The 114,939-nt window shown below is 66.2% G+C and carries 99 protein-coding genes and 4 pseudogenes (2 of these 103 running past the window's edge); 45 read left to right on the plus strand and 58 right to left on the minus strand.

What is annotated here, in order from left to right; genetic code table 11:
* The 3 genes in view from FOZ70_RS27600 to FOZ70_RS27610 are tightly spaced (each overlapping or abutting the next) and all read right to left on the minus strand, a layout consistent with a single transcriptional unit that may run on beyond the window.
* Window positions 1-877, minus strand: partial view of an alpha/beta fold hydrolase gene (locus FOZ70_RS27600; protein ID WP_219707254.1) — the start only. It extends 944 nt beyond the left edge of the window; 877 of the gene's 1,821 nt are visible here — the first part of the coding sequence; it begins with the start codon at window positions 875-877; its stop codon lies off the left edge, out of view.
* Window positions 874-1,620, minus strand: coding sequence for a beta-ketoacyl-ACP reductase (locus FOZ70_RS27605; protein WP_042974958.1), 747 nt, complete (start codon window positions 1,618-1,620; stop codon window positions 874-876). Before FOZ70_RS27605 ends, FOZ70_RS27600 begins: the two co-directional genes overlap by 4 nt.
* On the minus strand, window positions 1,610-2,149 hold the full coding sequence (locus tag FOZ70_RS27610; protein WP_059554949.1) for a hypothetical protein: 540 nt from the start codon (window positions 2,147-2,149) through the stop codon (window positions 1,610-1,612). Before FOZ70_RS27610 ends, FOZ70_RS27605 begins: the two co-directional genes overlap by 11 nt.
* 189 nt (window positions 2,150-2,338) lie before the next feature.
* Here FOZ70_RS27610 and FOZ70_RS27615 point away from each other — a divergent pair, with 189 nt between their 5' ends.
* From FOZ70_RS27615 to FOZ70_RS27630, 4 genes are all read left to right on the plus strand, one after another.
* A complete protein-coding gene (locus tag FOZ70_RS27615) occupies window positions 2,339-3,178 on the plus strand; it encodes a universal stress protein (RefSeq protein WP_048028627.1) in 840 nt (279 codons plus the stop codon).
* 8 nt (window positions 3,179-3,186) lie between these two features.
* Window positions 3,187-4,386 carry an acetate/propionate family kinase gene (locus FOZ70_RS27620; RefSeq protein ID WP_219707255.1) on the plus strand — a complete coding sequence of 400 codons (1,200 nt, stop codon included), beginning with the start codon at window positions 3,187-3,189 and terminating at the stop codon, window positions 4,384-4,386.
* Between the two features lie 69 nt (window positions 4,387-4,455).
* A complete protein-coding gene (locus FOZ70_RS27625; RefSeq protein WP_021159380.1) occupies window positions 4,456-4,959 on the plus strand; it encodes a universal stress protein in 504 nt (167 codons plus the stop codon).
* Window positions 4,956-5,789: a universal stress protein gene (locus FOZ70_RS27630; RefSeq protein WP_059484433.1), complete on the plus strand. Its 834-nt coding sequence runs from the start codon at window positions 4,956-4,958 to the stop codon at window positions 5,787-5,789. Before FOZ70_RS27625 ends, FOZ70_RS27630 begins: the two co-directional genes overlap by 4 nt.
* A gap of 43 nt (window positions 5,790-5,832) precedes the next feature.
* Here the strand turns inward: FOZ70_RS27630 and FOZ70_RS27635 are convergent, their stop codons facing one another.
* Entirely contained in the window at window positions 5,833-6,303 is a 471-nt protein-coding gene (locus tag FOZ70_RS27635; protein WP_059621604.1) for a universal stress protein, read from the minus strand.
* Between the two features lie 248 nt (window positions 6,304-6,551).
* Here FOZ70_RS27635 and FOZ70_RS27640 point away from each other — a divergent pair, with 248 nt between their 5' ends.
* The 3 genes from FOZ70_RS27640 to fnr all read left to right on the plus strand — a co-directional run bounded on the left by FOZ70_RS27640 (window position 6,552) and on the right by fnr (window position 10,363).
* Complete coding sequence (locus tag FOZ70_RS27640; protein WP_219707256.1) at window positions 6,552-8,546, plus strand: PAS domain S-box protein; 1,995 nt, start codon at window positions 6,552-6,554, stop codon at window positions 8,544-8,546.
* Complete coding sequence (locus FOZ70_RS27645; protein WP_021159376.1) at window positions 8,543-9,190, plus strand: response regulator transcription factor; 648 nt, start codon at window positions 8,543-8,545, stop codon at window positions 9,188-9,190. The genes FOZ70_RS27640 and FOZ70_RS27645 overlap by 4 nt, the downstream gene beginning before the upstream one ends.
* 372 nt (window positions 9,191-9,562) lie before the next feature.
* The gene (gene fnr, locus FOZ70_RS27650; RefSeq protein ID WP_059555020.1) at window positions 9,563-10,363 is read left to right on the plus strand and encodes a fumarate/nitrate reduction transcriptional regulator Fnr; all 801 of its coding nucleotides are present in this window, start codon (window positions 9,563-9,565) and stop codon (window positions 10,361-10,363) included.
* A gap of 31 nt (window positions 10,364-10,394) precedes the next feature.
* On the opposite strand, the gene FOZ70_RS27655 is transcribed toward fnr, so the two are convergent.
* Window positions 10,395-11,384, minus strand: a complete 990-nt coding sequence (locus FOZ70_RS27655; RefSeq protein WP_124475296.1) for a zinc-dependent alcohol dehydrogenase family protein — start codon at window positions 11,382-11,384, stop codon at window positions 10,395-10,397.
* Window positions 11,385-11,558: 174 nt separating this feature from the next.
* Between FOZ70_RS27655 and FOZ70_RS27660 the strand changes: the two genes are divergently transcribed.
* The 5 genes from FOZ70_RS27660 (at window position 11,559) to FOZ70_RS27680 (ending at window position 16,313) form a co-directional block, all read left to right on the plus strand.
* Window positions 11,559-12,560 carry a nitroreductase family protein gene (locus FOZ70_RS27660; RefSeq protein WP_059554941.1) on the plus strand — a complete coding sequence of 334 codons (1,002 nt, stop codon included), beginning with the start codon at window positions 11,559-11,561 and terminating at the stop codon, window positions 12,558-12,560.
* Window positions 12,561-12,610: 50 nt separating this feature from the next.
* Window positions 12,611-12,946 carry a c-type cytochrome gene (locus FOZ70_RS27665; RefSeq protein WP_059709084.1) on the plus strand — a complete coding sequence of 112 codons (336 nt, stop codon included), beginning with the start codon at window positions 12,611-12,613 and terminating at the stop codon, window positions 12,944-12,946.
* 22 nt (window positions 12,947-12,968) lie between these two features.
* A complete protein-coding gene (locus tag FOZ70_RS27670) occupies window positions 12,969-14,000 on the plus strand; it encodes a TIGR00730 family Rossman fold protein (protein WP_219707257.1) in 1,032 nt (343 codons plus the stop codon).
* Between the two features lie 139 nt (window positions 14,001-14,139).
* Window positions 14,140-14,364 (plus strand): hypothetical protein, encoded by a 225-nt coding sequence (locus tag FOZ70_RS27675; protein WP_021159371.1) that lies wholly within the window; start codon window positions 14,140-14,142, stop codon window positions 14,362-14,364.
* A gap of 182 nt (window positions 14,365-14,546) precedes the next feature.
* Window positions 14,547-16,313: a SulP family inorganic anion transporter gene (locus FOZ70_RS27680; protein ID WP_219707258.1), complete on the plus strand. Its 1,767-nt coding sequence runs from the start codon at window positions 14,547-14,549 to the stop codon at window positions 16,311-16,313.
* A gap of 92 nt (window positions 16,314-16,405) precedes the next feature.
* Here the strand turns inward: FOZ70_RS27680 and FOZ70_RS27685 are convergent, their stop codons facing one another.
* Entirely contained in the window at window positions 16,406-16,645 is a 240-nt protein-coding gene (locus FOZ70_RS27685; RefSeq protein WP_021159369.1) for a hypothetical protein, read from the minus strand.
* 55 nt (window positions 16,646-16,700) lie between these two features.
* Window positions 16,701-17,351, minus strand: coding sequence for a BON domain-containing protein (locus FOZ70_RS27690; RefSeq protein ID WP_042974973.1), 651 nt, complete (start codon window positions 17,349-17,351; stop codon window positions 16,701-16,703).
* Between the two features lie 230 nt (window positions 17,352-17,581).
* Between FOZ70_RS27690 and FOZ70_RS27695 the strand changes: the two genes are divergently transcribed.
* Complete coding sequence (locus FOZ70_RS27695; RefSeq protein WP_219707259.1) at window positions 17,582-18,247, plus strand: nitroreductase family protein; 666 nt, start codon at window positions 17,582-17,584, stop codon at window positions 18,245-18,247.
* A 104-nt stretch (window positions 18,248-18,351) separates the two neighbouring features.
* Here the strand turns inward: FOZ70_RS27695 and FOZ70_RS27700 are convergent, their stop codons facing one another.
* From FOZ70_RS27700 to FOZ70_RS38240, 4 genes are all read right to left on the minus strand, one after another.
* Window positions 18,352-18,786 carry an Hsp20/alpha crystallin family protein gene (locus tag FOZ70_RS27700; RefSeq protein WP_042974953.1) on the minus strand — a complete coding sequence of 145 codons (435 nt, stop codon included), beginning with the start codon at window positions 18,784-18,786 and terminating at the stop codon, window positions 18,352-18,354.
* Window positions 18,787-18,966: 180 nt separating this feature from the next.
* The gene (locus tag FOZ70_RS27705; protein WP_042974952.1) at window positions 18,967-19,242 is read right to left on the minus strand and encodes a DUF1488 domain-containing protein; all 276 of its coding nucleotides are present in this window, start codon (window positions 19,240-19,242) and stop codon (window positions 18,967-18,969) included.
* Between the two features lie 97 nt (window positions 19,243-19,339).
* The gene (locus FOZ70_RS27710; protein ID WP_027792288.1) at window positions 19,340-19,813 is read right to left on the minus strand and encodes a universal stress protein; all 474 of its coding nucleotides are present in this window, start codon (window positions 19,811-19,813) and stop codon (window positions 19,340-19,342) included.
* Between the two features lie 134 nt (window positions 19,814-19,947).
* Window positions 19,948-20,883, minus strand: a complete 936-nt coding sequence (locus tag FOZ70_RS38240; protein ID WP_258025743.1) for a hypothetical protein — start codon at window positions 20,881-20,883, stop codon at window positions 19,948-19,950.
* Between the two features lie 26 nt (window positions 20,884-20,909).
* Between FOZ70_RS38240 and FOZ70_RS27720 the strand changes: the two genes are divergently transcribed.
* A complete protein-coding gene (locus FOZ70_RS27720; protein WP_219707260.1) occupies window positions 20,910-22,514 on the plus strand; it encodes a bifunctional aminoglycoside phosphotransferase/ATP-binding protein in 1,605 nt (534 codons plus the stop codon).
* A 76-nt stretch (window positions 22,515-22,590) separates the two neighbouring features.
* On the opposite strand, the gene FOZ70_RS27725 is transcribed toward FOZ70_RS27720, so the two are convergent.
* From FOZ70_RS27725 to FOZ70_RS27740, 4 genes are all read right to left on the minus strand, one after another.
* Window positions 22,591-23,850 carry a nitrate/sulfonate/bicarbonate ABC transporter ATP-binding protein gene (locus FOZ70_RS27725; RefSeq protein ID WP_219707311.1) on the minus strand — a complete coding sequence of 420 codons (1,260 nt, stop codon included), beginning with the start codon at window positions 23,848-23,850 and terminating at the stop codon, window positions 22,591-22,593.
* Window positions 23,851-23,969: 119 nt separating this feature from the next.
* Window positions 23,970-25,703: an ABC transporter permease subunit gene (locus FOZ70_RS27730; RefSeq protein WP_219707261.1), complete on the minus strand. Its 1,734-nt coding sequence runs from the start codon at window positions 25,701-25,703 to the stop codon at window positions 23,970-23,972.
* 295 nt (window positions 25,704-25,998) lie between these two features.
* Complete coding sequence (locus tag FOZ70_RS27735; RefSeq protein ID WP_111997667.1) at window positions 25,999-26,448, minus strand: CBS domain-containing protein; 450 nt, start codon at window positions 26,446-26,448, stop codon at window positions 25,999-26,001.
* Between the two features lie 131 nt (window positions 26,449-26,579).
* Window positions 26,580-27,020, minus strand: coding sequence for a hypothetical protein (locus tag FOZ70_RS27740; RefSeq protein ID WP_051392270.1), 441 nt, complete (start codon window positions 27,018-27,020; stop codon window positions 26,580-26,582).
* A 417-nt stretch (window positions 27,021-27,437) separates the two neighbouring features.
* Here FOZ70_RS27740 and FOZ70_RS27745 point away from each other — a divergent pair, with 417 nt between their 5' ends.
* Window positions 27,438-27,653: a hypothetical protein gene (locus FOZ70_RS27745; RefSeq protein ID WP_175890464.1), complete on the plus strand. Its 216-nt coding sequence runs from the start codon at window positions 27,438-27,440 to the stop codon at window positions 27,651-27,653.
* 326 nt (window positions 27,654-27,979) lie between these two features.
* Here FOZ70_RS27745 and FOZ70_RS27750 read toward each other — a convergent pair whose 3' ends face one another.
* Window positions 27,980-28,861 carry an endo alpha-1,4 polygalactosaminidase gene (locus FOZ70_RS27750; RefSeq protein WP_219707262.1) on the minus strand — a complete coding sequence of 294 codons (882 nt, stop codon included), beginning with the start codon at window positions 28,859-28,861 and terminating at the stop codon, window positions 27,980-27,982.
* A 255-nt stretch (window positions 28,862-29,116) separates the two neighbouring features.
* On the opposite strand from FOZ70_RS27750, the gene FOZ70_RS27755 reads away from it, so the two are divergent.
* The 5 genes and pseudogenes from FOZ70_RS27755 to FOZ70_RS27775 all read left to right on the plus strand — a co-directional run.
* Window positions 29,117-29,608, plus strand: a complete 492-nt coding sequence (locus FOZ70_RS27755) for a shikimate kinase (RefSeq protein ID WP_219707263.1) — start codon at window positions 29,117-29,119, stop codon at window positions 29,606-29,608.
* A gap of 162 nt (window positions 29,609-29,770) precedes the next feature.
* Window positions 29,771-31,219, plus strand: a complete 1,449-nt coding sequence (locus FOZ70_RS27760) for an efflux transporter outer membrane subunit (protein ID WP_258025744.1) — start codon at window positions 29,771-29,773, stop codon at window positions 31,217-31,219.
* Window positions 31,216-32,424, plus strand: coding sequence for an HlyD family efflux transporter periplasmic adaptor subunit (locus FOZ70_RS27765; protein WP_219707265.1), 1,209 nt, complete (start codon window positions 31,216-31,218; stop codon window positions 32,422-32,424). The genes FOZ70_RS27760 and FOZ70_RS27765 overlap by 4 nt, the downstream gene beginning before the upstream one ends.
* Window positions 32,425-32,426: 2 nt before the next feature.
* Window positions 32,427-33,965: a DHA2 family efflux MFS transporter permease subunit gene (locus FOZ70_RS27770; RefSeq protein WP_219707266.1), complete on the plus strand. Its 1,539-nt coding sequence runs from the start codon at window positions 32,427-32,429 to the stop codon at window positions 33,963-33,965.
* Between the two features lie 48 nt (window positions 33,966-34,013).
* Window positions 34,014-34,606, plus strand: a pseudogene (locus FOZ70_RS27775) (aldo/keto reductase); the annotation flags it as partial.
* Between the two features lie 65 nt (window positions 34,607-34,671).
* Here FOZ70_RS27775 and FOZ70_RS27780 read toward each other — a convergent pair.
* Window positions 34,672-37,149 carry an AsmA family protein gene (locus tag FOZ70_RS27780; RefSeq protein ID WP_219707267.1) on the minus strand — a complete coding sequence of 826 codons (2,478 nt, stop codon included), beginning with the start codon at window positions 37,147-37,149 and terminating at the stop codon, window positions 34,672-34,674.
* 252 nt (window positions 37,150-37,401) lie between these two features.
* Between FOZ70_RS27780 and FOZ70_RS27785 the strand changes: the two genes are divergently transcribed.
* Window positions 37,402-39,210 carry an alkaline phosphatase D family protein gene (locus FOZ70_RS27785; protein ID WP_219707268.1) on the plus strand — a complete coding sequence of 603 codons (1,809 nt, stop codon included), beginning with the start codon at window positions 37,402-37,404 and terminating at the stop codon, window positions 39,208-39,210.
* Window positions 39,211-39,309: 99 nt separating this feature from the next.
* Here the strand turns inward: FOZ70_RS27785 and FOZ70_RS27790 are convergent, their stop codons facing one another.
* The gene (locus FOZ70_RS27790) at window positions 39,310-39,456 is read right to left on the minus strand and encodes a DUF3096 domain-containing protein (RefSeq protein WP_021157720.1); all 147 of its coding nucleotides are present in this window, start codon (window positions 39,454-39,456) and stop codon (window positions 39,310-39,312) included.
* Window positions 39,457-39,607: 151 nt separating this feature from the next.
* Window positions 39,608-40,573 carry an enoyl-CoA hydratase/isomerase family protein gene (locus FOZ70_RS27795; protein ID WP_059621686.1) on the minus strand — a complete coding sequence of 322 codons (966 nt, stop codon included), beginning with the start codon at window positions 40,571-40,573 and terminating at the stop codon, window positions 39,608-39,610.
* Between the two features lie 508 nt (window positions 40,574-41,081).
* Between FOZ70_RS27795 and FOZ70_RS27800 the strand changes: the two genes are divergently transcribed.
* The 4 genes from FOZ70_RS27800 to FOZ70_RS27815 all read left to right on the plus strand — a co-directional run bounded on the left by FOZ70_RS27800 (window position 41,082) and on the right by FOZ70_RS27815 (window position 45,972).
* Window positions 41,082-41,834 carry a gluconate 2-dehydrogenase subunit 3 family protein gene (locus tag FOZ70_RS27800; protein ID WP_059484416.1) on the plus strand — a complete coding sequence of 251 codons (753 nt, stop codon included), beginning with the start codon at window positions 41,082-41,084 and terminating at the stop codon, window positions 41,832-41,834.
* Between the two features lie 7 nt (window positions 41,835-41,841).
* Complete coding sequence (locus FOZ70_RS27805) at window positions 41,842-43,620, plus strand: GMC family oxidoreductase (protein WP_219707269.1); 1,779 nt, start codon at window positions 41,842-41,844, stop codon at window positions 43,618-43,620.
* A gap of 8 nt (window positions 43,621-43,628) precedes the next feature.
* The gene (locus tag FOZ70_RS27810) at window positions 43,629-45,005 is read left to right on the plus strand and encodes a cytochrome c (RefSeq protein WP_219707270.1); all 1,377 of its coding nucleotides are present in this window, start codon (window positions 43,629-43,631) and stop codon (window positions 45,003-45,005) included.
* A gap of 106 nt (window positions 45,006-45,111) precedes the next feature.
* A complete protein-coding gene (locus tag FOZ70_RS27815; RefSeq protein ID WP_219707271.1) occupies window positions 45,112-45,972 on the plus strand; it encodes a fumarylacetoacetate hydrolase family protein in 861 nt (286 codons plus the stop codon).
* Window positions 45,973-46,008: 36 nt separating this feature from the next.
* On the opposite strand, the gene FOZ70_RS27820 is transcribed toward FOZ70_RS27815, so the two are convergent.
* The 4 genes from FOZ70_RS27820 to FOZ70_RS27835 all read right to left on the minus strand — a co-directional run bounded on the left by FOZ70_RS27820 (window position 46,009) and on the right by FOZ70_RS27835 (window position 49,066).
* Window positions 46,009-46,320 carry a DUF3331 domain-containing protein gene (locus FOZ70_RS27820; protein ID WP_081052606.1) on the minus strand — a complete coding sequence of 104 codons (312 nt, stop codon included), beginning with the start codon at window positions 46,318-46,320 and terminating at the stop codon, window positions 46,009-46,011.
* Between the two features lie 62 nt (window positions 46,321-46,382).
* A complete protein-coding gene (locus FOZ70_RS27825) occupies window positions 46,383-47,399 on the minus strand; it encodes an NADP-dependent oxidoreductase (protein ID WP_219707312.1) in 1,017 nt (338 codons plus the stop codon).
* An 81-nt stretch (window positions 47,400-47,480) separates the two neighbouring features.
* Window positions 47,481-47,879, minus strand: coding sequence for an antibiotic biosynthesis monooxygenase family protein (locus FOZ70_RS27830; RefSeq protein WP_346656417.1), 399 nt, complete (start codon window positions 47,877-47,879; stop codon window positions 47,481-47,483).
* A gap of 401 nt (window positions 47,880-48,280) precedes the next feature.
* Window positions 48,281-49,066 carry an SDR family oxidoreductase gene (locus FOZ70_RS27835; protein ID WP_059495650.1) on the minus strand — a complete coding sequence of 262 codons (786 nt, stop codon included), beginning with the start codon at window positions 49,064-49,066 and terminating at the stop codon, window positions 48,281-48,283.
* A 581-nt stretch (window positions 49,067-49,647) separates the two neighbouring features.
* On the opposite strand from FOZ70_RS27835, the gene FOZ70_RS27840 reads away from it, so the two are divergent.
* The 3 genes from FOZ70_RS27840 (at window position 49,648) to FOZ70_RS27850 (ending at window position 53,806) form a co-directional block, all read left to right on the plus strand.
* The gene (locus tag FOZ70_RS27840) at window positions 49,648-50,688 is read left to right on the plus strand and encodes an NADP-dependent oxidoreductase (RefSeq protein ID WP_048027834.1); all 1,041 of its coding nucleotides are present in this window, start codon (window positions 49,648-49,650) and stop codon (window positions 50,686-50,688) included.
* 43 nt (window positions 50,689-50,731) lie between these two features.
* A complete protein-coding gene (locus FOZ70_RS27845; RefSeq protein ID WP_048027836.1) occupies window positions 50,732-51,415 on the plus strand; it encodes a type 1 glutamine amidotransferase domain-containing protein in 684 nt (227 codons plus the stop codon).
* A 213-nt stretch (window positions 51,416-51,628) separates the two neighbouring features.
* A complete protein-coding gene (locus tag FOZ70_RS27850) occupies window positions 51,629-53,806 on the plus strand; it encodes an FUSC family protein (protein WP_219707272.1) in 2,178 nt (725 codons plus the stop codon).
* A gap of 72 nt (window positions 53,807-53,878) precedes the next feature.
* On the opposite strand, the gene actP is transcribed toward FOZ70_RS27850, so the two are convergent.
* Window positions 53,879-55,555 (minus strand): cation/acetate symporter ActP, encoded by a 1,677-nt coding sequence (gene actP, locus FOZ70_RS27855; RefSeq protein WP_219707273.1) that lies wholly within the window; start codon window positions 55,553-55,555, stop codon window positions 53,879-53,881.
* Entirely contained in the window at window positions 55,552-55,947 is a 396-nt protein-coding gene (locus FOZ70_RS27860) for a DUF485 domain-containing protein (RefSeq protein WP_219707274.1), read from the minus strand. The genes actP and FOZ70_RS27860 overlap by 4 nt, the downstream gene beginning before the upstream one ends.
* A 309-nt stretch (window positions 55,948-56,256) precedes the next feature.
* On the opposite strand from FOZ70_RS27860, the gene FOZ70_RS27865 reads away from it, so the two are divergent.
* Entirely contained in the window at window positions 56,257-57,183 is a 927-nt protein-coding gene (locus FOZ70_RS27865) for a LysR family transcriptional regulator (RefSeq protein WP_059676184.1), read from the plus strand.
* Window positions 57,184-57,207: 24 nt separating this feature from the next.
* Here FOZ70_RS27865 and FOZ70_RS27870 read toward each other — a convergent pair whose 3' ends face one another.
* Together FOZ70_RS27870 and FOZ70_RS27875 are read right to left on the minus strand one after the other, a co-directional pair.
* Window positions 57,208-58,887 carry an AMP-binding protein gene (locus FOZ70_RS27870; RefSeq protein ID WP_219707275.1) on the minus strand — a complete coding sequence of 560 codons (1,680 nt, stop codon included), beginning with the start codon at window positions 58,885-58,887 and terminating at the stop codon, window positions 57,208-57,210.
* Between the two features lie 110 nt (window positions 58,888-58,997).
* A complete protein-coding gene (locus tag FOZ70_RS27875) occupies window positions 58,998-59,960 on the minus strand; it encodes a cyclase family protein (RefSeq protein WP_048027845.1) in 963 nt (320 codons plus the stop codon).
* 381 nt (window positions 59,961-60,341) lie between these two features.
* Between FOZ70_RS27875 and FOZ70_RS27880 the strand changes: the two genes are divergently transcribed.
* Window positions 60,342-61,376 carry a porin gene (locus FOZ70_RS27880; RefSeq protein ID WP_059676186.1) on the plus strand — a complete coding sequence of 345 codons (1,035 nt, stop codon included), beginning with the start codon at window positions 60,342-60,344 and terminating at the stop codon, window positions 61,374-61,376.
* A gap of 239 nt (window positions 61,377-61,615) precedes the next feature.
* Here the strand turns inward: FOZ70_RS27880 and FOZ70_RS27885 are convergent, their stop codons facing one another.
* From FOZ70_RS27885 to FOZ70_RS27895, 3 genes are all read right to left on the minus strand, one after another.
* Window positions 61,616-62,116, minus strand: coding sequence for a BON domain-containing protein (locus FOZ70_RS27885; protein ID WP_226217996.1), 501 nt, complete (start codon window positions 62,114-62,116; stop codon window positions 61,616-61,618).
* Window positions 62,100-63,038 (minus strand): LysR family transcriptional regulator, encoded by a 939-nt coding sequence (locus tag FOZ70_RS27890; protein WP_048027848.1) that lies wholly within the window; start codon window positions 63,036-63,038, stop codon window positions 62,100-62,102. Before FOZ70_RS27890 ends, FOZ70_RS27885 begins: the two co-directional genes overlap by 17 nt.
* A 341-nt stretch (window positions 63,039-63,379) precedes the next feature.
* Window positions 63,380-66,145: a LuxR C-terminal-related transcriptional regulator gene (locus FOZ70_RS27895; RefSeq protein WP_219707276.1), complete on the minus strand. Its 2,766-nt coding sequence runs from the start codon at window positions 66,143-66,145 to the stop codon at window positions 63,380-63,382.
* 275 nt (window positions 66,146-66,420) lie between these two features.
* Here FOZ70_RS27895 and FOZ70_RS27900 point away from each other — a divergent pair, with 275 nt between their 5' ends.
* Entirely contained in the window at window positions 66,421-66,885 is a 465-nt protein-coding gene (locus FOZ70_RS27900; RefSeq protein ID WP_230944191.1) for a nuclear transport factor 2 family protein, read from the plus strand.
* A 77-nt stretch (window positions 66,886-66,962) separates the two neighbouring features.
* On the opposite strand, the gene FOZ70_RS27905 is transcribed toward FOZ70_RS27900, so the two are convergent.
* Complete coding sequence (locus FOZ70_RS27905; protein WP_219707277.1) at window positions 66,963-68,630, minus strand: fatty acid--CoA ligase; 1,668 nt, start codon at window positions 68,628-68,630, stop codon at window positions 66,963-66,965.
* A 416-nt stretch (window positions 68,631-69,046) separates the two neighbouring features.
* On the opposite strand from FOZ70_RS27905, the gene hchA reads away from it, so the two are divergent.
* Window positions 69,047-69,928, plus strand: a complete 882-nt coding sequence (gene hchA / locus FOZ70_RS27910; RefSeq protein ID WP_059484402.1) for a glyoxalase III HchA — start codon at window positions 69,047-69,049, stop codon at window positions 69,926-69,928.
* Window positions 69,929-70,112: 184 nt separating this feature from the next.
* On the opposite strand, the pseudogene FOZ70_RS27915 reads toward hchA, so the two are convergent.
* Both FOZ70_RS27915 and FOZ70_RS27920 read right to left on the minus strand, forming a co-directional pair.
* Window positions 70,113-70,208 (minus strand): annotated as a pseudogene (locus tag FOZ70_RS27915) (TetR family transcriptional regulator); the annotation flags it as partial.
* Between the two features lie 203 nt (window positions 70,209-70,411).
* The gene (locus FOZ70_RS27920; RefSeq protein WP_219707278.1) at window positions 70,412-71,530 is read right to left on the minus strand and encodes a helix-turn-helix transcriptional regulator; all 1,119 of its coding nucleotides are present in this window, start codon (window positions 71,528-71,530) and stop codon (window positions 70,412-70,414) included.
* Between the two features lie 236 nt (window positions 71,531-71,766).
* Here FOZ70_RS27920 and FOZ70_RS27925 point away from each other — a divergent pair, with 236 nt between their 5' ends.
* Window positions 71,767-73,848, plus strand: a complete 2,082-nt coding sequence (locus tag FOZ70_RS27925) for a hypothetical protein (RefSeq protein WP_219707279.1) — start codon at window positions 71,767-71,769, stop codon at window positions 73,846-73,848.
* A gap of 365 nt (window positions 73,849-74,213) precedes the next feature.
* Here the strand turns inward: FOZ70_RS27925 and FOZ70_RS27930 are convergent, their stop codons facing one another.
* The 5 genes from FOZ70_RS27930 to FOZ70_RS27950 all read right to left on the minus strand — a co-directional run bounded on the left by FOZ70_RS27930 (window position 74,214) and on the right by FOZ70_RS27950 (window position 78,977).
* Window positions 74,214-75,137 carry a LysR family transcriptional regulator gene (locus tag FOZ70_RS27930; protein ID WP_219707280.1) on the minus strand — a complete coding sequence of 308 codons (924 nt, stop codon included), beginning with the start codon at window positions 75,135-75,137 and terminating at the stop codon, window positions 74,214-74,216.
* 123 nt (window positions 75,138-75,260) lie between these two features.
* Window positions 75,261-75,818: an ester cyclase gene (locus FOZ70_RS27935; protein WP_060147537.1), complete on the minus strand. Its 558-nt coding sequence runs from the start codon at window positions 75,816-75,818 to the stop codon at window positions 75,261-75,263.
* Between the two features lie 125 nt (window positions 75,819-75,943).
* Entirely contained in the window at window positions 75,944-76,990 is a 1,047-nt protein-coding gene (locus FOZ70_RS27940; RefSeq protein ID WP_219707281.1) for a polysaccharide deacetylase family protein, read from the minus strand.
* Window positions 76,991-77,213: 223 nt separating this feature from the next.
* Complete coding sequence (locus FOZ70_RS27945) at window positions 77,214-78,548, minus strand: MFS transporter (RefSeq protein WP_258025745.1); 1,335 nt, start codon at window positions 78,546-78,548, stop codon at window positions 77,214-77,216.
* A 36-nt stretch (window positions 78,549-78,584) separates the two neighbouring features.
* Complete coding sequence (locus FOZ70_RS27950) at window positions 78,585-78,977, minus strand: hypothetical protein (RefSeq protein WP_219707282.1); 393 nt, start codon at window positions 78,975-78,977, stop codon at window positions 78,585-78,587.
* Between the two features lie 98 nt (window positions 78,978-79,075).
* On the opposite strand from FOZ70_RS27950, the gene FOZ70_RS27955 reads away from it, so the two are divergent.
* Window positions 79,076-80,038, plus strand: a complete 963-nt coding sequence (locus tag FOZ70_RS27955; RefSeq protein ID WP_219707283.1) for a LysR substrate-binding domain-containing protein — start codon at window positions 79,076-79,078, stop codon at window positions 80,036-80,038.
* 202 nt (window positions 80,039-80,240) lie between these two features.
* Here FOZ70_RS27955 and FOZ70_RS27960 read toward each other — a convergent pair whose 3' ends face one another.
* From FOZ70_RS27960 to FOZ70_RS27970, 3 genes and pseudogenes are all read right to left on the minus strand, one after another.
* Window positions 80,241-80,951 (minus strand): SDR family oxidoreductase, encoded by a 711-nt coding sequence (locus FOZ70_RS27960; protein WP_219707284.1) that lies wholly within the window; start codon window positions 80,949-80,951, stop codon window positions 80,241-80,243.
* 20 nt (window positions 80,952-80,971) lie between these two features.
* Window positions 80,972-81,133 (minus strand): annotated as a pseudogene (locus FOZ70_RS27965) (alkene reductase); the annotation flags it as partial.
* Window positions 81,134-81,151: 18 nt separating this feature from the next.
* On the minus strand, window positions 81,152-81,556 hold the full coding sequence (locus FOZ70_RS27970; RefSeq protein ID WP_021157732.1) for a hypothetical protein: 405 nt from the start codon (window positions 81,554-81,556) through the stop codon (window positions 81,152-81,154).
* A 344-nt stretch (window positions 81,557-81,900) separates the two neighbouring features.
* Here FOZ70_RS27970 and FOZ70_RS27975 point away from each other — a divergent pair.
* A pseudogene (locus FOZ70_RS27975) lies at window positions 81,901-82,140 on the plus strand (IS5/IS1182 family transposase); the annotation flags it as partial.
* A gap of 157 nt (window positions 82,141-82,297) precedes the next feature.
* Here the strand turns inward: FOZ70_RS27975 and FOZ70_RS27980 are convergent.
* A complete protein-coding gene (locus FOZ70_RS27980) occupies window positions 82,298-83,707 on the minus strand; it encodes an alpha/beta hydrolase domain-containing protein (protein ID WP_244113384.1) in 1,410 nt (469 codons plus the stop codon).
* Window positions 83,708-84,398: 691 nt separating this feature from the next.
* Here FOZ70_RS27980 and FOZ70_RS27985 point away from each other — a divergent pair.
* Both FOZ70_RS27985 and FOZ70_RS27990 read left to right on the plus strand, forming a co-directional pair.
* A complete protein-coding gene (locus tag FOZ70_RS27985; protein ID WP_258025746.1) occupies window positions 84,399-85,568 on the plus strand; it encodes an alginate export family protein in 1,170 nt (389 codons plus the stop codon).
* Window positions 85,569-85,962: 394 nt separating this feature from the next.
* Window positions 85,963-86,916: a helix-turn-helix domain-containing protein gene (locus tag FOZ70_RS27990; RefSeq protein WP_059585695.1), complete on the plus strand. Its 954-nt coding sequence runs from the start codon at window positions 85,963-85,965 to the stop codon at window positions 86,914-86,916.
* A 207-nt stretch (window positions 86,917-87,123) separates the two neighbouring features.
* On the opposite strand, the gene FOZ70_RS27995 is transcribed toward FOZ70_RS27990, so the two are convergent.
* The 5 genes from FOZ70_RS27995 to FOZ70_RS28015 form a co-directional block, all read right to left on the minus strand.
* Complete coding sequence (locus FOZ70_RS27995) at window positions 87,124-88,380, minus strand: FAD-dependent oxidoreductase (RefSeq protein WP_219707287.1); 1,257 nt, start codon at window positions 88,378-88,380, stop codon at window positions 87,124-87,126.
* Window positions 88,381-88,780: 400 nt separating this feature from the next.
* On the minus strand, window positions 88,781-89,134 hold the full coding sequence (locus tag FOZ70_RS28000) for a 2Fe-2S iron-sulfur cluster-binding protein (protein WP_225723207.1): 354 nt from the start codon (window positions 89,132-89,134) through the stop codon (window positions 88,781-88,783).
* A gap of 62 nt (window positions 89,135-89,196) precedes the next feature.
* Window positions 89,197-90,198, minus strand: a complete 1,002-nt coding sequence (locus FOZ70_RS28005; RefSeq protein ID WP_051392171.1) for a sterol desaturase family protein — start codon at window positions 90,196-90,198, stop codon at window positions 89,197-89,199.
* A gap of 546 nt (window positions 90,199-90,744) precedes the next feature.
* A complete protein-coding gene (locus FOZ70_RS28010; RefSeq protein ID WP_219707288.1) occupies window positions 90,745-92,043 on the minus strand; it encodes a hypothetical protein in 1,299 nt (432 codons plus the stop codon).
* The gene (locus FOZ70_RS28015; protein ID WP_219707289.1) at window positions 92,037-93,380 is read right to left on the minus strand and encodes an MFS transporter; all 1,344 of its coding nucleotides are present in this window, start codon (window positions 93,378-93,380) and stop codon (window positions 92,037-92,039) included. The genes FOZ70_RS28010 and FOZ70_RS28015 overlap by 7 nt, the downstream gene beginning before the upstream one ends.
* 554 nt (window positions 93,381-93,934) lie before the next feature.
* On the opposite strand from FOZ70_RS28015, the gene FOZ70_RS28020 reads away from it, so the two are divergent.
* The 6 genes from FOZ70_RS28020 to FOZ70_RS28045 all read left to right on the plus strand — a co-directional run bounded on the left by FOZ70_RS28020 (window position 93,935) and on the right by FOZ70_RS28045 (window position 101,801).
* Complete coding sequence (locus FOZ70_RS28020) at window positions 93,935-94,879, plus strand: helix-turn-helix domain-containing protein (protein ID WP_048027883.1); 945 nt, start codon at window positions 93,935-93,937, stop codon at window positions 94,877-94,879.
* Between the two features lie 296 nt (window positions 94,880-95,175).
* Entirely contained in the window at window positions 95,176-96,615 is a 1,440-nt protein-coding gene (locus FOZ70_RS28025) for an APC family permease (RefSeq protein ID WP_048027885.1), read from the plus strand.
* Between the two features lie 261 nt (window positions 96,616-96,876).
* Window positions 96,877-98,322 (plus strand): aldehyde dehydrogenase family protein, encoded by a 1,446-nt coding sequence (locus tag FOZ70_RS28030; protein WP_219707290.1) that lies wholly within the window; start codon window positions 96,877-96,879, stop codon window positions 98,320-98,322.
* A 64-nt stretch (window positions 98,323-98,386) separates the two neighbouring features.
* Complete coding sequence (locus FOZ70_RS28035; RefSeq protein ID WP_059495601.1) at window positions 98,387-99,751, plus strand: aspartate aminotransferase family protein; 1,365 nt, start codon at window positions 98,387-98,389, stop codon at window positions 99,749-99,751.
* A gap of 145 nt (window positions 99,752-99,896) precedes the next feature.
* Window positions 99,897-100,460 carry a cytochrome b gene (locus FOZ70_RS28040; protein WP_048027888.1) on the plus strand — a complete coding sequence of 188 codons (564 nt, stop codon included), beginning with the start codon at window positions 99,897-99,899 and terminating at the stop codon, window positions 100,458-100,460.
* Window positions 100,461-100,652: 192 nt separating this feature from the next.
* Window positions 100,653-101,801, plus strand: a complete 1,149-nt coding sequence (locus tag FOZ70_RS28045) for a porin (protein WP_048027890.1) — start codon at window positions 100,653-100,655, stop codon at window positions 101,799-101,801.
* 57 nt (window positions 101,802-101,858) lie between these two features.
* Here FOZ70_RS28045 and FOZ70_RS28050 read toward each other — a convergent pair whose 3' ends face one another.
* Entirely contained in the window at window positions 101,859-102,914 is a 1,056-nt protein-coding gene (locus FOZ70_RS28050) for a porin (RefSeq protein WP_059854675.1), read from the minus strand.
* 307 nt (window positions 102,915-103,221) lie between these two features.
* Here FOZ70_RS28050 and FOZ70_RS28055 point away from each other — a divergent pair, with 307 nt between their 5' ends.
* Complete coding sequence (locus FOZ70_RS28055; RefSeq protein ID WP_048027892.1) at window positions 103,222-103,950, plus strand: IclR family transcriptional regulator; 729 nt, start codon at window positions 103,222-103,224, stop codon at window positions 103,948-103,950.
* Between the two features lie 42 nt (window positions 103,951-103,992).
* Here the strand turns inward: FOZ70_RS28055 and FOZ70_RS28060 are convergent, their stop codons facing one another.
* The 10 genes from FOZ70_RS28060 to FOZ70_RS38245 all read right to left on the minus strand — a co-directional run bounded on the left by FOZ70_RS28060 (window position 103,993) and on the right by FOZ70_RS38245 (window position 113,802).
* Entirely contained in the window at window positions 103,993-105,444 is a 1,452-nt protein-coding gene (locus FOZ70_RS28060; RefSeq protein WP_176131199.1) for an NAD-dependent succinate-semialdehyde dehydrogenase, read from the minus strand.
* Between the two features lie 84 nt (window positions 105,445-105,528).
* Window positions 105,529-105,861 (minus strand): NIPSNAP family protein, encoded by a 333-nt coding sequence (locus FOZ70_RS28065; protein ID WP_021157754.1) that lies wholly within the window; start codon window positions 105,859-105,861, stop codon window positions 105,529-105,531.
* A complete protein-coding gene (locus tag FOZ70_RS28070; RefSeq protein ID WP_219707291.1) occupies window positions 105,851-107,479 on the minus strand; it encodes a bifunctional 3-(3-hydroxy-phenyl)propionate/3-hydroxycinnamic acid hydroxylase in 1,629 nt (542 codons plus the stop codon). The genes FOZ70_RS28065 and FOZ70_RS28070 overlap by 11 nt, the downstream gene beginning before the upstream one ends.
* Window positions 107,476-108,357 carry an alpha/beta hydrolase gene (locus FOZ70_RS28075; protein ID WP_059651311.1) on the minus strand — a complete coding sequence of 294 codons (882 nt, stop codon included), beginning with the start codon at window positions 108,355-108,357 and terminating at the stop codon, window positions 107,476-107,478. Before FOZ70_RS28075 ends, FOZ70_RS28070 begins: the two co-directional genes overlap by 4 nt.
* 26 nt (window positions 108,358-108,383) lie before the next feature.
* Window positions 108,384-108,989 (minus strand): amino acid synthesis family protein, encoded by a 606-nt coding sequence (locus tag FOZ70_RS28080; RefSeq protein ID WP_048027896.1) that lies wholly within the window; start codon window positions 108,987-108,989, stop codon window positions 108,384-108,386.
* 50 nt (window positions 108,990-109,039) lie between these two features.
* A complete protein-coding gene (locus FOZ70_RS28085; RefSeq protein WP_059495588.1) occupies window positions 109,040-109,555 on the minus strand; it encodes a VOC family protein in 516 nt (171 codons plus the stop codon).
* 12 nt (window positions 109,556-109,567) lie between these two features.
* Complete coding sequence (locus FOZ70_RS28090; RefSeq protein WP_048027898.1) at window positions 109,568-110,605, minus strand: sialidase family protein; 1,038 nt, start codon at window positions 110,603-110,605, stop codon at window positions 109,568-109,570.
* Window positions 110,606-110,620: 15 nt separating this feature from the next.
* Entirely contained in the window at window positions 110,621-111,433 is an 813-nt protein-coding gene (locus FOZ70_RS28095; RefSeq protein ID WP_021157760.1) for an SDR family oxidoreductase, read from the minus strand.
* Window positions 111,434-111,482: 49 nt separating this feature from the next.
* Window positions 111,483-113,063 (minus strand): acetolactate synthase large subunit, encoded by a 1,581-nt coding sequence (locus tag FOZ70_RS28100; protein ID WP_219707292.1) that lies wholly within the window; start codon window positions 113,061-113,063, stop codon window positions 111,483-111,485.
* Between the two features lie 463 nt (window positions 113,064-113,526).
* Window positions 113,527-113,802 (minus strand): DUF1016 N-terminal domain-containing protein, encoded by a 276-nt coding sequence (locus tag FOZ70_RS38245; RefSeq protein WP_346656418.1) that lies wholly within the window; start codon window positions 113,800-113,802, stop codon window positions 113,527-113,529.
* 850 nt (window positions 113,803-114,652) lie between these two features.
* Here FOZ70_RS38245 and msrB point away from each other — a divergent pair.
* On the plus strand, window positions 114,653-114,939 hold the 5' portion of the coding sequence (msrB, locus tag FOZ70_RS28110) for a peptide-methionine (R)-S-oxide reductase MsrB (RefSeq protein WP_219707293.1). The gene runs 244 nt beyond the window's last position; 287 of the gene's 531 nt are visible here — the first part of the coding sequence; its start codon is at window positions 114,653-114,655; its stop codon lies beyond the right edge, outside the window.

The raw sequence follows: 114,939 nt of genomic DNA on the forward strand, positions 1-114,939 counted from the left end.
CCGCATCGACCAGGAAGCGGATCAGCGAGTTGTGCGGCTGCAGATCGAGGATGTAGTACTTCATGATCCACGACGGCACGATCAGGATCGGTTCGCGCGCGACGCGGGGCGTCGCCGGGTCGTACTGCAGCAGCTCGCACAGCGCGTTGCGCCAGACGACGCGCCCCGGCGTGACCGCCACGTCGCGTCCCGGCAGATACGTGCGCGTGTCGCGGGCCCGCTTGACGCTCGTGCGATCGAGCAACGCGCTCGTGTCTTCCAGCCAGTTCCGGAAGCCCGCCGCGAGATTCGCGCCGCCGCTGCGCATCGTCGCGTCGAGCGCGACCGGGTTGGTCGCCAGGAAGTTGCCGGGCGAGCACGCGTCGAGCCACTGTCGCGCGACGAACCCGACCAGTTCCTCGTGGTGCCGTTCGACGCCCGGCACGCCGCGCGTTGCGTCGCGCCACCAGCGCTGGATCGACAGGAAACTGTCGCGATACACGCTGAACGGCCAGCCGGCCCACGCCGGCGCGGCGAAACGCGGATCGGCCTCGCCGGCATGCACGGCAAGGCCGCTCATGTCCGCATCGTCGGCGCCGCCCTCACGCCGGTTTGCCGCCGGTGCAACGGCGGCCGTGCACGCCTGCGTCGCGAGCTCGAAGCACTTTCCCGGCGACACCGCCAGATGCGCGCCCCAATCGAGCACGGCCAGCGCCAGCGACACGGGCGACAGCCCGAAGGTCATCGCGGCGACGGTCGCATGCGCTGCGCGGTTCCACTGGTCGGCCGGCGAAGTCGTTCCCGCCGGGCATTCGGCGGAACGCGACACCGGGCCGCCCCGATCCGGCGGCGGCATCGATTCGCGCGTGAACGGTGCATGGACGACGGAGGCTGTCATCGCATGTGCATGCCGCCGTTGACATCGAATTCGGCACCCGTCGCAAATGCGCCCGCATCGGAACACAGGAAGCCGACGAGCGCGGCGATCTCGTCGGGGCGGCCGAGACGCCCCACCGGGATCTGCGGCAGGATCTTCGTGTCGAGCACTTCCTTCGGCACCGATTCGAGCATCGCCGTATCCAGGTAGCCTGGCGCGACCGTGTTGACCGTCACGCCGTGACGCGCGAGCTCGAGCGCGAGCGCCTTCGTGAAGCCGTGGATGCCCGCCTTCGCGGCCGCGTAGTTCGTTTGCCCGTACGCACCTCTCGCCCCGTTGACGGACCCGATGTTCACGATCCGCCCGAAGCCCGCGTCGATCATGCCGGGCACGAACGGCTTCGTCATGTTGAACATGCTGTCGAGGTTGGTGCGCAGCACCGCATCCCACATGCCCTTGGTCATCTTCACGAAGGTGGCGTCGTGCGTGATGCCGGCGTTGTTGACGAGCACGTCGACACGCCCGAATTCGGCCAGCACGCGTGCCGCGCAGTGCTGGCACGCATCGTAATCGGCAACGTCGACCTCGTACGCATGAAACGCGCGGCCGGCGTCGCGTTCCTGCGTGAGCCACGTCGCGACGTGGTCGTTGTGTTCGGTGTGCGACACCGCCACCGTCATGCCCGCGTCGTGCAGGCAACGGCTGATCGCGGCGCCAAGGCCGCCCATTCCACCCGTGACGAACGCGACGCGCCTAGCGGACATGATCGTGCTCCCGCGCGGCAACGCGATCGTCCGGCAGTCGCGCAGCCGTCGTTTCCCCGTCGCTCGCGCCGACGGCCTCCGTGATGCCGAGCTCGAACGCCGCCATCCAGTCGCGCCACGGCATGCTGGCCTCGTTGATCACGGCCAGCCGCCCGAGGTCGGGCAACCAGTCGGTCTGGTAGCGCGCCAGCCCGCCGGTGCCGTATTCGCGCAGCCACGTGCGCCACGCGCCGGCACTCTCGAACTGCCCGCGCATGCAGAGCTCGGTGGCGTCCTGCCAGATCGCGACGGTGGCGATCGTGTAGTCGCGCATCGCCAGCCGGGCCGCTTCACCGAAGGCCGTCCACTCGTTCGTAGCCGTGAGCGCCTGCTGCAGGCCGCGCACGGCGTCGTGGTCCCGCTGGATGCAGCGCCCTGCGAGCGCATGCCATTCCTGCTGCCAGCCTCGGTTCAGCGCGGCCATGCGCAATGCAAGATCGCATCCCGCGCGGCAGGCGTCGTTCGGTGTCGTCAAAGCGTGGGCGCTCATCGTGTTCCCTCCATCGATCCGGTCAACGGATTGGCATCCGCCTCGTGCCGCCCGCCGGGCATCGGCAGGGCGACCGCCTCACTGTGCGGCCGCGGCGCTCGGCTGCCGTTGATCTGAGTCAAGCGCGCGGAAACCCTGCTTCGTAGACTGGATTGCACTGGCGGATCACCCGTCGATGGAGCGATTCCGATGAGCTACAAAAGCATGGTCGTGCACCTCGATACGAGCGCCCGCGCGCATTCGCGCCTCGAGTTCGCGTTGCGCCTCGCCCGGCGCTTCGGTGCGCATCTCACCGGGCTGTTCGCGGTCTACACGCCCGAGCCGCATTCGTTCTACGTGATGGCCGGTTCCGCCGACTATTTCCGCGAGCACCGCGAGCGGCGCGACGAACGGCTCGCCGCGCTGGAGCGCCTGTTCCATGCGGAGACCGCCCGCGCCAAGGTGCCGGCGACCTGGGTTCACGCGGACGAACGCGCGAACCTGGCGGTGCCGCGCGCCGCGCGTCTCGCCGATCTCGTGATTGCGGGCCAGAGCGACCCGAACGATCCCGAGACCTTTGTCGACGACCAGTTTCCGGAGAACCTGGTGCTGTCCGCCGGCCGCCCGGTGCTGTTCGTGCCGTACACCGGAGAATTTCCGTCGATCGGCGAACGGGTATTCGTCGCGTGGGACGGCAGCCGCGAAGCGGCCCGCGCCGCGCACGACGCGCTCCCGTTTCTCGAGCATGCGAAGCGCACGACGGTCGTCGCCGTGGTCGACCCCGATTCGGAGGCGGCGACCACGCGCATTCCGGCCGCCGATGCCGCGCTGATGCTGGCACGCCACGCGCACGACGTGAACGTGCTCGACATCGGTACCGGCGCCGGCGCGTCGATCGGCGACACGCTGCTGTCACGCGCCTACGAAACGGGTTCCGACCTGCTCGTGATGGGGGCCTACGGCCATCCGCGCTGGCGCGAGCTGGTGATGGGCGGCGCCACGCGCACGGTGCTGGGGTCGATGACGCTGCCGGTGCTGATGTCGCACTGAGCCGGCCGATGCGCACGCTCGCGCTCCTCGTCGTCAATGCCGGTTCGTCGAGCGTGAAGTTCGCGCTCTTTGCGTATCCGCCGCACGACGATCCCGCGCGGCGGCCGCTGCACGAGGGCGAAGCGGTCGAGACCGGCAACGGCATGTCGATCCGCTTCGACGCCGAACCGGCCGTTGCATGGCCGCTCGGTGCGAGCGACCCCAGCCGCGACGTGCTCGCGCGGATCGCGACGTGGATCCGTGGACAGTTGCCGCACATCACGGTGGGCGCCATCGCCCATCGCGTCGTGCACGGCGGCGCACGCTTCATGGAGCCGGTGGTCGTCGACGACGCGGTGCTCGGCGCGCTACGCACGCTGACGCCGCTCGCCCCGTTGCATCAGCCGCACGGCCTCGATGCGATCGACGTGCTGCGCGGCGCGTTTCCGGGCGTCCCGCATGTCGCCGTGTTCGACACGGCATTTCATCGCACGCTGCCGCGCACCGAGCAGTTGCTTCCGCTGCCGCACGCGTGGTTCGACGAGGGTGTACGGCGCTACGGGTTCCACGGCCTGTCGTACGAATACCTGGCCGTCGCGCTCGACGAGCGGTTCGGCGCACGTGCGCACGACCGCGTGATCGCCGCCCATCTCGGCAGCGGTGCCAGCCTGTGCGCGATGCGCGACTGCCGCAGTGTCGCGACGACGATGGGCTTCTCGGCACTCGACGGGCTGATGATGAGCACGCGCTGCGGGGCGCTCGATCCCGGTGTCGTCCTGCACCTGCTCGAAGTCGGCAAGCTGTCGGGCGACGCGCTGGGCCACCTGCTGTATCACGAGTCGGGGCTCAAGGGCGTCTCGGGCGCGTCGGGCGACCCGCGCGTGCTGCTGGCACGCGAAGCCGCCGGCGATGCACCGGCCGCCGATGCGCTGGCGCTGTACGTCCATCGCATCGTGCGCGAGGCCGGTGCGCTGACCGCGCTGCTCGGCGGCCTCGACATGCTGGTCTTCACGGCCGGCATCGGCGAGCACTCGGCCGTGTTGCGCGAGCGGATCTGCGCAGCGCTCGGCTGGCTCGGCATCGACCTCGACGTGTGCGCGAATGCCGGCCATGCGCAGGTCGTGTCGTCCGCGTCGAGCGCGGTCACGGTGGTCGTCGAGCCGACCAACGAAGCGTGGATCGCGGCACGCGCCGCGGTGCGCGTGCTGCGCGGCAACCGCGCCGCTTGATCCAGATCAGCGCCGTCGGCGCGCACGCGCCGATGATGACCTCATCCACATCCGTTCAAGGGAAATGCCATGTACTCGAACATTCTGGTTGCGCTCGACGGCAGCGACACGTCGTCCCGCGCACTCGACGCCGCGCTGACGCTCGCGGCGGAAACGGGTGCGCGGCTGACCCCCGTCTACGTCGTCGATTTCCTGGTGCCGGCCTACGACATGTACGGATACGATCCGTCGATCCTCGTCGACGCCTTCCGTGAAGAAGGGCTGCGCGTCACCGAGGACGCGGCGCGACGCCTGAAAGCGCGCGACGTGGCCGGCACGCCGCAGATCTCCAACGTCGAGCCCGCGGGCGAGGACATTCCGCGCCGGATCGTCCGTCTTGCCGACGAAACCGGGGCCGACCTGATCGTGATGGGCACGCACGGCCGGCGCGGCTTTCAGCGCCTCTTCCTCGGCAGCGTGGCCGAGCGCGTGCTGCGCCTGGCCACCTGCCCCGTCCTGATGATTCCGGCGAACTGCCCGCCGGAGAAACCCGCCGAAACTGCCGCGGCATCAACCGAAAAGGAGCCGTCATGAGCTACAAGACCCTGCTCGTCCACCTCGACGACAGCGAGCGCTGCGCGACGCGCGTCGGCCTCGCACTCGAACTCGCGGCGCGCTGGAACGCGCATCTGATCGGCCTCTACGTGGTCTGCCAGGACCTGTTCGAGCCGTTGCGGCGGCCCGACGAACCGCTGAAGCTTGCCGTGTACGAGCGGCTGTGCGAGCAGCGTCGCAAGGAAGCCGAAGAAAAATTCCTGACGGCCGCCGAGCGCGCGGGACGCAGCGTCGAATGGCAGGCCCCCGCCGGCGACGCGACCGCCGCCGCCATTCTGCACGCGCGTCACGCCGATCTGCTGGTGCTCGGCCAGGAAGACCCCGACGATCGCATGACCTACGTCGCGCGCCATTTCGTCGAGGATGTCGTGATGGGCAGCGGCCGCCCGGCAATCGTCGTGCCCTACGCCGGCGACGTGCGAACGATCGGCGAGAACGTGCTGATCGGCTGGGACGGCGGGCGCGAAGCCGCCCGCGTGATGGCCGATGCCCTGCCGCTGCTCGCCCGTGCGCGCTTCGTCAACGTCGAGACGGTCGTGCGCGGGCAGCCCGATCCGGACAAGACGCCCGCGGGCGTCGACGTCGCCGCGTATCTCGAACGGCACGGCGTTCGCGCGTCGTTCTCCACGACACCGCGCGACCGGTCGGTCGGCGTGGGCGCGACGCTGCTGAACCGGGTGACCGACCTGCACGCGGACCTGCTCGTGATGGGTTTGTACAGCCACGCACGCATGCACGAACGTGTGCTGGGCGGCGCCACGCGCACGATCCTCGAGACGATGACGGTGCCGGTGCTGCTGTCTCACTGAGCCGTCGAAAAGGGGGCAGCCGCTTGCGGCCGCCCCCTTGTCATCACAACACGGCCGCACCCGCGCCCTGCCCCTCCCGCACGACCAGCACCGGCCGGTCGGCCGTGCGCACCAGCGATTCGGCGACGCTGCCGAGCAACGCGCGGCGCACGCCGCGCCGCCCGTGCGTGCCCATCACGATCAGCTCCGCGTCGCACTCGGCGGCGGCCCGCGCCAGGACGGACGACACGTCCTCGCCGCACGCGTCGAGCGTGTGTGCCGTGCCGCGGACGCCGCACAGGCGAAACGCGGTCTCCGCGTCGGCCACCGCGATCGCGGCCCTGTCCGCATCCAGCCCCGCCGGGTCGCGCTGGCCGATATAGCCGCTGTCGAAATCGGCCACCCTCGGCGCGTCCGATACCACGCACACGGCGACGATCAGGCCGCCTGAATCGCGGGCGAGCGCGATCGCCTCGTCGAGCGCGAGTCGCGAAGCGCGGCTGCCGTCGAGTGCCGCAAAGATCCGTGCATACATGGAGCCTCCCCGTTGCCGGTCCGATTTGACCGGCATGCCAGACCAGTCTGGGCCCGACGCGCGTCGTCCGGTTGACGCCGGTCAAGGCCGCCCGGAAACAGGCGTACACATCGGTCCCGATTGGCGAACCCGGACAAAACGCGCACAATTTCGGGCGACATCGCAGTTTCGGCCCGCCCCGCTTCCCGTGCCCCGCGTCCGGCCCGCCACCCGCCAGCCGCCGGCGATATCCGTCAGGATGAACGGCAATGACAGTCCATGTGCCCGCCTTCAAGGCCGGGCCGGCTCCGCGCAGGGTCCGGCCCGCGCGATCCGCGACCCTCGCCGCGCTGCTGACGCTGGCGCTCGGCCTGGCCACGTCGTTTGCCGCCGCCCGGCTTCTGCAGAACCGGGCGCAGGAAGCCGCCCAGGCGCGCTTCGCGCAATCGGCGACGCTCGCGACGGCCGACCTCCGGCGCAGCCTCCTCGGCGCCGCCGCCGTCTTGCGCGGCGCGCGCGGCTTCGCGTCGACGCTGGTCGTGCCGCAATCCGGCGACGCGTGGCGTCGTTACCTCGACGGTCTCGATCTGGACGGCTTGCAGTCGCCCGTCCGCAGCGTCGGGAGAATCGAGTCGAGCTCCGCCAATGACGATCAGGCGACCCGGCGGGCACTGCAGCGCGCGGCGGAAACCGGCAGGGTCGCGCTGGCCGCGAACGCGACCCGGGACAGCACCGACGCGACGAGTGCCCGCACGGCGCTGATGTTGTATCTGCCGATTTATGCGGACGCTGAAGACGGGGCGCCGTCGGGGCCGCAACATGCGCGCGCGACCGGATACGTCTATGCCGCGCTCGATCCGGCACGTCTCGTCGATCCGTCGATCCTGGATCGGCTACGCGTGGAAATCGCGGCCGACATCCCGGCGGCGCTCGTCCATGCCGGCGGCTTCGGCGGCAACGACGCCGCGGCCGCCGGCACCATGCTCACGCGAACGGATTCGCTGTCGTTCGGTGGTACGCCGCTCACGCTGCGCTACAGTGCGCCGGGCGCGGACACGACCGGACCCGCGCTGGCCGTGCTGGCGGCCGGCGCCACGCTGTCGCTGATCCTGGCCGTGCTCGTGCACCAGGTTGTCTCCACGCGAATCTCCGCCGCCGTGCCCGCCGGCGACGGCCAGCCGACCGGGGAGCGGATGATGGGCATCATCCGGTCATCGATGGAAGCGATCATTACCGTCGACGAAAGCCAGACGATCGTGATCTTCAATCCGGCCGCGGAACGCGTGTTCGGTGTCTCGGCGATGGAGGCGATCGGCGCGCCGCTGACCCGCTTCATCCCCGAGCGCTTTCGCGCCGCGCATGCGCGGCACGTCGAGCAATTCGGCGTGACGGGCGTGTCGGATCGCCAGATGGGGCAGCAACGCGTGCTGTTCGGCCTGCGCGGCGACGGCACGGAGTTCCCGATCGAGGCGTCGATATCGCAGATTCGCGACGGCACGGGCAAGCTGTACACGGTCATGCTGCGCGACGTCACCGAGCGCGTTCGCGCCGAAAATGCGCTCAGGCAGTCGCGCGAGGAACTCCGCGAGTTGTCCGCCAACCTGCAGAACGTGCGGGAGGAAGAAAAAACGCGGATCGCGCGCGAGTTGCACGACGACCTCGGCCAGCAACTCACCGCGCTCAAGATGGATCTCTCCGCCGTCGAGCTGGGCCTCGCGGGCATTGTCGCCCCCCATACCGGCGTGCGCGAGCAGTTGGGCGGCATGCATCGCCTGATCGATTCGACCGTTGCGTCGGTGCGGCGCATCGCGGCCGATCTGCGGCCGGTGATGCTCGACGACCTAGGTCTCGTCCCGGCGATCGAGTGGCTTGCAAACGATTTCACGCATCGCTACCGGATCACGGTCGACCGGGACATCGCCCCCGCCGATACCGCGTTCACCGGCGCCGGCGCCACCACGCTGTTCCGCATCGTGCAGGAAGCGCTCACCAATGTCGCCCGGCATGCCGATGCGACGCACGTGACGCTCGCGCTGAAAGTGGAAGACGGCTACTGCATGCTGCGCATCGCGGACAACGGTCACGGTGCGCCGGAAGTCGCCCGCGACGAGCGCGATCGTCCATCGTTCGGGCTGATCGGCATCCGCGAGCGCGCGCACATGCTCGACGGCACGGTGACGATCGACAACCGGCCGGGAACGGGATTCACGATCACCGTGGCGTTGCCGCTTCACGCCATCCAGCAAGGAGATGTGCTGTCATGATCAGGGTACTCATCGCCGACGACCACGCACTCGTCAGGGACGGCCTGCGGCACATCCTGCAGAACGCAAGCGGCTTCGAGGTCGCGGGCGAAGCGTGCGACAGCGCATCCACGATCGCACTCGTGCGCGGCACGGCCGCGAACGTGCTGGTGCTCGACCTGTCGATGCCCGGCCGGAACGGCGTCGAGCTCATCAAGCAGATCAGGGACGAGAAACCGGCCTTGCACGTCCTCGTGCTGACGATGCACGCCGAGCAGCAATATGCGGTGCGCGCGTTCCGCGCGGGCGCATCCGGCTACATGACCAAGGAGAGCGCGAGCGCCGAGCTGGTCGCGGCACTGACCAAGATCGCGGCCGGCGGCGTGTATGTCAGCCTGACGATGGCCGAACAGTTTGCGCAGAGCCTGAACGAACCGACCGATCTTCTGCCGCACCAGCGTCTGTCCGACCGCGAATTCGACGTCTTCCGGCGCGTCACCACCGGCGAGTCGATTTCCGAAATCGCGCAGGCGCTCTGCGTCAGCGTCAAGACCGTCAGCACGTACAAGACGCGCATTCTCGAGAAGATGCAAATGCCGAACGACACCGCGCTCGTGCGTTATGCGATGCGCCACAAGCTGTTCGACGACCCGGACGAACTCTGACGGCGGCCAGGCAGCCGGCCGCTTGCGCCCCGCCGATCTCGCTGCCACCGGCCGCCTCGGCGGCAAGATCGCGGCAAGATGCCGCCCCCTTTGTAGGAAACGCCCTACAACGCTTCCACGTGTCCTACCGCATCTTCAATTCCGGCTGATTTCCGTCGCGCGCCGCGCCATCCATACTGCGTATCAAGAAAAACAAGCCAGCGTGCCGCCCGGAGCAATGGCCGCATCAATGCCGAGACCGGTTTCGGTCTCGTGGTCCGTCCGGTGTGGTTCCCCATCAGGAAGGCGGCAGACACCAAGGCCGCCGGTACGACGGCCAGCGCGATCCCGCCCGACAGCGATTCGCCGCTGGCCCAGGAATTGGAGCCGATCATGCAAAGCCATGCCGATGTTTCGCAGACCCTGCCGTTACACCCGTTACACCCGTTACAACCGTCACGTCCGTTCATCCCGCTGCATCCCGTCGAACGGGCGGACCAGCCGAAGCGCGCCGCGTCCCGTTGCTCGACCTGCGCGCTGCGTACCGTGTGCATGCCGCCCGATCTTTCGCCGGACGATTTCGCGCGTGTCGACGCGATGATCTGCACGACGCGGCACGTCAGGCGCGGCGAAACGCTGTTTCGCGCGGGTGACGCATTCAACAGCATCTATGCGGTCAGAACCGGTTCGTTCAAGACCATCGTGATGCATCGCGACGGAGACGAGCAGATCACCGGCTTCCAGATCGTCGGCGAATCGCTCGGGCTCGACGGCGTGCACACCGGGCGGCACAACGGCGACGCAATCGCGCTCGAGGACAGCACCGTCTGCATCATTCCGTTTGGCCAGCTCGAACAGATGTGCCGCGACGTTCGGCCGATGCAGCATCACGTGTATCAGATGATGAGCGGCGAGATCGTGCGCGAATCCGCGCAGATGCTGCTGCTCGGCACGATGACCGCCGAGCAGCGCGTGGCCGCCTTCCTGCTGAACCTGTCCACGCGCTTCAAGGCGCGCGGCTACTCGGCCGCCGAATTCGTGCTGCGGATGACGCGCGACGAGATCGGCGAGTATCTCGGGATGAAGCTCGAAACGGTCAGCCGCATGATGTCGAAGTTCCAGCGCAAGGGGCTCGTCGCCGCGCAAGGCAAGCAGATCCGCATCGTCGATCCGGACGGCCTCGGGCGCATCTGAGCGCATGGCGGCGCGGGCATGCCGAGCGGGATCAGCCGCGCATGCCGAGCACGGCGGCGCCGGACACGCGCCCCATGCGCAGATCGTCCAGCGCGCGGTTTGCATCGGTCAGCGCGTAACGCACCGCTTCGACCCGCAGCGGCATCGCATCGGCGATCCGCATGAACGCGGCCGCGTCCGCACGCGTCAGGTTGGCGACCGACACGATGCGGCGCTCGCCCCACAGCCACGCGTACGGAAAGCCTGGGATATCGCTCATGTGAATGCCGCCGCATACGACGATCCCGCCTTTGTCGACCGCGCGAAGCGCGGCCGGCACCAGTGCGCCCACCGGCGCGAAGACGAGTGCGGCGTCGAGGGGTTCCGGCGGCGTTTCGTCGCTGCCGCCGGCCCATGCGGCACCGAGTGACAGCGCGAGCTGCTGGGCGACGGTGTCGCCGGGCTTCGTCAACGCAAACACCTTCCGTCCCTCGAGGTGCGCGACCTGCGCGACGAGATGGGCGGCCGCGCCGAAGCCGTAGATGCCGACGCGACGCGCATCGCCGGCCATGCGCAAGGTTCGGTAACCGATCAGGCCGGCGCACAGCAGCGGCGCGGCCTCGAGATCGGAATAGCGCCGCGGCAGGTGCACGCAATAGCGATGGTCGGCAACGGCGCACTCGGCATAACCGCCGTCGATCGTGTAACCGGTGAATCCCGGGTTGTCGCACAGGTTTTCGCGGCCGGACGCGCAGTACGCGCAATGCCCGCAGGTCGAGCCCAGCCATGGAACGCCCACCCGGTCGCCGACGGAAAATCCCGTCACGCCCTCGCCGGGCACGCGCACCGTTCCGACGATCTCGTGCCCCGGCACCAGCGGCAGCTTCGGGTGCGCGAGTTCGCCGTCGACGATATGGAGATCGGTCCGGCATACACCGCACGCGTGCACGTCGATCAGCAACTGGCCCGGCGCCGGCAGCGGTTCCGGCACGCGCGCCTCGCGCAAATGCGGCGTCGTGCCGTCAAACATCATCGCAAGCATGCTCGCCTCCCCGCGCGATCGTGTTCGCGCGCGTCACGATCCAAGGCTAGTCGCCACGCGCCGCGCGCGCATGGCGCAGTGACGGGTGCTTGATGTGGGTCAACGGCGGCCGGCCGGTTGCTGACACGATGAAGTGGCATGACGCCGCCGGCCCGGCGACCAGGAGATGATCGAATGACAGCCGTTCCCCCACTTGCCGCAAGCGCGCATCCCGAAGCGCTTCTGAGGTCGCTGCTGGCCTATGCGGTGCTGGCCCCGTCCAGCCACAATTCGCAGCCGTGGCGGTTCATCGTCGACGGGCCCACGATCGCGGTCTGCGCGGACCGCGTCCGTGCGCTGCCGGTGGTCGATCCGTTCGATCGCGAGCTGATCATCAGTTGCGGCGCCGCGTTGCTCAACCTGCGTGTCGCGCTCGACCACGCAGGGCTCGCCCATACGATCAGCACGTTTCCGTCCGAAGTCGACCCCGATCTCCTCGCAGTGGTTCGGGTCTGCGACGACGGCTACTCCGACGCGTCGCTCGGCGCGCTGTTCGATGCGATTCCGGAGCGCGTGACGACGCGCGCGCCGTTCGAATCGACGGCCGTCCCGGACACGCTCCAGCGCGAGCTGATCGCGGCCGGCGTGGCGGAAGGCGTCGAGGTCGCCTGTGTCGACGCGATCGCGCACCGCGCACGGGTCGCCGAGCTCGTCGCCGAAGCCGACCGGCAGCAGTTCGCCGATCCGCGCTTCCGGCGCGAGCTGGCGAGCTGGATCGATCCGCGCCGGCACGTCGACGGCATGCCGGCATTCGCGGCCGGCGTGCCGACGCTGCTGGACTTCGCGGCGCCCGTCGTGACGATGGCGGTCCGGACGTTCGATCTCGGCAACGGGCTCGCCGCGCTGCATCACCAGCTGGTCGGCGCGTCGCCGCTGATCGTCTGCCTGTCGACCGTACGCGACGATCGCGAGGCATGGCTCGCCGCCGGACAGGCGCTGGAGCGCGTCCTGCTCGTCGCGGCGCGCGCGGGCCATACGGCGTCCTACCTGAACCAGCCGATCGAGACGGCCGGGCTGCGCGCCCACCTGCGCCACATGCTCGGGCTGCGCGGCGAGCCGCAGTTGCTGCTGCGCGTCGGGCGCGGCCCGCATACGCCGCATTCGCCGCGCCGCCCGCTCGACGAAGTCGTCTCCTGATCGCGCCGCGCGGCAAGGTGCGCCTCTCCGACCCCGACGAGGAAAAAAACATGAACCTCCTGCGTTTCGCCGCCCTCTGCGCGATCGCTGCGGTGGCCGGCCCGGCCGCCGCGCAGACGGCCGTGCCCGAGCCGACCGATCTCGTCAACGCGCAGCACTGCATGTTCTGCCACACGCCCGACATGAGGTTCCTCGGGCCGTCGTTCCACGAGATCGCGCAGCGCTATCGCGGCGATCCGGCGGCCGCCGCGGAACTGGAACGCAAGCTGCGCGTCGGCGGCCGCGTGCACTGGGGCGACACGCCGATGCCGTCCGCCGAGGATCGCGGCGGCCCGCTGTCCGCCGACGATGCGCACCAGCTCGTGCAATGGGTGCTGAGCCAGTAGCCGGCCCGCCGGCCCGCACCGCATGCCGACCGCCATCAAACGCATCCCCGCCCGTACGGTACGAGGCAACGCGCACCGTCGTGCCGCACCCGGCGCGACGCCGGCGGACACGCGCGGCACACGCGCACGTCCGCGGCCCGATGCGCTCGCCGGCAACGACGACAGCGCGCGGCCCGGCCCGCCCCGTGCGCGGCGTCCCGCCCGACGCCCGAAGCGCATGCCCGTCGACGACGACGCCGCCATCCTGCAACGCGCGAGCATGCGCGGCATCCGGCTGCAGCTCGACTACTGGAAAGCCGAGGCACGCCTGCAGAGCGAAGGCATCGGCCATGCCGTCGTGATCTACGGCAGTACGCGCATCGTCGCGCCCGCCGTCGCGAATGCCCGGCTGGACGAAGCCAATCGCCTGCTCGCGCAGCGTCCGCACGATGCGGGCCGGCGCCGCGCCGTCGCGGCGGCGAGCCGGCTCGTCGAGCACAGCGTGTATTACCGCGTCGCACGCGAATTCGGGCGCATCGTCGGCCACGCCGACCGCTGCACGCGCACTGCGCGGCTCGCCGTGGTCACCGGCGGCGGCCCCGGCATCATGGAAGCCGCGAACCGCGGCGCGTACGAACGCGGCGCGCCGAGCATCGGCCTGAACATCGAGTTGCCGCGCGAACAGGCGCCGAATCCGTACATCACGCCCGATCTCGGTTTCCAGTTCCACTATTTCGCGATCCGCAAGCTGCACCTGCTCGAACGCGCGAAAGCCGCCGTGTTCTTCCCGGGCGGCTACGGCACATTCGACGAGCTGTTCGAGGTCCTGACGCTGCTGCAGACGCGCAAGATCCCGCCGCTGCCCGTCATCCTCGTCGGCGAGGCGTACTGGCGCCGCGCGGTGGACCTGGCCTTCCTCGCCGACGAGGGGATGATCGATCGCAGCGATCTCGACCTGTTCACGTACTGCGAAGCCGCCCCCGACATCTGGCGCGCGATCGGAAGCTGGTATGCCCGGCGGCGTGCGGCGCGGCCGGTGCGCCGCCGCGCGCCGCCGAAACCGCGTGCCGTGTAGGAATCTGCCGACGCGCTCCGTGCGATTCCTACCGCAGCTTCGGGGCATGCCGATTGAATCGCGCGGGCGCGGCAACGATACTGAAACCACGGATCGCGGCTGCGCGCCAGCCGGATTCCGGGCCATCAGGAGAGCCGTCATGACACACGCTACCCCGCTTCCCGATTCGGGCGACCAGGCCCGCCGGCCTGACGCTGCCGCGCTCGACACGCAGGCGCTCGTCGCCCTGGCGCGCGACGCCGGCATGCTCGTGATCCTCGACGGACAGATCGGGCGCGAGCGCTACGAGAGCGTGACGGGCTCGATCGCCACGCTGGCCCGCTTCGCGCAGGCACTGCAACTGTCGGCACTCAAGGCCGCCTGAAGCCCGCCGCCGTGCCGCGCCGCCGGCATCCGGTGCGACTGCGGCGGCCCGGTCTTCCGCTGCAATGATCACGCTCGCCCTGCCGTCCCGTCCGTCTGCCCGGGCCGGCCGCATCCCGGTCGCCACGCGCCTGCCGACGCCGTCCATCCCGTTCGCCCGGACGTCTCCGGGATGAAGCCGCGATGAACCGGCACCTTTCCGGACACGTCGCCCACCTGTTTCCGGGCATCGCACTGCTCGCGCACTACCGGCGCGCATGGCTGTCGCGCGACCTGTATGCGGGCCTCGCGCTGTCGGCCGTGCTGGTGCCCGTCGGCATGAGCTATGCACAGGCGGCCGGCCTGCCCGCCGTCACGGGCCTCCATGCGTCGATCGCCGCGTTGCTCGCGTATGCGCTGCTCGGCCCGAGCCGGATCCTCGTCCTCGGCCCCGATTCGGCGCTGGCCGCGCTGATCGCCGGCGCGATCGCCCCGCTCGCCGACCATGACCCGCAGCGCGCCATCGCGCTGGCCGGCGCGCTGGCGCTGGCGGCCGGCACGATCTGCATCCTGCTCGGCACGCTGCGCCTCGGCTTCGTCACCGACCTGCTGTCACGTCCGATCCAGTACGGCTACCTGAACGGTATCGCGATTGCGCTCGCGATCGGCAGGTTGCCGGAACTGCTCGGCATGCCCGCGGCGGGCGGCGACGTGTTCTCCAGCGTGCCGCCCATCGTGCACGCGCTCGCCGAAGGCCGGTTCTCCACCGACGCCGCGCTGCTGGGCAGCGGTGCGCTCGCCACCATTTTCCTGATGAAACGGGTGATGCCGCGCGCACCCGGCGTATTGATCGCGGTGCTGGCGGCGACCGTGGTCGCGCACGTGTGGCCGCTGCACGGCATCGCGACGGTCGGCACGTTGCCGGCCGGCGCGCCCGTGCCGCACCTGCCGGTCGTCTCCGTCGCCGATCTGGGCGCGCTCGCGTCAGGCGCCGTCGCCGTCGCGCTGGTGTCGTTCGCCGACATCAGCATGCTGTCGCGCGCCCTGTCGGCGCGTTCGGGCGAAACGCCGGATCGCAACCAGGAACTGGTCGCACTGGGCGCCGCCAATCTGCTGGCCGGCATGATGCAGGGCTGCGCGGTCAGCAGCAGCGCATCGCGCACGCCCGTCGCGATTGCCGCGGGCGCGCAGAGCCAGGTCACGAACCTCGTCGCGGCGGCGTGCATCGCGATCCTGCTCGTTGCCGCGCCGACGCTGCTGACCGGCGTCCCGCGCGCGGCGCTGGCCGCCGTCGTGATGTACGCGGCGTTCGGCATCGCGGACGTCCGCAGCGTCGTCCGGCTGTACCGGATGCGTCGCGGCGAATGCCTGATTGCGGTGCTGTGCTTTGCCGGCGTGATCGGCATCGGCGTCGTGCCCGGCATCCTGCTCGCCAGCGCGCTGTCGCTGCTGTCGTTCGTGTGGCGAGCCTGGCATCCGTACGATGCGGTGCTGGGCCGGCTGGCCGGCGTGCGCGGTTATCACGACATCGCGCGCCATCCGGACGCCGTGCAGACGCCGGGGCTCCTGCTGTTCCGCTGGGATGCGCCGCTCTTCTACGCGAACGTCGAGATCTTCTGCGAGCATCTGCACGCGGCCATCGTATCGTCGGCGTCTCCGGTCACGCGCATCGTCATCGCGGCCGAGCCCGTCACGGATATCGACGTCAGCGCCGCCGACCGGCTCGTGGCGCTTTGCGAGGAACTCCGCGCGCAGACCATCGCACTGGACTTCGCCGAAATGAAGGGGCCGGTGAAGGATCGCCTGCGCGCCTACGGGCTGTTCGACGCGTTCGGTCCCGCCAGCTTCTTTCCGACCGTGACCGACGCCGTCGCGCATCATGTCCGGCGGCAGCGCGAACATCCGCGCGACGGCGAACCGGCTGCGCGCCCCGCGCCGCCGCCTGCCGGCCGTAACCGGGCCGACGGATAGGCACACCGATACCCGTGCGATTCGGCGCTCGTTGCATCGGATGACGAACGAAACGTCGACGCACGGGAGACACGCGCACGTGCGCCGTGGCGTCAGACCGTGAACGTGTTCGATTTCCTCATCTCGACCCAGGTCATCCCGGCGCGCAGCCCGTCGATCGCGGCTTCGCGCTCGGTATCGTGGGTCCGGCTGTGCGCGAACGTGCGCTCGCATGCGCCATCCGGCGACGCGAACGTCACGTGGATCCTGCAACGATAGCCACCCGTTTCGGCGGCAATCGTCTGGATCGTCACCGACCAGTCCGCGTCGTGTACCTCGCCTGACAGTGTCATCCGGCTTCCCTCCTTCAACTGCGCGGACTGCCCATCCGGTTGCCCGGTACCGCGCTTACTCGACGACCAGGTCGTCGACCACCGCACGCACGCCGCGCGCCGACCACGCGGCACCGCGCACGGCCTTGCGCTCGGAGAACGAACCGACCTTGCCGGACAGCCGCACGGTGCCGTCGCGCACCTCGATCGCGATGTGCTTCGCCTCGCGCTCCGCGTGGCGCATGATCGCGCGCTTGATGCTGCCGCCGATGTCGGCCGCCCCGACTGCCCCCTGCACCGCGATGTGGTCGGTCACGCCGGTCACGCTGCGCATCTGCGAGATCGCCCGCACGGCCATATGGCTCTGGTACGCCCAGTCGACCCTGCCGGACAGCGTGATCCAGCCGTGTTCGACCTGCACCTTGACCGTGTCGTCGTGCAGACCGACCGTCCAGTGCAGAACCGAACGCACGGCATTCGCGATGTCCTCGTCGGTGCGGACGTCGTCGTCCGGCAGATGCACGGTCATGTCGACGACGAGCGCCTTGACGCCGGCCACGCGGTTCGCCGCCCGCTCGATCGCGAGTTTCTCCGCATAGCTCGGCGGGTGACCCGAGAGCGTCACGATCCGGTTGACGACCTCGACACCAATACGTGTCGCGTCGATCGCCGGGTCGGACTCGAGTTCGTCCTGGACGTCCTGCTTCAGTTCCTTGTCGGTTTTCATCGCCTGCACTCCTGTGAGCCGCGGCGTGCCTGTTCGCCGCATACGTCCAGATTTGCACACGCACGGCCGGGGATCGCTGATGCAGGTCAACGGACGCCGCTCGACGCGCATCGCGGCCTGCCGGTGCGCCGCTTGACGGAGGTCAAGCCGGCGCGGCCCGGCCGCCTTATCGTGAGATCACCGATGCGCGACGTCCCGGGCACGCACGGCGATGCTCCAAGGAGACTCACATGACAGAACAGCAACTGTTGGCCTATTCGCCGACACCACCGGCAGGGCCGGTATCGCCGCAGGGCGAATCCCCGCCCCTCATCGACCTGCCGCACCCGGACCTCGACGGCGGCCCGCCATTGATGACCGCACTCGCGGCAAGAATGAGTTCCCGCGAATTCGCCGCCACGCCCCTGCCGCCCGCGACGCTCGGCGCGATGCTGTGGGCCGCGGACGGCGTCAACCGGCCGGCGGCCGGCGGCCGCACGGCGCCATCCGCGCATGCGTTCAACGAAATCGACGTGTACGTCGCGCTGCCGTACGGCGTCTATCGCTACGACGCGCCCGCGCATCGGCTCGTGCTGAAGCATGCCGTGGACGCCCGCAACCTGACGGGTTACCAGGACTTCGTCGGGCGCGCGCCGCTGGATCTCGTCTACGTCGTGCGGACCGCCGCGATCCTCGACATGCCGCCGCAGCAGCGCGACGTGTTCTCGGCGATCGCGGCCGGCGCCATCACGCAGAACGTGTCGCTCTACTGCGCGGCCGCCGGCCTCGGCACGGTCGTGCGCGGCTGGATCAACCATCGCGTGCTGGCCGACGCGCTGCGGCTGAACGAGGACGAGCTGCCGATCCTCGCGCAGACAGTCGGCTACCGCGCAGGCGGCGCGGCATCGAATGCGTGAGCGCCGCGGCGCCCGCTTCGACGAAACGGCGCGCGGATCGCTCCGCGCGCCGTTCCCTCCTGTCGGGCAACGCATGCCGGCGTCACCCGCAACCTGCCGCCCGATCAGCCGATCGTCAGCTTTTTCTGCGCGACCGGCGCCTTCTTCGGCAGCGTCAGCGACAGCACGCCGTCCTGATACGTCGCCGTTGCCTTCGCGTCGTCGATTTCACCCGACAGCGAGAACGAGCGGCTGACCGCGCCGCTATAACGCTCGCGCCGGATCACGCGCTCGCCTTCCTTCTGCTCGCTGTTGCGCTGGATTTTCGCGTTGATCGATACGGTACTGCCCGTCACCTGGACATCGATGTCGTCCTTGGCGACGCCCGGCAGCTCCGCGTTGACCTTGTACGCATCGTCGCTTTCCGTCACGTCGATCTTCATCGATGCAAGATCGGGCTCGTCCGCCAGCGTCATCCCGCGCAGCGGCCTGAACAGGCCCTGAAACAGGTCGGCGACGGGTTCGATCGAAAACGGATCGTACCGTGTGACATTGCTCATGGTTCGTACTCCTCGAACGATTGACATGCGGCCCGCGCTTTCGTCCCGCCCGCGCGAAGCCATGACGAAGATCGGATTGGCGCGGCACCGTGTGCCGGGCAACGGACGAACGATCATCAGGATTCCAGCGTAACTGCCCGCATCGGCATGGGCTTGACACGCGTCAACGGGAGCGGACGCTCAGGTGCAGAACCGGAAATAGCCGCTGTGAAGCAGGATCGGCCGGCCGCCCATCTCCTCGAGCAGGCAGCGCGCGGCGCGCTCGATCGCGGGTCGATGACGGGAAAATGCCTCCACGAGATCCTGTTCACGCGGCGACGCCGCGCGGAAGTGATCCTCCAGTGCCTCCGCGGTGATCGCGCAGTGCACACGGCGGCCTTCGACCAGCGCGGGAAACGCCAGCGCGGGATCCTGGCCGCAATAGGTCGGATGTTCGCAAGGAAAGGAGATCTGCATGATGGTCACCTGTGCAGGTTGCGCATGGGTGGGCGCGGGGTTGGCGGTGCGCCGCGTGCGGCCCGCGCCTCGCCGCGAGGCGCCGCGTGAGACGACGTTAGGCTGCCGCCGCCGCGGCCGGGGCGGCATCGCCGGCGCGTACGAGCAGGACCGGGCAACTCGATCCGCGCAGGAAACGCTCCGCGACACTGCCGAGAAACAACCGCCGGACACCGCGGCGGCCGTGCGTACCGATCACGGCCAGATCGATCGAACGCTCGACGACGTACCGTTGCAGCCGTTCGGCAACATTCTGGCCGGGCTCGGTCTCGACGATTTCCGTGTCGCCGTTGACCGCCGCGTGCGAGATCGCCCGTTCCGCGCTGCGCAGCACCGCCGCGCCATCGCGCCGAACCTCGTCGAGCAGCGCGTCGGGATCCATTCGTCCGGCGTACGTCACCAGAAGCGAGCGGTCGACGACGAAAACGGCGAACAGGCGCGCGCCGTACGATCGCGCCACCTTCAGACCTTCGTCGAGCGCCAGTTTCGATGAAGGACTGCCGTCCACGGCGACCATGATGTTCGTGTACATACCGACCTCGCTGGATGAACCGACGCGCCGGCGGCGTGCGGATGGGTGTCATCATCGGCGTTCGCCGGGCGCGGGCGTTGACGGAGGTCAACGGTTCGGAATCACGCGGAGGCGCGCGGGCACGAGACGCCGGATCAGCGCGGCGCGACCGGCTTCGGCGCGTCGGGGGAACGCGCCGGGTTCACGTCGGCCCGGAAACCTCGCTCGATGTCGAGGATCTTCGTCGCGCATGCGTCGTACCGCCATCCCGGGCCGCCATCGCTGTCGTACATGCCCTTGCACATCGCCTTGAGCCGGATCACCGCTGCGCCGCCGCCCGATGCGGTGCGCGATGCCCACACATAGACTTCGCCGGCCAGGAACGGCGGCGCCGTCTCGATCGTGTCTGCATCGGCCCGGGTGATCCGGGTCGACGAATGCCCTTCGACGTAGCGGCGCGCAACGCGCCAGGCGCGATCGCATTCGGCCGGTGTCGAACACGGCAGCGTCGCGGCCTGGCGCGCCGCGAACAATTGCGTTTCCGTCGACCGGAAGGCCGCGTTCCGCTCCGCACCGGCGCACGCACCCAACGCGAGCAACACGACGACCGCCCACACCCGTTGTTTCATTTTCACTGCCTCGCAACGCATCGCGTTCCGCTCGCCATCCGGCGGCATGAATCCGCTCGACGCCAACCCGGCCGCGTGACGCACCGACATCCCGCATTCGGTGCGCGGCACGTGCCGCATCGCCCGAGCGCCCGAATCGACTGTAGGGCCGCCATGGGGAATGCGGTTGACCTGCGTCAAGCGCGCGCCGGCACGGTGCGTACCGCACGCGCGGCAACGGTGCCGACGACGTGCATGCGGGCGGCGTTGCGCCGTTACCGCGCCGGCGCCGGGCCACGGCACGCCGTCCGGGTGCGCACGGTCAACGCGCTTGATACGCATCAAGCCGGCATGGGCGGCAGTCGGCTGCAATAGGGTTCGTCGCACGCGTGCCCCGAGCCTGCCGGCCCGATCCCGCGACATCGAGCAGACGGAGCGTGCCGCTTCCGTTCGACTACAACCCGCGGGCACGGCGCGATGCAAGCGCCCTGCCCATCGATCCGTTCATCATGTCCCGAGCACCACGCCTGCCGTTCACGTCGAGCCGCGGAGCCGCACGACGAAAGACCCTGCAGTTCGATCGCGCGTTGCGTCGGCCTGCCACCTATCCGCATCCCGCCGGCCGGATCGAACGGATCGAAACCCACCTGTCCGTCGTGTATCTGGCGGGGCGCTACGCGTACAAGCGCATCAAGCCCGTGCGATTCGCGTTCGTCGATCTCGTGCGCCCCGCGCAGCGCCGCCGCTGCGCGCTGGCGGAATGGTCGCTCAACCGGCCGTTCGCCGGCCCGCTGTACCTGGGCGTCTGGCCGATCGTCGCGCGCGGCCGCGGCAGCACGTTCGGCCCGCCCGTGCGAACCGGCACGCACCGCCACCGGCAGCCGGCGGTGCCCGGCGAGTATGTGGTGCGCATGCGCCGGTTCGACGCGCAAGCGATGTTGTCGGTCCGCAGCGCATCGCATGACACGGGGCTGGCGGACGCGGACGCATTCGCGCAGACGCTGGCCCGCCATCATCTGCACGCACCGCGCCGTGCGCCGCGCGGCTACCCGGGCAGCGCGGCGAATGTCTTGGCCCAATGCCAGGCGTTGTGCGACACGCTCGACGTCACGGTGCCCGCTCAAGCCGCGCTGCGACGCTGGTACGAGGCCGAGCTGGCCCGTCTCGCGCCGCAGTTCGCCGAGCGGCACGCGAACGGCTTCGTGCGCGCCTGCCACGGGGATCTGCATCTCGACAACGTCGTCCGCTGGCGCAACCGGATCCTGATGTTCGACTGCATCGAGTTCAACGACGCACTGCGCTGGATCGACGTGGCGAGCGATCTCGCGTTTGCATGGATGGACTACGCCGCCCGCGGGCGGGCAGATTGCGCCCACCGCCTCCTGTCAGGATGGCTCGCACGTACGGGCGACCATGCGGCGCTGGCCGTACTGCCGTGCTACTTCGTCTATCGTGCGCTGGTGCGTGCGCTGACCGCGCGGCTGCGCGGCGACGAGGCGACGCGCGGCCGCTATCTGCGCCTTGCGTCGGACATGGCGCAGGCACGCCGCGATGCGCGGCCGCTGCTGCTGCTCTGCCATGGCATGTCCGGTTCCGGCAAATCGGTGGCGAGCCGCGCGCTGGCGGAACAGCTCGGCGCGATCCGGCTGTCCAGCGACGCCGAGCGCAAGCGCCTCGCCAGCGCACCGGAGGACACCCGGCTGCCGCTCGCCGCTTATTCCGAGACGGCGATCGACGCGGTCTACGACAGACTGCGTGCGCAGGCCGGCGAGGTCCTCGCCAGCGGCTATACGGCGATCGTCGACGCGACGTTCCTGCTCCGGCGCAACCGGGCACCCTTCATCTCGCTCGCCGAGCAGCGCGGCGTGCGCGTCGCGATTCTCGACTTCACCGCGAGCCCGGCGACGCTCGCCGCCCGTGTCGCGGCACGGGCCGCACACGGGCGCGACGCATCCGATGCCGACACGGCCGTACTGGCCCGGCAGGTCGAGCATGCCGAGCCGCTGGCCGGAGCCGAGGCCGCGATCGCGATCCGCTTCGAAACCGAGTGCGACGTCGCGGCGTACGGGAGCCGCGCGTTCTGGGCGCCGTTATTCGCCGCGCTACGCGCGTAAACACGCGCGTAGCGCCGCCCGCCTGACTTGACGCCATGTCACGACGCTCCGTTTCAGCCGGCCGCGCCCCGCATGATCAACGGCCGAAGGTGCGCGTATGGTCGTCGTAGTCGAACAGCCCCGCGTAGCGGCCCCAGTCCGTCACGACGCGCAGCGCCTGTTGTGCGCTGCGCGGATCGAGATGATCCTCGAGCTCCAGTTCGAAGCGCTCACGCGGCGCGCGATGCCCTGCGCGCTCGTCCAGCACTTCGTCGATATGCGCGGCAAGCGGCACGAACTTGACGACATGCTCTCGAAACAGACGCCGCCGGGCCTCGTCGTCGCTGTGCGCGAACACGTGGCCCGCCGCGCTCAACCGGAGGGTGCGGTCGTGCCACTCGGCAAAGGCGAGCAGATGGAGCGCCGCGGCGGTCGCATGGAGCACGTCGACCCGGAGCGCGAGTGCCGCGGCAATCGCGCCGAGTTCCGCATGGCCGTCGTACGGCGCGGCCGCCAGGGTCTCGACGAACCCGGCGAGATGGTGGCTCGTCACGTCGGGTAGCGCCATGGCCAGCGTGCCGCCGGCCGCCGCGCGAGCCGCCGCCGCGTCGGCGATGCGCGCGGTCAGCGTCGCGTAGATCTTGCCGACGATCGCCTGGAAGGCCGGGTCGTGCCGGTTGCGCGGACGCGGCAACGGCACGTTCAGCGCGGCGTCGATGCGCGCCGGGCCGGCACCGAGCACCAGGATGCGATCGCACATGAGCACGGCTTCCTCGATGTTGTGGGTCACCATCATCACCGACCGGGTCGACAACTGGCGCGCGTCCCACAGGTCGAGAAAATCGGTGCGCAGCGTTTCCGCGGTTAGCACGTCGAGCGCCGAGAACGGTTCGTCCATCAACAGCAGGACGGGTTCGCTGACCAGCGCGCGGGCAAACCCCACCCGCTGACGCATGCCGCCCGACAGTTCGCGCGGATAAGCCGATTCGAAACCGTCGAGCCCGATCAACTCGATCGCGGCGGCCGCCCGTTCGCGCACGTCGCGTGGCGGAAGGCCCAGCGCATCGAGCCCGAGCTCGACGTTTTCGACGACGGTCAGCCACGGGTACAGCGCGAAGGTCTGGAACACCACCGCAATGCCGGCGGTCGGGCCGGCAAGCGGCGCCCCGCGATATGCGACCGTGCCGGACGACGGCTTGACGAGCCCGCCGGCGATCCGCAACAGCGTGGACTTGCCCGAGCCGGAGCGGCCGAGCAGCCCCAGTATCTCGCCCTCGCGGAGCGTGAGGTCGATATCGGCCAGCACGTGCAGCGGCTCGCCGGACGGCTTCGTGAACGATTTGCATACGCCGCGCATCTCGAGCACGACCGGCGCCTGCTCCGATGACGGCGCGGCCGCGCCCGCCGCGTACGCTTCCTTGCATTCACCGGGATTCGACACATCGGTCTCCTGCGGATAAAGGATCGGGCCCGGACTCAATCGAACCGCGTCCTGCGCTCGGCGAACGCATACATCGGGCGCCACACGAGCCGGTTGGTCGTGATCACGAGCAGCGACATGACGGCGACACCGAGCGCGATACGCGGAAAGTCACCGGCGCCGGTCATCTGCGCGATATAGGCCCCCAGTCCGCCGGCATTCAGGCGCGTGCTGCCCCAGCTCACCGCCTCCGCGACGATGCTCGCATTCCATGCGCCGCCGGACGCGGTGATCGCGCCCGTCACGAAGTACGGCAGCACACCCGGCAACATGACGCGACGCCACCAGGTCACCGGCCGGACCCGGAAGCATGCCGCCGCTTCGCTCAGGTCGGCCGGAAACGCGCTCGCTCCGGCGATCACGTTGAATAGCACATACCATTGCGCGCCGAGGATCATCAACAGCGGCAGCCAGACATCGGGGGCGAGCCGGTAGCGCACGATGACGAACACCGCGACCGGAAACAGCAGGTTGGCCGGAAACGCGGCGAGAAACTGCGTGATCGGCTGGATGCGGGCCGCCACGCGCGGTCGAAGACCAATCGCAATGCCGATCGGCACCCAGATCGCCGACGCGATCACCACCAGCACCGTCACGCGAACGAAGGTGAGCGCCCCTTCGCCCGCCACGACGCGCAGGTCCGTCCAGGTCAGCGCCGCGCGTTCGAGCCGGAACAGGACAACCGCCGCATACCCGCCTCCCGCCGCGCACAGCGCGAACCAGAGCGCGTCACCCGCGTGCCGCGGCAGCGCCATCCGGCCGCGCCACGGCCATGCGGCCCCGGGCAGCCGCGCACGCGCCGCGCGGCGCAACAGCATGCCGACCGGGCCGCCGGCACGGGCCATCCATCGCGACCGGTGAAACAGGTCGAGCATCCAGCTGCGCGGCACGACCGCGGGCACGGCATCGCCATGGCGAAACCGTTCCGACCACGCGACCAGCGGCCTGAACAGCAACTGGTCGTACAGGACGATCGCGACGCTCATCGCGACGATCGCCCAGCCCACCGCGGCCAGGTCCCGGTTCGCGATCGCCTGCGCGACATAGGCACCCACGCCCGGCAGGTCGACGTGCAGGTCGCCGACCGCGATCGCCTCCGACGCGACCACGAAGAACCAGCCGCCCGACATCGACATCATCGCGTTCCAGACGAGACCGGGCATCGCGAACGGCACCTCGAGGCGCCAGAAGCGCTGCCATGCGGACAGCCGGAAGCTGCGGCTTGTCTCGTCGAGATCGCGCGGCACCGTGCGCAGCGACTGGTAGAAACTGAACGTCATGTTCCACGCCTGGCTCGTGAAGATCGCGAAGATCGCCGCACATTCGGCGCCCAGCATCCGCCCCGGAAACAGCGACAGGAAGAACAGCACCGTGAACGACAGGTAGCCGAGGATCGGCACCGACTGCAGCACGTCGAGCAACGGAATCAGCACCCGCTCGGCCGACCGGCTCCTGGCCGCCGCGGTCGCGTAGACGAACGTGAAGGCAAGCGATGCGAGCAATGCCGCGAACATGCGTGAGACCGTACGCAGCGTATAACCGGGCAGCGCCGCGGGGGACAACGAGATGGCCGGGGGATGCGCGACGGCGAGCGGGCCTGCCATCTGGTGCGCCGAAATGCCGGCCAGCATCAGGAACCCGATGACGATCAGCACCGCGGCGAGATCCCGCCAGCCCGGCGCGGGCAGCGTCCAGCGCCCGCCGCGCAATACCTCCGCATGGTGCTCCACGGTGCCCCTCCCGGCCGATGATGGCGGTTCATCTTCAGGGGCGGGCGGGACAGTCGCGTTGACCTGCGTCAACCGTCCCGCGGCAGCCGGGCCGGGTCGCGCCGACGGATGCGGGCGCGGTCGGCGTTCGGAAGATGAACATGTCCGAATGCTTCAGATCGACACGGGCCATGCCGCCGCCTGAAACCTCCAGCACCGCTTCGCGCGCGGCCACCGATACCCGGTAGCGCGTGGCGACATGCCCGCACGCGCGGTCGCCACGGGCACGCCGCAGCGGAACGCGGCGCACGCCGGATCAGTCGCGTTGCTTCTCCTCGAAATACGGCTGACGCGCCGCCACGAGGCGCAATTCGTCGAGCAGCGCCGCGGCCACGCGAAGCAGGTCGTCGAGCGAGACGATACCGACCAGTTCGCCGTCGTCGCCGACGACCGGCAACCGGCGCACGCCGTGCTGACGCATCCGCTTCGCGAGCAGCCAGACATCGTCGTCGACATCCGCGACGGCGACGGGCGCGGACATGATGTCGCCGACGAACAGCGCGTCGGCCTCCGCGCCCGGGCCGACCACGGCAAGCACGATGTCCCGGTCGGTCACCATGCCGATCGGCTTGCATCGTCCTTCCTGTTCAAGGACGACGACCAAGTCGCCGGCATGCGCGTCACGCATCCTGGCGGCTGCCTCGACGACGGTCGTCCGTGCGGGGCACGTCGCGACATCGCGGGTACAGAGCATCGCAGCATTCATGTTCGTTCTCCCGGTCGGGGCGAAGCGGATCATCGGCGCGTGACGCGATCGGTTCCCGTCGCCATGCGCGCCCGTTCGCATCCGGTGAAAACAACGGTAAATCCGGCCGTGCAACCGGAAATTGATGCAGGTCAGCGCGGTGCGCCGTGCGGCGTTCCGCGCAATGCCGTGGCCGTTGCCGTCCGGCGCGCGGCCGTGAAACCGGCGTTGCCGTCGCGGCCGGGGCGATCGCACTCGGCGAAGCGCGACACGATCCGGCAGCCGTCGTCCGACAAGCGCGCGGGAGCCTCCACAAGCGACGCGGCATCCAGTCGCACGAGGCCGCGATCGACCAGACGGCGAAGGTCGGCGGGGTCGCCCTGCTGGCATCGCGGCTCGCTGGCGAGCACCATCAGGATCGCGATCTCGTGGGGACTCAGCAGCCGGTCGCCGTCGGCGTCGGCGTCGACCGGACGATTCCGGTGTGGCGCGACGGGCGGCGTGATGATCCGGGGATTCGACGTGTGCGCAAACAGGGAAGGCATGGTGGAGGCCCGTATCATGAACGTGAAGACGCGGACGGCACGGTGCATGTCGGTTCCCGATCGAAAGCGACACGCGCAAGCCTTCATCTTCGCTCTTGCAGCACAAGCGGTCTTGACGCAGGTCAGCAAGTGCACGCACGCGCCCCTCACCACCGGCGATTCATCTGACGTGATGCCATCCGGAGATCCGCTTTGCGTGTCTGTCAGGAACACGTCAATTTGATCGTTTAGCCTTTGGTCGGCAGATCGGAACGCCACGGTAGCGTAAGTATCTTCACGTCGGCCGCTCGGACTCCCGCGCGCGGTCGCATGTCGTCCGCATGTCGGCCGCACGTCGTCCACGTAGCACTCCGCATCATCCGGTTTTCTCCGGAGAGACCGAACGCCGTATCCGGCTTGCATGAAATCAATGCGTCGCGGTCGGCCGGAATCCGTCATGAATCACCGTCCTGAAGAGGTCCATGCATGAACCGGTACTACGAAGTCGAACGCGAGCTCGCCCATATCGAAGGATCCATTCGACTGCTCGAACAGGCACGGGGCGACTTCCATAAAAAGACGTCGATCAGCGATCCCGCATACTGGCGTGCAAGACTGCACGCCGTCAGGGCGACGGCCGAACAGAACAAGACGCTGCTGCGCCGCGCCGACGCAATCCTCGCACGGCTCGATCGGTTCTGATGCGCCCGCACCCGGTCCGCCTGCATTCCCGATACGTGACGATCGGACGATTCGGGCAAGATGCGTGAGGCACAGGGGGCGTGCCTCGATCAATCCGGCGAAGCGCCCGTATAACGCGCACCATCGAGTGCGGATCGGCCCGAACCATCGTGCTTGACCTCCATCAACGCGCCGCCGCGGCATCGCTCACAGATTGCAAGGAGGCGCGCGAAACGATTCGCACCGCGAAACGTGTCCGACTCTCCGGCGGCTTCTCGTCCATCCGCGATATGGCATGACCTGATCGAACAGCAACGCCAATGGTGGCGTACGTGGAACGTTGCCGCTCACTCGAACCGGCAGGCCGCGCGCGGCAGCGCCGAAAGCGTGTCGCTCGACAGTTTCAGAATGCCGTCGAAACCGGCCTGGTTGTCCGCCGGGCAGAACGCCGCGAGCGTCATGCCGTCCGGTCGTGTGTACTCGACGTTGAACACGGCCTTGTTCAATGCGATGAAGCTCGCGTAACCGCCGCACTCGTGGAACCTGTTGCATTGCTCGTTGAGCGCCCAGTCGGCCACTTTCGCCATCGCGGCCGCGATACCCGAGCCGTTCTTCAGACCCATCGACATCCCGCGATCGTGCGCGGCGGCGATCAGCGCCGTGTTGTACCGCAGTTGGTCGTCGCGCGTCAGCGGAAACCCCGTTTCCTGGCGATAGCTGTCGTCGAGGTCCGGCTCGATGCCGTCGCAGCCCTTTTTCTTCGCCATGTCGAGACGCGCCAGCATCAAGGGCATCAGGATCGCGGTCTGGCGAATGTCCAGCCAGCGTTCGTGATCCTCGTATCCTTCGACGGGGTAACCGAGCACGCTGTCGGGAAACCGGCCGGCATCGCCACGGGTGTCTTCCCGCCCGCCCACCTCCATGTAGCACACGACGGTGATGCCCTTCGCCTTCAGGCGCTGGATCGTGCCGGCATCGGTCAGCTCCATGTCGACGTCGTACATCTTGCGGGCGTTGTTCACGCCGTCCAGCACCTTCTCGTTGATCGGGTTGCCGTCGATCTGCCATTGCCAGCTCGTGCCGGGCACGAGCGGCTTCCACGCGGCGGCTTGCGAAGCGCGCGCCGAAGCCGCCGTGACCGGGCCGCCCGGCACCGACGAATCAGAGTCGCCGCCGCACGCCGCAAGCAGCAGCATCAGCACGAATGAAGCGAATGATCTTGCGGACATGGCGAATCCTTTTGCCTGTTGGCGGCTCGTCAGGATGCGAAAGTGCGAGGGAGTCACGTGCAGCGGAATGCAGGCGATGCATCTGCCGATCGCGCAGTGGTGCGGGAACGCGCGAAGCACGTCCGGATGGTAGGCGGGAACACCGCGCCCATCTGTTCCGATTTGTCGATTTTTGTTTGCGTCGCGGGCCGGCGTTGTCCGCAAACGCACCGTCATCGCCGATGAGCGATTGCAGCGCGCCATCCGCGCATCGCGTTGATCGGCATGCCCGGTGCGGGCAAGACGACGATCGGCGCGGCGCTTGCGGCGGCACTCGACCGCCCGTTCGCGGATTCCGACCGGGAGATGGAGCAGCGCTTCGGCGCCCCGCTTGCCATGCTGTTTCCGCTGCCGACGTTCCGCGCCCGCGAAGCCGGCGTCATCGACGCGCTGTCGCAACGCGACACGCTGATCCTCGCCACCGGCGGCGGCGCGGTGCTGCGCGACGACACCCGCGCGCGCCTCAAGGCGCGCTGCCACGTGATCTACCTGGTCAGCGACATCGACGCGCTGTACCGGCGCACCGCGCGCGATCCCGCGCGCCCGCTCCTTGACGTGCCCGATCCGCGCGCCGTGCTGGCCGAGTTGCAGCGGACACGCGATCCACTGTACCGGGCCCGCGCGCATCGCCTGCTCGACACGCGCGACGCGTCGATCGACGAAATCGTCACGGCAGCCCTCGCCGAATCCGCGTCCGCGTCCGCCTGACGGTCGCGCCCATGCGCGCGGCTTCCCCGCTCCCGGTTCCCTTCCCGCCCCGTCAAGGGGACTCCCCCCTGCCATTTCTGACAGTTGCCCCTTGTTTGAGAATATCTAAAGATATATTTTTAGATAGGTTGAATTCGTCAACCGGACTCGTGGAAACCGATCATGTCCGAGTTTCTTGTCTCGACTCGAAGATGGGGTCCGATCACTGCGGCAGCCGTGACGGCGGCCGTCATGGCCGGTTGTGCCCCGTTCGGCCAGCAGCCGGACCAACAGAAGATCACCCCGGTCGAACAGCTCGACCCGGGCCTCGCCCTTCACGCGGCCAAGGGTCAGGCCGACGTGGACGCGCAATGGTGGCGCACCTTCGGCGATCCGCAGCTCGACCGCGTGCTGGCCGACGCGCTCGCGGGCGCGCCGTCGCTGAAGGCCCAGCGCGCCCGGGTCGACGAGGCGCTCGCGCAAGCCGACGTCAGCGCGGCGGATTCCCTGCCGCTGCTCGGCGCAGCGGTCAGCGCGACGCCGACGCGGCTGCCGCGCAGCTACACCACCCCGCCCCCCGCCGCAGGCCACTGGCAAGTCAACGCGCAGGCGCTGCTGAATGCGTCGTTCGATCTCGACGTTGCCGGGCGCCTGCGCGCGCTGACCCGCGCCGCGACCCTGCGCGCCGGCGAGCAGCAGTCGCTCGAGCGCGCGGCAACCGTTTCGTTGCAGGCCGCGCTCGTCGAGACCTACCTGCAGCTCGCGCTCGAGCTGCAACTGCTCGACATCGCGAACGATACGCTGCGTCAGCACGATTACCTGCTGCGTCTCACCCGCCAGCGTGAAGCGGCTGGACTCGACATGCCGGTCGCGGTCGCGCGTGCCGGCGAGCCGCTGCCGCTCGCGCAGGCCGATGTCGAGCGGCAGCGCGCGGCCGTCGCGCTGCTGCGCCACCGGCTCGCGGCGCTCGTCGGGCGCGGGCCCGGCTATGCGGACACGCTCACGCCGTCACCGCGCGTGCTGCACGCCGTCGCGCCGTTGCCCGCGGCGCTCCCGGCCGCGCTCGTCGGGCGCCGGCCCGACATCCTGGCGGCCCGCTATCGCGTCGAGGCCGCGTCGGCCGACATCGACGCGGCCCGTGCGGCGTTCTATCCGGACATCAACCTGATGGCGTTCGCCGGCGTGCAGAGTTTCGGTTTTCGCGCGCTGCTTCACGGCAGCAGCGGCACGTTCGGCGCCGGCCCCGCGATCACGCTGCCGATCTTCGAAGGCGGCAGGCTGCGAGCCGGCCTGCGCGCGCAGACCGACGCGTACAACGCCGCCGTCGCCGACTACGACGACACCGTCGTCAACGCGCTCGCCCAGGTCAGCGACTCGCTCGTGCAGCTCGACGCGCTGGCGAGGCAGCGCGACCTGAATCGCGATGCGCTGGCACGCGCCCAGCAGACCTACGACATCGAGACGCGGCGCTACCAGAAAGGCATTTCCGGCTACCTGGACGTGCTGCTGGCCGAAACCCGGCTGCTTGAGGACCGCCGGTCGGTCGCTCGCGCCGATACCTCACTTGCCGTCGAGCACGTCCGGCTGATCGCCGCGCTCGGTGGCGCAACGCACCCCGGAGCCCAACAATGAATCGCACCGACACCCCGCCGGCCGCCGAACAGGCGCTGCGCACCACGCGACGCCGCTACTTCCGCTGGTTCTTCATCGCGCTCGCCCTGGCCGCGCTGGCCGGCGGCTACTGGTGGGTCACGTCGCGCGGCACCGAGACGACCGACGACGCCTACGTGACGGGCGATGTCGTGCAGGTATCGCCGCAGGTGGCGGGCACGGTCGACACGATCATGGTGCAGAACGCCGAATGGGTCCGTGCCGGCGATCCGCTGTTCCGCGTCGATCCGACCGATGCGAAACTCGCGCTCGACGACGCCATTGCCCAGCTCGCCCATGCGGTGCGCGAGTACCGCACCGCGCATGCCGACACGGCGCGCGAGGCGGCACAGATCCTCCAGCGCAAGGCCGAGCTGTCGAAGGCGTCCGACGACCTGCAGCGGCGGCTCGGCCTCGCGCAGGACGGCGGCGTATCGCGCGAGGACATCCGCCATGCGCGCGACGCGATGACCAGTGCGTCCGCCGCGCTGGACGCGCAGCAGGCCGCGTACGACGCATCGCGTGCCCGCGTCGACGGCACGTCGATCGACTCGAACCCGCTGGTGCGCGCCGCGGCCGCGCGGGTGCGCAGTGCGGCGCTCGCACTGCGCCGCACCGAAATCCGCGCGCCGCTGGCGGGGCTCGTGACACGCCGTGTCGTGCAGGTCGGGCAGCACGTCACGCCCGGCTCGCCGGCCATGGCGCTCGTGCCGCTCGACCATGTGTGGGTCGAGGCCAACTTCAAGGAATCGCAGCTGCGCGGCATGCACGCCGGGCAGGCCGTCGAGCTTCGCTCGGACCTGTATGGCTCCGACGTCGTGTTCCACGGCCGCATCGAAGGCGTCGAGGCGGGCACGGGTTCGGCATTCGCGTCGGTGCCCGCGCAGAATGCGACCGGCAACTGGATCAAGGTCGTGCAGCGCGTACCCGTGCGGGTCGCGCTCGATCCCGGCGAATTGCGCGCGCACCCGCTGCGCATCGGCCTGTCGATGAACGCATCGGTCGTGCTCGGCGACGGCGCGCCCGGCACCGCATCGGCCTCCGTGCGCCCCGCGCCGGCCGCCGCCCGGCGCCCGATCGACGCGACGTCGATCTTCGATGACGATGCCTCGTCCGGCGACGCCCTCGTCAACGACACGATCCGCGCGAACGACGGCGCCGCCGTGCGCCGCGCGCCGGGAGCCTGAGCATGGCGCCCGTCGCTCGGGGTGCGGCGCCGAAACTGCCGCTGGAGCCGCTGCAGGGCCCGGCTCTCATGCTCGTCGCGATCGCGATCAGCGTCGCCAACTTCATGCAGACGCTCGACCTGACGATCGCCAACGTCGCGGTACCGACCATCGCCGGCGATCTCGGCGTCGCGCCGGACATGGGCACCTGGATGCTGACGTCGTTCGCGACGCCGCTCGCGATCACGCTGCCGCTGACCGGCTGGCTCGCGCAGCGCTTCGGCCAGGTGCGGCTGTTCCGGGTCTCGGTCGTGCTGTTCGTCCTGACCTCGATCCTGTGCGGCCTCGCACCGAATTTCGAATCGCTGCTGCTGTTCCGCGCGCTGCAGGGTGCGGCCTCCGGGCCGATCACCGCGCTCTCGCAGGCGCTGCTGCTGGCCGTGTTTCCGGCCGCGCGCCGCAACGTCGCCCTGTCGGTCTGGCAGACCACCACGTTCGTCGCGCCCGTGCTCGGCCCGATCGCCGGCGGCTGGATCACCGACAACCTCTCGTGGCCCTACATCTTCTACGTCAACGTCCCGACAGGGGCGCTGGTCCTGCTCGTGCTGACCCGCTTCCTCGGCCGGCGCGACAACCCGACCCGCCACCTTCCCGTCGATTTCGTCGGCCTGCTGCTGCTCGCCGCCGCATTCGGCTCGCTGCAGCTGATGCTCGACCGCGGCCAGACCCTCGACTGGTTCGCGGCGGTCGAGATCCGCGCGCTCGCCGTGCTCTGCGTCGTGTCGTTCGTCGCGCTGGTCCTCTGGGAGCTGACCGACGCGCATCCGATCGTCGACCTGCGGCTGTTCGCGGATCGCAGCTTCACGGCGGGAACGATCGCGGTGACGGTCGGCTTCGGCGTCTATTACGGCGCGCTCGTGCTCGTGCCGCTCTGGTTGCAGACCGAGCAGGGCTACACGGCAACCTGGGCCGGCATCGCCACCGCGCCGCTCGGCATCGCCGGCATCGTGATCGCGCCGTTGATCGGCCGCATCCAGGGGCGCACCGACCCGCGCCACCTCGCGACCGTGGCGCTGGTCGGCTGGGGCGCGGCGTCGTTCTGGCGCATGGGCTTCAATACCGACGTGACGCTCGGCGACATCGCGGCCAACTCGCTGCTGATGGGCGCGGCCACCGCGTTTTTCATCACCCCGCTCGTGTCGCTGTCGATCGCCGGGTTGCCGCGCGAAAGGCTGCCGGCGGCGTCGGGCGTGCAGAATGGGCTGCGCCGGATCGGCACCAGCGTCGCCACTTCCGTCGCGCCGACCTATTTTGAACGGCGCTCGCGCGTTCACAACACGTACCTCGTCGATCGCATCACGCCGTTCGATCCGGCTGCCGGCGACTGGCTCGCCCGGCTCGAACATGCCGGCATGTCGCCGGCCGGCGCGCTCGCGTCGGTCAGCCGCTCGATCGACGTGCAAGCCCACATGCTCGCGCTCAACGATTTCTCGTTCGGTTGCCTGCTGCTGTTCGGCGCGACCCTGCTGACCGTCTGGTCCATCCGCTACCGGCGTCCGTGACGCCGATCAACCGGCCCCTTCCGATGAACGCCCCCGACCTCGACAACGTCGTCGCGCCATCACCTCGCCAATGCCATTCACGGCAGCCTCAAGCGGCTCGGCACCGACCACATCGACGTGTACCAGCTGCATGGATTCGATGCCCAGACACGCGTCGAGGAAACGCTGCGCACGCTCGACGATTTCGTGCGCGCCGGCAAGATCCGCGTGATCGGCTGCTCGAACTTCTCCGGCTGGCATCTGATGAAGTCGCTCGCGGCCGCCGATCGCGACGGGCTCACGCGGCATGCCGTGCACCAGGTCTACTATTCGCTGATCGGCCGCGACTACGAAACGGAGCTGATGCCGCTCGCGCTCGACCAGCAGGTGTCCGCGATCGTCTGGAGCCCGCTCGGATGGGGGCGGCTGACGGGCCTGGTCGGCCGGGGCCGACCGTTGCCGGAGACGAGCCGGCTGCACAAGATCGCCGACGAGGGCCCGCCCGTCACGGATGCCCTGCTGCACCACGTCGTCGACGCGCTCGACGAGATCGCCGCCGAAACCGGCAGGACGGTCGCGCAGGTCGCACTCTCAACTGGTTGCTGCGGCGGCCCACCGTCGCGAACGTGATCATCGGTGCCCGAAACGCGACGCAACCGCGCGATCTGTCGATGCTCGTGCGTGTACTCGAGGCGGCCGAGCGCGGGAACGGACCGCGCACGTGGCGTTACCGGTCGTGAGAGGAACCCCGGTTCGCCCGCGTCGAGTGCCCGGGTCCGGCACCGGCCGGCGCGGAAGCGGCAGAAGCAGCCAGCGGCGCGTTCGTGTACGCCGGGACAGCCTTCTTTCCCTGTCGGACGCCCGGCGGCGGCGCCGCCGGGCGCTGCTCCATGTCGGCCAGCATCTGCCCGCACGGCAACGAACGACTGCGGCCCGGCTGCAGCAACGCGAGCAGACTGGCGAGCGGATTCAGCAAGCCCAGCCCGATCGCGGCACCGCCACGCGCGATCAGTGCGCCCGCCTTCACCCCGACGTGCGGTTGCTTGAAGGTCCCGGTGACGTACAGCGGCGAGCGTAGCGATATCACCCGGAATCCCTTGGTATGGGGATGGATCGTCAGATTCATGGTCTCGTCCCGCAGGTTCACGTTGCCATCCATGCCGATCACCGCATCCTCGGTGTCGAGCGCGAATACGCGCGAGTCGAGCACGCCGTTGGTGACCACGAAGTCGGCCACACCGCAGTTGATCCTGACGTCGCGCGTGCCGAACAATTTCTCGTACACCACGTTTGCAACGTTCAGCCCCGCGGCTTCCATCAGCAAGAGACTCACCGTGCCGTCGGTCACCAAGGTCTTCACTTCCCCGTTGGAAGTCGCGGCGAGCGCCGCCGGCGAATTGCCGGTGGCCGACAGCGCGGCATCGCCGTTGACCTCGCCGAGCGCCGTTTGCATCACCGGGAATGTCGGGAACAGTTGCTTGAGTTTCAGATGTCGCGCCTGCAGCGAGAACCGCCCCTTGAGCGGCATGCCGCTGCCGTCCAGGTGGATGTTCGAAGCAAGCGTGCCGCCCGCGACGCCGAAGTTCAGCGGGTTGAGCGTCAGCACGCCGTCATGCAACACGACGTGGGTCGACAGGTCGGTGATCGGCAGGCTCGCGGTCTTGACGATGCGCCGCCCGGTCAATCGAACGTCGGCGTCGATCTTCTTCCAGCGGTCCGTGCGGAATGCCTCGACCGGCAATGCCTTGTTCGCGGGCTGCGCGACGGCGGCGCCCCGCCGCGCCTTGCTGGCATTCGTGTCGGCGCCGATGAGCGGCGCAAGGTCGGAAAACTGCAGCAGCTTCGACACCAGCGTACCGGACAAGAGCGGCCTCGGTTCGCGCGAAACGTACACCAACGAGCCGTTGATGTCGCTGCCGCCGACGCGTCCCGTGAAGTCCTCGTACTTGAAGACGTTGCCGGACGCCCGGAACTGGCCGACCAGCCGGCCGTCGGTCGCATAAGGCGCGGTTTCGGGAAGGGTGATGCCCGTGACGTCATACAGCTTGGCCATGCTGGTGCCCGCGAGCCACAGTCGAAGATCGACCGCCGCCAGGTGAGCCGGATCGGTCAGCGTGCCGACGAGCGCCAGGTGCGTATCGCCGAAACGCAAATCGGCCTGAACCGGAAACGGGTGTTGTGCGCCCTGCAACTCCAGCACATTGCCGATCTTGCCCGTGCCGGCGACCGCGCCTTTCCTGTAGGTCCCCTTGACGGTCCAGCCGATCGTGTACGTGCCGACGCCGGCAGATGCCGCGGGCGCCGCGCCCGTCGATGCACTCGTTGTCGCCGAAGCCGCTGCACCCGATGCGGGCGCTGCAGGCGCGCTCGATGCCATCGACGCGCCTGATGCAGCCGGGGCTATCGTGGTGCGAGATGTCGTCGCAGCAGCATGCGAAGCAGCGGCCACCGCTTGCGACGCCGCGGCCGATGCGCGGGACGCCGCCTCGGCACCCGACGCAGGCACCACCGGTTGCGCCGGGCCGGAGCGCGCCTGGGCCGCGAGCTTTTTCTGACCTGCCGGGCCGACGGCTCGTGCCGATTCGTGTTGCGCCAACGCCTGCTGCTGCTTCACCACCGCGTCGAACGGGATCGGCTGGCCAAGCGTGTTGACCACGGCGCTCAGATCGAACTGCTTTTGCTGATCGTAGTAGCCGAGATGACCCTGGGCAAACGCGACCTGATGCAGGTCGAGCGTCCATCGGCCCGGCTGCGCGGGCCGCTTGAGCTTGAGCGTCCAGTTGACTCGCCCGTCCTTGATGCGCTCGAGGTCGACGGACGGATTGACCAGGTCGATTGCCGGAATCACGATGCGGCGTGCCATCAGCGGCAGCGCCTCGACTTCGAAGCTGATCATGTCCAGCGCGACGAAATGCTTCGTGCGCGCCCAATCGGGATTGGCGATCGTGACATCGTGTGCGCTGAATCGCGGCCACGGTACCCATGCACGCCAGCCTTGCTCGCTCACCGGCCGACGCCAATCGATACGCAAATCGCCGTTGATGGCGAACTGTCGTCCGATTGCGTCCGACACCTTGTCATCGATCCACGGCCGGGCTCGATTCCAGTCGAACGTGACGATGAAGATGACCAGCGCGGCAAGCGCCAGGATGACGATGACGGCAAGCCACGCGGCCACCTTGCCGACGGTGTGGCCAATGCGCATTGCTCCCTCCCCGAGTTTGCTGCACCGTATCCAGCAATTCGTGTTCCTGAATACAGGGGCCTTTTGCGAGCTCGCGTGCACGCATTCGAAATGGGGTTCTTACGACTTTTCAGGCGCCGATCTTCGCAGTAAGGTTCGGGATCGACTGCGCTACCTGTCCTCGCTGCGTAACGCCGGCAGGCTTGCCGAGCGAGAGCAGCGGACACCTGCTGCAGTGCTTCCTGCATCCGCGGGATGCGATCGGGAGGATCAATGGATCGTCGCCATTTCCTCAAGTCGTCGGCCTTTTTTACCATTGCGGCTGCCACCGCTGCTGTCCCGCACGACGTTTCACCAGTAGACCTGCCGGGCAGCATCGTGCGCAAAAACACCAGTCGATTTCCGCAAGGTGTCGCAAGCGGCGATCCGCGCGATCGCTCCATCGTGTTCTGGACACGATGCGTGCCGGTATCCAGCGGCGAGCAGCACGATGCAAGAAGTGCCGCGCGCGCGGTCCCGCTACGCCTCGAAGTATCGACGCTGCCGGATTTCTCGACGCTCGTCGCCAGCGTACCGCTGAGGGCGCTGGCCATCTACGACTTCACCGTGCGCGCGAAGGTGGCAGCACTCTCGCCGAAGACGACCTACCACTACAGGTTCGTCGCCGGCGGCGACGTCAGCATGACCGGTGTCGCGCGCACGGCACCGGAGGCCGGCGAGGCCAACGAACAGGTTCGCTTCGCGTGGCTCACCTGTCAGGACTGGAGCGTCAACCACTGGCAGGCGATGACGCTGATGGCCGCCGAACGCGATCTCGATTTCGTCGTGCACGTGGGTGACTACATCTATGAAACGGTCGGGACCTCTCCCCCCGGCCAGGCCGAGCCGGCGCATTCTCCGCTGCACCTGCCCGACGGCAAGCGGCTCGCGGACGGCCGCGCGTATGCCGATACGCTCGACGACTACCGGACGCTCTATCGCACCTATCGTACCGATTCGCGCTTGCAGACACTGCACCAGCGCCTGCCGATGATCGCGATCTGGGACGACCACGAATTTTCCGACGATTGCTGGCAGGATCATCAGGTCTACACCAACGAGGAGCGACAGGAAACCCGGCGTCGGCGCAACGCCAGCCGCGCGTGGGCAGAGTACATGCCGGTGGATTGGGGCGACGTGCGCTTCGAGCCGGACAACCCGTCGTACACGAATATCCGCATCTACCGCGATTTTCGTTTCGGCATGCTGATGCATCTGGTGATGACGGACGAGCGGCTGTATCGCGACGACCATGTCGTGAGCGAATCCGCTATCGCGCGCGCGCACGGGCACGACCCGGTGCACGGTGACGATGCGGCCGGCTCGCGCTACTTCGTCAAGCAGGATGGACTGCAACGCGACGAGGCGCGTCTTGCCCGGCAGTTGGGCCGCCCGCCGTCGCTGCTCGGTCCGGAACAGACGCAATGGTGGAAAGCCGCGATGAAGGACTCGCCGGCAACCTGGAAGGTATGGGGCAACGAGGTGATGTTGAACCGTCTGTGGTTCGTGATGCCGGGCGCCCCTCAGACACCGGGGGCTCGCCTCGTGGTCGATTGCGATGCATGGGACGGTTATCCCGCGCACAAGCACGAACTGCTCGCCTACTTGAGGGAGCACGGGATCCATAACGTCGTCGCGATCACCGGAGATCTGCATGCATTTCAGTGCGGCGTCGTGCGGGACGATCCCGATCCCGCGACGGGGGTGCCGGTCATCGTCGATTTCGTCTGCGCCGGCATCAGCAGCATGTCCTTCTATTCCTGCCTGAAGGCCGCATGGAACGGCACACCGCTCGCGTCCATCGCGGCGACGCCTGCCAGACTCGACTGCTTCCTGATGGCGAACAACCCCGATCTGTGCCACGCCGACCACGACGCGCAGGGTTACGCGTCGGCCACGGTCACGCCGGACTACTTTTCCGTCACGTTCAACAAGATGAAGCCGTTGAACCCGGACGGCACCGCGCCCGCGGATGCACTGCTGGGCCGCACGCGATTGACCGTGCCCCGGGATTCAGTCGAGGTACACGTCGAGCACTTGTAGGTTCCGACGCGCCGCTGTTTCGCGGCGGCATTGCGCGTCTCCGAAAACTCGAGCAAGCGGCCCTGTGCGGTCATGCACAGGGCCGTTCCACGTGGTGCGTCAGTGGAAATGTCCGCCGAAAAGCCCGAGCAACCCTATGATGATCAGGTAGAGCGCAACGATGTAATTCAGCAAGCGCGGTACCACCAGAATGAGAATCCCGGCGATCAGCGAAACCAATGGGCTCCAGTTCGTGAATTCGTGCATGGCGCGGCCTCCTGACAGTGGATCGCGAAATCAGACGTGCGTCGGTGCGACGCTGATCCACGTATAGGAGCGATTTCCGTGCCTGACTCGACGCGTGCCGCGTCGGGTCGTCGAATCGGTGAGCATTCTCTTCCGGAGCCGCGCAGATCGCTCAATCAGCGGGGGGCAGCTTCGCGGACAGGTCCGGAAAGTGGAGTTCGCCTTCGTAGGTCTCGGCCCCGGCTGCGAGTATCGCCTTCACGCGCGCCTGTATCGCTTCGTTGGCCACGCAAAGATCGGCCTCGTGCGCTTCCACCAACAAGCCTTCGGAGAAGGAAACGTCGGACCCCATGTCCACGGACCGCTTCAGGTGTGCAATCGTGGAGGGCGGGAACGTCGCGATGCGGCGTGCCAGCTTGTCCACGAATGGGCCCAGTTCCCTGGCCGGCAATGCACGATTGATATAGCCGTAGTGATCGGCCAGCTCCGCGGAGAAGTCTTCCCCGGCCAGCAGTACCTCGAGGGCGCGGGCGCGTCCCATCCGCCGCGGCAGGCGCTGCGTGTTGCCGCCGCCCGGGACGAGCCCGCACACGACCTCGGGCTGACCGAACACGGCTTCGCCAATCGCGGCGAAACACATGTCCGCGGCCAGCGCAATTTCGCAGCCGCCGCCGCGGGCGATCCCTTCGACCTTCGCGATGACGGCCTTGGGCATGTTGCGCAAGCGCTCGCCAAGCATCTGTGTCAGGCGGAAGGTGCGCGTATTCGAAGTCGTCTTCGGCGCCGAGCCGACACGGTGCAGGCCCGAGTGAGCAATGAAGAACTTCGGCACGGCGCTCTGCAGGACAACGACACGTACGCTCGCATCTTGTTCCAGCAGCCGGGTCAGCGAGTCGAATTCCTCCGAGAGAACCTCGTCGAGCAGATTCAGCGGCGGATAGTCCAGGGTAACCGTGGCGACGCCGCTATCGCGGGTAACCCGGATATGTTTGTAATCGTCATAGCTTCCGCCTCCCCCTTGTGATGGCGCGGACGGTTGGGGAGCAGCGCCCCCTTCCGAAGACGCGAGCAACACGCCGGGCGCGAATGTGGCGGCACCGATTGACTGGACGAAGGTACGTCGAGAGATAGTCGACATGGCAGACTCCTGGGTTGGTTTCATCTCGCCTCGGCAGAGCCGCGCCCGGCTCGCAATCCGCGGCGGCATCAAGTAACGCAGTTGCAATCCCCTGGCGCGGCGGTCCCCATGTCACTGCGGATGGCAATGACTGCGCCGGCAATCCGGCGTCGTTGAGCGGCATTCGTCAGTTTGAAAAAGCAAGCTTCGCCGACGCCATGATCCTCGCCACGTCGGGGCCTTTGCAAGAATCCTCCCTAAGTGGGGGGGCGCCCCGATCGACCTCGCGCGGCAGCGCGGAGCGGGTCGATCCTGCACGCCCTCCCCGAACAGGGGGCTGCCTTCGCGCCGGGCCATGGGTACTTTTGGCGGCATGGCCCCTTCGACACATGATCCGGCGCGCGTCTCCCTTCCTGGGCATCCGCCCGACTCATGCCTGTTGAAGTGCGTACCGGCACGCTGTCGCTGCATGGTCGGCAGACCGTAGCGGCCGCGCACCGACGACACCACGGAATGATCCGCCCCATCCATGAACAAAAGCCAATCATCCGGCGACAAGCCGGCGCCTGAGTCAGGCCGGCGCGTATTCCTCAAACGCGTCGCCATTGTTCCCGCCGCCGTCGCGATAGGCGGGTGCCATTCGGGCGACGACGCATCGCCAGCACCGACGGCGACGCAAAATGCCGGCAGCGGCGTTCGGCTCGACACCTATCGTCCGGTGTTCTTCACACCCGAAGAATGGCACTTCGTGCTCGCGGCGGTGGATCGCCTGATCCCGCACGACGACGAGGGGCCCGGCGCGCTCGACCTGAACGTTCCCGTCTTCATCGACCGGCAACTGGAAACCGGTTACGGCTACGCGGCGCACTGGTACATGCAGGGTCCGTTTCGCGCGGCCTCCCCGCTGTTCGGCTATCAGTCGAGGCTCACGCCGCGCGAGCTGTATCGGGCCGGCATCCAGGCGACGAACGCGAGCTGCATGCGCGAGTTCGCCGGCAAGCGCTTTGCCGAACTCCCCGTCGCGGAACAAACCGGCGTGCTCGCACGCCTGGAGTCCGGCGCGATGGCATTCGACGCGATCTCCTCGGCGGATTTCTTCGCGTTTCTGCTGGAGAACACCCGCGAAGGCTATCTGTCGGACCCGATACACGGCGGCAACAAGGAGATGGGCAGCTGGAAAATGATCGGTTTTCCCGGGGCCAGGGCGGACTTCCTCGACTGGGTCGGGACCGGCAAGCGCTACCCGTATGGGCCCGTCAGCATCGAAGGTCAACAGGGTTGAGACGCATATGCCGCAAATCACGAAGCCGGAAGTGGATGCCGTCCTCGTCGGGATGGGTTGGACAGGTTCGATCATGGGGATGGAGCTGGCCGAGGCCGGCCTGACCGTAGTCGGCCTGGAGCGCGGCGCAAACCGCGATACGAGCCCCGAGTTCGCGTACCCCGCCATCGCCGACGAGCTCGCCTACATTCAGCGGCGCAAGCTGATGCAGAATCTTGCGCACGAGACGGTCACGATCCGGCATGCGCCGAACGAAGACGCGTTGCCCTACCGGCAGCTCGGCGCATTCCTGCTGGGTACCGGGGTAGGCGGCTCGGGCGTGCACTGGAACGGCACGACCTGGCGTGCCAATGCCGCCGACCTCAAGATCCGCTCGCACTACGTGCAGCGATACGGCGCCGGGTTCATCCCCGGCGACATGACGATCCAGGACTGGCCTTACTCACTGGACGAACTCGAACCGTACTTCGAGCGCCTCGAGGCCGTGATGGGCACGTCGGGCAAGGCAGGCAATCTGCGCGGCCGGATCGTCGACGGCGGGAATCCCTTCGAGGCCATGCGCCGGCGCGACTATCCGTGCCCGCCGCTCGCCGACAATTATCCGGCGACGCTGTTCCGGAACGCGGCGCGCGACGCCGGTTTTCATCCCTTTCCGATACCCGCGTCCAATGCGTCGGTCGCCTATCAGAATCCGTACGGAATGCAGCTCGGCCCGTGCAACTTCTGCGGCTATTGCGAAGGCTTCGGCTGCTACATGTATGCGAAGGCATCGCCGCAAGCCTGCATCCTGCCCGCCTTGCTGGCCAAACCCAATTTCGAGTTGCGCGACCGATCCCATGTGACGCGTGTGCAACTCGATTCGGACGGCAAGCGCGCGACCGGCGTGACCTATCTCGATGCGCAGGGCCGGGAAGTGTTTCAGCCGGCACGCATCGTCGTGCTGTGCGCATTCCAGATGCACAACGTGCGTCTGCTGCTGTTGTCCGGGATCGGCAAACCGTACGATCCGGCGACGGGAACGGGAACCGTCGGCAGGAACTTCGCCTATCAGAAGAACAGCGCGGTCTCGCTGTTCTTCGACAAGGACGTCCACATCGATCCGTTCATCGGCGCCGGCTCCGGCGGCCAGGCATTCGACGACTTCAATGCGGACCACTTCGATCATTCCGCAGTTGGGTTCGTCGGGGGTGCCTATATCAGCGCGATGGTCACCGGCGGCCGCCCGATCGGACAGACCGTGCTGCCGGAAGGCACGCCCAAATGGGGCTCGGCGTGGAAGAAGGCGCTCAAGGACAACTACCTGCATTCGTTTTCCATCGGTACGGCGGGGTCGGTCATGTCTTACCGCACGAACTACCTGGATCTCGATCCGACCTATCGCGACGCATACGGCCTCCCGCTGCTGCGCATGACGTTCGACTGGCACGACAACGAGATGCGCATGACGCGCTTCGTCACCGGCAAGGCCAAGCAGGTCGCGCGCGCGATGAAGCCGAAATCGATGTCGATCCACGCCGGGAAGATCGGCGATCACTTCGACATGCGGCCGTACCAGACCACGCATACGACGGGCGGCGCGGTCTGCGGGGATCGTCCGGACACGAGCGTCGTGAACAAGTACCTGCAATCGTGGGACGTCCACAACGTATTCGTGACGGGCGCCTGCGCGTTTCCGCAAAACTGGGCCTACAACCCGACAGGCATGGTCGGCGCGCAAGCGTATTTCTCGGCGCGCGCGATTCGCGAGCAGTACCTGAAGCATCCCGGTCCGCTGCTACCGACATAGGAAAGGCAATGGGTGAGCGATACAAGAAACTGGCCGGAATCTCATTCGGTCTGCTATGCACCTTCGGCGCGCTGGCTACGTGGTTGCAACCGGCCGACGCGAACGCGCAGGATGCCGGACAGATCGCGCGCGGCGCCTATCTGGCGCGCGTCGGCGATTGCGTGGCATGCCACACGTCGCGCCGCGACCAGCCGTTTGCGGGCGGGCTGCCGATGGAAACGCCATTCGGTACGATCTATTCGACGAACATCACGCCCGATACCACGCACGGGATCGGCCGCTACAGTTACGACGATTTCGCGGCCGCGCTGCGCAAAGGCGTCGCGAAGGACGGGCACCTGCTCTACCCGGCCATGCCGTATCCGTCGTTCTCGAAGGTCAGCGACGCCGATACCCGTGCACTCTATGCGTACTTCATGCACGGCGTGCGCCCGATCGGCCAGCCGAACACCGAGACGCGGCTCCACTTTCCGTTCAACCTGCGCGTGCTGCTCGCGGGATGGAATCTTCTGTTCCGGCCCAGTGGCACGTATCGCGAGGACCTGACGCAAAGCGCGACGTGGAATCGTGGTGCCTATCTCGTGCAAGGGCTCGCACACTGCGGCGCATGTCATACGCCTCACGGTCCGATGGGCCAGGAGAAGGCGCTGGACGCACGCGGGACGGACCTGTACCTGAGCGGCTACACGCTCGCGGGCTGGCATGCGCCCGACCTGCGCCCCGGCGGCGGAAACGGTGCGGGCGAGCGCACACGGGACAGCATCGTTCAGCTTCTGCGCACCGGACGATCGCACGGCAGCGCCGCGTTCGGCGGGATGTCCGAAGTGGTGGAGAACAGCACGCAGTATTTCAGCGACGCCGACCTGGCCGCGGTGGCCGAATACCTCGTCGGCCCGAGCCCCGGTCGCGCAACGCGGACGTCGGCGGCACCTCCCGTCAAGTCCGATACGACCGCGGCGTTGCGCTCGGGCGTCACGCCGACAGGCGGCGCGTTGCTGTACCTCGACAACTGCAACGCGTGCCATCGTTCGGACGGCAGCGGCGCGATGAAGGCGTTTCCCGCGCTGGCGGGCAACGCGGTGGTCACGTCCGACGATCCGTCGTCGGTCATTCACGTGATTCTGACCGGCTCGCGGATGCCGTCGACCCGATCCGATCCGGCGCCGCTGGCCATGCCCGCATTCGGCTGGCGGCTGTCGGACATGCAGGTCGCCGAGCTCGCGACGTTCGTCCGCGGCAGCTGGGGCAATCGTGCCGGCACGGTGAGCGCATCGGACGTCGCGAAAGTCCGGCGGCAGGTCGATCCGGCGCAACTGAAGCGGATTCGGGCCGCCGTCATGAACGAAGTGACCGACGACGGCGCGCCCGGGTCGACCGGCAAATGACCTCGGGCGGCGGCCCGTATCACGCGGAGCCCATCGCCCGCACACGATCGAAGGTCTGCGCGGCACGGGCCTTCCACTTGTTTGACTCGATTATCGGAAAACCATCATGCGATTCATCAGCTTTGTCCGCGACGGCGCCACCGGCGTCGCCATCCGGTCCCGTGACGGCCGTTATCTCGGACTGACGCGTAGCGACCCGGACTTTCCCGGCGATCTCGACACCCTCGTTTCCGGCGGTCCTGCCGCGCTGGCGCACGCCAGCCAACGCCTCCAGCTGGCCGGCCGGCCGCTGGACCTGGCCGATTGCACCCTGCTCCCGCCCGTGACGCGGCCGGCGAAGATCATCTGCGTCGGGCTCAACTATGTCGAGCACTCGCACGAGGCGGGATACGAGGTTCCGTCGTATCCGACACTCTTCGCACGCTTTCGCAGCAGCCTGACCGCGCACGGCGCCGCGATACGCATGCCGACGGAATCGGATCAGCTCGATTACGAAGGCGAGCTGGCGGTCGTCATCGGGCGCGGCGGCCGGCGCATCGCGCGAAGCGATGCGTTGGACCATGTGGCCGGTTATACGGCTTTCAACGACGCGACCCTGCGGGACTATCAGTTCAAGACGCCGCAATGGACGGTCGGAAAGAATTTCGACGAAACGGGCGCACTCGGCCCCGAGCTGGTGACCGTCGACGAATTGCCGGCGGGCGCGGCCGGTCTCAGGCTTCAGACCCGGCTCAACGGTGTCGTCATGCAGGACGCCAATACGAACGACATGATCTTCGACATCGCTACGCTGATCGCCACCATCAGCGAAGTCATGACGCTCGAGCCCGGCGACGTCATCGCGACCGGCACGCCGTCGGGCATCGGCATGGCGCGCAATCCGCCGCGCTGGATGCGCGCCGGCGACGTGTGCGAGATCGAGATCGAGGGGATCGGCGTACTCAGGAATACCGTCGCGCAATCGTGATCCGGTCGGGCCGGCGCAGTGCGCGCCGGCATGCGTTCAGCCAGGCTGCATGATCAGCGCATCGTTCGCGAGGATCATCGCGCCGGCGTTGGTGGGCCTCGGCCGCTCCGCCGGACGAAACACCGCGTCGCCGGGGAAGATCGGCACATGCGTCAGCACGCAGATGCCGCGGCGCGACGCGATGACACGCCGCCAGCGCTGCTCGCCGAAGTGCCGGACACCGGGCTCGACCCAACGAACCACCAGCACGCTTCCGTCGCATTCCAGCACCGTCACCCGGGCACCCGCGAACTCGCGGGCGGAACCCACGCGCGGCCTGTCGTCCAGTCGTGAAATCGCATCAGGCATGTCCCACCCGCAAGCCGGTGCGGTCGAGCCGTGGGCCCGGTCGACCGCGCGTGTTCAATCGGTCACGTGATCCTGACCAGCATCTTGCCGGTGTTGGTCCCGTTCATCAGCCCAATAAAGGCCTCCGGCGCGCGCGCGATACCGTCGACGATCGTTTCGTCATGCACGATCTGCCCGGCCCTCAACCACGCCGCCATTTCGTCGACGAACGCGTCGCGGTGCTGCCGATAGTCGTGCAGCAGGAAGCCCGTCAGCGTCAGGCTCCGGTAGACGACGTTTTCCATGAACCGCGGCCCGGGCGACACGCCGACGCGGTCGTACTGTGAAATGGCGCCGCAGATCGCCGCCCGCCCGCCGTAATTGAAGGCCGACAAGGCCGCCTCGAGATGATCGCCGCCGACGTTGTCGAAATAGACGTCGATACCTGCCGGTGCCGCGGCCGCCAGTTGCTCGAGCACCGGCGCGCGCCGGTAGTTGAACGCCGCATCGTATCCGTAGCGTTCGCGCATCACGGCAACTTTCTCGTCGCTCCCTGCCGAGCCGATCACGTGCGCGGCGCCTTTCAGCCGCGCGATCTGCCCCGCGAGCGAACCGACTGCGCCCGCCGCGGCGGACACGAATACGACTTCATCCTTGCGCATGCGTGCCACCACGAGCAGCCCGACATAAGCCGTCATGCCCGTTGCGCCCATGACGCCGAGGTGAACGCTGCTGGGCAAGTCGGGCAAGTCCGCGACGCGGGTGAATTCGGCTGCGGCGCCCTGCGCGATGTCACGCCAGCCGTAGCGGTGCAGCACGAGATCGCCGGGTGCGAACGTGCTCGACGCGCTGTCGGTCACACGGCCGACCGCGGCGCCCGTCATCGTTTCATGCAGCTTGAACGGTTCGACATACGACGGCCGGTCGTCCATCCGGCCGCGCATGTACGGATCGACCGAAACGTATTCGTTGCGTACGCGAACCTCGCCGGCCGCCAACGCCGGAAGCGGCACCTCGACCGTCAGGAAATCGTCCGGGACCGGCTGACCGTTCGGCCGTCTCGCCAGTTGAATCTGCGTGCTGATCGTGGAGAACCTCACCACCCCTCTCTCCTTGCAAGAACCCAGGGTGCCGGCGGTGCCGACCGGGCACGCCGCACGGATGCGGCGGCGTACCGCGCCTCATGCACCGGCGATTCGGACTTCGCTCACGTGCTCGACCGACGGCGGGCCCACGAAGAAGGGGCCGGCCAGTTCGCGCCAACGCTGAAAATCGGCTGTCTGGCGAAAGGCGTCGTGCAGCGCGACGCTTTCCCATTGCACCATCAGGCGGTAACGCGACGGTTGCTCGATACCGCGATACAGGCGCAAGCCATGGCAACCGGGGGCGCGTTCGATGAGCGGCTTCGCCTCGGCGACCGCGCGCTCGAATCCCTGCTCTCCGTTTTCCTGGATCTCGATCTGGGCAATTTCAAAAATCATGGCGGGTTTCTCCGCGCAACGCGAACCGTCGCGCAGTGCAATTGACACGATGCCGGCATCGATCCCGGGCCGGACATTCCGGGTGGGCGGCGCGTGCATGCGCGCTGCCCTGCTGCCGGCTCGCGTGGACAGGCGAACGCGTCCGCGTCGAGCCATGCAATCGTCGACGGGTTCGCGCGCGGTTCAGCATGACGTCCTGGCAGTTTTTTCAGCCGCGGTCGGATCGGCAGATGAGGTCGGTGCGGAACGATCGAGCCGTTTCATGCTGCGCGGCCTCGCTCCGGAACCGCACGACGTCACCGCACCCGCTCGATACGAACCGGCCTGCATCGTTTCGGCCCGTCGCGACGATGAGCCAACGATAGCGTTGTCCTGCCGACCGCTCTACCCCCAGTACGGGGGGGTGAAAAAACCTCTGGAAGCACCGGCACCCGAGGCCGACGGCAATCCGCGGCCACGCATGCCGAACTCGCCGACCGACGGGCGTTCGTTCGAGCCGGTCACTGTTTGCCGCCGACGACCCGTTGCCATGCGGCGGCCTGTTCGTCGCGCACGAGCTGCTCGGCGGATTCGGGCCTGACCGTGCGATACGGCGGCGCCTCCGCCTCGATCACCGTGACGATGGCGTCGATCATTTCCGCGGGATCGTGTTGCCGATTCAGTTCGCGCGTCGGCCAATGGGCGACGACGCGCTCGCCTTGATCCCACCACTGATCCATGCTTTCCATGCCGGTATCGTTGAAGCCGGTGCGATAGGCACCCGGATTGATCGTGACGACTTCGACGCCGTAAGGCTGCAGTTCTTCCGCCATCGCGGAGCAGATGCCTTCGACGGCATGCTTCGACGCGGCGTATGCGCCGTCGAACGGCACCTTGATCAATCCCGCGACCGACGACATCCAGACGATCCGGCCATGCCCGCGCGCGACCATCCTGCGCGCGAAGCCCTGCGCGACCTCCAGCGCCGCAAAGACATTCGTTTCGAAGACCGAACGAAACACGGAGATCGGGATCTCCACGAGCGGGCCGGACTCCATGATCGCCGCGTTGTTCAGCAGGACATCGACCTCGTGCGTCAATGCGTGCGCACGATCGATTTCGTTCGTCACATCGAACTTGATGACCTGCATGTCCACGCCGCGCGCCTTGGCCTCCTGACGCAGTGCCCAGACCTGCGGCCAGATCTGGCCGCACGCGATGACGCGATGCCCCCGCTCCGCCAGTGCGAACGCGACCCCTCGCCCGAATCCGGACCCCGCACCGGTTATCAACACCGTTCTGGTCATGCCTCCTCCCGCTCGGTTCACGATGATGGCGCCGCCCGGCCGGACGCCCCGCCCGGACGGCGATCTTGCCGACTACGTTACGGCGTTTCCCGCAGCCAACGCCCCCCCCGAATGGGGAGGCGGACCGCATCGACGACACGGTTCGGAAGCGGCCGCATGCCGTCAGTCGCAGCAACGCCCGATTTCGGCGAACGCCTTATGACACGGCCGTTGCGGGGAACGGATACCCCGTTCGCCGTTGCCATGCGCACCGCGTCAACCGCAAACGGGACCGATCGGAAAGCGCGAAATCGCGCGTCACCGTCACTAGACGACTGGTCTACTCAGCCGTATGATCCGCGTCACGGTCCGACCGCCATGTCGGCCCTCGCATTCATGCGATGCCTGGCGCAACCCGGCGCACCCCCGCAGGTCATGCCCTGTGATGTTGCCCGCAAGCGTCCACGCTATAGACGACTGGTCTACTTTGTTCGTGCGTCGTGCCGTCGTGGCACGTCGTCCCGCGCATCTCGACCGTCACGCGAACAACCCGCTGCCGCCGACCCGATCCAGGCGGCGAAACCGTTACACAGAGGTCACCCATGCCGCATTCCCCATCCGTCAATCGCCGGGTCGTCCTGGCCAGCCGCCCCGTCGGTGCGCCGGCAGCGCACGACTTCCGGCTCGAAACCACCGCGGTGCCGACGCCCGCCGACGGCGAAGTCCTCCTGCAGACGCTTTACCTGTCGCTCGATCCCTACATGCGGTGGCGCATGAGCGACGCGCCGTCCTACGCGCCGCCGGTTGCGCTCGGCGACACGATGGTGGGCGGCACCGTCAGCCGCGTCGTCGCGTCGAAGCATCCCGCATTCGCGGTGGGCGAGCTGGTGCTGGGCGACAGCGGCTGGCAGGACTACGCGCTCTCCGACGGCACCGACCTCATGCCGCTCGGCACGGATCTCGAACGCCCTTCCCATGCGCTTGGCGTGCTTGGCATGCCGGGCTTCACCGCCTATACGGGCCTGCTGCAGATCGGGCAACCGAAGCCGGGCGAAACGGTCGTGGTCGCGGCGGCGAGCGGCGCAGTGGGCGCCGTCGTCGGCCAGATCGCGAAGCTCAAGGGCTGCCGCGTCGTCGGCATTGCGGGAGACGCGGAGAAATGCCGGTACGTCACCGAGACGCTCGGCTTCGACGTGTGCATCGACCGGCGCGCCCCCGATCTTGCACGGCAACTCGCGCAAGCCTGCCCCGACGGCATCGACATCTACTTCGAGAACGTCGGCGGCGCGATTTTCGACGCCGTGCTGCCGCTCCTCAACGTCGGCGCACGCGTGCCGCTCTGCGGCCTGATCTCCCAATACAACGACAGCGAACCGGCGCCGGGCCCCGACCGGCTGCCGCGCCTGACCGACACGCTCCTGAAGAAACGGATCCGCATGGAGGGCTTCATCATCCTCGACCACTATGCGACCGGCTATCAGGCGTTCCTGGCGGAAATGGGCCGCTGGGTCGAGGCCGGCGAGATCACGCCGCGCGAAGACGTCACCGACGGCCTCGAACGCGCGCCGGAAGCGCTCATCGGCCTGCTGGCGGGAAAGAACTTCGGCAAGGTGGTCGTGCGCGTCGCCGAAGTCGCTGCATGAAGCGAATTCGCGCATCCATCATTCATCTCCATCCCTAGACATCATGAAACTTCTGTTCGTCCTGACTTCCCACGACACCCTCGGTTCGACCGGCGAGAAAACCGGCTTCTGGCTCGAGGAATTCGCGGCGCCCTACTACACGCTGAAAGACGCGGGTGCCGACATCACGCTGGCGTCGCCGGCCGGCGGCCAGCCGCCGCTCGATCCGAAAAGCGCGGACCCCGCGTTCCAGACCGACGCCACGCGCCGCTTCGAAGCCGATCCGGACGCGCGCGCTGCGCTCGCGGCCACGCAAAAACTGTCGGAGGTCGCGGTCGACGCGTTCGACGCGGTGTTCTATCCGGGCGGCCACGGCCCGCTCTGGGATCTCGCCGAAGACGCACGGTCGGTCTCGCTGATCGAGCAGGCCATCGCACTGGGCAAGCCGGTCGCGGCCGTCTGCCACGCACCGGGTGTGCTGCGCCATGCGAAGGGGCCGGACGGCAAGCCGCTCGTCGCCGGCAGGAACGTCACCGGCTTCTCGAATTCGGAAGAGGATGCCGTCGGGTTGACGAACGTCGTGCCGTTTCTCGTCGAGGACGAACTCAAGTCGAAGGGTGGTCGTTATTCGAAAACCGATGACTGGCAACCGTATGTGGTCGTCGACGGCCTGTTGATCACCGGCCAGAATCCGGCGTCGTCCGAACCGGCCGCCCACGCGCTGTTGAAACTGCTGACGCGCGCCTGACCCACGGCGCGCCCCCCGCACCGGCGGCGAGCACCCGGCTCGCCGCCGGCTTGCGCGCGAACGAAACGCGCGGGAAAGCGGCCGTCGCGCGCTCACATCGATCCTGATCCGGGAAAAGCATTTAACACCACGCGCAATACTCGAACGCGCTTCCGGAAAATACAATCACGGTCGTCCTGTCGCCGCACGCCTGCATCGCGCACCACATCCATCATGTCTTCGCCGCCCTCCAGATTCACGTCATCTATTTCGGATACCAAAACAGGTATCGCCGATGCGGCCCGCCATTGGGCCGGCACGAGCGGCGTCACCTGGCTGTACATCTTCAAGACCCTGCTCGCCGCGCTGCTGGCGCTCGGCGTGGCGATGAAGCTCGAACTCCCGATGCCGCGCACGGCGATGACGACGGTCTTCGTGCTGATGCAGCCGCAAAGCGGCATGGTGCTCGCCAAAAGCCTGTACCGGATCTGCGGCACGATGGTGGGCCTGCTGGCGATGCTGGTGCTGATCGGCCTGTTCGGGCAGGTGCCCGAACTCTTCCTCGGCGCCACCGCGCTCTGGATCGGCATGTGCACCGCGGGTGCCGCGCGAAACCGCAACTTCCGGACCTATGGATTCGTGCTCGCCGGCTACACGGCCGCGCTCATCGGCATCCCGTCATGGCAGCATCCGGACGCGGCCTTTCTTTCTGCGATGACGCGTGTGACGGAGGTGACGATCGGCATCCTGAGTTCGGGCGCGGTCAGCGCGCTCGTCTTTCCGCAGCATGTCAGCGAACAGATCAGCCGCGTGAACCGCACGCGGTTCACCGCGTTCGCGGACGATGTGCTGTCGATTCTGTCCGGCCGGATCGACCGGTCGTTTCTCGAGGCGCTGAGCGTGCGCATCGTCGACGAGACCGTGAGCGCCGAAGCCGCGCGCAGCGCAGCGGTGTTCGAAGGCCCCGACACGCGCTTGCGAAACGGCCGCCTGACGCGGCTCAATGCGGAGCGCATGGCGGCGTCGACGCGGCTGCACGCATTGAGTCAGCTGATCGCCCGGCTGCGTGCCGCGCGAGCCGATGGGGTGCTGACGGAGATCGACGCACTGATGGCCGGTATCGCAGAACCGCTCCGACTCATACGGCAGGACGCGACGCACGCCGACGATATCGACGCATTCGCCGCGTCGCTGGCCGCCACGCTCGAGCACTGCCGCACGGCGCTGCCCGGCCGCGCGCAGTTGGCGCGAAACCGGCTCGGCGGCGGCGCGACCGCGCTCGATTTCGACACGGCGGTCGACCTGCTCGACCGGTTCCTGGGCAGCTATGTCGCCTATGCGAGCACCTATCTGTCGCTGAACGCCACCGCACACGAGCGCGAACAGTGGGCGACACCCTACGAGCCGCGCACCAATCCGCTCATCGCGGCAGTCGCCGGCGTCCGAGCGATGCTGCTGACGCTCGTGCTCAGCGCATTCTGGATCGCGACCGCGTGGCCGTCGGGCGCGCTGCTCGTGCTGAACGGCGGTGCCATCTGCGCGCTGGTCGCTTCCTCCGCGCGCCCGTCTCGCACGGCGTTCCAGATGGCGATCGGCACCGCGTTCGCGTCCGCCGTCGGGCTGATCGTCATGTTCGTCGTCTATCCGGTCATCGACGGCTTCCCGCTGCTCTGCGTGGTACTCGCCGCGCCGCTCGCATTGGGATGCTGGATGACGACGCGCGCGTCGCTGGCCGGGTACGGCATCGGCTACTGCATCTATTTCTGCTTTCTGACCGGCCCCGACAATGTCGTCGCCTACGATCCGACGTCCTTCATGAACGACGCGATCGCGCTGGTCCTGTCCATGCTGATGGCGTCCGTCGCGTTCGAGCTGTTCCTGCCGCCGACGATGCGCGGGTTGCGCCGGCATCTGCTGGCCGACCTGCGCAGGCAGGTCGTGTTCGCATGCACCGATTCGGTCGCAACGCTGCGCACGCGCTTCGAAAGCCGCACGCGCGACCTCATGTATCAGGTCCGGTCGATATCGCGTGACGACCCGGTGGCAAACGGCGAGTCCGTCGAATGGTTTCTGTCCGTCCTCGAGATCGGCTCGGCCGTCGCGGACCTGCGCGACGCAACGGCCATCGAGGCCGCACGAGCCGCGCCGGACGCCGCACCGGCCTGGCTCGACGATTGCGCATCCGCGTGCCGCGCGATCCGGCTGCTGTTCGAGGCGCCGACACCGAAGGCCGGCGCTGCCGCCGCGCACGCGGTACAGGTCGCAACCGCCACGCTGCAACGGACGATGCAGACCGCCGATGCGGCAGGCCCGTCCGGGCCCCGCCTTCAGACGGTGCTCGGCAGCCTGCATTTCATTCACAGCGCGCTCGCGGCACCCGACTCGCCGCTCTCCGCTTTCCGCCCGCACTGACCACGCGTCGGTACCCGCCGCGCACACCGGCTCGTTCACCGGCGCACGGCGGGCGACGCGGTTCGTTCCGCGTCAATGCTCGACGGCCCGTTCCGCACCGAGCCCGGTCTGGGCGCGCACGAACTGGGCGTCGAACGCATGCCGCTCCGCGTCGGCCCTCGAACTGCGATCGAGTGTCGACATCACGTAGCTCGCCAGGAACGCCAGCGGCATCGTAAACAGCGCCGGATGATCGTACGGGAACACGGCAGCCGGATGCCCGAGCACCGACTTCCACACCGCCGGCGACAGAATGACCAGCGAGACCGACGATACGAGCCCGACGACGCCGCCGCAGACGGCCCCGCGGCTCGTCAGCCCCTTCCAGTACATCGAAAGCACGAGCGGCGGAAAATTCGCCGAAGCGGCAACGTTGAACGCCAGTGCCACGAGAAAAGCGAGGTTCTGCCCTTTGAACAGGAGGCCGAGCACGACGGCCACGGCGCCGATCGCCAGCGTCGTCCACCGCGTGACGCGGATTTCATCGGCCCCGCTCGCTCGGCCCTTGCGCAACACGCCCGCATAGAGGTCGTGCGATACGGCCGACGCACCCGCCAGCACCAGGCCCGACACCACGGCCAGGATGGTGGCGAACGTCACCGCCGCGAGGAAACCGAGGAACAGGCTGCCGCCCGTCGCGTCGGCGAGATGCATCGCCACCATGTTGCTCCCGCCGCGCAGCACGCCGCCCACGCGTCCGCCCTCGAAGAACTGCGGATCGGTGCCGACGATCACGACGCTCGCGAGACCGATGACGAACATCGCAATGAACATGAAGCCGATGCACGTGCTCGCCACGAACACGCTCTTCCTGGCTTCCCGTGCATTCGGAACGGTAAAGAAGCGCATCAGCACGTGCGGCAGTCCGGAGAGTCCGAACACCGTTGCGAGCGACATCGAGACGGCCGAAACGGGGTCCGAGAACAGGCGGCCCGGCTCCATCAGCGCGTTCCCCGCGTGGTGTACCGAGATCGCCGACCGCGCGAGCCGTTCGAAGCTGAAACCGAAGTGACCGAGCGCCAACAGCGTCAGCAACGTGCCGCCGAACATCAGCAGGACGGCCTTGATGATCTGAACCCACGTCGTCGCGATCATCCCGCCGAACGTCACGTAGACGATCATGAGACACCCGACGCCGACGACCGCATAGTTGTAGTCGATGCCGAACAGCAGCTGAACGAGTTCCCCCGCGCCGACCATCTGGACAATGAGGTAGAAGAACACGACCGTCAACGAACTGACCACGCCCATCCAGCGCGTGCTGACCGGATCGAGCCGGTAGGCGATGATGTCGACGAACGTGAACCGGCCGAGATTGCGCAGTCGTTCGGCCATGAGGAACAGCATCACCGGCCATCCGACGAAGAAACCGACGACATAAAGCAGGCCATCGTAGCCCTTCGCGTAGACGAGACTCACGACGCCGAGCAACGTCGCGGCGGACATGTAGTCGCCGGCGACCGCAAGGCCGTTCTGAAGCCCGCTGATTCCGCCACCGGCGGTGAGGAAGTCGTTGACCGTCCTGGTACGGCGCGCCGCCCAGTACGTGATGCCCAGCGTCATGCAGACGAACACCATGAACATCGCGATGGCGGCCGGATTGAGCGGCTGACGCTGCACCGCCTCCACGGCGGGGCCGGCCCATACAAAGCCGCCCGGCGCTGCGGCAAGCACGAATGCCGCGGTCGAAACGCGCGCGATCGGTTTCATTGCCCCACCTCGCCCAGCAATTCGCCGGTCAGACGTTCGAACCGGTCATTCGCGACGCGGACATACAGCCACGTCAGCCCCCATCCCGCCACGATCACGGCGATCGCGAAGATCACGCCGACGGTCGTGACGCTGCCGGCCCACGCGGCGCTGCGCAACAGGTCGGGCCGCAACGCGACCAGCGCAATCAACCCGAAATACGCGCCCAGCACGATGACCATCGACACCCGGCCCAGGCGTGCGCGTTCGTCGACCAGCTCACTAAACTTCGCGTGCTCCCGGATACGTGAAACAGCGCTTGCATTCAACGTCATATGTCTCCTCCATCGCCAGTTTTGAGAATCGGGATCGCCTTGCGTATCCGTCATCCCGTCAATCGATTCGTCATCCATAAGATAGGGTTCGCTTCCCAACCCGGCCGTCCCTGCCAGCACGATCGCCAGGACGACCGAGCATATTTCCGCCATCGGTGAATAACAGCCCCCACAGGTGGGGGGCGTCGGCGCGCTCACCTGTCCCCCGGGGAAACACCGACGGTTCCCGTCGACGACCGTCACTCGGGGCTCGCGCACGCACGGATTCCCGGGGCGAGCGGCGCGAGGCGAACCGCCCCCCGTCCGGGGGGTGGAAAAAACGTGTCTTGGCGCGGTATTTCTCACGAATCGCCGCCGCTGCCGCGCCCTCCTTTCATTCGCGACGTCATGAACCTTTTCCGTACCGACCTGAACCTGCTGGTGGTACTCGAACGCATCTACGCCCAGCAGAGCATCACGCGCGCGGCGCAGCAGCTCAGCCTCAGTCAGTCGGCGGTCAGTCATGCGCTGAACCGGCTGCGCGAGCTGCTCGGCGACCCGCTGTTCGAGCGCCACGGCAATGCCATGATGCCCACCCCGTTCACGAGGGCGATCATTGCGCGCGTGCGCAACGGCCTGCATACGCTCGAATGCACGCTGCATGAAGCCAGCCGGTTCGATGTCGCGACGACGATCAGGCGTTTCACGATCGGCATCCTCAATGCGCAGGAGCCGGTGGTATTGCCGGCCATCGCGCAATACGTCGCGCAGCACGCACCGTCGATCGATATCGCCGCGGTGCAACACGACCGGCGCGCGATAGAGGCCGACCTGCTCACGGGCTCGCTCGATGCCGTGATCGACGTGCTGCTGCCGCACCCGCAATCCGTCCGCAGTACCCGGTTGTCGACCGACCGGTACGTCGTGCTGTGCCGGCGCAATCACCCGCGCGTCGGACAGCGCCTCGACCTCGACGCCTATCTCGCCGAAGAGCACGTGCTCGTGACGAGCCGGCAGCGCGGCGGCGGCGTCGAGGATGCCGCGCTCGTCAGGCTCGGCGCCGAACGCCGCGTGCGCCTGCGATGCGTCCGCTACTTCGCCGCGTGCCGCGTCGTCAACCAGACCGACCTGCTGCTGACCATGCCGGAACGGTACGCGCGGCTGCTCAACGAGATGTGCGGCAACCGGATGCTCGAATGCCCGTTCGACGCGTCGATCGATACCTACCTCTACTGGCACGCGAATTCCGATGCCGATCCCGCGAACGGCTGGCTGCGTCGGCAACTGGGCGACATATTCGATCCCGTTCGCGCGGACACGGCGAGCCACCCGTGATGCGGTGCCGCGCCGGCCGCTCGCTCACCCGCGCAGCTCGCGCCGCAGGATCTTCCCCGTCATGGTCTTCGGCAGTTCGTCGATGATCTCGACGATGCGCGGATACTTGTACGCCGCCATCCGCTCCTTGCAGTAGGAGATCAACGCGTCGGGCGAGACTTCGGCATGCGGCTTCAGGCTCACGACCGCCTTGACGGTTTCGCCCCGGTAACTGTCCGCCACGCCGACGACCGCGGCCTCGCGTACCGCCGGATGCGAGTACAGGACATCCTCGACCTCGCGCGGCCAGACCTTGTAGCCGCCCGCGTTGATCATGTCCTTCTTGCGATCGACGAGATAGAACCAGCCCTCCTCGTCCATGAAGCCGACGTCGCCGGTGCGGAAGTAGCCGTCGACGATCGCTTTCGCGCTCTCCGCCGGCTTGTTCCAGTAACCGGGCACGACCATCGGACCACGCGAGATGATCTCGCCGATCTCGCCGGGCGGTAGCGGGCGGCCGGCTTCGTCGCCGATGTACGACTCCACGTTGAATACCGGCACGCCGACAGCGAGCGTGCCGGTCGACGGATCGACCGGTGCGTCGCGATCGAGCGGCACGCAGTGCGTCGGCGAGTTCGTCTCGGTCAGGCCGTAACCGTTGTGAATGTAGTGGCCAAAGCGCTCGCGGAACGCATCGATGACGCTCGGCGGAATCGGGGCGCCGCCCGAGTAGATGCGTCGCATCGACGCCAGATGCTCGCGCGTTGCATGCGGATGGTTCATCAGCGCGATGAACGCCGTGATCGAGCCGATCGTGAATTCGGCGCGATGCTCGCGGATCGCATCGAGCACGACGCCCGGCTCGAAACGGCACGCAAGTATCAGCGGTGCCGCGCAGATCAACGCGGCGCCGATATGTCCCACGAGCCCGGTGATGTGAAACAGCGGCGCGACGCCGAGGATCGGGCCGCCTTCCCGCAGCGCGATCCAGTCACGGTACACCTGCGCGTTGAACGCGATGTTGCCGTGCGTGTTCATCGCGCCCTTCGGCACGCCGGTGGTGCCCGACGTGTACACGAGCATCGCGACGTCCGTGGGCCCGAGCGTGACGGGTGGCGGCCGGTGGCCGCGATGAGCGGCAATCGTCGTCGACAGATCCTCCACACCTAACGCCGGCTGCCGTCGCGTACCGGCAAAGAGCCGCGCGTCGTGCCGGCGCTGGTATTCGAGTTCACTCGTGGTCATCACGGCCGGCTGCACCGCCGGCTCGCCCCGCGCGGCGGCCCGCGCCTCCTCCGCGAGAAGCGGGCCGACGACGTCCGCATGCAGCGATTCGTGGCAGATCAGCAGTCGCGCGCCCGAATCCGCGAGCAATACGCGCAGCTCGCGTGAGCGGTTCATCGGGTTGATCGATACCGCGATCATCCCGAGCTTCCACGCGGCCACCAGCGCGATCACGAACTGCGGCACGTTCTGCAGATACAGCGCGACGCGATCGCCGGCCACGCAGCCGCGCGCGCGCCACGCGCTTGCGAGGGCATCCGATTGCACGTCGAGTTCGGCGTAGCTCAGCACGCCGTCGAAGTACCGTATCGCGTCCCGCTCGGGCGCCCGTGCGACGGCCGCGCGGAACATGGAGAGCGCGTCGGTAAATACCGGCGCGATCCTCGCCGGATGGCCGGCCGCGTAGTTCGCGAGCCAGGGCTTGTTGTCATAGGGCGTCATGGACACTCCAGAAGCGGGCGGCGCGGCTTCACGTGCGTGCGCCGCCGGAATTGCACAGCGCGCCCGGCGCTCGCGGGCGTCGGGCGCGGTCGGGCCGGAGCCGGGACGGCCTACTTGATGACCACCGGGTTGACCGGCGCGCCGCTGCCGCTGACGACCTTGAGCGGCGCCGCCGTGTAGAGGAACGACCATTGACCGTCGTCCGCACAGTCGGACGCGAGCGGATCGAGCTGCGCGATCTCGGTCAGCGTGACGCCGAGATTGCGCATCAGCGCGTTGTGCAGCGGCAGCGCAACGCCCGATTCCGGATCGATCGTCACCTCGTTCGCGATCGTATCCGTGACGAGGTTCGGGATCTCCATCCGCTGGAACCATTCGACGAGCGCCGGGCTGTAGGTCAGGCCGGGTTCGATGAAATTCTTGTAGAACTCGCTCCGGTCGCGCTCGTAGAACGAGCCGATCCAGCCGGTGCGGATCACGAGGACGTCGCGCTTTTCGATCGTCACGCGCTGCGCTTCGGCGGCCTCGAGCAGGTCGCGATGCGTGAAGGTCTCGCCCGGATCGAGCACGGCCTTGCCGCGATGCCGCGCAATGTCGATCAGCACGCCGCGCCCGACGATGCCGCGCTCCGCGATCGGCAGGACGCTCGCCTTCGCGAGGCCGCCGATCGTCGATTTCGCGTCATAGCCGTTCCAGATCTGGTCGCCGTACCACACGTGCCCCAGGGCGTCGTACTGCGTGGAGCCCTGCAGATACATGATCATCATGTCGTCCGCATACTCGAGGAGCCCGGGGAACAGCGGCCCCTTGCCGCACATGTAGTGGCCCTTGTCCATCACGTTCATGCGACAGGCCTGGGAGCGCCCCGGCCAGACAGGGTCGCCCTTCGGATTGCCCATCTGGATCTGCAGCGTGAAGGTCTTGCCGGAACGCACGGCCGCGACGCCGCGCAGTACCTCCGTTTCGGTCAGGTAATTGAGTGAACCGACTTCGTCGTCCGGCCCCCACTTGCCCCAGTTCTTCGGCGCATCGCGCAACAGTTCAGCCATCTCCGGAACGTTCTTCGACTCCATGCATCGTCTCCTTTCAAGTCCACCGCTCATATTTTCCCGGTCGACCGCAGGCACGGAAGACTTCCGCCCAGAGCGCCGGGATTCATCGATTTTTTATGGTTGAAAGCGTAGGCAGGCAGAAAATTCGACGCAAATGAATTGTTTTCATGGCCCTCGATTTATCGCGTACATATCTAGTGCTACTACCGTATTTCAATGCGGCGGCACCATGATCTAACATCGATCGAAATGAAACGGAAATACGTGGCCGGATGATTTCCAGACTCATTTATTAAAATAGATTCAAGAATCACAAATCATTAGAAGTCCACATTACATTGGAGACAATCAACGATGTCATTTCGTCCCGGAATTCGTGAAGTCGCACTGGTCACCGCCATCATGGGAGGGGCGGTACCGCAGGCCCATGCACAGGGGAGCGTGACGCTTTACGGCATCGTCGACAGCGGCATCCTGTACACGAGCAAGACGGTCGATCCGGCAACCGGGCGAAACGCTGGCCATCAGTTTTCGCTGATCAGCGGCGGCATGACGCCCTCGCTGTTCGGCCTGAAAGGCAGCGAGGATCTCGGCGGCGGCGTGAAAGCGATTTTCACGCTGGAGAGCGGCATCGACCTGTCGAAAGGCGGTTTCACCGATTCGAACGGAAACTTCTTCGGCCGCCATGCGTGGATCGGTATCGAGAGCGGCGCGGGTACCGTCAAGGCCGGCTTGCAGTTTTCCCCGTTCGTGCTCTCGCTGATCGCGACCGACCCTCGCTCCGTCTCGTTCTTCGGCAGCCAGGTACCCGTCTATGTGGGCAACGTGTTCGTCACCGGCATCTTCAACGCGAATGCCATCTCGTATGCGAGCCCGACGATTGCAGGCTTTCAGGGCAACGCGATGCTCGCGCTGGGGGGCGCCGCCGGCAGTTTCCAGGCGGGCCGTCAGTACTCGGCGAGCCTGAACTACACCTATGGGCCGATGCTCGTCAGCGCGGCGATGTATAGCGGCAACGCCGGCGGCACGGCTGCGGCCACGCCTGTGCCGAGCGCGGTCGCGTTCTCGGGCCGCACGATCGGTGCGCGTTACGAATTCAACGACCTGACCGTGAACGCGGTATTCGTCAATTACAAGGTCGCGGGCGCGTTCGACAGCCGCGTCTACGGCGGTGGCCTGAGCTACCGGTTCACGCCGACGATCCACGCGGACGCGGGCGTCTGGTACACGAGCGACGGGAACGATACCGGCAACCATTCGATACTGGCCGCAACGGGCCTGACCTACAGCCTGTCGAAGGCGACGCTGATTTACGGCCAGTTCGGGTTCGTCAACAACCACGGCAGGATGAACACGGGACTGTCGACCAACGGCGCGCTGGACGGCGTGTCGGGATCGACTTTCGGCACCGTCGTCGGGATTCGGCATCTCTTCTAGGTCACGTGGCCCAGGCGCCGAGCCGGGCGAATCGGGAGCCTGTCGATCCCGGCCATCCGATCGCCCGCCGCAGCGCGCGGGCGCCGATTCAAGCATCCGGCAGGCTCGCCGCATCGCCGTTGATCCGGCGGTTCACCCTGCGCGCGGCGGGTCGAATGCGGCGCCCCGCATGGCGAAGATCCTCCGGATGCGAACATCCGGAGGATCCGGTATCGCTCAGCAATGCGACATACGCCACATCACTGCCCGCCTTCCATGCGCAACTGAAGCTTGCTGGTCACCGACGTGACGCCCGGCACCTGGCGAGCCGCTTCCACCGCGGCCTTGTCCTGCGATTCGTCGGTGATCAGTCCCGCCAGCGTCACTTCACCCGTCTTTGCCTTGGCGAAGACGGTGACCTGTGCATTGCCGATCCCGTGCGCTTTCACGATCGCCTGACGGACCTTCTTCGCAAATGCACGGTTTTCCAGGCGCTCGGCCTTCTTGGCCGAGCGAGACGGGGCAGCCGTCTGCGTGGCCGTTTGCGTGTCGGGGCTGGCGGATTGCGCGTAGGACGTGACGGACGTCAATGCGACAAAACCGGCGACAACGATCATAAGGCGTGACTTCATCATCCTCTCCTCAATTTGAACGAACGGGAAACTACGGGTGGGTGGGTACTCGAATCGGGCCCGGTATTGCGCCTGCGTCGCGCCGGCCACTGCCGGTTGCAGTGCGCAGGCCTTATGCGGCAATCGCATTCAACGCACCTTCGTCGGCTTCCAGCGCCGGCGAAAGCGTCATGCGCAGATGCTCGAGAAATGTCCGTATCTTCGCGTCCATGAACTGCCGGGATACGTACATCGCATAAACGTCGAGCATCGTCAGGCGGTAACCCGGCAACACCCTGACGAGTTTCCCGCTCCGCAGATCGTCAATGACGGAATAGATCGCCAACGACCCGATGCCCATGCCGGCACGCAACGCGATCGCCAGCGCTTCCGGTGCATTCGCCTGGAACGGGGCCGAGAGAACGGAGTGTGATTCCACCTCGCCGCGCGTGCCATGAAGCAACCATTCATCGTTCGAGTCGGCCGGCGTGTCGAGGCGCAGGCACGTATGGTCGGCAAGATCGGCCGGCTTCGACGGCGTGCCATGCCGGTCGAGATAGTCCTGCGACGCGACCAGCACGCTGTAGCACCTTCCGTAGGTATGCGCGATGTATCCCGAATCGGGAAGACTCGACGCCGCGACCACCGAAATGTCGTAACCGTCTTCCACCAGGTTCGGCATCCTCTGCGAATAGGTGATGTCGACGGCCACCTCGGGAAAAGCCGCCTGATAGGTGACGACGGCCTCGGTGACATGGCTTTGCCCCAGGCCCGGCATCGTGTGCACGCGCAACCGCCCGTATGGCCGAACGAGTGCGTTTCTCGCCTCGGCATTCGCCTGGTCGACATCGCCGAGGATGGCCAGCAGGCGCTCGAAATAACGCCGTCCGCTGTCGGTCAGCGAAATCCTCCGGGTCGTTCGATTCAACAAGCGGGTCTGTGCATATTCCTCGAGGCCGGATACCGCCCGCGATACCTGTGCAATCGCCACATCGGTCTGTTTCGCCACTGCCGTAAAGCTGCCGGCCTGCACGACGCGCACAAACGTCCGCATGTTCTCAAGGATGTCCATTTCGACCCATCATCCAGTGCTGCATCCACGCGACACGCCAGCGAGGTGCGGCGACGCGTTCGGTGTCACCGATTGTCCGGCATTCCGCGCCGACACTTCAGCCCCCCGGTCGGGGGGCTGAAGTGTCGGTCGATCATGTGGAATGCTTGGCGTTTGCGTCAACGCGCTGATCGCGCAGACGCACCGGTCGCCCGCCGATATGACGACGGAACCTCATTCGCACGAGCGTGGCGCGCGCATCGTGACGAACGAACAGTCGGTACACCTATGGGTCGACGGCCGATTTCCGGATCAGTGGCTGTATCGCCTGCCCCGGCCAATCGTCTGCGGGCGCAAGCCGTTCATTCGCCGCCGGAGCGCGTGCGGGACGCTTCGAGCGCCAACCCGCTGCGCACGGCCTGGATGCGCGACGTGACGTTGAGCTTTTCGAAGATGTTCTTCAGATGCCACTTGATCGTCTCCGGCGCGACGCGCAGCGCGCGGGCGATTTCCTTGTTCGAAAGCCCGCGCGCAACGTAGTCGAGGATCTCGACTTCCCGTGCGCTCAGGTTGCCGGCCACGCCAGGCCGCCCGGCCGGCGTCGCGCCCGCGGCGCGCTGCGCGTCGAACGCGCGCATCAGTTCGCGCGGATACCACGCCCCGAGCGCCGGAAACCGGTCGAGCCGGTTCTGCACGCGCGCCAACATGCGCTCGACCGGCGGACCTTCGTCGACGAAGGTCCGCACGAGGCCGTTGCCCTGACCGTATTCGAGCGCGCGGGCGAGCATCGCGAGCGCCGTCTCTTCGTCGCCCGCCTGTTCGCACGCGAGCGCGCGCAACACGGCCGCCTGCGCCGCCAGCCAGTCGAACCCGCGGGCGGCAAGCAACTCGTGCACGGTCGCCATGACTTGCGCGGCCTCGTCCGCGCGCGCATCGGCAAGCAGCAGGCGTGCACGTGCGGATTGCGCCATCTGCCATGTCTCGACCTGGCTCGACGTAACTTCCGGCGGCGCCTCCGACACCAGCGACGCGAGCGCCCGCCCGACGCGATGCGCCTGCGTCGGCTTCCCGGCGTCGAGGTGAAGCCGGATGCCGGTCGCCATGCATGCAACGCGCAGCCGCAGCCATTGCCGGCTGCATGCGATGTGATCGGCCTCGTCGAGCAGTTCGTGCGCGCGCGCTTCGTGCCCGGCCTGGAACTGCAGCAATGCGGCGGTCTGCACGAACCTGAGCAGCGGCCCCAGCGAACACGCCTGCATCGCGATGTCGAAGCGGTCGGCCTGCGCGTCGCGCACCTTCTGCCAGTCGTTCCATTCGTAGTAAATGGCCGACAGGTAACCGGCCGACAGCGCCGTTGCCGCCGACAGGCGCCCCGCCGCCCGCTCCGCGGCACGCAACGCCGTTTCGAACGTCTTCGACGCGTCGTGCAAGCGGCCGGCGACGAACTCCGCGAGGCCGGACATGTTCTGGCGATACACGTTCGCAAACAGCGGTTCGTGGCCGGACGCCGCGCGCTCGGCCCGCGCCCGGAGGTCCAGCGCGTCGTCGAGGCGGCCCGCGTACCCAAGCCCGAAACTCAGCGTGGTCTGCCCGATCTGCTCGACCCACGAGCCGGACGGCGGGCCGGCCGCGAGTACGCGCTCGCCCAGGTGCAGCGCGTCGATGCTGCGATCCGACAGCGCGACGATCAGCGAGCGGACGGCCAGCAGCTCGGTCGCCGTGACGGCATCGGTGTCGAGCCGCCCCGCATCGATGTCGGCTTCGAGCGCATCGAGTGCGTGCCGCGCGTCGATGATCTGCATCGCCAGTGCCAGCGCCCAGGCATGCGCGATCCGCAGCCGCAGCCGGCCTGCCAGCGCCTGCCCGGGCAGGCGCGACACCCAGTCGAGCACGGTGCGCACGTCGCTCGACGCGATCAGCTTCATCGCGCATGCCTCGACCCAGGCGGCGGCCGCATCGAAATCGCCCGCTGCAAGCGCGTGCCGGACGGCGTCCGGCCACTGCCGCTCCGCCGCATACCACTCGCTCGCACGGCGATTGAGCGTCGCCACCGCATCGGGCTCGCGCAGCGCCAGTTCCTCGCGCAGGTACTGCAGAAACAACGCGTGATAACGATAACGCTGGCGGTCGCCATCGATCGACCGGATGAAGAGGTTATGCCCGATCAGCCAGTCGAGGCAGCCGAGCGCATCGTCCCGGCCGGTCAGCGCATCGCACAGCGCCGGCGTCATCCGGTCCAGCACGGCCGTGTGCAGCAGGAAGCGACGGATCGCGTCCGGCACCTGCGTCATCACGTTCTCGTTCAGGTACGCGGCGATGCCGGCCCGGGCATGGCTGACCTGTTCGGCCACGCGCGCCGCATCGTTGTCGTCGTTCAATGCAAGCGCCGCGAGTTGCAGGCCCGACACCCAGCCCTCGGTGGCCGCGCGCAGGCGCTCCACATTTGCCGCGTTGAGCGGCTTGCCGGCGATCAGCTCGAAGAACGAGCGCGTTTCGGTATCGTCGAAACGCAAGTCGTTCTCGTCGATTCGCACGAGCTGGTCGCGCGAATCGAAGTAGCTGAGCGGCAGCGCCGGTGCCGAACGGCACGACAGCACGACGTGAAGGTTCGACGGCGCATAGCGCAGCAGACCGAACATCGCGTCGTGGATGACCGGCGACACGAGGCGATCGAAGTCGTCGAGCATCAGGAACAGCTCGACACCCGAACTTTCCAGCTCGTTGAGCAGCTCGTCGAACACGACCTTCAGCGGAATCAGTGCGCGGTCGCGCAGCATCTGCCGGGCATGCGCGCCGACCCCGCCCGTCGCGTCGACGATTGCCGCGACGACGTAGGACGAAAAGATCGACGCGTTGTCGTCGTCCTGGTCGAGGCTCACCCATGCAACCTTCCTGTCCGATTCGACCAGCGCGTTGCGCCATTCCGCCAGCAGCGTCGTCTTGCCGTACCCGGCAGGTGCGCAGACGAGCGTCAAACGGCGATCGAGGCCGCGGCGCAGCCGCCCGAGCCGCGTGATGCGCGACACGATCCCGCTGGCCGACGGCGGCGCGAGCTTGGTGCGCACGAGCACTTCGATCGTGTCGGCGTCCGCCGGGCTGGTTGATCGTCTGTTGTCCCTCGGCGTCATGCTGTTCACGTTCTCCTCGCGCACTGCGCGTATCCGCCCGTCCGGAAAAGGCACCGCCGGCTGCCCGGGCGCGGCGCTCCGCAACAGCATAGCGAGTCGGCGCCGGCCGTCAAAAGTAGGTGATGTCCGTACCGATCCGCCCGCGCGCGGCGCCGCGTCGCGGTCGGCTCCAAAGGACCCGCATTGTTCTTGAACGGGCGCACAATGTTCAGCCCCCCATTCGGGGGGTACCTCGCCCGACAATGTCGTTTCATTCTGGCAACTCGGCATCGCGGGTGACCCGCGCCGCCACCGACGCTGCGCTTTCCCCAGGAGCCGCCATGAACAGTCGCGACGCCGTCGCCGCGTTTTTTGACCGGTATCGCCGGCATGACATCGAAGGGATGCTCACGATGTTCGCGCCGGATGCCACCCTCGACTACGTGCCGATCGGCGTGACCGGCCGGGCGGACGTGCAGGGCAAGGCCATCTGGGCGGCGCTGCTGGACGCATTTCCGGACCTGCACAACGAGGTCGACGCCATTCATGCGGACGACGCCGGCCGTCACGCCACCGCCGAAGTCACGATCGGCGGCACGCAGGTACGCGAATTCGCCGGCATCCAGAACCGCGGACGCACGTTCTCCCTCCGGCATGCGTTCGTGTTCGAGTTCGATACCGACGGCCGCATCGAGCGGCTCGTCGCTTACTGGGACAACGTCCGGCTCTTCGAAGATCTCGGCAAGACGACCCTCGGGTGACGTCCTCCGCACGCTTCCGTTGTGCCGACCCGGCGCCGCACCGCAAGGGCGAGCGGCGCCCGGCGGCAACGCCGCACTCAGTCGGGCTCGTAGCGCTCGCGCAGCGCGCGCTTGTTGATCTTCCCGACGCTCGTCTTCTCGATCGCGTCGACGATCAGCAGGCGCTCCGGCACCGCATAGCGCGAGATCAGCCCGCGGTCGGCCACCTGCTTCACATGGGCCTGCAACTCCGCCGGCCCGACCCGGCCCACATGCTCGTCAGCCAGCACGACGAGCGCGAGCGGACGCTCGCCCCACCGCGCGTCCTTCACGCCGATCACGGCCGATTCCCGGACGGCCGGATGGCGCGACAGGATGTCCTCGAGCTCAAGCGACGACACCCATTCGCCGCCCGTCTTGATCACGTCCTTGATCCGGTCCGTGATCTGCAGCCGACCGTCCTTGTCGATCACGCCGATGTCGTTCGTATGAAGATATCCGCCGGCCCACAGTGCGGCCGATGCCGCCCCGTCGCCGAGATAACCCTGCGTCGCCCACGGCATCCGCACGACGATTTCTCCCGCCGACCGGCCATCGTGCGGCACGTCGCGAAACTGGGCGTCGACAATGCGCAGGTCGACGAGCGGCAGCGGCAAGCCTGCCTTCGTCCGGCGCGCGATATCGTCGTCGTCCGTCGTGTAGCCGGCCCCGAGCGGCGGATCGACCTGCGCGATCGTCATCAGCGGGCAGGTTTCGGACATGCCGTAACCCGTGTACACCTCGATGCCGCGCGCGAGTGCCGCCCGCGCCAGCCCCTCGGGCAGCGGCGAGCCGCCCACGATCACCTTCCACGACGACAGGTCGATCCCGGCCAGCGCCGGGCTGTCGAGGATCATCGCAAGCAGCGTCGGCACGCAGTGCGAGAACGTCACCGATTCGCGCGCGATCAATGCGAGCAATCCGTCCGGCGAATAGCGCCCCGGATAAACCTGCTTGAGGCCGAGCGCGGTCGCGATATACGGGATGCCCCATGCGTGCACGTGGAACATCGGCGTGATCGGCATGTAGACGTCGTCACGATGGATGCGGCCGCGATCGCGCGCGCTCGACAACGCCGCCATGCCGGCCAGCGTGTGCAGCACGAGCTGACGATGAGTGAACGCCACGGCCTTCGGCAGCCCCGTGGTGCCGGTCGTGTAGAACGTCGTCGCGCGGGTCTGTTCGTCGAAATCGGGGAACACGAAATCCGGCGGGCTGGCGCTGACCCAATGCTCGTACTCGTCGATGAACCCGTCCGGAAGGTCGATCTCGGCTCCGTCGCCGATCAGCACGAACCGTCTCACCGTTTCGAGCCGGTCGCGAATGCCGGCGAGCATCGGCAGAAAGTCGCGATGCACCAGTGCAACCTGCGCCCCCGAATGATTGAGGCTGTACAGGAGCTGATCGGGAGACAGTCGAACGTTGGCGGTCATCAGCACCGCCCCCATCATCGGAATCGCGAAATAGCATTCGAGATAACGATGGCTGTCCCAGTCCATCACCGCGACCGTATCTCCGGCCCCGACGCCGATCGATGACAACCCGCTGGCGAGTTGACCGAGACGATGGCGGAAGGTCCAGTAGTCGTGGCGCACCTGGTCGCCGTAAACGATTTCCTGTTCCGGCCGCGTCGCCAGCGGGGTGTGAAGCAATTGCTTGACCAGCAGCGGATACGTGGACGCGGACGGCAATGGCTCATCCCGGGAGCCGGAATGCGAAGGGTTCATGAGAGTCTCCGTGAGCGGCGACGTGGCCCGATTCAAGGTTTCTGGCGGCCATGCAGGCCGTCGTCGACGCCGGTTCGCGTCGGCCAGGGTGACAGTCAAGATACCGTACCGGCATGCGCCGGACACCCCCACGTTTTGGGGGGGACAAGCCGTCATGGCGGATCGGCCATGCCGCGCCCGATCGCGCGGGTTGCACTCGCCCGGCCGGGCGCGAACCCACCTGATCGGGGGGGCAATTAATCCCGACCGCGTTGTAAGATCTCCGGGCATGCTCGCGCGGCCTGACGACATCGTCGTCTTCGCCTCGAAGTGCAAAGGAGACCTACCGAGCCGACTCAAAGGCATTCGTCGGTGGAGCACGGCCAATCGTCGACGCCCCGCCGATTCCTGAACCATGTCCAGTGAAAGGAGCAGTCATGACCACCGAGCCGCAGCAAACGGACAAGATCCCCTCGCCCGATCCGGCCGAGAACAATGCGTACTTTCCGTCTCCGTATTCGTTGTCGCAATACACGTCTTCAAAGACCGACTTCGACGGCGCGCATTACCCGAACCCGTACAAGGGCGGCAAGTGGAAGGTCCTGATGATCGCGACCGACGAACGCTACGTCCTGATGACGAACGGCAAGATGTTCTCGACCGGCAATCATCCGGTCGAGATGCTGCTGCCGATGCATCACATGGATCAGGCCGGCTTTGAAATCGATATCGCGACGCTTTCGGGCAATCCCGCCAAGCTGGAGCTGTGGGCCATGCCCGGCGACGACGAAGCCGTGCAGTCCACGTACCAGAAGTACCTGACGAAGCTCAAGACGCCGCTCAAATTGTCCGACGTGCTCGAGAAGGACCTCGGCGCCGATTCGCCGTACATCGCGGTGTTCATTCCCGGTGGCCACGGCGTGCTCGCCGGGATTCCGCACAGCAAGGAGGTGAAGCGAACCCTCAAGTGGGCGCTCGACAACGACCGGCACATCATCACGCTGTGTCACGGCCCGGCGTGCCTGCTGTCGGCGGCCGTCGACGAGGATCCGCAAAACTATCCGTTCAAGGACTACGAGGTTTGCGTGTTCCCGGATGCCCTCGACAAGGGGCCGAATCTCGATATCGGGTACATGCCGGGCCCGCTGCCGTGGCTCGTCGCCGAAAGCCTCGAAAAACTCGGCGCCAAGGTGTTGAACAAGGACATGACGGGCCGGTGCCATCAGGACCGGAAACTGATCACGGGCGATAGCCCGCTTGCGTCCAACAACATCGGCAAAATGGCCGCCGCGGCACTGCTGAAGGAAGTCGGGAACTGACGACCGGCGTGCATCGCGCAATTGCACTGGTGTTACGCATCACCAGTGCAATTGCTGCCGTCATCGGCGCCGGCGACAGGCAACTGTTTCCCCCGGGACGGGTGCGCTCCGCGTTCGATCCGTTGGCGAAGCCTTCGTCGAGCATGGGTGCGCTTCAATGTCGACTAAACCGCAATCCCCGATTTGCTTCCGCCACGAGATGGTCCTTCGACTCGAAGTGCCGATAGAACCCGCCTGGGGTCAAGCCGGCAGCCGACATGATGTCGGCAATCCCCGCACCTTCCCGTCGACACTTAGGACCCTTCGTGTTCGAGAACGTGCCACGGCTCGCGACGCGGGCGTCACCTTCTCGACCAGACTGGGCAGATCCTGCGCCACTACGACTACGCCGTGAACGAGACGGCGCGCGCCAGCGGCGAGATCGACGGTCTCGCGCAGAGCCGGAAAGCGACTTATCCCCACCCGGCGAGCGGTTTCGAAGCATCAATCACCGCGCGAATGCCGAGGTAGCACCCAAAGCATCCGTCCCACTGCCTCGGCCTGGTTCCGGGTGTGCGTCTTCTCGTAGATCGCGCGCAACTGGGTGCGAATGGTCGCGAGCGACACGCCCGCGCTGGCCGCGCATTCGTCCGGCGTCTTGCCACCGATCAACGCTTCGGCGACGGCGGCTTCCGCGCTCGACAAGCCGAACGCCTGCCGCAGCTGTTGCGCGGCGACGAGCGGCGCCCCGCTACGTTGCCTGGCCGTGACGAGCAGCGTCGCATCGCCGAGAACGGCATGCCGCCCGTGTCCGGACAAGGCGGCGATGCTCAGAAAGACTTCGTGCGCGGCGTTCACGGTGCTGGACAGGGCCAGACTCTCGCTTTTGCGGGTTTTCGCGACACGCCCCAGCGCCGCCTTGAGCGCGTCATTCTGAGGCGCACTTACCGCGCCAAGATGACCGTTCTCGAGCTTGATCCAGGTGGCCGCGCGAAGCATCGCTTCGGCCGCCCTGTTGACGAACACGATGCGTGCATGCCGGTCCAGCGCGAAGACGGACAGGCCCAGTTCCTCCATCAGTTCGGTACCGAGTGCCGCATCGCGATGCAGTACCCTGGCGTCCTGCCACAGGTTGATCGAACGTTGCAGATGCCCGGCCATGCCGGTCAGCGTCGCACGCTCTTCCGGTGAATAGGGCGGGCGCCCGTGCGCGCGCAACAGCCCGAGCAAGATGTTGTCGCTACCGGGGCGGGCGAACCGGATGCCCATCAGATAGCGAATGCCCGACGGAATCTGATAGTCCTGGAAGAATTCGCTGCGTTCGATATCGCGCTCGGTCAGGTGATCCTGGCAGCAAACGAATTCGCCTAGCGGTGCATTCTCCACGAAGCCTCGGCGTGGATCGAGCGCGCCGTAATACTGGTCGTAGAGCGCGACGATCTCGTCGAATTCCGCGCGCGGAGAATAAATCGAGAATTTCGGCGCATTGCGCGCGGCGTCCCAACTGAACATGTGAAATACATTTGCACCGAGGCTTTCGGATACCCGGTGAAAGACTTCGAGAAATCCATCCGGATGCAGCGCGGCCTCGTACAGGTCCCCGATGAGTTGGTCACGGTGCATGTTCCCCCCGTCGCTTCGCGATCTTCGTATGTTGATTTTGTCTGACGATATTGCTTCGAATACCGAATGTTTTCAGGCTAACACAGGTTATTTGCATGCAGTGCCATGTTATTTCCTGATTTTCATCCACCTGAATGATGATCAAAAAAAATGGCTTTGCGAGAATCCCGGCCATTCAGCGTGCATCAGCAGTGCATATGGCACGTATCAACCAGCAGGCTCTCGGGGGAAAAACAATGAAGCTCACACCTGTCGTATCCGGTATTGCAGTGCTCGTCCTGTCGGCTTGCGGCGGCGGTAGCAGTTCGTCCTCGTCGCCTGCCGAACCAACCGCACAGACGGTCAGCGGGGTCGCGGCCGCCGGCGCGGCGATGCAGGGTTCCACCGTGAAGCTGGTCGATGCCACCGGCAAAGCGGTTGACTGCCCGGCCGATGCGTCGACCGGCGCGTTTCATTGCACCGTGACGGGCTTGAGCGCGCCGTTCGCATTGTCCGCGTACGGCAACGTCGCCGATTCGCAGGCCACGCTGATCGCGCTCAGCGCGAAAGCCGGCACGCAGACCATCAACATCACGCCGATAACGAACGCAATCGCCGCCACGATCATCGGCGACAACCCGACGAAGCTGCTCGCCGACACCGGCTTGCTGCAGAGCAAAGTCACCGCGCAGGCGGTTGCGAGCACCGTGCAAGCTTATTCGTCTGCGTTATCGGACCTGCTGGCCGCGACCGGCAATACGGGTGTCGACCTGATTTCCGGCCCGCTGACCGCCGGCGCACCGGGCCTCGACCGGCTGCTCGACCAGGTAAAGGTCAACGTGCTGCCGGATGGCGGCGTCCAGATCAGCTCGGTGGCAGGCGCGTCCAGCGATACGCCGGTACAGCTTCAGCTCGCACCGGGTGTCGCGCCGCAGGCCAGCGACAAGGCGAGCCTGCCGGCCGCCGCGACCATCAACGGTACGGTCGTGTCGAATTTGCCGAGCGCCAGCGATCTGGCAGCATTGCAGACCGCACTCAACCAGTGCTTCGCCGGCTCGACCGGCACCGCGCGCACGGGCGGCAGCGTAGCGGCGTGCGGCCGGATCTTCGTGGACGACGTCGCAGCGAGTGCGCTGAACGCCGGCGTGCCGGCTGCATATCTCAACAACGGGATGTCGGCCGACCAGGAGTTCGGTGCAGTGGCCGGCAGAACGCCGGGTATCGTCGCCGACGATGCAATGAACAACGCCAGCTTCAGCTTGCCGGAAGTCATCCGCGTCGTTGCCGGTGACACGATGTGGGTCAAGCTCGCGTGGACGCGCAGTGACGGCATTCGCGACGGCATGCAGCAGCACGTGCAACTGGCGGTGCGGGCGGGCAGTCTCGTGAGCGGTGACAACGGCTGGCGCGTGGTCGGCAATCAGCGCGCGGTACTGACCAAGGTGAACGCGAACGCACAAAAATGGGACTGGCTGAATCCGGCCAACCCGTCGACGGGAACCAATGCATTCGTCGATTCGCTCAACCTCCAGGTGGGTGCTGTCGATGCGGCCGGTACCGCCGTGGACTTCGCGATCGTGAACGGCCCCGGCTTGCGCAACGGCGTGTTCCTGCAGCCGTCGAGCGGCACCTGCGACACCTTGAACATCCGGGCGCAGATCGCGAGCGGGCAGACGCCGGCGCAGCTTGCCGCGCTGTCGAAGAATGCGCTGTGCCGCAACAATTTCCGCCTCGCCGGCGTCGCGCAGGATCCGGCCAGCCAGGGCCAGTTCACGTGGCCCGGCGACGCGCCGCGCAACAATACCGCGTGGGCGAAACCGCAACTGAGTGCCGCCGAGCTGGCCGACATCAAGCCGTTCAGCGCCTATACGATCGACGTATATCAGAACGGCAACACGTCGACACCAGCCAAACACTATACGGTTCGGTTGCGTACGCCGTCGCCGCTTCCCGAAGCGCTGCGCCAGTATGCGTGGCACGAGCTGGCGCAATCCACGCGCGACAAGCTGACGCCGGGCACGGCCGATACATTCGTGGGCGGCACGACCTTCCCGCTGGCCTGGACGTCGAAGGCCGGACTGCCGTTCGTCAAGCGCGGCAACGTGCAGATTCGCGCAACCGCGGCCGGGCAGACGGCGGCGACGTTCGTCAACGGTGCGGCATCGGCGTTGCCGGCCCAGCCGGGCGCTGCGGTGACGCTCAACGTGCCGGGCGACCAGGGCGTGGCGTTTCCGTCGGTCGCCGGCTGGACCGGCAGCACGGACTTCTCGTTCGTGAATTTGAACTGGTCCGATCCGGTCGACACGCTCTTTACCGAGTCCTTCGAGTACGACCGGTAACGGGAGGCCCAAAATCGGCGCTCGCTGATGGTCCCGTGCATGCCGGATCACCTTGGTCGTGTCCGGCTGCGAGGAAAACGGCGAGCGTCGCGTCGAACCCGGCTCCGTTTCGTCGAGTAGCGGGGTCGTCTCTTCCCGAGCCGTAAGAAAACGGCGAACGGACATTCCGTGAAGCGATGCCTCGCGTCCGGCCCACACGTGATGGGTCCAGGTCACCCTGTACAGGCGGCGAGCATTCGCGGCATTTCCGGCACGACAGAAACGCCTCGAAACCATGAGTGCCGCCGCCCTCCCCGCGACTCGCCCACTGGCCGCAAAGATCTCCGCGGATACAGTTCAAACCGATAGCCGCCGATAAAGGCGAGCTATCGCAGAAACGGCGCCAACGCTCCGGATGCTTCGGAGAACTGCTTTTCGAGGAAGTCGAGCAATGTGCGCACGCGCGGTGCCATATAATGCGTGCGCTGAAAGAGTGCGTTCACTGGCACGTCCGGGCAACGCCACTCCGGCAGGAGCAGTTTCAGCCGCCCGGCCTGCAGATCTGCGCCGATGTCCCAGATCGACTTCATGGCCACGCCGCGACCCTCTATCGCCCATTCGCGGGCAAGCGAACCGTCGTTCGTTTGACGTGAACTGTCGAGCGGTGCCGTGAACAATGCTGTCTCGCCGTCGCGCGCGAAACGCCAGTTGTTCGCCGCGCCCGCTGCCGAAGAAAGTACGACGAACCGATGTTCGCGCAAATCGTCGGGATGGTTCGGCATGCCGTGCGCGGCAATGTAGTCGGGCGACGCACATAGTGCACGGCGATTGTCGGCCATGCGCTTGGCGACCATCGAACTGTCGGCCGGCACACCGAAGCGGATCGCGAGATCGATGTCGTCCTGCAGCAAATGTGACAGCGAATCGGACAGGACCAGCGTCAGCGTGACGTTCGGGTGGCGTTCGTTGAATTCGTCGAGCCATCGACGTAGCACGGTGCGTCCGAAATCGGACGTCGCCGACACGCGCAACGCCCCACTCACCGACGCCCGTCCGGCCTGCAACGCAGCGCGCGCATCTTCCAGGGTTTGCAGCGCATGCTGGCAATGTACGAGATACAGGCGACCTTCGTCAGTGAGGCGCAGCTTGCGGGTCGACCGCTCGAACAGCTGAGTATGGAGTTCTCCCTCGAGCTTCACGAGCCGGGCGCTCGCCGCGGCGGGAGAGAGGCCGAGTTTTCTGCCGGCAGCCGAGAGACTGCCTTGGCTTGCCGTTTCAACGAAGAGGCGAATATCACCGAGATTGTCCATGATCGCGTCACGCGAAAATAATGATGGGTTGTGCCGCGCGATGCCCCGCGTGGGCCCCGGCATGGTAACGCGCCGCAGATCGAATCAGGAAAAGCCGACCGGCGGGATCGACCCCATGCCCATTTACCTGGCGACCACGCCGAGTTGCTGGAGGAACGTCAGATTGTCCTCGAGGTGCCAGTTGTCGGTGATCTTGCCGTCGCGAACGCGATAGATGTCCGTCGCGATGAAGTCGACCACCTGCCCCTTTCCTTGCACGCCGTTGAAGCTGCCCGTGAAGTGACCGGTGAAGTGCAGATGAGTGATGACGCGGTCGCCTGCGACGATCATCTGTTCGACCTCGGCGTGAACGTCCGGCACGGCACCATGGAAACCCTTCGATGCCGCGAGCGGCCCCGCGATGCCCTGCGGCCGGCCGGCGGGCAACGTGCGGTCGGTGAAATCGGCCGCCAGCGCCTCGCGAGCCTGTGCCTCGTCACCCGTGCTCCAGAAGGTATCGTAAAGGCGTGCCGCACGGATCTGTTGCTCGGCCTGATGCTTCGACAGACTCTTGTCGACAATCAGTGTCTTCGGCTGCACGAGATTGTCGTCGGTGGCGGAAACGGCAGGCAATGCGGCAGCAGCTGTGGCGGCGGCCAACGCGATGCGGGAAACGACGGAAACGACGGTGCTGGTTTTCATGTCAGGCTCTTTTGCGGTGTGCTCGAAAAAAATTAAAATGAATCCGGAAATGATGCGGCTTTGAATGTTCAGGCGGGAATGCGTACTGCGCGATCGAATCAGTGCGCAGTCGCTCGGGCAGTACCCTAGATCGTCTCGCTTTCGCGTACCGTAATCGGGCTTTGCAGGACGAACCGTGCAATGTCGTCCTTGCGCATGAACGCAACGCCGGGATGACTCTTCGCATAACGCAGAAACGCGTCCCATGCACGTGTCATCTGCGGCGTTCCGCTGATACGGTCATGCGCGCTGATCGACATCATGCGTCGACGCGATCCCGCCTCTTCGTATAGCTGATCGAAATCGAACTTGATCTGTTCGAGGAATTTTTCCGGAGAGTAATTCCGGCCCTCGACCAGCAGGATGTCGTTATTGCGCAGTGTGTACGGAACCACAACGAAATCCTTGCCGTTGACCTTTTCGATGAACGGCTCATCACGGCTCGTATCGTCGATGTGATAGACGTAGCCGAGCTCCTGCAGCAACGACAGTGTGTTCGGGCCGCGTCGCAGCCAGTTCGCGTTGTAGCCGATCGGGCGTTGACCTGTTACCTCTTCCACCATCGATCGCGCCTGGATCAGGAACTCGCGTTCCTGTGGCCGCGACATCGCGTACTGCGAGTTCCACGTCGGCCCGTGGCCCGAAGCCTCATGGCCGCGCGCCACGATCTCCCGAGCAATCTCCGGATGCCGCTTCGCCGCCTCGCCGATCATATGAGCCGTCACCTTCACGTCGTGGCGATCCCAGAGATCCAGCATCCGGGGAATCCCTTCGCGATATCCATACGCAAACCACGCTTCGGCGGCCAGATCGGCGGGGACACTCGCCGGGAAATCGACCTTCGGGAACGGATTGTCGGCCCCCTTCGGGGGCTGCCCGCCCGCCTCGAACTGCATCGAGATTGAAATGACCAGCCGCGCGCCGTCAGGCCAGAATTCTCCCCGCCCGGGCGCAGCTGCCGCGTTCGATTGGGAATGACTCGTTTGCGCGTCGACCTGTGCCGTTTGAAGCATCGCACCGACGGCGAAAGCACCCGCGCCGACACCGGCCTTGGTCAGGAAGGAACGGCGCGTCGGCTGATCCGGCGCCTGATTGACTGAATCACGATCCGTTTGATCGACCTGAATTGCCATAGTTGAACTCCTCACGACGCACAAGCGCGTCTCTGTCACCGCATTGCGGTGCGTGATGACGAATGAACAGATATTGAATGTCGCGCCAAACCGTGCGCGTGGAATGAATTCTCGGCAAACGCCCATATTTTGAAAATGGGCCTTGAAATGAATAGACTTTCAATCCAGACCAAAAAATTCGGATCTCACCGAGACAGGTCAGGCAAACTCGGCATGCGTCTCTTCACTGCCTCGCCACCCGCCGGTAAATCGTGGTGAGTAATGCCGCCGCCAAAGCACTCAGTGCCAGCAACATGGTCGGCCCGATCGCATCGTGATGACGGTCTTTCAACCACCCGAACGCGATTGGTCCGGCGAAGCCCGCAAGGTTTCCGAAACAATTGATCGTCGCAATCCCCGCTGCCGCGGCCGTGCCGGTCAATCGCATGGTCGGCAGATGCCAGAACAGAGGCAATGCGGTCAGCGTGCCCGCAGCGGCGAGTGAAAGCCCCGCGATCACTGCCGGCAGAGCACCGCTGAACGATGCGCTCAAAATGAAACCAACCGATGCCACACCGGCGCCGCCTACGACATAGGCCGCCCAGTTACCCGCGCGGTCCGCGCTACGTGCTCCGATATTCATCGCCAGCACCGCGATCAAATAAGGAATCGCACTGCAAACGCCGATCCACGACAGTTTTGTCAGCCCCGTGTCCTTCACGAGCGTCGGAAGCCAGAAGCCGATTCCGTACAGACCGACGAGCAGCAGGAAATAAATCGTCGTCAGCAACACCATCTCCGATGCCGACAACCTGGATGCGCGCTGCGTCTCTTCGGCACGAACTGCATTGACGTCGAGGCCTCGCAACACCGCATCCGCCTCTTCCGGCGACAGCCAGCGGGCATCGTTCGGGCGACTCGGTAGCAGATAATGCACGGCGAGACCCACGACGACCGTCGGCAAGCCTTCAATTACAAAAGTCCATTGCCATCCGGACAGCGCCGCGAATCCGTCGAGATTCGTCATGATCCAACCCGACAGCATGTTGCCGACAATGCCTGCGACCGCCGTCGCGCTCATGAACAGCGTCGTCATCCGGCCGCGCCGGTGAGCAGGAAACCAGTAGGTCAGGTACAGCACGATGCCAGGGAAAAATCCGGCCTCCGCTACGCCGAGGATCAACCGCTGCAGATAGAAAGTGGCAGGAGAATGTACCCACGCCGCCGCGGCCGAAACGATCCCCCAGGTCACCATGATGCGGGCAATCCACACGCGCGCGCCCACACGATGCAGCATGAGGTTGCTCGGTACCTCGAACAAGAAATAGCCGACGAAGAATATGCCCGCGCCGATACCGTAGACGGTGTCGCTCAATCCAAGATCACCCGCCATCTGCAGCTTCGCGGCCCCGACGTTCACCCGGTCGAGATACGCAAGAACCTGAGCCACCAGAAGCAACGGCATCAGCTTCCAACCGATGCGTCGATACAGTGCGTCGAGATCCGCGGGCGACGAGTGTGCCGAGATTGCTTTTCGTTCGTCGGGTGTCTCACACCCGGTGCTGCGCATGATGTCCATTTCAGTCTCCATGAATTGTTGTTAGCACGTTCCACGTCATGCAGAAGCCCCCGTCCCGGCGTGGGTCCCGTCACGAACGGTCTTGATGTACGGCGCGCCGCTGAAATCGCAGACGAGTACGCAGCACTGCCAGCCGAACGCCGGCTGGATACGCTCGACGTCGTCTTGCACGACGTCGTGAATCAACCTCCCCATTTCGTGCAGTACCGGTTCGCTCCTGGGCTTCGTCAGCAACAGCCTGACGACGATGAATTCGTTTGTCGGATCATCTCCGGACAAGAACTGTTCGGCCGTATAGGTGCGGCTCTTCAATTCGGCGAGCAAGGCATGCCCTTGTGCCGCGAGCCGTTCGTGCAACGTGCTCGTCAAGGATCGGAAATCGATCAGTCTCGCAATCCGGGGCGTGGATTCGATGATCAGGTGCGGCATGTCTTCACCTCTGTTGAAAGAATGCGTGAGTGAGAGGTTAGGATTCGGATCACCTGATGTAAATTTATGTTTTGCGTATCGATTCATTAGCCTCTGTTATGTATTCAGCCATCGATCTTCGCCTGCTGCGCAGCTTCATTGCGGTCGCACGCTCGGGCAGCGTGACCCGCGGCGCAGCCCGGCTGCATTTGACTCAATCGGCACTCTCGCAGCACCTCCGTGAGCTCGCGGATCTGCTCGGCGTGACGCTGTTCGATCGGGTGGGTCGCGGCATTCTGCTCACTCAAGCGGGAGCGGACCTGTTCGCCGAAGTCGAGCCGATCCTGGAAAAACTCGACGTGACGCTTGCCAACGTCCGGAACCGCTCGCTCGAAGTTCACGGCACATTGCGCATTGGTGCGATTGACACCTACGCAAGATCGCTCGTGATACCGACGATATCGACGCTACTCGCCCGGCATTCTCAGCTGCGCGTGTCCGTTCACGAACTCCCGGCCGCGGCGATCGATCAAGGGCTGATCGAAACTGAACTGGATATCGGCGTGTCGTTCTCTCACTTGTCGAATGCGGACATCGAGCAGAGAACAATGTTCACGGAACGGCTGGCGCTCGTCCGGCGATCCACCCGTCGCAGGGCCGGAAAGACCGTCAGCCTGCAAGAAGTTGCGCGCCAGCCGCTCGCGCTGCTGAATCGGACATTCGCCATGCGCGGGCAAATCGACGCCGCATGTGCGAATGCAAACATTGCGCTGGACGTTCGCGTGGAGGCTGCCAATGTCGACTCGCTGATACGGCTCGTCGAGCATGCCGACTACGCAACAATCGCGAGCCCGCTGGCAGTGCAGGCCGGCTCGCGAATCGAAACGACGACTATCTCGGACGACGGCCTGGCGCGCATCGCTGCGTTGCGCTGGCGCCGCGGCAGGACCTTTACCCCCGCCATGGAGTGTTTTGAAGAAGCGATGTTGCAAACGATCCGTTCGTCCGGCCTGGAAACGCCAGGCGGCGATGCGTTACGCATGTCGGAACCGTCCCGCCGTCCGCGTATTCGACGGCGCTGACGGCGTCCTGAACACGCCTGTTGCGTAGGCGGAACGGCTGTTCAGGAGGCGGATACTCCCTTTCGCCCCAACTCCGGACGAACGTGAGCGATTCACGAAGGAATTCCGCGAAAACGCGGACGCGCGGTACCAGCTGAAGCTACGGGAACTGACCGACTATCGGTACGATCCACGCCCGCCCGGGTTGTCCCGGCGCAGGGTGCTATGCGATCGCGCCGCCACCGTCTACCAGCACCGTCGAACCCGTCGCATAAGGGGTCGACGCGAGGTAGAGCACGGCGTTCGCGACGTCCTCGGGTTGTCCAACTCGACCGACCGGCAATCGCGCCGCCGCGCCTTCGTACATCCGGTCGCGCGCTTCCGCATCGATCTTCGACCAGAGAGGTGTCGCAATCAGGCCCGGGGATACCGTGTTGACACGTACCGGCGCAAGTTCAAGCGCAAGGCCTCTCGCCAACGATTCAAGCGCTGCGTTGATCGCGCCTTGCAAGACCGAATTCTTGCTCGGCCGCACGCTCAGAAAGCCCGACACAAACGTCAGGGAACCGCCTTGCCGAATGCGGACGGCCCGTGCGATGCGATACGCTCCCCAGAACTTGCTGTCCATCGCCGCATAGGCGTCATCAAGCTCCAGACCACGCACCGGCCCCGTGGCTGTCTGGGCGGCCGATACGACAACGTGGTCGAATTCGCCCGCCGAATCGAGAAATGCACGGACGCTCGCGTCGTCGGTAATGTCCATCACGCCGGTGCTCACGCCATAACCGATCCTGTCTTTGCTCGCCGCCAGCCTGGCTGCATCGCGCGATGCAATCGTCACTGTCGCTCCGGCCTCCGCAAATGCACGTGCGGTCGCTTCACCTATCCCGGAGCTTCCGCCAACCACCAACACCTTTTGATCATCGAGTTTCATCGCCCGTTTCCTCCGTTAAGAATCTGTCCTTCAAACGCCACCGCCGATGGCACTACCGGCAACGCACCATCGTGGAAAGCCGGGTGCGACATCCTGCCTGCATGCCAAAGCTGTAAAAAGATGCGCGCGCCCTCTGCATGCACCGCTTCTGTCACATTACGCCAGCCTTCGATCTGCGCGTCACAGTCCGACATACCGATTCAAGCATTCTTGATATCGCCTTGATCATTGGTTGCGAGTGTCGTCACGAACTCGACGCAAACGCCCGGAGCGATGGACACGAACAGCTGTCGCTCGTTGGACAACGGCACGTCGCTCAATGTGTAGTCGATCCGCCTGGTGGTCAGCCGCTCGATCAACGCCTCCCATTCGCGGCGCGCGTCGATGCGCAGCGCAATATGATCGATACGCGGTGTGCTACGACCTTTCTGCGCAGGAAGCGTCGCGCGCGTAACGTGAATCATCGGGTGACGATCGAGGTACAACCAATAGCCGTCCACGCTGAACGGCGGTCGGGGCCCGGTGTCGAGACCAACAACCTCATCGAAAAAGCAACGGGTACCGTCGATGTCATCGGTAACGATGGTGGCGTGGTCGAAATGCATGGCTCATGCCTGTACGAGGGTGCGATGTCGTATTTTGTTGCCCCCGGTCGATCTTGATAATTGGCTTTGCGATTGAATGATTTTCAACGATGACAAGAAGATGAGAAGTGCATGTTTCCACGCTCCCGATCAGCCTGGTCAGTGGCCGGGAAGATACGGGAAGGTCAACGGAAAATGAAAACGGGTGCAGACCATGGTCTGCACCCGTTACGTCCCTTCCGCATCCCGGTATACCCCGTCACGAATCGGTGGTGACTGTAGCGCGACTCCGTCACGGGATCGGCTGCGGTGATCAAGCCAAGATTGCTCGCCCCGGTGTGATTCGCGACCTCGATCAGACTTCTCAAGGTGCCTGCGCGATCGACGGCCGCACCTCGCGACACGCCGGTAATGGCATCAGCCAAGTGATTCGCAAGCGTATCGAAGAGCACTTTGGCTGGTGCAAGACCGTCGGCCGGATTTGGCAGTCCACGTATCGCGGTATCAAACGGGGCGACCAGCACTTGAAGCTGACGATGCTGGCGAGCAACCTAACTCGAATAGCTCGAATACTGGAATCGATGCCGCTGGGAGTGGCACGATGAGCCGCCCAGGCGCAGCCGTTGCGCGGCAACGCGTCGGTTGGCCCGCTGACAAGCGGGGCATCCGGCACGATCCGCCAGCGACTCAACGGCCAATTGCATACGAAACCCATTTAAGTAGCGCCTCGGTCGTCACAACGAGGCGTTTTTCAACACCCTGCTAGAAGTCCCCGGGTTGCGCAATCGGCCGAAGCGTAGCAGCATCGTCCGGCAGGAGATAACGCTCCTTGATCGACTTTTCTTTCGCCGCCTCGAATTCCTGCTCGTAGTTCTGGTAGTTTCCGTACAACTTTCTCATCTTGCTTTTCGAATACGGAATCTTCGTGTCGTAGATCAGACCGCAACCCGTTTCCTGGTCGGTCATGTAGGTCGCGGACGGCACCTGAATCCAGGGTGGACGGACTCCTCCCTCCATGTTTCCAGTTACCAGATCGCGCACCACGGCCTTTCCGTTGCGGACGACCCTCGGCGCCTTCGGCATGGTCTCGCCGTTCCGCACCCATCTATCCATCCCGTCAAGGATTGCCGATACGACGTCCTCCACCGGCTCGTCATAGAGCGTTCGGCAACGCGGATCGTTACCCTTGCCGATATCGGCGGCCACCCACTCCTTCTCACCCGTGCCGAGATCGGCCTTTCGCAAGTGCGGCATGCCCGTGACTTCGTAATAACGAAGCTTGGGGCTGTCGGTGTCCGGCGGCAGCGGAATACCGGCGAGCACATCGTGCATCAATTCGGATTCGCTGAAGACCGTCACGAACGGTGCGTCGTCCGGCATCTTGCGCGGAACGCGAATGGATTCGCCCCCCACCTCGCCATAGGCCATGCGCCCCGCCATGTACGCGTCGATCAAAGGACGACCGTCAGGCATCCGCCATTGCTGGTGACGCCCCTGGTCGAGATAGTCCATCCATACTTGCGCCGTCACGGCCCAACTATCGACATAGACCCGCCGAACCTTCAGTGGCGCGAGCGGACTTTGCGGCGTATCGGACTTCAGCATCAGCGCCAATTGCGCACCGATGCCTTGCGATTGCGGAATGAACGGGTCCGGCACGTTGCCCAGCACGAAATGCTCGGGATCGTAATACACGCCCAGCGGCGCATAACGCGCGTAGTCGAAGCGACGCATGAAGTCGAAATTGACGATGTTTCCATACAACGCGATCTGGTCCGCCTGCTCCTTCGGCGTGTCCGATATGAACTTCGGATCGACCGCCGGCTTGTTGCTATTGAGCGTGTATCCCACGTAGGCGTATCCGCGACTCAGCAGATATTTCCGGGTAAGGATCCAGCCGGCGCCGCGCTCTCCGAACCAGCTGAACGGCTCGATTATCACGGTTCCATTGAAGCGGGCCGGGTCGGTCGGTGCGCGGACGAGAATCCGTGTCAGGTACGGCGCCTGGAACATCGTCTTCCCCGTCGCGGTGATGACCGGGGCGATACCGGATAGATAGTATTCCTTCTCGGTGTACCCGTATCTGGCCAAATCGATATATTCGGTTCCAGGGCGGGAAGCCGACGACAGAGGCAGCTTACCGGAGGGTGGAACTTCGACGACGGTGGGCATTTGCGGGACCTCCGCGCGAACCGGTGCGCCCGTACCTGCCACGATCCAAACTCCCATCAAGACAACGTATCGGGTTTTCTCTATCAGACGGTGCATGTGAATGTTTCCACTGTTGATGAGCCTGGTCACTGCGCGAAACACGTGACCCACGGCGTCGCTTCACGAATGTCTTTCGGGCATCCCACGCCACGCTTCGACGAAAGCGCCACCCTTCCGTTTCCGGCATCTCGTATTCGCTGATGAGCGGTACTCCCGCGCGGGCTTTTCCTTCATGCGGCGCGGTGCCTCCGCGATTCCAGTTCGCCCTGCCGCCATCCCGCTGCACGGTCGACCAGGGGAGCGCACCCGTCGGCGGCTCGACGCAAGTCATTAAACAGCGTCTCCAGACAGCGGTTTATCCAGAAATGGCAAGTCCATACGAAACCGGGGGAATACCCTCGCGAAAGGAAACCGCCAACGGCAACGGCTCGATCGCGCCGCCACGTTTCGCATCGCCGCCTGCACCCGACCCTCGTACTTTGTGCTGATTTGGGCTACCACCTCACGGCATCGCGACTGAACACTCGAACCCGCGATTCGCAGTGCTCGTGACGACTTCAATGACGCGCTGTCTCCCGTCGACAGCGCGCGCTGCGCAGGGCACACCGCGTGCAGAAAAACTCCAGCGCGCCGCACATTTCAGGACAATTCCATGTATTCCGTTATCCGAATTTTGTTTCCAGCGCTGATCGTCATCGGCACATTTCCGTCGCCTGCAAGCGCATACGAGTTCTACAACGACGGGAGCACGAACATCGACGCGAATCTGAGCGTGGGCTACGGGTTCTTCAGTGTCCAGCGCAGTTATATCGACCGTCCGGGCGCAACCCGATGGCAGGAAGGCTATCTGAAGTATGGCTTGAGCGGCGGTACGGCGATCCCCGGCGCAGGGTCGATCTACGGGGCCGTGAGTCTTCTCGGCTCCGCCACGTGGGGCGACGGCGACCCCGGCGGCTTTACGACCGGCCGCGAACGCCGCAACGCGCTCGAGGACGCCTACCTCGGCTGGAAATCCGGCGACTCGATTCCTGCATTGGGAAAGGACGGCATCGACATTTCCGCCGGCAGCCAGTACGTCAACGTGGGCTCCGGTTTCCTGATCAAAGGAGACAAAGTCAGTGCCGGCAGAGCTGTGGACGACGGCCGCTACGATCGCGGCGGCGCTTACTATCTGGCATCGCGCGTGGCTTTCTCGCGAACCGCAGTGCTGCGACTGGGCGGCGACACCGGATGGCATGGAAGCGCAATCTGGCTCAAATCGAACAATCATCTGCAAGCCGATACCGAGCTGGCCGTAGGCACCCTGGACTATACGGCCCAGCCGGGAACGCTCGGGCTCACCTTTGTCCATGGCATCAGCATCGACAAGCGATATGTCAGTACCCCAAGCCGCCTCGATCGCCCGGGGATGAACACGTACAGCATTCGAGGCGACGGTGACGCCGGGATCCCCAATACGCACTTCGCGTTCGAATATGCATACCAAACCAAACGATCCGGCAACGACAACGGGTGGTATGCCGAAGCCGGATATACGTTCCAGAATGTCCGGTGGCAGCCGTCGTTGAGCTATCGCTACACGCGTTATTCGAAGGATTTCGACTCGTTGTTCCAGGGTGGATTCGGCGATCGCTACCAGGGTGAAATCGCATCCAACTATTCGTTTTCATACAACTTCAATACGCGCATCCATGACGTCGGGCTCACAGTCCACCCGTCCGAAAAATTTACCGTGACCCTGATGTATTTCAACTTCCGGACGTTGTCCAATCGCTCGACCCTCGATCTCGACGCGTCCGAGCTGACACTCTATCTGGATTAGGCTCTGACCAAGCATCTCCAGTTTTCCCCGAACTTCGGTGTCTACAAACCGCGAAAATACGCTGCAAACGGCGGAAACCAGACCGGCAGCGCGGCCGCAAACTTCTATGCCAACCTGATGATCGTCGCGAATTTCTAGCGCAATCTTCGATCACCCCGCCGCACATCGCATCGCCGACATCGGACTTCGTGGCAGTCGCAACCGCTTACGGCGCCTCGACACGCCGAACTTGACGGAGTCATCGGACCGGCGGACGGGCTCGCGCGTCCAGGCTCGACATCCGCGGGTTTCCCCCGCTGGGACAACACGCGATTTGTTCGCAGAATTTCTCCTGCCCAAAAAACGATCAGTCGCCCTACGCACGTCCTTCGCCGCCCCGTCGAGGTTTCCTGTCATGAAGAGCATCGACCGATTTGATGACGTGAATGCCCACGCCGCGTCGATCAAGCACTGGAATCAAACCTACAGCCAGATATCGGCGGGTTCGCTCGAAAGCTCGCTGATGCAACTTGCAAGCGCGCGCTGCCACCTTTTCCGGGAACGGATAAACCAGCGCGTCGTTCAACACGGCGAAGCTCCGTCGGGAAAGATTTGCTTCGCCATACCGATTTCGGCGTCCGGACCGGTCGTCATGCAAGGCCGCAAGGCAGACTGCAACAGCGTTCTCTTCCTGCGTAGCGGCGAGGAGTTCATGTTTCATATGCCAACGGGCATGGACATGCTCTCGATCAACTTCGATCGCGATATGTTCGAATCGGCACTATCGACCGTTGCGAACGCCCGCGCGATCAACACGCTCCTCAAGCAACCCGTCATCACGTTGCCCAGACAGCGCCTGAACGCGTGCCGCCGTCGCCTGCTTGCGATATTTTCCGAGGCGTTCGTCGACGACGAAGGCGGCACCATCCAGCATGACGAAGGCGCGTTCGAGCAATTCGTTCTTCATGAAATGATTCGACTGATCAGCAGCCCGGATTGCAATCTACGCCAACGCAACGGCAGTTCCACCCAAAGTTTCATCGTCGAGAAATGTCATCACCTGACCATGTCCGAGAGCGTCAAGGTTCCCAGCGTGATGGAGCTGTGCCGGCAACTGCAGGTCAGCCGGCGTACCGTGCAGAACAGCTTTCGATCCGTGACCGGAACGACGCCGTTGAATTACCTTCGGTCCGTGCGGCTCAACGGCGTGCGTCGAAGCCTGATGTCGACGCATCCATCCAAACTACTGATCGGTGACGCCGCCGCCCGATGGGGATTCTTCCACATGAGCCATTTCGCCGAGGACTACCTGGCACTCTTCGGCGAGTTGCCTTCGCATACCAAAAGACCGGTTCGGAACGACGGATAGAAGCCGGACGAGCCGGCGCGGTCCGATCACCGAGCCCGACCGCGATGCAGGGTGCCTCGCACCCATTCCGACGGCTGCGGCCACCACCCTGCTCGTCATCTTCCGCGACCGAATCCGCTGCCGGAGCGCACGCGGATTCACGTGATGGCCGACATACGACCGGTGACTCGCGTGCGCGAGGCGCCCGGTGTACCCCGAAAATGACGGTCAATTCACCTGTCCGGCGTCGATCATGGATCTGAGATCCGCGGTCGGGTCGGCCAGCGTCGCAGCGGGAATACGCGATCGCTGGGCGATCAGCTTGCGCGCCAGCACGTGGTCCGCCGGCCGGTTCACGGAATGCGCAGCCGCCATCGCACCGTCGTGCAGGTAGAACACCGTAAAGCGATCGCTGGCGGGTGCACCGCGCAACACCACCTGGTCTCCGGACGATGGCAGACCGGCCATCTGGAATCTCAAGTCGTGCTGCTCGCTCCAGAACCATGGTACGGCCGAAAGCGGTTGAGGCCGACCGACCAGCACCGAGGCCGCGGCGCGCGCGCCGTCGCTGGCGGCCTGGATAGATTCAAACCGCATTCTGGCTGGACTACCCGGGAAAGGCGGCTGCGCCATGTTGGCCACGTCGCCGACGGCCAGTACGTTCCGCACCGAGGTGCGGCCCAACGCATCGACAAGGATGCCGTCGTCGCAGGCGATGCCGGCGGCATCGGCAAGCTCCGTGTTCGGCAATACGCCGATCCCTGTTACGACCAAGTCGCAATCCAACGTGCGGCCATCGTCGAACTGGACTGCCTCGACGCTACCCTGACGGCCCAGCAGCGCCCGTACGCTGCGGCCCAGCTCCAGCGAGACGCCGCGCCGGCGGTGCGCATGCGCGACATAGTCCGACATGAACGCCGGGAAGGCGCGCGCGAGGAGGCGAGTCTGGCTCTCGACCACGGTAACCCGCGCTCCAGCCGAGCTCAGCGCGGCCGCGACCTCCAGACCAATAAACCCGCCGCCAACGATGCACGCGCTCGAGCAACGGCCAAGCCTGCGCTGTACCGCCAGCGCATCGTCGAGCGTGCGCAGTTGATGCACGCCCTGAAGCTCAGCGCCGGGAACCGGAAGCGGGCGGCAGCGCGCGCCCGTCGCGAGTGCAAGCCAGCCGTATTCGAGATGCCCGCCGTCCGCCAGCCGCACGCGGCGCGCGGCCAGATCCAGCGCTGTAGCGCGCTGCCCCACGCGCAGATCGATGCATTGTTCAGTATAGAAATCCGGGCTGCGCAGCGCGAGCTGGCCCATGCCGGTCTTGCCCGTGAGCAGGCCCTTGGAAAGAGGCGGGCGCTGGTAGGGTGCGTGCGGCTCGTCTCCGATCAGGACGATAGGTCCATCGAATCCCAGTTCGCGCGCAGCCGCGGCGAGATGAGTTCCGGCATACGAGGCACCGACGATAACGAACGGCGCTTTTTGTGAGGATGTCAAAGTTGTCTCCCGAGGAAACGCCCTGGCAATCCACGGGTTTGAACCGGATCGGCGTGCGGCGTGCGCACCGGAACCGGCTGTCGAGGACGACGTTCGCCGGCAAACCGTCGCTTCGACAATCGCGCAGCCGGAACGATGTTCGACGAGGTGGATCACTTGCCGGGCAGTACGGACTCCAAATGCGTTGAAGAGGATGACGAGCGTGTCTCGCCGACAGGCAATCGGAGACGCCCACGCGAGCGCGTCTCCGATCGCCGAACCGGCCGCGGCCCCCGTCGATGCACAACGCGCACGAACGGGCACGAAACACGAAGATTCGCATTCGCGCCCCGGTTCATCGCCGTCGTACTCCGTCGAAGTACGCGCGCCGAGCCGTCAGGAACAGGCTCGGGATCGCCGCCTAGCCTTGCTTCTCGGGCATTCTCAGCACCAGGCCGTGCAATTCTCGTGTCAACTTGATCTGACAAGCGAGCCTGCTGTTTTCCTGCGTTGCACCCAACGGCTCGAGGAGGGCAAGCTCGATCGCCGGATCGGCTTTGCCGGTCACGCTGAGCCAGGGTTCGTCGACATAGACATGGCAAGTCGCACACGAGGCCTGTCCGCCGCAAAAGCCGTCGATACCCGGCACTCCATTTTCCAGTGCGGTCTCCATTGCATTGGCGCCGTCCGGCGCGACCACGACGTGCTCGTCGCCATTCGCTTCGATATAGGTAACTTTTGGCATATTCAAGAAAGGTGATTTTTTGACGAGCACGCGCGACTCTGTTCGATATCGAGTCGTGCGTGCGGCCTGGATATCCGCCCGTCGGCGAAAACTCACTCGTGGGTCGGCGTCACGGTATCCTGGCGAGCGCCGATTTGAAGCAAACCCTGCCAGAACGAAACGAATGGCTCGAGATAGAAACCTCGCAGGGTTTTGTGAGGATTTTTTTCCCCAAACTCCACTTCATTCAGCCCCCAGCGCCATGTTTCGTTCTTTTTCGGCAGATAAAGGGTTCCGAACATCCAGTCCCATACCGTCAAAATCACCCCGTAGTTTTTATCTCGATGCGGCAGCTCGATGCTGTGATGGAGGTTATGCATGACAGGCGCGAGCACGATACGATTCACCCAGTTTCCGTACGAAACGTGCACGTGTACGTGAGACATCGTGTCGACGACAAAAAAGGAAACGTACACCTGAATTCCGATCACGGTCACGGTTCCCGGATTGACAGCGGTTCCGGTGGCGTAAAGCAGCAAGCCCAGCATCACGCCGGCGAAAAACGACGGAATCGTGTTCAGAAAAAAGAATTCAACCGGGTGTTGACGAAAGAGCGTCCATGGCGTCAGCGTTTCGGCCGTATGGTGCGGCTTGTGCAGTGGCCACAGGACGGGAACCTCGTGACACCAGCGGTGCACCCAGTAGCCGGAAAAATCCAGAGCCAGAAAATAGATAGCGAACTGAACCGCAACCATTTTCCAGTCGGTGTGCATCAGAGGCGCTCTCGCCCCGAAATACGTCGCCAGAAAACCCGCCAGATTGTCCGCCACCGATATCGCATTGATTGCGACGAATACAGAAAGTGGAAAACCGATCGCCAGAAGAATAATGCCGTTCCATCGGTCGACGCGAGCCGACGCGTGATCGTACTGGTCCTTCGGAAATACGGACCTCACCACCGCCCGTAACGTCACCGGCTCTCGTTCTTTTCTTGCCAGGAACGCGACCCATGCCACTACCACGAAATAAATCGGAAGACCCCATGCCCACTGCCGCAGCATTCCGATGGTCGGGTCATAAAAGTCAGCAACCGAGCTCCATATCTCATTTAGCATCTTCGTCTCCGGGATTGCATATTGTCACGAGCCAGGGCAGGGCCGCGAGTCGCGCACGCCGCGCTTGCCAGGTACCGTCTATGCCCGCGGCCTGTTCGACGCAGAAGGAAGACGCGGCCGTCGGGATAGTGCGTTCATGGTGGTCTGCCGCCCTCCCACGGGCCAGTAACGAACGGTGGACGAACGGTTAACGAACGTTTTTTGGTGTTTTCGCGTGACCGGACAACTGCAATTCCCGGGGTAAACCCGATTTCATCGCATCGCGGATGCCTGCGTATCGCGGGCATATGGACTCCGGCGTGCATTGCGCCCGCTCTTCTGCTCCGCTCGCTTGCGGCGCGCACCGGTTCGGCCCAGCCGAAATAACGACGTCTTGAAACGGGAGGAACGGGTGGAGAAACAGAAGACGGCGCGGTATCGGGCATTCAATCTCGATGCGGCATCGAGAGCGCATCCGGATCGCCGTCGAAACAGGTGCGTTCCGCATGCTCACCACGATCTCGAGCCCGGACCGGCTCCATGGATCTCCGTACGCAGCGCAACTTTTTATTTTGGTTTTGCGGGTTCGCCGGCTCCGGCTTTTTTGGGCGCAAGCTCGCTTTCTCTTACAGGCCACATCTGGCCGACCTTCAGATGGCGAACAATGACCGGCTTATTACCGACATTCGACGGTCCGAATGTACGGACTTCATACAGTGCCTCGAACGTGTTATCGGAGCCGAGACTCTTCTTCAGCTTGTCCAGTTCGGATTTACTCGACGCAACATGTATCGCCTCCATGAGCGCAGGATCCCTGGTGCCAGCAATAACGACGATATGATTTCCCGATGAGCCCGGAAAGCTGGCTATATATGCATAGTCGCGGCGCATAATCCCCTCGGTCGAAGGGTTGTCCCAGTCGGATTGAAACTGATTACCGCTCGCCCGATCGACAAGCGTATCGCCGTCGTCCGACAGAGAGAAACCCGAGATATCGCAAAGCGGTTCTTTCAGGTCCGCCAGATTCCTCAGCAAACCGACATAGACGAGATCGTGAGTCCGCAACATATTGTTGGTGAAGCGCGACATCGCGATGGATTGCAGCGACGGCAGCTCACCGGCTCGCGCGGTCGCAATGATGGGAGTAATGGCAGCCATAGCCGGCGCCACACCTTCAGGAAGGGTGTAGGTATTCAAGTCGATATATTTTTGATTCGCGCCCGAGGTCCGCAACCGGTACTGACCCAACTCATCCGCAGAGTGAATTCGGGGGTCGAGTATCAGGCGGGAAACCTCGTTGTCGGAATCCAGCTCGCCGAAAACATAATCGCCGCCATAAACGACAAGAGTCGGAATATGGCTCCCCGCCAGCGCACTCCAGAGATTGGTCCCGAGGCGAGCGTCTCCGGCGGGATTGCCTGCGAACCAGTTCCAGCAAATCAGATTGAGCCCGACGAGAAGCACGGCGCCCCCTGCGAACCACATCCAGGCGCCGCGTCGCAGGCGGCGGCGCGGTGCGGCACGTTCGTCTGCCGCGGCCGCAGCCGGCGGAACGACGACGAGCCGATATTCCCCGCGCGGAAGGGCCAGGCGTTCACCATGCTCGTCCGGTGGCAGTTCCTCGAGTTTCTTCCGTAGCCGGTGGACATGCACCCTCACGGTCGCATCGGCGGCAAGATCCACGTCGATGGATTTGCCGAAGACCGTTTGCGCAATCTCGATTTCCTTCGGTGCGGCGTCGGCCAGCGAACGTTCGAGCAGTAATTCGAAAAGACGATTGATCTGCGACGATTTTCCGAGCACGCCACTTTTTTGAATGCGTTCCCCGTGAGCAACGAGCCGCCTTGCGTCTTTGTCCTCTAGCACGCTCGACCTCCCCGGCTTGTACGGAGACACGCCCGTTCGCTCGCCGCGCGGCGCGGCGGCAGAGTGCGCGGCACCAGGCTCGTCACCAGCACCGAACCGACCACCAGCAGCCCCGCGACCACCCCGAGCCCGGCATACGGCGCCCCCGTACGCGCAAACAGGAGGCCAACCAGCCACGAACTGAAGGCGCCGCCGAGCGAACCCAGCATGCTGATCACCGCGATGCCCGCCGCCGCCGCGCGACCGGTCAGTTGTGCAGCCGGAATCGTCCAGAAAACGATCGGCACGGTGAACGCGCACAGCTGCGCGATCGCCAGCAAGGCCACGGTGATCCATACGTGGCCGACCGAGAAGCGCAGGAGCAGTAGACTGCACGCGGTGACGAGCATGCAGACCACCGTATGCCACCGGCGCTCGCCAAATCGGTCGGAACTCCATGCGATCGCCACGTTTCCGATCATCGTGAACACCGATATCAGCCCGGATAACCAGCCGATTCCGGAGACGCTCGACACCCCGGCCGACTTCAGCACCGTGGGCGACCAGAACGTCACCGTACCCATCCCGACGTAGATGCAGAAATAGATCGCGGCAAGCCCCAGCACGCGACCGTTGCCAACGATGTCGACAACGCCGACCCGGTCATGGCCGACCACGGCCGAGGCCCGCTCGGCGTCCAGATCGCGCAAGAGCGCCTGCCGGTCCAAAGACGACAGCCATGCCGCCTGTTCCGGCCGGTCGCTCAGCATCAGCGGCGCAACCAGCCCGAGCGCGATGGCCGGCAACCCCTCGATCAGAAACAGCCATTGCCATCCGCGCAACCCCATCACGGCCTGCATGTGCGCCATGATCCAGCCGGACAGCGGTCCGCCGATCATTCCAGCAACCGGAACGGCGAGCAGCAGCATGCTGTTGACACGGGCGCGCACCGCGTCCGGAAACCAGTACGACAGGTACAGGATCAGGCCCGGAAAGAAGCCGGCCTCGGCGGCGCCGAGCAGAAAACGCACCACGTACAGCGACACGCTGCCGGTCACGAACATCTGCGCCACCGTGCAAAGGCCCCACAGCACCATGATGCGCATCAGCGTGCGGCTCGCGCCGATGCGCGCCAGCACCAGATTGCTCGGCACCTCGAAGGCGGCGTAACTGATGAAGAAAATGGCCGTCGCGGAGCCGAACACGGCTTCGCTCAAGCCGAGATCCTGCAGGAACTGCAGCTTGGCGAACCCGATGTTGACGCGATCGACGAAGTTGATGACGTAGCAGACGAACAGAAACGGAATCACGCGCAGCGCGATCCGGCGGTACAAGACGGCAGGGGGTGACTCGGACATGGACCGCTCCCGGTAGGTGGACATGCATCGGCAGTCGCGTGCGTTGCTCGCGGCTGTAATCGGCGGCGCCATGCATGCGCACGGCCAGTCGAAGCGCCACGGGAGAATTATACAAATCTCACAATTCGGGATTCATTGGTAGTTAACACGAGAAAATCCGCCGGGCGTCGCCTGCACCGCATCGCCAACCTTCATTCGTCAGTTTTGTAAGAAAACATCGAGATCCTGCGGATATCACGGTCATTTCGCCTACACTGCAAGGTATCGCGCCATATCGCACGTAAACCCCCATCATAAAAATAAATTCAATCTCATATAATGAGATTTACAAAAACAAACGGCCGCGAGCGTCAACGGAGTTTTCGATCGCGTCACCCGGTGTTTTTTTCTGGATATGATCGTCGGCGGGACCGGCCGCATGGCACGGCATCTTCGGAAGCCATCCATCCGGGCGAATCCAGGCGAACCGCGCGCATCGCGCGCTGCCCGCGCCCGGGCAACCTGCGTCGGCCTCGGCCGGCATCGAATTTCAGACGGTATGCATCAGCCACGCCATGAATCTGCACGCTGAAACACTGTGCTTCTCGGATGTGTTCCTCCATTCCCAGGCGATCGTGAACTGGTCGCAGCACTACGACCAGATCAGTCCCGGCACCGCAACGACCACGCTGCGCCAGGTCGCCGGCCAGCGTTTCCACGTCTTTCGCGAACGCATCAATCAGCGCGTGATGCAGCACGGCCTCGCGCCGCGCGACCGGCTCTGCTTCGCGCTGCCGATCGTCAGCGCGGTCGCGCCCGTGGTCCAGGGGCGCACCGTCGAGCGCCCGAGCCTGCTGACGCTGCGCGGCGGCGAGGAGTTCGTCGCGCATCTGCCGTGCGACACCGAGGTGCTCGCCTTCACGATCGATCGCACGCTCACGGCCGATCGCGAACTGGACGAACTCGCGAACCTGCCTGCCCGCATCCTGAAGCAGCCGGTGCTGCCGATCTCGCCCGCACGCTACGGCCATGCGCTGGACGGGCTCGAGCGCGTGCTTTGCCAGGCGCTCGACAGCGGTTCGCTCACCGCACGCGATGCATTCGACGAACGCGTGCTCGCGCACAGTGTCGTCGGCATCCTGCTCGACCTCGTGCAGTCCGACGATGCCGATGCCGGCGCGCTGCCGTCGGCCTCGACGCAAAGCTACATCGTTCGCCGCAGCCAGGAAATCGCGCTCGAATGCGATGACGTGCCGACGGTGATCGATCTCTGTCACCACCTCAGAATCAGCCGCCGCACGCTGCAATACAGTTTCCAGAACGTGGTCGGCACGACGCCGACCGCCTATCTCCGCTCGATCCGGCTGAACGCCGTGCGGCGCTTCCTGATGACGACGCCCGAGACGATGCGGATCGGCGACGCGGCGGCGCAATTCGGCTTTTGCCACTTCGGGCGCTTCTCCGCGTACTACCAGCAGCATTTCCACGAGCTGCCGTCACACACGCCGCGCCTGAGCTGAGCCCGCGAACGACGCATGGTGGCGGCGCATCCGGGTAATCCCCTGCCGCCCCCGCGCATGCGGATTGCCGATAACGGACAACGCGCGTGATTTAGGCACCGTAAATTTTTGTCGTCGGCCTGCTTGTGTGCGCTTCACCGCATCGAGCGGCCGTCCAAGCGCACACCTGTGTCGTCGTCGGTGGTCGGCCGTCGGCATCCCTTGCCGGCTCGTCAGGATCGGCGCGCGGCACGGGAATATCGATCAGGCATGCCGGTGTCGATTCCTGACGGACGATCCGGCCAGCGGGACTACTCATGAACGAATCGTCACCCCGGTCCGAAGCGGGGCTCAGCAAGAACGCCGTCGGACTTTCACACATCGTTTTCTTCGTCGTCGCCGCGGCCGCGCCGCTCACCGCGATGGTCGGCGCGACGCCCGCGGCATTCTCGCTCGGCAACGGCCCCGGCGTGCCCGGCGTATTCGTGCTGGCGGGCGTCATGTACCTGATCTTCAGCATCGGCTATGCCGCGATGAGCCGGCACATCTCCAATGCGGGCGCGTTCTATGCGTACATCGCGAACGGGCTCGGACGCCCCGCCGGCGTGGGCGGCGCGTTCGTCGCGATCGTCGCGTACAACGCCGTGCAGATCGCGATCTACTGCATGTTCGGCTTTTTCCTGAACGACAGCATCCAGCGGCACTACGGCGTCGACGTGCCGTGGTGGGCGTTCGCGCTCGCGTGCGTCGTCGCGGTCCACGTCTGCGGCGCGCGACGCATCGAGTTCAGCGGCCGGCTGCTCGGCATGCTGATGATCGGCGAGATCGCGATCGTGATGCTGCTCGATCTCGCGATCGTCGTGCATGGCGCGAGCACCGGCGGCTTCAGCGCGAAGCCGTTCAGCCCCGCGCTGGTGTTCGCACCCGGGCTCGGCACCGCGCTCGTGTTCGTGCTCGGCTCGTACATGGGCTTCGAGGCGACGGCGATCTTCTCCGAGGAGGCGCGCGACCCGAAACGTACGATTCCGCGGGCCACCTACCTGGCCGTGATCCTCATCATGGCGTTCTACGCGCTGTCGTCGTGGGCGATCGTCGAGGCGTGGGGCGAGGGGCAGATCGCCGCACAGGCGGGCCGCGATCCGGCCAATCTGTGGTTTGCCGTCAGCGGCCGGCTGCTCGGCGGCATCGCGACGGACGCGATGAACGTGCTGCTCGTCACGAGCCTCTTCGCGGCCATCCTGTCGTTCCACAACACGATCACGCGCTATTTCTACGCGATGGGCCGCGAACGCGTACTGTGGCGCAAGCTCGGTCATACGTGCCCCGTGCATCGTTGCCCGGACGTCGCCGGCAAGGTGCAGACGCTGATCGCGCTCGCGGCCATCGTCGGGTCAGCGGTGTTCCGCCTCGATCCGTTCGCGGTCGTGTTCTCGTGGATGAGTGCGCTGGCCACGATCGGCATCATCGCGGTGCAGATCCTGGTGGCGGCCTCGGTAATCGCATTCTTCGCGCGCGATCGCCGGGACGCCAGCGTCGTGCACCGCCTGATCGCGCCGCTCGTCAGCGTGATCGCGCTCGGTGCATGCCTCGTGCTGGTCGTGCGCAACCTGTCCGTGCTGAGCGGATCGGATTCGACCTTCGTCGCGATGTTTCCGTATTTCCTCGTCGCCGTCGGCGCGCTCGGCATCCGCGCCGCGCTGCGGCTGAAGCGCAGCGATCCCGACCTGTACCGCGAACTCGGGCGCGCCGCCCAGTAGCCGCTGCCCGGACGGTGCCGCGCCGCCCCGTCGTCCCGTTACGCCCTCCCCGGGCATTTCCCGCTGCCGACGCGACTCGCAATGCGTCGCGCCGGCACGGGTATTCCCTATCCCGATCGCACAGCAACGATTGCCGATAGCGGACAAGGCGCGCGATTTCATCGACATACAGTGAAAGCGACGTCGCCGCAGCACGGTGGCAGCCGCCCTCGCCGCCGCCCCGTTCAGCCCGACGACTCGCCCCTGTGAAACATGGACACCATGATGAAAATTCAGAATCTGATCGGCGGCAGGCATTGCGATGCAGCGAGCGGCCGCACTTTCGAAAAGCTGGCGCCGGCAACCGGCGACTACGTCGCCGCCGTGCCCGCATCGACCGCCGAGGACGTCGATCGCGCGGTGCGTGCCGCGCACGCCGCGCTGCACGACGACGCGTGGGCCCGCGCCGGCGGCTCGGCCCGCGCCCGCTGGCTCCTTCGGCTCGCGGATCTGGTCGAGCGCAACGGCAATGCGCTGACGGAATTGCTGGCCGTCGAACAGGGACGCCCGCTTGCCGAGATGCGCATGATGGACCTCCCGATGTGCATCGACACGCTGCGCTATTTCGCCGGCTGGGCGGACAAGCTCGAGGGCCGCACGATTCCGACCGACGGCTTCATGGGCCGACCGACGCTCAGCTACACGCGGCGTGCACCGGTGGGCGTCGCCGGTCTGATCATTCCGTGGAACGCGCCGTTGATGATCGCCGTGTGGAAACTCGCGCCGGCGCTCGCGGCCGGCTGCCCCGTGGTCATCAAGCCGTCGGAGGACACGCCGCTGGCCGTCGCCCGGCTCGGCGAACTCGTCTGCGAAGCCGGCCTGCCCGCCGGGGTCGTCAACATCGTTCACGGCGTGGGCGCGGAAGTCGGCGCCGCGCTGGTCGCGCACCCGCTCGTGAACAAGATCAGCTTCACCGGCAGCACCGAAGTCGGCCGCGCGATCGCGACCGCGGCAGCGAAGACCTTCAAGCGCGTCACGCTCGAACTCGGCGGCAAGGCCGCGCAGATCGTGTTCGCGGATGCCGATCTCGATCGTGCGATTCCGTCGCTGATGGCCGGCATGTTCGCGAACCAGGGCCAGACGTGCGCGGCCGGCTCGCGCGTGCTCGCGCACCGCTCGATCGCGCACGCACTCGAAGAGCGGCTTGCCGAGGCGGCCCGGGCCATCCGTGTCGGTCCGCCGTCGGAGCCCGGCGTGCAGATGGGCGCGCTGATCAACCCGCGTCACCTCGCGCGCGTCCGTGCGCTCGTCGACGGCGCGCTCGCCGAAGGGGCGGTCATGCTCGTCGGCGACGAACAGGTGCCGCCGCGCGGCTGCTTCATGCGACCGACGATCCTGGGCGGTGTCCATCCGGGCATGCGAATCGCCCGCGACGAAGTGTTCGGCCCGGTCGGCATGGTCATGCCGTTCGAGACCGAGGACGAGGCCGTTCGCATCGCCAACGACACGCCGTTCGGCCTCTCCGCCTCGGTGTGGACACAGGATGTCGACATCGCGCACCGCGTCGCCGAGCGGCTCGACGTCGGCGCGGTCGCAATCAATGCATGGAGCCCGATCGACGCACGCCTGCCGTGGGGCGGCACCAAGCAAAGCGGGATCGGGCGCGACCTGTCGAAGGCCGCGCTCGATGCATACCTCGAGGAAAAGATCGTCACCGCAGCCCTGTGACCCGCGGCGCACACCACGTCGCACCCCTCTGTTCAAGCACTTCGTAAGAGAGACGAGAGACACCATGGACTATCAAAAGCGTCAAAAACGATTCTGGCATCCGATGAGCTCGGCCGCCGCCGGCCATACGACCCCCACCGTCGTCATCGCGCGCGGCGACGGCAACTACGTGTACGACGTCGACGGCCATCGCATGCTCGACGGCGTCGGCGGACTGTGGAACGTCAACGTCGGCCACAACCGGCCGGAAGTGAAAAGCGCGATCGCGCGGCAGATGGACGAGCTGTCTTACTACCAGACCTTCGACGGCGTCGCCCATCCGCGCGTCTACGACCTGGCCGACCGCCTGTGCGCTATGTTCGCGCAGGAGGACATGCAACGGGTGATGTTCGGCAGCGGCGGGTCCGACGCGATCGAGACCGCGCTCAAGATGGCGCGTCAGTACTGGGTCGCCGCAGGCGAGCCGTCGCGCACGAAATTCCTGTCGCTGCGCAACGGCTATCACGGCGTACACATGGGCGGCACGTCGATCGGCGGCAACGGCGTCTACCATTACAATCACGGCCCGCTGCTGCCCGGCTGCGTACTGCTCGACACGCCGTGGCTCTACCGCAATCCGTGGAACTGCGACGATCCGCAACAGCTCGTCGAGCACTGCATCCGGCAGCTCGAGGAAACGATCGCGTTTCACGGCCCGCAGACCATTGCCGCATTCGTCGCCGAACCGGTGCAGGGCGCCGGCGGCCTGATCGTCCCGCCGGCCGATTACTGGCCGCGCGTGCGGGCCGTATGCGATCGCAACGGCATCCTGCTGATCGCCGACGAGGTGGTCACCGGCTTCGGCCGCACCGGCAGCCTGCTCGGCAGCCGCGGCTGGGGCGTCGCCGCCGACATCCTGTGCGTCGCCAAGGGCATTTCCGCCGGCTACGTGCCGCTCGGCGCGACACTGTACAACGGCCGGATCGCCGACGCGATCGAACATGGTGCGGGCTTCTCGCACGTGGTCATGCACGGCTATACGTACAGCGGGCATCCGCTCGCTTGCGCGGCGTCGCTTGCCGTGCTCGACATCGTCGAGGCCGAGGATCTGCCCGGTAATGCGGCGCGGGTCGGCCAGCGCCTGCTCGAGCAATTGCTGCCGCTGAAGGCCGACTTCGAGACGGTCGGCGACGTCCGCGGCAAGGGACTGATGCTGGCGCTCGATCTGGTGACCGACAAGGCCAGCCGCACGCCGCTCGATCCGGGACAGGGGTTCGCGGCCCGCGTGGCCGATGCCGCGCGCAGGCGCGGCGTCCTGGTACGGGCGATCGCGAACAAGGTCGTGATGTCGCCGCCGTTGACGCTGCGGCAGGACGAAGCCGACTTCATCGCGGTGACGCTGCGCGAAGCACTGCAGGAATGCTGCGCGGATTCGCTGGCGATCGCCTGAGCGCGCGAAATAGCCTGGCGCACGGGCCTCTCGTCGAAGGTTCGTGCGCATCGCCACCCGGCCTCGGTTCGACGAAGATCGGCGCGAGACGTTGACGATCGGCATCCCGCCTGTCGCAGTGTCGCTTCAAAGGAAGACAAATCAAATGGAACACCAGGCCATTGCATTCACCGTGGAGAAATACCCGCTCGCGCTTCGGCTGCTGCACTGGGTCAGGGCGATCCTGATCGGCGCGCAGCTCTGGACCGGCTGGACGATGGTCCGGCTCGACGACAACCTGCCGGCCAAGTTCGACTGGTACTACCCGACGCACAAGGAGTTCGGCGTGCTCACGCTGCTGGTGGTCGTCACGCAACTGGCGATTCGGTCGATGAAGCCGTTGCCGCCGCTGCCTGCCACCCTGCCGACGCTCGACCGCAAGCTCGCCAAGATCGGCCACTACCTGCTGTACGCGCTGGCGATCGTCGTGCCGCTGATGGGTTATTCGATGTCCAGTACTTTCACGCAGAGCGACGGCGTGCCGTTCTTCTTTTTCCGCGTACCCGAGCTGCTGCCGAAGAACGACCACTGGTTCGAGGCGTTTCAGTGGCTGCACCGGACGCTCGCCTACACGTTGCTCGCGCTCATCGTGCTGCATGTGCTCGGCGCGCTGAAGCACCGCTTCTTCGACCGCAACCCGGAAAACGACGTGCTGCGGCGGATGCTGTAGCTCCGCTACGCGGAACCTCGCGCCCGGCGAGGCGCCGTATTCGGTCCGCTCGATCGCGGCGGACCGATTTTCTTCCCGATTCATATTTCGTTTAACTAACGATAAACGGACCCGCTGCACGCGTCCGGTGCTGACGCACGCCGTCGGAAACCGTGTCGCCACGCGCGGGCCGCCCACACCTGGAGATCGACGATGAAGAAGATGATGGCGGCCGTATCGGCCGCGAGCGCCATGGGTTTCGGCCTGCCGGCCCACGCGCAAAGCACCGTGACGCTATACGGCCTGATCGACGAAGGCATCAATTTCACGAGCAACGCGGGCGGCAGCACGGCTTACCAGATGATCAGCGGCGATACCGTCGGCAGCAACTGGGGGTTGAAAGGTACCGAAGACCTCGGCGGCGGCCTGAGGGCGCTGTTCCAGCTCGAAAACGGCTTCAACGCGAGTACGGGCGCGCTCGGCGTGACGTCCCGGATGTTCGGCAGGCAGGCTTATGTCGGACTAGATTCCGACCGGTTCGGCACGCTTACGCTCGGCCGCCAGTACGACCCCACGCTCGACATGTGGAGCCCGTTCACGGCCACCGGAAACTGGCTCGGCGACTTCGGCGCGCACCCGTACGACAACGACAACGCCGACTGGGACTACCGCATCCAGAACAGCGTCAAATACGTGTCGCCCGCGTATGCCGGCTTCAAGGGCGAAGTGCTCTACGGCCTCTCGAACCAGGCGGGCGGCTTCGCGCGAAACCGCGTCTACAGCGCGGCCGTGCAGTACCAGATGGGCGCGTTCTCCGCCGCCGTCGCCTACCTGAAGGCAAACAACGGCGGCGCGACCGCGGGCGGCGCGCTGTCGAGCGACGACACGGTATTCAGCGGCCGCTCGCAGCAGAACATCGATGCCGGCGCGTCTTACAAGTTCAGCGACAAGTTCACGCTCTCCGCCGCGTATTCGCACGTCGACGTGACCAACCCCGAATCGAATCTCTACTTCGCGAACCCGCCTGCGGCAGGCACGCAGAACGCGTGGAAATTCGACAACTTCGAGGTCAACGGCCAGTATTTCTTCCGGCCTGACTTCTGGCTCGGTGCCGCCTATGCATTCACGCATGCGCATGTCGCCACGACGGCCGGCGACGCATCGCCGAGCTGGCACCAGCTGTCGATGATGCTCGACTACGACCTCAGCAAGCGGACCTCGACCTACCTCCAGGCTGCATACCAGCATGCAACCGGCAACACCGGTACCGACTTCGACTATGCGCACGTGCTCGGCACGGCCGGGCAGTCGTCGGGCCGCAACCAGCTGGCGCTGCGGATCGGGATGATGCATCGGTTCTGAGCACGGCGACCCGCGTGCCGGGTTGCCGCACGCGGCAACCCGTGCTTTCCCGTGCGGTCAGAACTGATGCCGCACCCCGACGCGCACCGCGGTCTGCGACGTGCCCGCCGCCGCTGCGCCGAGCGCGGCCTCGACCTGGGCACCGTAAGCACTGTCGTGCCCGCGCGCGACCACCGCGTACAGCCCCGTGCGCTTCGACAGCGAATAGTCGGCGCTCAGCGTGATCTGGTTGGCCGAGCCGATGTCCCCGCCGCGCTGCTGGTACTGGAAACCGCCGCCGAGCTGCAACGAGGGCGTGACCGAATAGGTCAACCCGGCGTCGTAGGTGGTGGCGCGCAACGGCGCGGCGGCGCTGATCCGTACGTCCGACACCATGCCGAAGACGCGGAACGGCCCGACGTTGTAGCCGGCCCCGCCCGAGAAGTTGCGCAGATTGCCGCCGGCAGCCACGTCGTGCTGGCCGAAATAGGCGAGCGCTGCGCTGAACGCGCCTTGCGTGTAGGACAGCATCGCGCTTTGCACGCTGCTGCGCGCGACCGTGCCGGGCACGTTGCCGAACCCCCACATGCCGCCGAACGCGACACCGCCGAACGTCGGACTCACGTACTTCACCGCGTTGTTCACCTGCACACCCCACACACGGTTGTCGAGCGCGCCGCCCGCCGACGCGTTCGCCGGCAAGCCCCACGCGAGCAGCCCGGCCGGCGTGTTCGCGCCGATCGCGAACGACGGCATGAGATCGCCGACGAAATCGAACTGCCGCCCGAGCGTCACGGTGCCCCAGTCGCCGCCGAGCCCGACGTACGCTTGCGAACTGAACGCGGAGCCCGGCACGGTCAACGTGCCGTCCGATGTCTGGAACTGGCTTTCGAGCCGGAATACCGCGAAGTTGCCGCCGCCGAGGTCTTCCCTGCCCGTCAGGCCCCACACGTCGTTGCGCGACACGCCCGCCTGGAGCGCGAGCTGGCGGCCGCCGCGCGGCGCGGAAGCGACGTCGCTCGTATAGGTGATGCCGGTGTCGAGCGAACCGTAGAGCGTCACGCTCGACTGCGCGAACACCGGCGAAACCGCACCGCAGCCGCACAGCGCCACCATCTTCAACCACGTTCCCATCTTCTTCTCCTCATCGAATATTCATGCATCGCGTCCGCGAGCCGGATCGCACGCAGGCCGTTTCGGGTTGCGTTATCTGCATCGTCAACATAGGATTCCATATTGATTCGATGCGACGCGATTACAGGACGATCAGTGGCATGTGTCACGCGCCTTCCTTGATGCGGGTCCGGTTGCCGCCGCCACGACTTAAGTTAGACTACGACCCTGCCGTCGCCGATGTGTCGCGTCACCCGCGACCGCGGCGCGAGCCGTTTCCGATTCTCCCGTTCCATTGCCGCAAGCCGCCTGATTTCCGGATCACGTCATGTCGAGCCTCACCAAAATGCTGTCCATCCTCGACGTCTTCTCTTCGTCCGCGACGTCGATGACCGCCGAGGAAATCGCCGAACACATGGGCTTTTCACGCACCACGTGTTATCGCTACGTGAAGGAACTGGCTTCCGTCGGCCTGCTCGTCGGCACCAACGGCCGCTATACGCTGGGCCCGCGCATCATCCATCTCGACTACAACATGCGGCAGTCGGACCCGACGCTCACCGCCGCGAAGCCCGTCATCCAGAAACTGGTCCAGGTCACCGGCGGCGATGCGCTCGTGTCGACGCTGTTCGACGAACAGATCATCAACGTCATGCACGAAACCGGTGCCGAGAACCTGCAGCTCGGTTTCGGCCGCGGCCGCATCATGCCGCTGTTCCAGGGCGCATCGTCGAAAGTGATCGTGGCCGCGATGTCGCGCGCGCGCCTGAAACGGCTGCACGAACGGCACAACGCCGCGTTCGGCGAGTTCGCGGCCGACTGGACACAGTTCTGGAGGCACTGCCAGCAGATCGTCGAGACCGGCTACTGGATCTCGCGCGGCGAACTCGATGCCGGTTTCGTCGGCATCGCCGCCCCGATCCGCACCGCCAGCAGCGGCGAGATCAACAGCAGCCTGTCGCTGGTGTTTCGCGCCGAGCACTTCGCGCTGTTCGACGAGCACGTGCTCGGCAAGCTGCTGATCGACGCCACCGCGCAGATCGGCGAAGCCACCTGAAGGCTGGCGCGACGTCGCGCGCGGGCGCCGGCGCGCGCACCGTCAGTTCAGTTGCGTGATGAATTTGGTGACCAGATAACCGTCGAAGGTCTCGGTGCCTCCCTCGCTGCCGAAGCCGCTGTCCTTCACGCCGCCGAACGGGATCTCCGCCGGCCCCATGCCGAAGTGATTGATGTTGACCATGCCGGCCTCGAGCGCGCGGCCAATCCGGTGCGCGTTGCGTGCCGATGTCGTGAATGCATACGACGCCAGGCCGAACGGCAATCGATTGGCTTCGGCGAGCGCATCGTCGAGTGCATCGAACGGCACGATCCCGACGATCGGGCCGAACGGCTCGTCATTCATCAGGCGCGCCTCGCGCGGCGGTGCCACGACGACCGTCGGCGCGAAGTAATGGCCGGCCCCCGGCAAACGCGTGCCGCCCGCGACGATCGCCGCGCCGTTCGCCTTCGCGTCGGCGACGAACGCGTCGATCTCCGACACGCGCCGCGCATGCGCGAGCGGCCCCATCGTGACACCCTCCTCCAGTCCGTAGCCGACGCGGATCTTGCCAACCGCTTCCAGATACGCGGCAACGAAGCGATCGAACACCGCGCGTTGCACGAAGAACCGCGTCGGCGACACGCACACCTGCCCGGCATTGCGAAACTTGTACGCGGCCAGCATCGCCGCGGCGCGCTCGATCTCGGCATCCGCGCAGACGATCACCGGCGCGTGTCCGCCCAGCTCCATCGTCATGCGCTTCATGTGCGCCGCGGCGAGCGCCGCCAGCCGCTTGCCGACCGGCACCGAACCGGTGAACGAGATCTTGCGCACCTGCGGCGCCTCGATCAGTTGCGTCGACACGTCGCCCGGCACACCCCACACGATGTTCAGGCAGCCCGGCGGCAACCCCGCATCGTGGAAGAGGTGCGCGAGCGCGACGATCGCGCTCGGCGATTCCTCGGGCCCTTTCAGCACCAGCGTGCACCCCGACGCAAGCGCGGCCGCGATCTTGTGCATCGCCTGGCTGAACGGAAAATTCCACGGCGAAAACGCCGCGCACACGCCGATCGGCTCCCGCAACACCGTCTGCATCACATCCGGCGAACGCGCCGGCACGACGCGGCCGTAGGTGCGACGCCCCTCCTCCGCGTGCCATTCGAGCTGTTCCGCGGACGACATGACCTCCGCGACCGCCTCGCGAAGCGGCTTGCCCTGGTCCATCGTGATATGGCGGCCGATGGACTCGGCGCGCTCGCGCACGAGCGAGGCGGCGCGCCGCAGGATGTCCGAGCGCACGAGCGGCGACTCGCGGCGCCATGTCGCGAACGCACGATGCGCGGCATGCACGGCGGCGTCGATATCGGCCCGCGTCGCATGCGGCAGGTCGCCGAGCACGCGGCCGTTGCCCGGATCGAAGACGGGCTGCGTGCGCCGGCCGTCGGCCGGCAGGAACCGTCCGTCGACATACAGACGAAGCGGCGGGTAATCGACGCACGCATCAGGCACCATGCGCGAAGTCAGCGGCGTAAACGGAATCAAGACGGAACCCTCGGTTGAAAGTGCGCGGTTGGCGCGGACGGCGCGACGGCCGCTTCACGCCGCCTGTTGCGGCGCATGCAGCAAGCCGCCGATTTCCTGCCGGAGAATCTGGTTTTCCTGCCTGACGAGCAGATGCCGGACCTTGCCGCGAAAGATCCCGAACTCGGGATCGGCCATCAGCGCGGCACGCCGCCGCGCACGCGTGTCGAGCGAATCGAATGCCCACAGATAGACGAGCTGGTTCAGCGGCCCGACTTCCGTCGCGAAACAGCCGATCATCGTGCCGAGCACCCGCTCCTGCGCGGCGCGTCCGCATTCCGCATACAGCCGCAGATATTCGGCGACGCCGCCCGGCACCAGCGTATAGGTGCGTTGTTCAACAAACATGCGCTTCCTCCCGTTGTCGTGGCGCGAACGCCTGAAAGGCCGCGGTCGCGCGGGCCATCCCCACGGCGTCCGTCTGCGCCGCCACGTAGCGATCGGGGCGCACCACCACGAGCGGGCCGGCATGCCGGTCGAACCACGCCGCCAGCGCGTTGTCGACGTCCTCGACGCAGGCGCTGCCATGCACGCTGGTCACGCGCCGGGCGCGACTCGTCCCGCTGCGCGAACGGCTCACCTGCACGAACGCCGCGCCGAGCGACGTCCAGTACGCGCGATCGTCGTCGCTCAGGCACGCTTGCGGATCGCACTGCCAGCCGACGATCGAGAACCACGGCCCCAGCACATCGTCGAGTTTGCGGCGCACGCCATCGGCCGTTTCGACATCGGGCTGCACGATCATCCTGCCGACCGCATCCGATCCGCCGGGCAGCACGATGCCGCGCGTGTAGCTCGGCATCGGCTTGAACCGCATCTGCAGGATGTAGTCCTTCAGTCCCGGCGCAAAGCGGACCAGCCCGAGAACGCGATCGCGCACAAACGCGACGAGCCGGTTGGTCGGCATCAGCATCGCGCCGAAGGTGTCCGCGAGGTCGATCATCGCCTTCGCGTGATCGCGCCGCTCGGATTCGTACGTCGAGATCACGCCGGGATGCAATGCGCCACGGACGATGCCCGCCAGCTTCCACGCGAGGTTGCCCACGTCGCGCAGGCCCGCGTTCAGGCCCTGGCCGATCCACGGCGGACTCAGGTGCGCGGCATCGCCGACGAACGCCACGCGACCGACAACGAAACGCTCGGCCACGCGCGAATGGTGCGTGTAGGTTCGCGCGCGCACGATCTCGACGCGATCGATGTCGTCGACGTACGGCGCGATCAGCGCGCGAATCGAGTCGGGCTGGGCGATCGCCGCTTCGTCCTCGTGCGGGAACACGAGAAACTCCCAGCGTCGGAAATCGAACGGCAGATAGATGCAGACGTTCGGGCGGCGCGGGTCGCAGTTCAGCGCCGTGCAAGGCTGGTCGAGGCCGGCGTTCTTCACATCGACCACGACCCACTTGATCGGATGCGTCGTGCCGGCGAGCGTGACGCCGAGCAGCTCGCGCATCGGGCTGCGTCCGCCGTCGGCCGCGACCACGTAGTCGGCCTGGAGCGCATACTGCCGGCCGTCCGCGCTGCGCACCTGCAACGTGACGCCTCCATCGTCCTGTTCCACATCCACCACTTCCTCGCTGGTTCGCAGCGACACGTGCGGATAGCGGGCCAGCCCGGCACGCAGCGTTCGTTCGGCCAGTTGCTGCATGAAGATGTTGCGCCGCCACCAGCCGAATTCGCGGATCGACGGGCGGATATCGGCAAAGCATTCACCGTTCGCCTTGAACATGCGCAGCGGCACGTTCTGGATGATGTCGCGGCTCAGTTCGTCGGCGAGCCCCGCTGTCTGAAACATCCGCAACGCTTCGTCGTCGATGCCGACCGCGCGCGGAAATTCGACGACGTCCGCCGCCTTCTCGACGATCACCGTCGCGATGCCGTAGAGGCCGAGCAGATTCGCCATCGCCACGCCGTTCGGCCCGGCGCCGACGATCGCGACCGATGTCCGCTCCGGATTGTTCGCCTTCATGCGTCGGCTCCCGTCCGCCATGCCGGATCGTCGAGACGATCGAGCCAGGTGCGCAATGCGTGGTTGAACGCGGCGGGCTGATCGTCATGCACGTAGTGCGTCGCGCCCGGAATATCGAGCCAGTCGATGCCGGCGCTGGCCGCCATTTCGGCCGCCACTTCCGCGGCCAGGAAATCCGATTCGCCGCCGCGCAACAGCAGCGTCGGCACCTGCAGGTTGAGAACCAGCGGCCACAGATGGACGAGCTGCTCCGGCGTCGCGGCCAGCCGGGCCGCCGCGATCCCGGCGGCGTCGTGCCGCCACACGATCCGTCCGTGCGCGTCCTCCTTCAGCGAGTGCGCGACGCGCGAATCGAGCGCGGATTCCGCGATGTTCGGCCGCTGATGCCGCCAGAATGCACGCGCGTCGTCCCACGACGCGAACGCGTCCGGCGTTTCCTTCAGCTCGCGCTTGATGCGCTCGGAACCTTGCGAGCCGGCCGACGCGCCCGGGCCCATGTCCTCGATCACGAGACCGGCAAGCCGGTCCGGATTCGATGCCGCGTAGACGAACGCATTGGCGCCGCCCATCGAATGCCCGGCCAGCACGAATCGTCGCAGGTCGAGCGCGCGTACCAGCGCATCGAGATCGCGAACGTAGGCCGCCGCGTAATAGTCCCGCCGCGGATCCCAGTCGCTCAGCCCGCGCCCGCGCTGATCGAGCGCGACGACGCGGTAGCGATCGGCCAGCGCGTCGGCAACGGGCTCCCACGTCCGCGCGTAGCTGCGCAAGCCGTGCAGCATCACCACGGCCGGCGCATCGTCGCGACCCCAGCTCACGTAGTGCAACCGCAACCCGTCGCTCTCGACCCATCCATCCTTGACGGACACCGTATTCATCATTCGCTCTCCGGCAGCCCCTGCTTTCACACCAGGCCGTCGCGGCCGACGATCTCGCTCGCCTTCAGCCCGCCGAGCCGCGCATGCAGGCGGCCGCGCGTCGCGAACGCGAAGATCACCAGCACTTCGTCGTCGTTGGGCGCGTCGGGAAACAGGCACGTCACCGTGTCGTAGTGCGAGCGCACGTAGAGCGCATCCTTGTGCGCGAGCGGCACGTCGATCACCGTGTTGATCGGGCCGCGCTTGCCGCTCGACGGCACCCACGATTTGCCGCCGCCCAATGCCGCACGGATCGGCTCCGCGAAGATCGACGTGAGGAACGCGTTGCCGTGTTCGTATTCGCCGGCCGAGCCGACCAGGCACGCCTTGCCGTAGCTCTCGATCGCGCGGCCGTCGGCGAGCGACTCGATGCGTCGCGCGAATTCCTGCCCGAGCGCCGGCGACGGGCGTACGAGATCGTCAAGATTTTCGCTGTACCGCCCCGCATACGGGTTGTGCACGGCCGCGGCGATCACGATCTTGCGCAGCGGCTCGCCGTCCGCGAGCTGGCCGGTCTCGTTCGCGAGCGAATCCTCGATCTGCGTATACCACTTGCGGATATGAAAGCCCTCGAAATTGGCGATCTTGCTCATCAGTAATCCTCTATAAAGTATCGATGGTGTCGGAATGGATGGCGGGCACGTCAGTCGAACAGCGGCTCGAGCTGAAAGGGATCGCTGGGCGCGTTGTACCGGTGCAGCACGCGCTTGCCTTCCTCGTCGTCCGTGACGGTTTCGCAAAAGAATTCGAGCCGGTTGCCGTCCGGGTCCGAAAAATACACGCCGATTCCGACCTTGTGATCGGTGATCTTCACGATCGGCACGTCGCGACGGATCAGCATCCCGTACAGCCGGCGCAGCTCGGTCAGGCCGCCCGCGATTTCGAGGCCGTAGTGCTGCAGGCCGATCGTGCCGAGTTCCGCATCGGACGCCGCGCGAATCAGCGCGATGTCATGGTGTTTCTGGCCGAACGACATGAACACCCACTGCTCGCCGCGAGCGGTTTCCGTCATGCCGAGCACGTCGGCATACCAGATGCTCGAGCGCACCGGATCGCGCACGAACAGCGACAGGTGCGTGCGCTGCACACGCGGTACCGGCAGCGGCAGCCCGCTTTCGTTCGCGTGCGCCGCCCGTTGCTGGAGGTCAGGCTGGGTCATCGCTCGCTCCGCTCAATGCGTCGACTGCGCGTGGGCGACGAGCGGCGCTTCGAACGGCGTCCACGCCACGGCCGTGATCTCGCTGAAATCGCGCCATTCCTTGGTCCAGCTCCGGCCGCCGTCGTGCGAACGGAACAGGTGCCCGTACTTGGTCCCCGCATAGACGAGCCCGGGCCGCGCCGCATGGACGCCGAATGCCCAGAACGTCGAATTCGGCGGCGTGTGCAGATCCGTCTCGTGCCATGCACGGCCGCGATCGGGCGAGCGGTAGATACGGCTGCGCGTGCCCGGCGTGCCGTCGCCGATCGCCATCAGCAGGTCGCCGCCGGGCGCCGCCAGCGGGACGACCGTGCGCGTGTAGTACAGCCCGTCGAAGCGGTCGCGCGACAGCTTGCCGTCCCAGGTCAGGCCGTCGTCGTCGCTCACGTGCACCGCGTTCACCGTCAGCAACACCGTGGTCTTCGGCTGGTGCGGCCCGGCGGGCAGCACGGCGATCGCATGAATGTCGCTGTTGCGGATCGCCGTGCCGGGGCCGTCCACGCGCGTCCAGGTCGCACCGGCGTCGCGGCTGCGCCATGCGCCGCCTTCCTCCACGCCGTACCACACGTTGCGGCTGTCTTCCGGGTCCACGCAGATCGTCAGCAGCCGCGGACGATTGACGCCTGAACAGAACTCCGGAAACTCGGGAGCCGTTCGCGCCCAGGTCAGCCCCGCGTCGCTCGACTTGTAAAGCGCGGCACGCGACGGCGCGCCGGTGCCCGCATACAGCACGGCCGGATTCGCCGGATCGATCGCGATGGACCAGACTGTCTGCCCGTTCAGCAGGTTCTCGGGGCGAAACCAGTGCGCGCCGCCATCCTCGCTGATGCACAGCCCCGAATCGGCGCCGGCATACACGCGCGACGGCGTCGCGGGGTCCACCGCGAGCGCGCGCACGATGCCGTCGAACTCGATGGGCTCGTCCAGCCCGAGGCGATGCCAGGTCTTGCCGTCGTCGTTCGAGCGCAGGATGCCTTGTCCCGCGGTGGCGACCAGTACGGTTGCGGTCATGCGATGCTCCTTGTGTCAGAGAAAAATGCCGCGCGTGAGCCCACCGTCGCAGCCGATCGACTCGCCGGTGATCGAGCCGGACTTCGGTGACGCGAGAAACGCCACGATCCATCCCATTTCTTCCGGCTGCAGCACGCGCCGGATCGGCGTGACCTTCACGTAGTTGGCCTCGACCTCCGCGGCCGTCAGCCCCTGCTTCTGCGCTTCCTTCTCGTAGAGCTCGTGAATGTGCGGCGTCTCGACGACGCCCGGGTGAATCGTGTTGACCGTGATGCCGAACGGGCCGAGCTGGTCGGACAGCGTCTTGGTCAGGTGCACGATCGCGACGTTGCGCATGCCGGACAACTGCTTGCTGCCGCGGCCGGTGAGCCCGCCGATATTGACGATCCGGCCGAAACCATGGCGCCGCATGTAGGGTGCGGCCGCCTTCGCGCAACGCAGGTAGCCGACGACCTTGATGTCGATGTCCTGGAGCAGCCCCTGCGGATCCGCGTGCTCCAGCTCCGCGCGCACGAGGCCGCCCGGATGCGCAGCGCCGTTCAGCAGGATGTCGAGCCGGCCGAAACGTTCGACGCTCGCCGCCATCGCTGCTTCGATGGACGCCATGTCGGTCGTGTCGAGCGTGACGGGCAGGATCGCGCCGGCCGCGTCGCCCAGTGGTGCGAGCGTCGCGCGAATCTCGGCGGCGGCGGCCTCGAGGTGTTCGAGGCGGCGCGCGGCAATGGCGACGTTGACGCCTTCGCGGGCCAGTTCGAGTGCGACCGCCTTGCCGATGCCCATGCTGCCACCGGTGATGAATGCGGCTTTTCCGTGGAGTTGCAGGTCCATAACGATGAAAGATCAGAGTCGGGATTGAAGAAGTCAGCGGGTAGCGCGATCAGGGCAGGCACATTTCGATGAGCCGCGGCCCGTCGGAGTGCGCGAGCGCGACGTCGAGCGCCTGGGACAGCGCCTGCACGGTATTCGCGCGCTCGGCCGGTACGCCGTAGCCGCGCGACAGCGCGAGCCAGTCGATCGGCGGATCGTCGAGCAGTGTCAGGCGGCTCGCGTGCGGCGTGTCGGCTCGCAGGCCGCCGCGTGCGAGCTCGGTCTGCAGGATGCCGTAGCGCCGGTTCGAGGCGATCAGCATGACGATCGGCAGACGCTCGCGCGCCATCGTCCACAATGACTGGATCGTGTACTGCGCGCTGCCGTCGGACTGCAGCGCGAACACGCGGCGCTCAGGGCACGCGACGGCGGCGCCGAGCGCCACCGGCAAGCCCTGGCCGATCGCGCCGCCCGTGTTCGTGAGGATCGTGTGACGGCGCGCGCGCGCCGACGCGGTCACGAACGGATAACCGCACGTGCCGCCCTCGATCGACACGATCGCGTCGTCGGGCAGCGCATTCGCCAGCACGCGCCCGACGGTCTGCGGCGTCAGCGGCCCGTCCTCCACGCGCCAGCGTTCGATAGGCACCCCATCGTCGTTCGTTGCCGCGCCGATGCGATCGGCCAGCGCCTCCAGCGCGTCGTCCGCCGCATCGCCTGGTGTTGCCAGCGTCACGATGTCCTCGGGCCGCGCGAGTTCGCCCGGAATGCCCTCGTAGCCGAAGTAGGTGACGGGCGCGAGCGCGCCGGCGAGCACCACGCGCCGACCGGCCAGCGCGGCGAGCGCCGGTTCGGGGAAATAAGGCAGGCGGTCGATGTCCGGCAGACCGCCGCCGCGCTCCGCCCGCGCAGGAAAAGTCTCGCTGAAGCAGGTCGCACCGGTGGCCGCCGCGATGCGCGCTGCCGCCCGCTGCCCACGCGCCGACAGCGCGCGGGAGCCCATCAGCAGGACAGCGCGATGACCGCTGAGCAGCAGGTCGGCCACCTGTTCGACCCGAGCGGCATCGAACGTCACCGCAGCCGGGCGCACGATGGCGGGCCACGCCGCACTGCGCACCCGGACCGATTGGAGATCGACTGGAAGCACGAGCGTCGCGACGCCACGCCGCGTGCCCATCGCGGCGGAAATCGCGTCGGCCGTGTCCGTCGCGAGATCGGCGTCGCGCGCCACGCTGCGATACCACACCGACACCGGGCGGGCGAGCGATTCGATGTCCGACGTCAGCGGTGCGTCGTACTTCAGATGCTCGCGCGTGTGATCGCCGACGATGTTCAGGATCGGCGTGCGGGCGCGGCGCGCATTGTGCAGGTTGGCAATGCCGTTCGCGTGGCCGGGGCCGAGATGCAGCAGCGTCATCGCGGGCTTGCCGGTCATGCGGCCATAGCCGTCCGCGGCGCCCGTGCACACGCCCTCGAACAGCCCAAGGATCGAGCGCACGCCCGCCACGGTGTCGAGCGCACCGACGAACGGCATCTCGGTCGTGCCTGGATTGGCAAAACAGACGTCGACACCGGCGTCGCGCGCCGTGGTGAGCACGACGCTCGCCCCGCTTCTTGCTTCGGTATCGCTGCCCAACTGTGGGATGTTCATGCGGCTGCTCGACGGGTTTGGCTAAGGTGTTTTTACTGTAATCCCTAATTACGGGATTTGTCAAACACAACCGCGCCACTCCTCGTCAGAAAAAGAACGGGAAATTCCCGAAAATTTCCGGATTTCGTGGGGATACACCCTACTGAAAAGACAACGTAGTGTTTTGCATTTACCACAATTCGGGATTTGACCAAAAATGGAGAGAGAGGGGGGGGGTATGCAGCAAGTCGGCGCCCGTGCCGCGCACCGCGACAAACCTGCTCGAGAGCGCCGACGGTCATGGCCAGTACGCGCTGGACTCGCTCGGGTTCGGCACGAATTCGAAAGCGCTCGTGGGCTGTCCAGGGATCGCTTTTGTCAGTCGGTCAAGAATCGCCTGAAGGGCGTGACGACGAGCCGGCTGCAGTCGGCGCTGAGCCCGCGACTCTGGATCGCGTACCGCGTGAACCGCGCCGCACTCGATTCAGAGAAAGGACCCGGCTGCGAAGCCGGTGTGAAATGGACCGGCACGCGGTAGATCGCGACCGTGGCGACAGATGCCACCGACCGTCGTGCCGACCAGCCGGTTGGTGCGCAGGCCGGCCGCATAACGGGAGTTCATCCGCTCCTGCAACTGCCGCGACGACCAGCGCTCCAGGCGACAGAGTTCGATGTAGAAGTCGCGCTTGAGCGGGTCGTCGACGTCCATCAACATCATCAGATGGGTCCAGCTGAATTCTCTCCGCAGGGCGGAGAGAATTCAGCCACCGGCCCGCCGAGGCCCTCGCCTGTCACCGCGCTAAATGTGCGCGCGCAATTGAGCTTCGGCACCGCCAGAGACAAAGCCGCCCCTCCAGTCGCCCCGCCCAGATCGAAGAACCTCCAGGCCCGCGTGCGACGCAATGCCCAATGAACCCGCCCACCGACACGTCGTCGCCCGCGCCAGAATTACAGGGGTGCCGAGACGGTGGCGGCAGCGTTTTTCGATCGCCACGGCGGGGGCGCTCAATGCCCTTCGGACACGATGCCTCGCACGCGGAGGCTCCGCCTAAGTCCCGAAATGAAGGAGAACCTGGCCCTTACTATGTTCCCCTTCATTCCGCCGGATCCTGCCTCGAAATGGGCCACTTCGGCGGAGCGCATCGCGCCCGTCTTTCACTGCACAACCGCACACGTCCTAACTCGCCCCCTGAAGTTTCTACGAAAAAGCTGCCAAACTTCCGCGTCCACACGCGCACCACACGTCGGTCGCGCTAGCTTGCAAACTCATCCGTCTATCAACGCGCATCGCACGTTCGGCGTGATGCATGACCGCAGTCAAACAACGCTCGTGTCCCTGTCCGATTCGACCGGCAAGCCAAACTCCGGATTCGCCGCGCCTCTCGACGAACACTAAAAAGACACTAAAAATCGCGGCACGAACAGGCGCCCGGTAAACATCGACAGGTCCCCCTGTCGAAGGCCCTTGCCAGCCGGGGCTTCGACAGATTCCAGCCCCCCAACCCAACACCCCAGACTTCACGATTCATTTAACTTTCCGTGAGGACTTCGACACCGGCCGCTGACTACGATTGGCGCATGTTTTCAGGACCTGCTGCCAGGAGCCCATCATGCCCACCCGCAGACATCTGCTGTTCGCCGGCGCCACCGGCATCGCCGCGCTTGCGACCCTGTCGTCCGTCGGCCGCCGCGCGCTGGTCGGCCGCGCGTTCGCCGCGCCGCCGGCCACCCCGCAGACGGCCGCGCCTTTCGAAGTCACCCTCAGCGACGCCGAATGGCATCGCCGGCTCACGCCCGCCCAGTACACGGTCCTGCGCGAAGCCGGCACCGAGCGCCCGTACACCAGCCCGCTGAACGACGAGCACCGGCACGGCACGTTCGCGTGCGCCGGCTGCGA

Source organism: Burkholderia sp. COPS (assembly GCF_019425585.1).
Lineage (GTDB): Bacteria > Pseudomonadota > Gammaproteobacteria > Burkholderiales > Burkholderiaceae > Burkholderia > Burkholderia cepacia.

Bases quoted from the DNA above. Each gene is read 5' to 3' on its own strand.
- FOZ70_RS28030 (WP_219707290.1), top strand. From the start codon at position 96,877: ATGATGAAAATTCAGAATCTGATCGGCGGCAGGCATTGCGATGCAGCG.
- FOZ70_RS27810 (WP_219707270.1), top strand. From the start codon at position 43,629: ATGGGTGAGCGATACAAGAAACTGGCCGGAATCTCATTCGGTCTGCTA.
- FOZ70_RS28005 (WP_051392171.1), bottom strand. From the start codon at position 90,198: ATGCTAAATGAGATATGGAGCTCGGTTGCTGACTTTTATGACCCGACC.
- FOZ70_RS28090 (WP_048027898.1), bottom strand. From the start codon at position 110,605: ATGACCGCAACCGTACTGGTCGCCACCGCGGGACAAGGCATCCTGCGC.
- FOZ70_RS28100 (WP_219707292.1), bottom strand. From the start codon at position 113,063: ATGAACATCCCACAGTTGGGCAGCGATACCGAAGCAAGAAGCGGGGCG.
- fnr (WP_059555020.1), top strand. From the start codon at position 9,563: ATGCAAAGCCATGCCGATGTTTCGCAGACCCTGCCGTTACACCCGTTA.
- FOZ70_RS28050 (WP_059854675.1), bottom strand. From the start codon at position 102,914: ATGGGAACGTGGTTGAAGATGGTGGCGCTGTGCGGCTGCGGTGCGGTT.
- FOZ70_RS27970 (WP_021157732.1), bottom strand. From the start codon at position 81,556: ATGCATTTCGACCACGCCACCATCGTTACCGATGACATCGACGGTACC.
- FOZ70_RS27660 (WP_059554941.1), top strand. From the start codon at position 11,559: ATGACAGCCGTTCCCCCACTTGCCGCAAGCGCGCATCCCGAAGCGCTT.
- FOZ70_RS27865 (WP_059676184.1), top strand. From the start codon at position 56,257: ATGAACCTTTTCCGTACCGACCTGAACCTGCTGGTGGTACTCGAACGC.
- FOZ70_RS27610 (WP_059554949.1), bottom strand. From the start codon at position 2,149: ATGAGCGCCCACGCTTTGACGACACCGAACGACGCCTGCCGCGCGGGA.
- FOZ70_RS27980 (WP_244113384.1), bottom strand. From the start codon at position 83,707: ATGCCCACCGTCGTCGAAGTTCCACCCTCCGGTAAGCTGCCTCTGTCG.
- FOZ70_RS27885 (WP_226217996.1), bottom strand. From the start codon at position 62,116: ATGCGATTGCCGCATAAGGCCTGCGCACTGCAACCGGCAGTGGCCGGC.
- FOZ70_RS28040 (WP_048027888.1), top strand. From the start codon at position 99,897: ATGGAACACCAGGCCATTGCATTCACCGTGGAGAAATACCCGCTCGCG.
- FOZ70_RS27830 (WP_346656417.1), bottom strand. From the start codon at position 47,879: ATGCACGCGCCGCCCACCCGGAATGTCCGGCCCGGGATCGATGCCGGC.
- FOZ70_RS28025 (WP_048027885.1), top strand. From the start codon at position 95,176: ATGAACGAATCGTCACCCCGGTCCGAAGCGGGGCTCAGCAAGAACGCC.
- FOZ70_RS27665 (WP_059709084.1), top strand. From the start codon at position 12,611: ATGAACCTCCTGCGTTTCGCCGCCCTCTGCGCGATCGCTGCGGTGGCC.
- FOZ70_RS28020 (WP_048027883.1), top strand. From the start codon at position 93,935: ATGAATCTGCACGCTGAAACACTGTGCTTCTCGGATGTGTTCCTCCAT.
- FOZ70_RS27690 (WP_042974973.1), bottom strand. From the start codon at position 17,351: ATGAAAACCGACAAGGAACTGAAGCAGGACGTCCAGGACGAACTCGAG.
- FOZ70_RS27705 (WP_042974952.1), bottom strand. From the start codon at position 19,242: ATGCAGATCTCCTTTCCTTGCGAACATCCGACCTATTGCGGCCAGGAT.
- FOZ70_RS27685 (WP_021159369.1), bottom strand. From the start codon at position 16,645: ATGACACTGTCAGGCGAGGTACACGACGCGGACTGGTCGGTGACGATC.
- FOZ70_RS27905 (WP_219707277.1), bottom strand. From the start codon at position 68,630: ATGAACCCTTCGCATTCCGGCTCCCGGGATGAGCCATTGCCGTCCGCG.
- FOZ70_RS27790 (WP_021157720.1), bottom strand. From the start codon at position 39,456: ATGCACGAATTCACGAACTGGAGCCCATTGGTTTCGCTGATCGCCGGG.
- actP (WP_219707273.1), bottom strand. From the start codon at position 55,555: ATGAAACCGATCGCGCGCGTTTCGACCGCGGCATTCGTGCTTGCCGCA.
- FOZ70_RS27935 (WP_060147537.1), bottom strand. From the start codon at position 75,818: ATGAAAACCAGCACCGTCGTTTCCGTCGTTTCCCGCATCGCGTTGGCC.
- FOZ70_RS27630 (WP_059484433.1), top strand. From the start codon at position 4,956: ATGAGCTACAAGACCCTGCTCGTCCACCTCGACGACAGCGAGCGCTGC.
- FOZ70_RS27960 (WP_219707284.1), bottom strand. From the start codon at position 80,951: ATGAAACTCGATGATCAAAAGGTGTTGGTGGTTGGCGGAAGCTCCGGG.
- FOZ70_RS27740 (WP_051392270.1), bottom strand. From the start codon at position 27,020: ATGCACCGTGCCGTCCGCGTCTTCACGTTCATGATACGGGCCTCCACC.
- FOZ70_RS28035 (WP_059495601.1), top strand. From the start codon at position 98,387: ATGGACTATCAAAAGCGTCAAAAACGATTCTGGCATCCGATGAGCTCG.
- FOZ70_RS27605 (WP_042974958.1), bottom strand. From the start codon at position 1,620: ATGTCCGCTAGGCGCGTCGCGTTCGTCACGGGTGGAATGGGCGGCCTT.
- FOZ70_RS27735 (WP_111997667.1), bottom strand. From the start codon at position 26,448: ATGAATGCTGCGATGCTCTGTACCCGCGATGTCGCGACGTGCCCCGCA.
- FOZ70_RS27850 (WP_219707272.1), top strand. From the start codon at position 51,629: ATGTCTTCGCCGCCCTCCAGATTCACGTCATCTATTTCGGATACCAAA.
- FOZ70_RS28045 (WP_048027890.1), top strand. From the start codon at position 100,653: ATGAAGAAGATGATGGCGGCCGTATCGGCCGCGAGCGCCATGGGTTTC.
- FOZ70_RS27845 (WP_048027836.1), top strand. From the start codon at position 50,732: ATGAAACTTCTGTTCGTCCTGACTTCCCACGACACCCTCGGTTCGACC.
- FOZ70_RS28095 (WP_021157760.1), bottom strand. From the start codon at position 111,433: ATGGACCTGCAACTCCACGGAAAAGCCGCATTCATCACCGGTGGCAGC.
- FOZ70_RS28070 (WP_219707291.1), bottom strand. From the start codon at position 107,479: ATGAAGGCGAACAATCCGGAGCGGACATCGGTCGCGATCGTCGGCGCC.
- FOZ70_RS27675 (WP_021159371.1), top strand. From the start codon at position 14,140: ATGACACACGCTACCCCGCTTCCCGATTCGGGCGACCAGGCCCGCCGG.
- FOZ70_RS27655 (WP_124475296.1), bottom strand. From the start codon at position 11,384: ATGCTTGCGATGATGTTTGACGGCACGACGCCGCATTTGCGCGAGGCG.
- FOZ70_RS28015 (WP_219707289.1), bottom strand. From the start codon at position 93,380: ATGTCCGAGTCACCCCCTGCCGTCTTGTACCGCCGGATCGCGCTGCGC.
- FOZ70_RS27955 (WP_219707283.1), top strand. From the start codon at position 79,076: ATGTATTCAGCCATCGATCTTCGCCTGCTGCGCAGCTTCATTGCGGTC.
- FOZ70_RS28060 (WP_176131199.1), bottom strand. From the start codon at position 105,444: ATGGTGCCTGATGCGTGCGTCGATTACCCGCCGCTTCGTCTGTATGTC.
- FOZ70_RS28065 (WP_021157754.1), bottom strand. From the start codon at position 105,861: ATGTTTGTTGAACAACGCACCTATACGCTGGTGCCGGGCGGCGTCGCC.
- FOZ70_RS27695 (WP_219707259.1), top strand. From the start codon at position 17,582: ATGACAGAACAGCAACTGTTGGCCTATTCGCCGACACCACCGGCAGGG.
- FOZ70_RS27860 (WP_219707274.1), bottom strand. From the start codon at position 55,947: ATGGATGACGAATCGATTGACGGGATGACGGATACGCAAGGCGATCCC.
- FOZ70_RS27870 (WP_219707275.1), bottom strand. From the start codon at position 58,887: ATGACGCCCTATGACAACAAGCCCTGGCTCGCGAACTACGCGGCCGGC.
- FOZ70_RS27780 (WP_219707267.1), bottom strand. From the start codon at position 37,149: ATGCGCATTGGCCACACCGTCGGCAAGGTGGCCGCGTGGCTTGCCGTC.
- FOZ70_RS27820 (WP_081052606.1), bottom strand. From the start codon at position 46,320: ATGCCTGATGCGATTTCACGACTGGACGACAGGCCGCGCGTGGGTTCC.
- FOZ70_RS27760 (WP_258025744.1), top strand. From the start codon at position 29,771: ATGTCCGAGTTTCTTGTCTCGACTCGAAGATGGGGTCCGATCACTGCG.
- FOZ70_RS28055 (WP_048027892.1), top strand. From the start codon at position 103,222: ATGTCGAGCCTCACCAAAATGCTGTCCATCCTCGACGTCTTCTCTTCG.
- FOZ70_RS27875 (WP_048027845.1), bottom strand. From the start codon at position 59,960: ATGGAGTCGAAGAACGTTCCGGAGATGGCTGAACTGTTGCGCGATGCG.
- FOZ70_RS27880 (WP_059676186.1), top strand. From the start codon at position 60,342: ATGGGAGGGGCGGTACCGCAGGCCCATGCACAGGGGAGCGTGACGCTT.
- FOZ70_RS28075 (WP_059651311.1), bottom strand. From the start codon at position 108,357: ATGAATACGGTGTCCGTCAAGGATGGATGGGTCGAGAGCGACGGGTTG.
- FOZ70_RS27800 (WP_059484416.1), top strand. From the start codon at position 41,082: ATGAACAAAAGCCAATCATCCGGCGACAAGCCGGCGCCTGAGTCAGGC.
- FOZ70_RS27920 (WP_219707278.1), bottom strand. From the start codon at position 71,530: ATGCACCGTGACCAACTCATCGGGGACCTGTACGAGGCCGCGCTGCAT.
- FOZ70_RS27840 (WP_048027834.1), top strand. From the start codon at position 49,648: ATGCCGCATTCCCCATCCGTCAATCGCCGGGTCGTCCTGGCCAGCCGC.
- FOZ70_RS27620 (WP_219707255.1), top strand. From the start codon at position 3,187: ATGCGCACGCTCGCGCTCCTCGTCGTCAATGCCGGTTCGTCGAGCGTG.
- FOZ70_RS27750 (WP_219707262.1), bottom strand. From the start codon at position 28,861: ATGTCCGCAAGATCATTCGCTTCATTCGTGCTGATGCTGCTGCTTGCG.
- FOZ70_RS27990 (WP_059585695.1), top strand. From the start codon at position 85,963: ATGAAGAGCATCGACCGATTTGATGACGTGAATGCCCACGCCGCGTCG.
- FOZ70_RS28085 (WP_059495588.1), bottom strand. From the start codon at position 109,555: ATGACCCAGCCTGACCTCCAGCAACGGGCGGCGCACGCGAACGAAAGC.
- FOZ70_RS27710 (WP_027792288.1), bottom strand. From the start codon at position 19,813: ATGTACACGAACATCATGGTCGCCGTGGACGGCAGTCCTTCATCGAAA.
- FOZ70_RS27625 (WP_021159380.1), top strand. From the start codon at position 4,456: ATGTACTCGAACATTCTGGTTGCGCTCGACGGCAGCGACACGTCGTCC.
- FOZ70_RS27615 (WP_048028627.1), top strand. From the start codon at position 2,339: ATGAGCTACAAAAGCATGGTCGTGCACCTCGATACGAGCGCCCGCGCG.
- FOZ70_RS27645 (WP_021159376.1), top strand. From the start codon at position 8,543: ATGATCAGGGTACTCATCGCCGACGACCACGCACTCGTCAGGGACGGC.
- FOZ70_RS27725 (WP_219707311.1), bottom strand. From the start codon at position 23,850: ATGCGCGGCGTATGCAAATCGTTCACGAAGCCGTCCGGCGAGCCGCTG.
- FOZ70_RS27925 (WP_219707279.1), top strand. From the start codon at position 71,767: ATGAAGCTCACACCTGTCGTATCCGGTATTGCAGTGCTCGTCCTGTCG.
- FOZ70_RS27635 (WP_059621604.1), bottom strand. From the start codon at position 6,303: ATGTATGCACGGATCTTTGCGGCACTCGACGGCAGCCGCGCTTCGCGA.
- FOZ70_RS27950 (WP_219707282.1), bottom strand. From the start codon at position 78,977: ATGCCGCACCTGATCATCGAATCCACGCCCCGGATTGCGAGACTGATC.
- FOZ70_RS27745 (WP_175890464.1), top strand. From the start codon at position 27,438: ATGAACCGGTACTACGAAGTCGAACGCGAGCTCGCCCATATCGAAGGA.
- hchA (WP_059484402.1), top strand. From the start codon at position 69,047: ATGACCACCGAGCCGCAGCAAACGGACAAGATCCCCTCGCCCGATCCG.
- FOZ70_RS27890 (WP_048027848.1), bottom strand. From the start codon at position 63,038: ATGGACATCCTTGAGAACATGCGGACGTTTGTGCGCGTCGTGCAGGCC.
- FOZ70_RS27640 (WP_219707256.1), top strand. From the start codon at position 6,552: ATGACAGTCCATGTGCCCGCCTTCAAGGCCGGGCCGGCTCCGCGCAGG.
- FOZ70_RS27940 (WP_219707281.1), bottom strand. From the start codon at position 76,990: ATGGCAATTCAGGTCGATCAAACGGATCGTGATTCAGTCAATCAGGCG.
- FOZ70_RS27700 (WP_042974953.1), bottom strand. From the start codon at position 18,786: ATGAGCAATGTCACACGGTACGATCCGTTTTCGATCGAACCCGTCGCC.
- FOZ70_RS27680 (WP_219707258.1), top strand. From the start codon at position 14,547: ATGAACCGGCACCTTTCCGGACACGTCGCCCACCTGTTTCCGGGCATC.
- FOZ70_RS27945 (WP_258025745.1), bottom strand. From the start codon at position 78,548: ATGGACATCATGCGCAGCACCGGGTGTGAGACACCCGACGAACGAAAA.
- FOZ70_RS28080 (WP_048027896.1), bottom strand. From the start codon at position 108,989: ATGAGCAAGATCGCCAATTTCGAGGGCTTTCATATCCGCAAGTGGTAT.
- FOZ70_RS27770 (WP_219707266.1), top strand. From the start codon at position 32,427: ATGGCGCCCGTCGCTCGGGGTGCGGCGCCGAAACTGCCGCTGGAGCCG.
- FOZ70_RS27670 (WP_219707257.1), top strand. From the start codon at position 12,969: ATGCCGACCGCCATCAAACGCATCCCCGCCCGTACGGTACGAGGCAAC.
- FOZ70_RS27815 (WP_219707271.1), top strand. From the start codon at position 45,112: ATGCGATTCATCAGCTTTGTCCGCGACGGCGCCACCGGCGTCGCCATC.
- FOZ70_RS27835 (WP_059495650.1), bottom strand. From the start codon at position 49,066: ATGACCAGAACGGTGTTGATAACCGGTGCGGGGTCCGGATTCGGGCGA.
- FOZ70_RS27985 (WP_258025746.1), top strand. From the start codon at position 84,399: ATGTATTCCGTTATCCGAATTTTGTTTCCAGCGCTGATCGTCATCGGC.
- FOZ70_RS27805 (WP_219707269.1), top strand. From the start codon at position 41,842: ATGCCGCAAATCACGAAGCCGGAAGTGGATGCCGTCCTCGTCGGGATG.
- FOZ70_RS27895 (WP_219707276.1), bottom strand. From the start codon at position 66,145: ATGACGCCGAGGGACAACAGACGATCAACCAGCCCGGCGGACGCCGAC.
- FOZ70_RS27930 (WP_219707280.1), bottom strand. From the start codon at position 75,137: ATGGACAATCTCGGTGATATTCGCCTCTTCGTTGAAACGGCAAGCCAA.
- FOZ70_RS27785 (WP_219707268.1), top strand. From the start codon at position 37,402: ATGGATCGTCGCCATTTCCTCAAGTCGTCGGCCTTTTTTACCATTGCG.
- FOZ70_RS27765 (WP_219707265.1), top strand. From the start codon at position 31,216: ATGAATCGCACCGACACCCCGCCGGCCGCCGAACAGGCGCTGCGCACC.
- FOZ70_RS27795 (WP_059621686.1), bottom strand. From the start codon at position 40,573: ATGTCGACTATCTCTCGACGTACCTTCGTCCAGTCAATCGGTGCCGCC.
- FOZ70_RS27720 (WP_219707260.1), top strand. From the start codon at position 20,910: ATGTCCCGAGCACCACGCCTGCCGTTCACGTCGAGCCGCGGAGCCGCA.